This is a genomic window from Pseudomonas putida (genome assembly GCF_002741075.1).
GTDB classification, from domain to species: Bacteria; Pseudomonadota; Gammaproteobacteria; order Pseudomonadales; family Pseudomonadaceae; genus Aquipseudomonas; species Aquipseudomonas putida_T.
On record NZ_CP016634.1, the window covers coordinates 2,124,715 to 2,239,106 of the forward strand.

Here is a 114,392-nt window from a genome sequence, read left to right on the forward strand (position 1 = left end):
CCTGCCCGGCGCGCCAGCAATGGGCGCCCAGATCAAGCTGTCCACTGACCAGACGCTGCAACTTCGCCGGGGCTTGCAAGCGCCAATCCTGGCCACCGGCCTGAATACGGCCCTCTGCCAGACGGCCACGCCAGTCACCCTTGGCCAACTGACCGTCCAATGCCAGATTCAGCTTGAGCTGCGGGCCTTCGAGCGCGAGGGTGACTGCCTGCTGGCGGATATCCCCTTTGCCGCTGATATCGAGATTACCCAAGGCTGTTTCGTCCAGGCGGATATTGCCAGCCTTGAGGGTAATCAAGGCGCGTTGGGCGCTGTCCAGTTTGGCGTCCAGGTCCAGACGCTGGACCCGATTCTGCGCTTGGCCAAGTTGCTGGCCTTGCAGGGTCAAAGTCCCTTGCGGCGCCTGCAGCGTACCGGCGACATCCAAGCGGCCATTCACTCGGCCTTGAAGGTGCGGCCAGAGCTGGCCTAAACGTGGCAGATTGAGGTCGATGCGACCGGCCAGACGTTGTTGCAGGCTACCGCTGCCATTGATGCGGTTGTCACCCAGTTGCACCGCGAGGGTACCCAGTGTCCAGCGCTCGCCTGCGCCCTCGGCCTCCACCTTGAGCACGGCGGGCTGACCACGCAAGCGCCCCTTGAGGTCCAGCTGTGCCTGCACTTGCAAGCGCTCGTTCTTCAGCTCGCCTTTGCTGCGCAGCGGGCCAGCCAGGGTGCCAGGCATCTCGGCCAGCCAGAATGCAGGGTCCAGCGCCGACAGTTGCAGATCGACATCCCAGGCCAGCGTGTCAGCGAAACGAACGGCAACGCTACCGGCAGCCTTGCCCTGGCCAGCCGTCAGAGCCAGCTGAGGCAAGCGCACCTGGCTCAGGTCACCCTCGAACGGGCTGGCCACGTTGAATGCACCGGCGGGGCCATCGAGATCGCCCTTGAAATCGCCCTTGTAATTACCGTCGCGGTACTGCACCTGGGCGTTGAAGCGTTTGAGGGTGACCTGAGGTGCCTCCTCAAGGGGGTAAAGGCGCAACCAAGGAAAGTCCAGCCAATCGATGCTGGCGTCGGCCTCAAGCTCTTTTTGCCAATCGGCACGCGCCTGCAACTTGACCCGTTGGGTCTCGCTGGCATTGACGTCCAGTGCATCCAAGCGCGCGCCCTTGGCATCCACCAACCCGCCCAGCACCAGGCCAATAGGCCCCTGCTCGGCAGGCAGGCTGGCGGAACCCGCCAATCGATACCCCTTGAGCAGATCGCCCGTGGCATCAAGGCGCACCTGGTTGAGTTGAAGGGTGTCGGGCAACGATGCCGAAGGTTTGAAGCCATCGGCGCGAATGCTCAGCGTAGCCGGCAGATGTTCGGCCAGCGCCTGCAATTCACCGGTCAGATGGGCGTCGAGGTAGCCACTGCTGGTGGCGTCCAGCGCGAGGGTTTTCTGCAATTCGCCCTTTGCCGTCAGCGCCAGTTGCCAGGGCTTGTCGTCCACGGCGGGCAACTGCACGGTCCCGGCCAACCGCAACGGCCAGTCCCCTTCAGGCTGCAGCTCACCCTGCAGGTTCAGTTGCAAGTCGTCCCGTTTCAGTTGCAAGGTATCGATGCGCAGACCGCCGACATTCCAGTGCGCGGCCAATTGCAGGTCGCCCAGCAAATCGTTGCCGTCAAGGCGCAACTGGCCGACCTTGACCTCACCCAGCTCGATGGCGATCGGCAGGCGCAGGGCAGGCAGTTGCAATGGCCCATTGTCGGCTGGGGTCTCTGCTGGCGCAAAGGCCATGTCGATGCGCTCGGCCTGCAGGTGGTCCACGCACAGCGTGGCGCGCAGCAAACAGGTGGGTGACCATGTCAGCCGTGGCCCCTGCACCTCCACCCGGTTGTCGCCGTCGACCCAGACCAGCCGGCTGGCCTGCCAGCCGGCGCCCAGACGCCCCTTGAAATCGGTGATTTCAAGACCCGGCACCCGCCCCAGCGCCCAGCGACTGCCCCCCTCGGTGCCCAACAGCAGGCCAACGGCCAAAGCGGTCAGCAGCAGTAACGCCAGTACAGTCAGAAGAATGGGTTTGAACACACGTGTCACAGCTCAGGCCCCATAGAGAAGTGCAAGCGGAAACCTCCGTCCTCATCCAGCGCCCGGGCCAGGTCCAAGCGCAGCGGCCCCACCGGCGAAACCCAGCGCACGCCGATACCGACGCCTGTCTTGAGGCTGGGCAGTTCCAGCGTATTGAATGAATTGCCTTGGTCGATGAACGTCGCCAAGCGCCACTTTTCGGCGACCGAGTACTGGTACTCGGCGCTGCCTGCCACCAGGTAGCGGCCACCGATACGGTCACCGTCGCTGTTTTTCGGCGACAGGCTTTGGTAGTCGTAGCCACGCACACTCTGGTCGCCACCTGCGAAAAAGCGCAGCGAAGGCGGAATGTTGTGCTGGTAGCCATTGGTGGCGCTGCCGCCGAACTGCACACGGCCAAGCAGGCGGTGGCGTTGACCGAGAGTGGTCAGGCCCTTGAGGAGCACGTTGCCGTGCAACAGATTGGTATCGGACACCAGTCCTTCTTTGGCCCCTTGCAGGTCGAACTGCAGCCGGTAGCCATTGTGCGGATCGATGCGGTTGTCGCTGCGCAGGTAAGAGAAACTGACCCCGGGCATCAACAGGTTGCTCAGGCCCGAATCATCGCCCAGGCGGTACTCTTCACGCTGGTACTTGAGCGAGACCACCCGCTGCCAGCCGCTGGGCAGCTTGCTGTGCCACTCCGGGCCCACAGTCAACAGTTTGCTCAGGGTATCGGTACCGGCGATCTCCTCGTTCTGGTAACCGCCGGCAAAGCGCAGCTTGTCGGTCAGCGGCGGGTCGAGTGGCACGTCGTACCACAGGCCGACGTTTTGACGCGGCGCGGACAACTCGGTCTCCCAGCCATAGCTGTGCCCTTGGGCATTGACCCAATGGCGGGTCCAGTTAGCCTTGCCGCGCGGTCCCACGTCGGTCGAGAATCCAAGGCCCAGCCCCATGGTGCGAGGTTTGCGGGTTTGCAGGTGGACATCCACCGGTATTTCTTCATTGACCGCCGCTGTGGGCGCCGCGTCGACGCGCACGCCTTCGAAATAGCCACTCGACTGGAGGTCGTTGTTGAGCTCGGCGATCAGCTCGGAGTCATAGGGTGCGCCGGGTTTGAAGGAGACCATTCGCTGCAGCAGGTCGTTGTCCAGGGGCGTGTCGCCGCCGAACGTGACAGCGCCCATGCGGTAACGTGGACCACTTTGATAGATGAGTTCGATATCGGCCACTCCCGCCTGGGGATCGACCGACAGGCGCTGGCGTGTGAAGTGACCGCTGAAGAAACCATAACGCGAGGCCTGGTTCTGGATAAGACGTTTGGCATCTTCATAAATGCCGTGGTTGAGTGGCTCGCCTGAGCGCAAGGCCTTGCTGTCGGGAATGCGGAATGCCTTGAGTTCGCTGGCCGGTCCTTCGATGCGCACGGTGACGTTACGCAAGTGCACAGGCTCGCCGGGCTCGATGCTGATGATCAGCTGCGGGGGATGATCCTTATCGCTTGGCGGCTTGACCTCGGTGTCGATCTGCGCCTGGTAGTAGCCCAAGGCCTGGGCGGCCTTGCGCGCCTGTTCCTGGGCGCCACGACTGAATCGTAACAAGGCTTCCTCGTCGCGATTCCCGAGGCTGCCGATGTAGTTTTCGATGTTGCTCTTGAGCGCTTTGTTGGCCGGTTTGACCTGCACCTTCAATTCGCTCTGGGCCCATGCTGCGGTACTGGCGACCCAAAGAATCAGGCCCCAGGTTAGTCTTCCTGAATACGTCATGCGGCGCATGCTACCAGAGGCGACCCGTTCAGGGTGTCGCTTGTCGAACGTCTTACCCAATCGCACTCTCCCTGAACGCCGGATTGGGGCGCATGAAAACGCGCTCACGGATCGGTCCTACCGCGATCTCTCCCACTTCCTGATAGCCCACACGCTGGTAGAACGCCAGAAAATGGGCATTTCCAGTATTGAGCACCACGCCTTGGCTTGTCGGGTCTTCGTCGCACCAATCATGTACAGCTTGTAACAATTGTTCTCCATAACGTTGCCGCTGATACCGCGGATGCACGCCCACCAGCGACAGCACATGCACCCCGCCTGGTGGCAAGGCACTGGACAGGGCTGCTTGGTAATCCAGGTAGCGGCGGGTGCAGCGTATACCCGTGCCGAGGATCATGCGCAGACGCCAGGCCCAGCTGTCGGTCACGCCCAGGCGCCGCAGCGAGGGCACGATCAGCGCGAGACCGACCAGCGTGTCGTTCACCAACACGCCGATGGCGGGCAGTTGAAGGTAGAAGTGCTGCCGCACCCATTCACGCAGCATCATTCGAAGGCGTCGTTCATACCCTGGGCGCTGGGCCTCGAAGACATAGGCCAGCGTTGGGTCGTGACGATAGGCGTGATACAGCAACGAGCGCACCTCGCGGTGGTATCCATCATCGAGCAGACAGACACGGGCCGAGGTGGCAGTGACGTCGGGCATTGCGGGCGATCCTCCTGGAAGGGACATGGCGGCCTGGAAACACCTTGAGTGTATCGTTTCAGCTGCCTTGGCACGTTAGCAGCCTGGACCATAGGGTGCCATGCTGGTGATGGTGGCCGATGTCAGCTAGCATCCCTGCTTTTATCAGGATTATCTTTCAATGAAGATCGTCTCGTTCAACATCAATGGCTTGCGCGCACGCCCCCATCAACTGGCGGCACTGATCGACAAGCACCAGCCGGACGTCATCGGCCTGCAGGAAACCAAAGTCAGCGACGATCAGTTTCCGTTGGCCGATGTGCAGGCCCTGGGTTATCACGTGCACTATCACGGTCAAAAAGGCCACTATGGCGTCGCCCTGCTCTCGCGTCGTGAACCTCTGTCGTTGTTCAAAGGCTTCGCCGGTGATGAAGAGGATGCCCAGCGCCGTTTCATTTGGGGCACCTTTGCCGATGCCCAGGGCACCCCGATCACTGTCATGAACGGTTATTTCCCGCAGGGAGAAAGCCGTGACCACCCGACCAAGTTTCCGGCCAAGCAACGTTTCTACGGGGATCTGCAGGCGTTGCTCGAAGGCCAGTTCAGCCGCGAACAACCCTTGCTGGTGATGGGCGACATGAACATTTCGCCCCAGGACTGCGATATCGGTATCGGCCCGGACAACGCCAAGCGCTGGCTGCGCACGGGCAAGTGCAGTTTCCTGCCAGAGGAGCGCGAATGGATGGAACGGTTGAAGGACTGGGGGTTGGTCGACAGCTTCCGACACTTGCATCCTGAGGTGGATGACCGGTTCAGTTGGTTCGACTATCGCAGCCGGGGGTTCGAGGATGAGCCTAAGCGTGGGCTGCGCATCGACTTGATCATGGCGTCGCAGGGGTTGGTGTCGCGGCTCAAGGCGGCGGGGGTCGACTATGAATTGCGAGGGATGGAGAAGCCTTCGGATCATGCGCCTATTTGGTTGGAGCTGGGGTGAGGGGCTTGGGCTTTGAACTCATCGGTGTAGTTACGGCGAGTACGTGGGTACATGGCAACCTCCAGGATAGCGATGTAAGTATCGCTTCTTGGCGTCCGTTGTCATGGGACAGGCCCAGCAAAAACCGCTGGCTCCCACATACGGCCCGGAGCGTAGCGCAGGGGCCGTGTGCGGGGGCGCTGCGGCTTTGGTTACTTTGGCCAAGACCAAAGTGACCCGCCGTAAAGGCGGAAAGGTGACTAACCGTCGATAAATCAAACGGATAAGCCCACAACCTAAAAAACCACCAATCACCAATCACCGCAAAAGAATCTGAATCTGCTCCCGCAAACTATCCAGATCAAACGGCTTGGCCAATATCGGCGCACGCCGCGCAATAGGGCTCTGGCATTCGCGAATCTCCGCCGGATACCCACTGATGAAAATCACCTTCAGGTCCGGCCGCAATTTGACCGCCGGCTCGGCGATCTCTACGCCCGAAACCCCGCCCGGCAATCGAAAATCCGTCACCATCAAATCCAGATGCGGCTTGCTCGCCAAAATGGCGAAGGCCTGCTCACCGTCTTCGGCCACGAGCACGTGATACCCCTCCCCAGCCAGGTAATCACGCAGGATCATGCGAATCGCCGGTTCATCCTCGACGATCAATACGACATCTTGTGCATCTTCACTCATGACTTTGCCTTGGTATTCAATAACTTGGCTATCAGACCCCAACCTCAGGCTGAGGTTGCCTGCGTCTGGTCGCTTTGTTGTCGCTGTGTCGCCAACGGCAAATAAAGGCTGAACGTCGCGCCGTGGCCCTCTTCGCTGTCGACATGGATGCGGCCGCCGTGGGCCTGGGCGATCTGCTCGGAGATATACAGCCCTAGCCCCAGGCCTGCGCTGGACTGCTGCGCCGCAACGCGTTCGAACTGCTGGAAGATACGCTGCTGGTTGGCCGCGCTGATGCCGATCCCTTGATCCTGCACCTGCACGCAGGCCATGGCGTCCTGCTCGAACACCCGCACCCGCACCGGACGTCGCTCACCATAACGCAACGCATTGGACAACAGATTGGCCACCACTTGCTCAATCCTGAACTCGTCCCACTCTCCCGGTACCGCTTCACAACGCTCCAATTCAATATGGGTTTCCAGCGCCGTGGCCTGTGCCGCGAAGTTCTCCACCAAGCCCTGTACCAATTGAGCGAGGTCGAACGCTTTGGGGCGGATCGACAGCTTGCCAGTACGAATGCGCGAAACATCGAGCATATCCTCGATCAAACGGATCAAGCTGTTGATCTGCCGTTCGTCACGCTCGACCATCGCCCGCAACCGTTCTTCGCTGAACGCCGCCGTATTGCCCTTGGCCAGGTGCATCTTGCGTAGCTGCGTTTCCAGGATCAGGCCGTTGAGCGGTGTGCGCACCTCATGGGAGACGATCGACATGAAGTCGTCGCGCATGCGTACCGCACGCTCCAGCTCGGCTCGCGCCACTTCAAGCTCAGCCAGCAACTGCGCCTGCTCCTGACGACTGCGCTCCAGGGCATCCAGCTGACGTCCCAATGCCTTGCGCTGGCGGAACAGGTCGACAAAGACCGAGACCTTGCTCTTGACCGCCAGGGTATCCAGGGGTTTGTGCATGAAGTCAACAGCGCCGCTTTCATAGCCCTTGAAGGCGTAGTTCATCTCGCGACCCGCCGCACTGACGAAGACGATCGGGATGTTCTTGGTCTTTTCCGTGCCTCGCATCAGCTCCGCCAGCTCGAACCCATTCATACCAGGCATCTGCACATCGAGGATGGCCAGCGCGAACTCATGTTCGAGCAACAAGGACAGCGCCTGCTCGGCGGACTGGGCCCGGTGCACTTCACGGTCCTCACCCTGGATAAGGGCCTCAAGGGCCAGTAGGTTTTCTGTCAGATCGTCAACGATCAACAGTTTGGCGGTGATATCGCTCAACATGCGCGCGGTTCCAGGGTAGCGAGCAGATGCCCGATACCGCTCAGGGAAAGTATATGGTCGGGCTGTTGCAAGGCCACCGCGGCCTCCGGCATCAGCGCGACCTGTGCGTCGCGGGGGTCCTGGACCACAGTCCGGCCTCCGCTGTTCTTGATCTGGAGCAGGCCTTGGGCACCATCTTCGTTGGCGCCGGTGAGTAGCACGCCCAGAAGGCCGGCACCATAGGCATCAGCCGCCGACTGGAACAAATAATCGATCGCCGGGCGGGAGAAGTGCACCGGCTCTTCCTGACTCAACGACAGGCTCAGATCGCGCTCCACCGACAAATGGTAACCGGGCCCGGCGACGTAGATCAGCCCGGGAGCGATGCTTTCCTTGTCACGGGCCTCGCGTACCGGTCGATGAATCCGTCGTTGCAGCACGCTGGCCAGCTGGCTGTGGCGCTCGTCGGGCAGGTGCAACACGCACAGCACCGGGATGGCGAAGCCTTCAGGCAACCCGCCCAGCACTTGGAGCAGCGCCGCGACACCGCCCGCCGAAGCACCGACGACCACCGCCTCCACGCCATTCATGACTTGCGATAGATCCGTTCAGGCCGCACGAGTGGCTCAAACCGCTCGCTATAGGCGGAAAAATCCAAGGATTCCTTGCTGCCCAGCAACAGGAACCCGCGATGGCACAAAGACTCATGGAACAGGCCAAGGGCTCGGTCCTGCAAGGCCTTGTTGAAATAGATCAGGACATTGCGACAGGACACCAGCTGGGTTTCGGAAAACACGCTGTCGGTGGCCAGACTATGGTCGGCGAAGGTCACGTTCTCGCGCAGGCTGCTGTCGATGATCGCGTTACCGTAGGCAGCGGTGTAGTACTCGGACAAGTCCCGACGTCCTCCGGCCTTGCGGTAGTTCTCGGCGTAGACCTGCATATCCCGCAGGGGATAGATGCCCTGCTTGGCCTTTTCCAGCGAATGTGGGTTGATGTCGGTGGCATAGAGAATGGTGCGCTCCAGCAACCCTTCTTCGCGCAACAGGATCGCCATCGAGTAGACCTCTTCGCCTGTGCTGCAACCGGCGATCCACACCTTGAGCGACGGCCAGGTGCGCAGCAACGGCACCACCTCCCTGCGCAGGGCCAGGAAGTGCTCAGGATCCCGGAACATCTCGCTGACCGGAATCGTCAGGAACTGCAGCAACTGCATGAACATCGCAGGGTCGTGCAGAACCCGCTCCTGCAGGGCCGACACCGTGCGGCAATCGAACTGGCGCACGGCATGCAGGATTCGGCGCTTGATCGAGGCCCCGGAATAATCGCGGAAATCGTAGCTGTACTTGAGGTAGATCGCCTCGATCAACAGCCGGATCTCGATATCGGTGTTGCGTTCGTTGCTCAAATTCGCTCCAGTTGTGGCAGCCATACGCGGATCAGGGAAAACAAGCGGTCAAGCTCGATCGGCTTGGCCAGGTAGTCGTTGGCACCGGCCTGCAGGCAGCGTTGCTGGTCATCCTTCATGGCCTTGGCGGTCACGGCAATGATCGGCAGCTTGCGCCAGCGCGGTTGCTGGCGAATCAAACGGGTAGCCTCATAGCCGTCCATCTCGGGCATCATGACATCCATCAGCACAAGGTCGATGTCTGGATGTTGCTCCAGTCGCTCGATCGCCTCACGCCCATTGCGACCGATCTCGACGATGGCGCCTTTGTGTTCCAGGGCGCTGGTCAAGGCGAAGATATTGCGCACGTCATCGTCCACCAGCAGGATCTTGCGCCCCTCGAATACCTTGTCACGACTGCGTGCGGTCTTGAGCATGCGTTGGCGCTCATGGGAGAGCTGCGACTCGACCTTGTGCAGGAACAACGTGACCTCATCGAGCAGCCGCTCAGGCGAGCGTGCGCCCTTGATGATGATCGAGCGCGAATACTTGAGCAGGTCGGCTTCCTCCTCACGGGTGAGGTTGCGTCCGGTATAGACAATCACCGGCGGGAAGGCACGGATCGTCTCGGACGTCATGCGCTTGAGCAACTCATTGCCCAGCATGTCCGGCAGCTTGAGGTCGATGATCATGCAGTCGTAGATATTCTCGCGCAGCAGCGCCAGGGCATCCTGGGCCAGGGCCACCGCGGTGATCTCGATATCCTCGTCGCCGATCAGGCGGGCGATGCTTTCGCGCTGCAGATCATCGTCCTCTACGAGCAGGATGTGCTTGAGCTTCTGGGTGAGCTTGGCTTCCAGGCGACCGAACACCGCCTTGAGCTCTTCGCGGCTGGCTGGTTTGACCGCATACCCCACCGCGCCCATGTGCATGGCCGCTTCGATGCGGTCCTCCACCGAGATGACATGCACCGGGATGTGCCGGGTGCTGGCCTGCTCCTTGAGCCGTTGCAGCACCGTCAGCCCCGAATGGTCGGGCAGACGCATGTCCAGCAGAATGGCGTCCGGCGTGTACTGGGCAGCGAGCGCGTAGCCCTCGTCGGCCCCTTGGGCCACCAGGCAGCTGTACCCTAGTTCATGGGCAAGGTCGTAGAGAATACGGGCGAAACTCGGCTCGTCCTCCACCACCAGGATGCAGCGATTGGCGAACGGAGCCTGCTCGCGGTCGTCGGCGAAAGCCGGTGCCTTGGCAGGTAGCGGCGAGGCAGCCACCGCTGGCTGGGGAGTCGGTGCGCTGACCTGCGGCGCAGGGGCTGGGGTCTGGCCGACCTCAAGCTGCTCCGGCAGGACCAGGCTGAATGCACTGCCCTGCCCTGGCGTACTCTGGACCGTGATCTGCCCGCCCAGCAGCCGTGCCAGATCGCGGGAAATCGACAATCCAAGGCCAGTGCCACCGTAGCGACGATTGCTGGTGCCATCGACCTGGTGGAAGGCATCGAAGATCGCCTGGTGCTCATCGGTCGCGATGCCGATGCCCGTGTCACGTACGGTGAAGACGACGCCGCGGTCGTCCTGTTGGTCGATGGTCAGACTGACCTTTCCGTGCTCGGTGAACTTGATGGCGTTGGACAGCAGGTTCTTCAGGATCTGCTCCAGGCGCTGGCGGTCGGTGAGCAGCGTTGCCGGTACCCGGGGTTCGAGTTGCACGTCGAACGCCAGGCCTTTGTCCTGGGCCAGTGGCTGGAACAGACCACGCAAGCCATCGGCCAGACTCTGGATCTGGGTGACCTGCGGCCGCACTTCGAGCTTGCCGGCCTCGACCTTGGCGATGTCGAGAATATCGTTGATCAGGTTGAGCAAGTCGTTGCCCGCCGAATAGATGGATTCGGCGAACTTGACCTGCTCGCCGGTCAAATTGCCCTCGGCGTTCTCGGCCAGCAACTTGGCCAGGATCAGCGAGCTATTGAGCGGCGTGCGCAGCTCGTGGGACATGTTGGCGAGAAACTCGGACTTGTAGCGATTGGTGCGCTGCAGATCTTCGGCGCGGGCCTGCAGTTCCATCTGTGCCTGGTTGAGCTCGGCATTCTTGCGGCCCAGCGCATCGGTGCGCTCGGCCAACTGCTCGTTGGTCTGCTCAAGCTCCGCCTGCTGGGTCTCCAGGTGCGCCTGGGACTCCTTGAGCACCCGCGACTGCTCCTCGAGCTCCTCGTTGGCGGTCTTGAGTTCTTCCTGCTGTACTTGCAGCTCTTCGTTGAGCTGTTGGGTTTCTGCCAGCACCTGCTGCAGGCGGTGGCGGTAACGTGCACTTTCGATGCTGATGCCCAGGCTGCCCGCCACCTGCTGCAGCAGCTCCACATCGCGCTCCTGCAAAGGCCGCAGGAACCCCAGTTCCAGCACACCATTGACCTGGCCATCGTCGTGGGTCGGCATCAACAAAGCACTGCGTGGCAGGCCACTGCCCAGGCTCGAGCTCAGGCGCAGATAGTCCTCGGGCAGGTTGTCCAGGCGCAACGGTGCCAACTGGCGGACCGCCTGGTCCAACAGCCCACCCTGACGGGCCGACGACGGCCCTGGGGCCTGATCGGCGTCCAGGCCATAGCAGGCCATCCGCACCAGTTGTCCTTGTTCGTCTCGCACATGGAAGGCGCCGACCACGCTGCCCAGATAGCTTGCGAAAAAGCGCAGGATATTGTCGCCGAGCATCGGCAGGGTCAGCTGGCCCAGCACCTGCCCGGCCAGTTGGGTCTGGCCACTGCGCAGCCAGGCCTGGTGCTCCAGGCGTTCGGTGGCGCGGCGCTGGGCCTGCAGGTTGTCCACGTAGCTGTTCGACAGCAGCAGCAGGTCGCGACGTCCAAGGTAGGCCAGCAACGCGCTGAGCGTGACGATGAACAACACAAAGCCTGTGATCGCCCAGACCGTGACGCTCTTGACCTTCTCGTTGCGCGCCATGCGCAGTTGCTGCTCGCTGACGATTAAATCGTCGAACTCCTTGCGGATCTCATCGGTCAGGCGCTTGCCGCGGCCATTGCCGATGGACGCCTGGTAATCACCCTGATTGCGCCGGGCGTTGATCATCTGGGTGCTGAAGTCGTTCCAGGCGTGCTGCAGGGCCACCAGCCGGTCGATGCGCTCGGTTTGCTGCGGGTTGTCCAGCACCATCGCCCGCAGGGCCTGGAGGCTCGTGAAAATGCGCGGCTTGGCCACTTCGTAGGGGTCGAGGAAGCGCTCGTCCCCGGTGATCAGGAACCCACGCATACCCGTTTCCATGTCGATCGACAGTTTGACGGTCTCATTGGCATTGCCGATCACCCGATCGGTGTGCTCGACCCATTGCATGGCCGAGAGCAAATAGTTGATCACCGCAACGAAGGCCACGGCGCCCAGCAGGCCGACCCCCAGGGGGAGCCCTACGTTGCGGCTCAACAGTTTGCGAAAGCTCTGTTGATCCATCGAGGCTGCTTGAATCATCTGAAAACGCCCGAGCAAAAAAAGTCCATTGAAAAGGATGGCGGCCACTGCGCATGAGGAACGCTATAGCGAGTCTAACCAGCTTTATCGGCTCTGGCAGGGCAGTTAGCCAGAATTTGAAGGCCACTGACGCCAATCGTTCCATCAATCGACAGGGGCCGTTATGCTGGGGAACTTCTGCCACCTGCGCACCACCCAAGTAAGGACCACTCTTCTGAACAGGACGCCCCCATGCAACTTCTGGTAGTCGAAGACGACGACATCGTTCGGATGCTGATGGTCGAAGTGCTCGTCGAACTGGGCTACACCACCATCGAAGCCGAGAACGCCGCTGCTGCCTTGGGGATCCTTGAGGATGCCAATCAACCGCTGGCACTGCTGATGACCGATGTTGGCCTTCCGGACATGCGCGGCGAGGAACTGGCAGCCAAGGCCCGCGAGCTGCGACCGACGCTACCTGTGCTGTTTGCCAGTGGATTTGCCGAGAGCTTCGACGTACCGCCGGGCATGCACATGATTGGCAAGCCCTTTGGTATCGATCAACTGCGGGACAAGGTGAAGGGAATACTGGGGACGTCTTGAGCGTAGCGTCGCCCTACGAACGAGGGTCGCCGAAATAGTAGCGATCCAGGCTGCCCTTACCGAAGTAGCGCTCGTACTCCTGGATAGCGTACAGGTCCATCATGCCGGCGATGTAGTCTGTGACCAGCCTGCGCCGGTCTGCCTTGAGTGAGCGCAGCTCCGGCGGCAGTAGCCTGTTTTTCTCGTTATAGCGCGCATCGCTGTACACCTCGAACAGCCCCTTGATCACCTGCTCGCCTCGTTTTTCATACAGCTGGACGTCTTTTTTGCGCAGGATGGCCTTGAACAGGAGCTTCTTGAGGCCCTCGGCCAACTTGGCATAGTGTTGGTAACCGAGTGTGCCGTCGACCAGGCCAATGTCCGAGCACAGCGTGTTGACGATCTTGGAGGTCAGCTCCTTCTTCAACACCATCGCGTACTCTTCCGACGACCCCAGACGATGCGAGCGCATGGCATCGCTCTGCACCGCCTGCGCCAGTTCGTTCATCATCGGATACGCCTCGGCGAAGGTATCGCTGATCTTGAACTCATGCAGGATCTCTCCCAGGCTGATCAGCCCAAAGCTCAAGGCGTCTTCAAGGTCGTGGGCGGCATAGGCGATTTCATCGGCAAGGTCCATGATCTGGGCATCAATGCTCTTGGTGATGTTGACGTCCCGCTGCGCCAGTTCCTCGGTCAGGAACAGATGGTCCTCGTCGTAGAGAAACTTCGCCGAATTGTCCTCGCGACGATGGAAGTACTTGGTCACCGCCATCAACGTACGCACATTGAGATTGAGCCCATCGTACAAATGATGTTTGCGCTCCAGGGTGCGCAGAATACGAAAGGCCTGGGCATTGCCTTCATACCCGCCACACTCGCTGCACAGCTCGTTGAGCACTTTCTCGCCGTGATGCCCGAAAGGCGGGTTGCCGATGTCATGGGCCAGTGCGGCGGTCTCGGCGACAACGGTGTCGTTGAGCTCCAGGTCGATGGCAATCGAGCGCGCGATCTGTGCGACCTCCAGACTGTGGGTGAGGCGATTGCGGTTGAAACGTCCGGCGTCGATACCCAGCAGCTGCATCTTGCCTTGCAGCCGACGGAAGGATGAGGAATACAGGACCCTGGCATAGTCGCGCATCAGTTCCTGGCGTCCATTGGAGCGTCCATCGTCGTGGGCGAAGACTCGATACTGCAACTTCGCGGCTTCGAGTTCCTGTTCCTTGGCGTAGGCCTTTACATCGTTGTCGTACATAGCTTCATTCCTTTTTCGGTTGAGCTCGCCGTGACCGCTATGGCCGAAACGGCAGGCAGGCCGCATCCGATGCCGCGACATCCGCCTCGAACGCCTGCTCACTGTAATCGCGTGGGTAGTAGGAAAAGCGCTTCAGATCAAGGTAATCCTGCTTTCGCATGTAGCGTCTGGACAGCGCCAGGCTCTCGCGCTCCACCTGTGCTGCATCCAGCTCGGGGCTCAAGTTCAGCTGGGTGATACCGCAATGCTGGGCACTCGCGGGGTCCACAGGTGTCGCACCCTGGGCCTGCAGCTGCGCCAGGAACCCCGCGCTATGGCGGGGCGGCCCATAGACCACCACGGGCCCGACCGACACGCCCTTGATGCACTGGGCATGTTCATCGAGCCACTGACGAGTCTGCTCGAGGGTCGCCGCCGTTTCACCGGCGTACAACAGCACATTGACCTTGACCCAGATGCCATGGCTGGCACACGCCTGCAGCAACTCCGACGCCGACTGCAGATAACGCGTCGGGTCCCGGGCCTTGTTCATCGCCAGGATTTGCCTGGGCGCCGCCGACTCGAGCCCCAGGTCGATGACTTTCATGCCCGCCGCGGCGAGGCTTTTGACCGTATCGGGCTTGATGCCGTCCACCCGGCTTTCGCAGCGCCAGTGGATACGGGTATCGCAGCGCTGGACCTGTTCGGCCAGCGCCTGGGCCCATCGCGGGTTGGGCAGGAAGAAGGACGACTGGAAATACGGACGGATGCCGTGGTCGTCATAGTCGTCTGCCAGCTGGCGTAGCTCATCGACGATCAATTCGGGGGCTTTGAGCTTTTGCAGCGGGACATCTCGCTCTTCGCAGAACACACAGCCTTTGCCGCATCCTCGGGAGGTCTCGATGCTGGGCTGGTAGCGCCGATGGCCTTCGACCAGCAAATGGTTCAAGCCACAGCCCCGTCCGTCCCAGGGGCCGTCGAACGCCAGCAACGTCGGCAGCAGGTCTTCGCCCAGGCCTTGGACGATCTGGTCGACCTGTGGCAGTTTGCTCTGCAGCCACTCACTGTCAGGCCCTGTCACCCATCGCCCACCGAGCACGATGCGCACCCAGGGAGCGAGATCCTTGACCGCCCTGCAGAACAAACGCGCCCACTCCAGGGCGTAGAAACTGGTCATCGAGAGCATCAAGGGTGCATCGGCCCGGAGCAGGCCCTGCCAGTACAGACGTTCGGCGAGCGCATCAGGTGCTTCGTGCTCGCCATGCACCAGCAGGGTCTGAAGGCCGTTTCGCTGACATAAGCTCGCCAGGCCCAACGCGCCGTAGTTCAAGTACAACTGTCGCCGGGCCAGGGCGTGGTCCCGCTTCTTTGGTTGCAGCAGGCCGGCGGAGACGAACAGCACGGGTGCGCGTCCCGCGCGGATCAACATTCTCCGGGTTCCCCGGCGCACCAGTCACACACGTCCTCCTCGGCCTCGCCCTGCACGAACAGGATCTGGCCCACCTCTCCGGCCCTTCGGTCGTCCTCGATGCAGCCGTCACAGAGCGTGATCGTGGGGTATTGCTCCGCAGCGCGATCCGAGAGTAGATCGCCATACACTACGCATTTCTTCATGGTCGCTTCCCAGGTCATAAGGGCCATCATTGGCCACGGGCATCCCTTGCCCCGGCGTGGACACATTTAGGAATTTCCCCAGCCACCCTGTCAAAAACGCGGCGTTTAGGCCCTGCCCGGCAGACCCGCCACCTTCTTACAAACTGCAACCCGCCCTCCTGACGCCGCAGCTTGTGTCAATGGATCGAAAGCCGCCGGGCGTTCTGCAGTACACTTGCCGTTCAACCCGATCAAGGCTCCCCCCATGCCTCGCTTCCCTCGCCTGCTGCTCCCCTTGCTGCTGCTCGCCACCCTCGCCGCCTGCGACCAGAAACCCACCCGCGAAGAAAAGATCCTGGCCAACCTGCCATTGCAGGAGGCTTACGAACACAACATCGAGAAGATCGCCGCGCTGCTCGCGCCCAAGCATCCGCAACTGTCCGAGGAGCAGATCCAGGCCGTGCTGCGCAAGCACCTCACCGCCGAGGACCAGCGCCAGGATCTGTTCAAGCTCTACAGCGAACAGCACTTCAGCGATGCCGAGTTCGACCTCATCGTCGCCGCCACCCACGATCCGGAAAAAGCCAAGGCGCTGGAAAACAGCGACGAAGGCAAGCACCTGAGCGAGAAGCTGACCGCCTTGATGCGCGAAAGCGCCAGCGATGAGAAGGTGCAGGCCATGGCCGAGCAGCGCATGCAGGAGGTGGAGGATGAACTGAACGAGCTGCAAACGCCCCGGGACTGAAAGCAACTGCGCCCCAGCCCTGTAACAGATTAAGGTTATCGTTCTTCCCCGCCAAAGAGGTCAGGATTGCCACACGCCAAGAAAGGCCTGCGCCTGGATCTGCGCACGCTGATTCTCGTACTTGCGGCACTCACCGCCACCGTGATGCTGCTGACCAGCTATTTCGCCAGCTACCGCGTGCAGCGCCAACTGCTGATCGACCATGCGCTGGAAGCGAATCGGGTGTACGCCGCGAAGCTGGCCTCGATCACCGAGACCTTCCTGGGCAATGCCCTGCAACAGTTGGCCTTCAGTGCCTCGGTACAGGGGCGGCAACTGGACAATGCCTTGGCGATGCAACGCGAAACCGAACGGCTGCTGCACCAGAGCAGCGCCTTCAATTCGACGTTCGTGGTCGATGCCCAAGGCGTTCTGCAGGCCATTTCACCGGCACCGCTGCGCAAGATGGTCGGTGCCCGCCTGCAGACACCCGGCGCCATCCAGGCGTTGCGCGAGCGGCATGCGTTGGTGTCGACGCCCTTTCTCTCCACCGCCAACAACCTGGTGGTGGTGCTGTCGCAGCCTGTCTTCGACGCCGACGGCCGCTACCTTGGCTATGTAGGCGGCACCCTCTACCTGCGCGAGCACAACATCCTCAAAAGCCTGCTGGGCGAACACTTCTACAAGGATGGCTCCTACCTTTATGTGGTCGATCGCAACCGGCGCCTGCTCTACCACCCGGACGCCGAGCGCGTGGGCACGGTGGTCCAAGGCAATGCGTTGATCGATAAATTGGCGACACTGGGCAATGGTACGCAACAAGTGCGCAACAGCGCCGGCGTGGACATGCTGGCAGGGTTCGCCACCGTGCCCAGCACCGGCTGGGGTATCGTCGCCCAGCAGCCGCTGGCGCAGACGGTCGCGCCGCTCAAACGCCTGATCCTCGATGTGATCGGCATCTCCGCGCCACTCGCCTTGGTGGGCTGCCTGGTGCTTTGGTGGCTGACCGTGGCCGTCACCCGCCCGTTGCGGCAACTGGCCGCGAGCGCGCGCACCCTGGACCGGCCCGGTACGGCCGAAGGCCTCCAACAGGTCAAGGCTTGGTACTTTGAGGCCGCAGAGCTCAAGCGGGCGCTGCTGTTCGGGCTCAATCTGCTGCAGGAGCGCATCGGCCGGCTCAATCGCGCGGTCCAGACCGATCCGCTCACAGGCCTGGGCAACCGTCGCCACCTGGAGTTCAGCCTGTCACTGCTGGAGGCCGAGGCCTGTGATTTCTGCGTCGTGGCGCTGGACATCGACCACTTCAAGCGGGTCAACGATGGCCACGGGCATGAGGTGGGCGACCAAGTGCTACGTCGGCTGACCGAACTGATGCGCCGCTGCTGCCGGGAAGGCGATGTGTTGTGCCGCACCGGCGGCGAGGAGTTCCTGATGCTGTTGCCCGACGCCAGCCTGCAAGCGGCCCTCGCCGTGGCCGAGCGCTTGCGCAAAGGCGTGCAAGACACGCCCATCGAACCGGTGGGTGCGGTGACCCTCTCGCTGGGTGTGGCGCGGTGGGAAGCCGACAGCCACGAGGCGCCCAGCGAAGCCCTCAATCGCGCCGACCGGGCGCTCTACGCGGCCAAACAGGCCGGGCGCAACCGCGTGATGAGCGACGCCTGAGACCGACGCCGTCCGTCGCGGCGTCGGCACCGGGCCCAGGTACGAGGGCTCGAATGCACGCAGACCTGATCCAGGAGACGTGCCATGAAACACCCCTACCTGCTTCCACTGAGCCTTGCCCTGTGCCTGGGCACCGGTGCCCCTCTTGCGCTGGCAGCGGGCGCCCCCAATACCGTGCGCACCCCCAGCGAGCAAATTCCCGGCACCGGCACCCTCGATCGCGACGGTGGAGCCATGGGCTCCGGAACTCCGGGTGACGCCCTGGGCAGCGGCAACGGCGGCACCGATGCCAACGACACCGACAACACGGGCGGCGATGGCACATCCCGGGGCAGCAGCGGCGAGCGTGGCCCGGGAACCGGCAACAGCGGCGACGTCGATGACGCTGCAACGCCCGGTGATTCGGGCATCAACGGTGGTCGCACAGCGCCCTGAGCACTGCGCCCGCTCTAGAACGGGGCTTACCCTTGATATGTAACAAGCCTTGTCTTAATACTGTCATCTTTCGGTCATAGGATTGACCTCGATCTGCAACCTATCATCAGGGATGAGTACCATGCGTCGTGTTGTGTTCAATCAGAAAGGCGGTGTCGGCAAGTCCAGCATCGCCTGCAACCTCGCCGCCGCCAGCGCCGCCGAAGGTTACCGGACCTTGCTGGTCGATCTGGACCCACAGGCCAACGCCACCTATTACCTCACCGGCCTTGCCAACGACGCCATCCCTGCCGGCATCACCGATTTCTTCCGCCAGACCTTGTCCGCCACCGCAGCCGGCAAGAGGCACCGCGTAGCGATCACCGAAACGCGCTATGACAATCTGCATCTGGTCACTGCCAGCCCGGACCTCACCGATCTGCAGCACAAGCTCGAAAGCAAGTTCAAGATCAACAAGCTGCGCAAGTTGCTGGTGGAACTCTCGCAGGATTACGAGCGGATCTACATCGACACGCCCCCAGCCCTGAACTTCTACACTTTCAGCGCCCTGGTGGCGGCCGAGCGGCTGCTCATCCCGTTCGATTGCGACAGTTTCTCGCGCCAGGCACTGCGCAGTGTCCTGGCCGAGGTGGAAGAACTGCGCCAGGACCACAATGCCAACCTGCGGGTCGAAGGCGTGGTGGTCAACCAATTCGCCGGGCGTACGGCCCTGCACCAGACGCTGGTCGATCAGTTGCGCGCCGAGGGCCTGCCGGTGCTGCCGGTGTATTTGAGCAGCTCGATCAAGATGCGCGAATCCCATGAAGTGGCGATGCCGCTGGTGCACCTGGCGCCCCGTCACCGGCTGTCCCAGGAGTTCGTCGAGCTGCTGGATGTGCTGGAGCGGGCAGCCTAAGGCCTGCGAAGGAATCTGGGGGCCGCTGTGCGGGTCCATCGCAGGGTTCGCCAACTTCCACGGCCAGCGCCCCCTGCTGCGACAATCCACCACACCACGACCATTCATCGGAATGGTAGATTCGCCGCCATGAAAATCTCCTGCCGGACACGCTCGCTGACCGCCTGGACGCTCTATGCCAGCGTCCTGTTCAGCCTATTGATGTGCGGCCTGCATCACGGCCAGATGAGCGGCCTTCGCTTGTCGGGCCTGGACGGGGGATTCTGCTCGATCTCGAACGATCATGGCCCGGCCATCGACCTGGGCGACAGCGGCAGCGACGCACACATGGTGCAGCTCGATTGCCCGGTGTGCTCATCCTTCGCCTTGGCGGTACCGCTTACCGGCAGCGCCTTGACCTTCGCCCAGGCCCAGGGCAACGCGCCCTCTCCTGTCGTCGTGCGCAGTTGGGCGCAACCGCCACCGCGCTACCTGCGCCCCGCCCTCAACCCCCGCGCCTCCCCTCTTTTCTTCCTCGCAGCAGCAACCTTAGCCTGACCCCGACCGGGCGCGCTTGCGTGCGTGGTCGTGGCCAGCCATGACCTTTGCGTGGAAATCCTTACAACATGATCCGCAACACTTCCCTGGTGCTCCTGATGGGCACCTGCAGCTACGCCTGGGCGGGTGCCAGCCCCGTCGAATTGACCGCCACCACCATCGACGGCGAACGTGAGGCGCCCAGCGGCGTGCAACTGGACGAGCCGATCCAGACCGGCTCGCGACTGGGCCTGACCGCGCGACAAACGCCAGCCTCGGTGAGCGTCTCGGACCGGCGCGTGATCGAGGAACGTGGCGCCAAGGACACCCAGGACGTGCTCAACGCCATGACTGGCGTCAACGCCTCGGCCAACCCGGGCTATGGCGGGTTCGTGTCCTATCGGGGCTTTACCCAGAATCAGGTCACCCAGCTCTACAACGGCATCAACCTGGGCTATAGCAGCGCCACCCGCCCCGTGGACGCTTGGGTCGTCGACCGGGTCGAGCTGATCGGCGGACCGTCGTCGTTCCTGCATGGCGCAGGTGCCGTGGGCGGCTCGATCAACACCATCACCAAGCTCGCCAGCCGCGATGAACACACCTTCGATGGCCGGGTGCGCTATGGCAGCTACGACGACTCGGAAATCGCCTTCGGCATCAACCAGGCCCTGGCCAGCAACCCGGCCGATGCCCGGCATTTCGCCCGCCTGGATTTCAGCCGTGGCCACGGCAACGGATACGTGGACCGCAACGAGCGCTGGACCGACAGCCTGGCCTTTTCCGTGCTCAGCGACCTTGCGCCCAACCTCAGCCATACCTTGGCCTTGGAGTACCAGGAGGATAAGGAAGACAGCCCCTATTGGGGCTCGCCCATCCTGCCTGGACGCAACACGATGAAGATCGACCGCAGCCGACGCTTCGAGAACTACAACGTCGCCGATGGCCGCTACGAACAGCGGGTGCGCTGGCTGCGCTCGATCCTGGACTACCAGGTCAGCGACACCACGAGCGTGCAGAACACCCTGTATCACTACAGCGCCCAACGCGACTACCGCAACCTCGAAAACTACGCCTACAACGACGCAGGCGACGTAGTGCGCTCCAGCCCCTACCTGCAGCGCCACGAACAGCGCCTGTTGGGCGACCGCATCGAACTGCGCCACGACAACCAATTGCTGGGTCTTGCCAGTCAGTGGTCGCTGGGCCTGGACTACTCACACATGCGCCAGACCCTCTACCCTAGATCGGGCAGTTGGAGCGACGTGGTCGATCCGGATCACTTCGACCCCGGCAGCTTCGATGACATCCCCGGGGTGAACGCAGGCCTGACCAAGCAACGTCACAACGAGGTGACCAATCGCGCCCTGTTCGCCGAGAACCGCTTGCAGTTGACCGACCGCCTGGCCCTGCTCACGGCCCTGCGCTACGACTACCTAGACATGGAAGTGAACAACTACGGTCCGGTCTCGCCCACCAGCCCGGCGTTCTTCGCGCGCCGCTGGGAGCCGTTGAGCGGACGCGTCGGCCTGACCTACGACCTCACCCCTGCGGCGAGCGTCTATGTGCAATACAGCACCGCCGCCGACCTGCCCGCCGGCTCGCTGGCCTCGGCCACCTACTCCAACGTCGGCCTGTTCGACCTCTCGAAGGGCGAGCAGTGGGAAGCTGGCAGCAAGTTCGACTTCCTGGAGGGACGTGGCGCAGCGACGGTCGCGGTCTACCAGATCGTGCGCAAGGACTTTGCCGTACGCGACTCCAACGACCCCAACGTGATGGTCCAGGCCGGCCAGCAGACCTCGCGCGGCATCGAGCTGTCCGGCCGGCTGCAGGTCACGCCCAAGCTGCTGGCCGAGGGCAACTATGCCTATGTCGATGCTCAGTACGATACGTTCAACGAAGCGGTCGGCGGCCAGTCGGTCTCGCGCGAGGGCAACACACCGGTCAACGTGCCGGCCAATGTCGCCAACCTGTGGCTGACCTACAGCTTCACCCCGGCCTGGTCGGCGGGCATGGACGTACGCTACGTCGACTCGGTGTACGCCAACAACGCCAACACCCTGCAAGCCCCGGCTTACACGCTGCTGGGCAGTTTCGCCCGCTATCGACTGGACGAGCACACCGCGATCACCGCCCGGGTGCGCAACCTCACTGATGAGCTATATGCCAAACAGGCGTATGGCGGGCAGTACTACATGGGGGCGCCGCGTACTGTCGAGGTGGCAATGGACCTGCGGTTCTAAGTCCCTAGGGCTGCTTTGCAGCCCACCGCAGTCCGGCCATAACAGGTATCCGGATGTCGCCCTCGAAAAAGCGCGCCCCCCCGCCTGCCGTTCTACTGGTCTTCACAACAACGATGCCGTGGCCTGACCACGGCACTTGCGCCCAGGCTGCCTTTGAAGACCGGAGAACATCCACATGTCCGTACCCCATGAGGTATCCCCCGCCACCTTGCGGCGGGTGATCGCCGCCTCGGCCATCGGCAATTTCGTCGAATGGTTCGATTTTGCCGTCTATGGCTTTCTCGCCACGCTGATCGCCAGCCTGTTCTTCACAGGCGAAGACGCCAGCGTGGCCTTGCTCAAGACCTTCGCCGTGTTCGCCGTGGCGTTCGCCCTGCGCCCGCTGGGCGGTATCGTGTTCGGCGCGCTCGGCGACAAGCTGGGGCGCAAACGCATCCTGTCGTTGACCATCCTGCTGATGGCGGGCTCCACCACCCTGATCGGCCTGTTGCCGACCTACGCCAGCATTGGCCTTGCGGCGCCGCTGCTGCTGACCCTGGCGCGCTGCCTGCAGGGCTTCTCGGCAGGCGGCGAATATGCCGGCGCCTGCGCCTACCTGATGGAGCACGCCCCCCAGGACAAGCGCGCCTTCTATGGCAGTTTCGTGCCGGTCTCGACTTTCTCCGCCTTCGCCTGCGCGGCGGTGATCGCCTATACCTTGGAGGCGAGCCTGACCGCCGAAGCGATGAGCAGTTGGGGCTGGCGTGTTCCGTTCTTGATCGCCGCGCCGTTGGGCCTGGTCGGCCTCTACCTGCGCTGGCGGATGGAGGAAACCCCGGCCTTCCGTGAGGCGATGGCCGAGGGCAAGGAGCACAGCCACTCGCCGCTCAAGGAAACCTTGCGCCATCACGGGCGGGCGATCCGCAACCTGGGCGCGTTCATCTCGCTGACGGCGCTGTCGTTCTACATGTTCACCACCTATTTCTCCACTTACCTGCAGATGGTCGGCAACCTCACCCGGGCCCAGTCGCTGCTGGTGACCACCGTGGCACTGCTGTTCGCTGCGGTCGGCTGCCCGCTGGCCGGCGCCTTCTCCGACCGGGTGGGGCGTCGCAAGACCATCGGCTTTACCTGCCTGTGGGTGATGGTGGCGGTGTTCCCGGCGTACTGGCTGGCCAGTTCCGGGTCGATGTCGGGGGCGTTGCTGGGGGTGATTCTGCTGGCTGTCGGAGCCTTGCTCAGTGGCGTGGTCACAGCGGCGTTGCTGTCGGAAAGCTTCCCGACCCGGACGCGTTACACTGCCTCGGCGATCACCTACAACGTGGCCTACACGCTGTTCGGCGGTACCGCACCGCTGGTGGCCACGTGGCTGATCAGCCAGACCGGCAGCAGCCTGGCGCCGGCGTTCTACCTGGTGGTGATCGCACTGGTGGCATTGGTGGGTGGGTTGGCCTTGCCGGAAACGTCGCGGATCTCGCTGCATGAGGACGGCAGTGAGCGCCAGCCCGAACGGGCAGTGTCATAAGGAGTTGGCCACCCCTACATGAATCTGTAGGAGCGACCTTGCGCCGCGAAAGGGCCGCAAAGCGGCCCCACAGATCGGTGCATCCCGCCAATGCCAGGCAGACTCAGGCCGGCTCCTCACGCCGATGCGCCCACTGGTACAACGCTGGCAGCACCAGCAAGGTCAACGCGGTGGACGACAGGATGCCACCAATCACCACCGTCGCCAGCGGCCGCTGCACTTCGGCGCCGGTCCCGGTGGCCAGGGCCATGGGGATGAATCCCAGCGATGCCACCAGGGCGGTCATCAAGACCGGTCGCAAGCGCGTCAACGCCCCTTCCTCGATCGCCGCATGCAACGTCCGCCCTTCTTCACGCAGGTTGCGGATGAAGGCGATCATCACCAGGCCGTTGAGCACCGCCACGCCAGACAACGCGATGAACCCGACCCCAGCGGAAATCGACAGCGGGATGTCCCGCAGCCACAGCGCCAATACCCCACCGGTCAAGGCAAATGGGATGCCGGTGAACACCAGCAGGCCGTCCTTGAGGTTGTTGAACATCATCAGCAGCAACGCCATCACCAACAGCAGCGCCACCGGCACCACCACCTGCAGCCGTTCGGCCGCCGACTGCAACTGCTCGAACTGGCCACCCCAGCGGGTCCAGTAACCTGCCGGGATCTGCACCTTGTCGATCAGGCGCTGTTCGGCCTCTTCGACGAACGAGCCCAAGTCGCGCCCACGCACGTTCGCACTGACTACCACCACCCGCTTGCCATCCTCTCGGCTGACCTGGTTAGGCCCCAGTTGCAGGTTGAGCATGGCCACCTGCGACAGTGGGATGAAACCGATCTGTCCGGCCCCCGCCGCGCTGCTGGCCGGCACCGGGATCAGCAAGCTCGACAGCCCATCGACATCGGTGCGCAGGGCTTCTGACAGGCGTACCACGATGTCAAAGCGCCGATCGCCTTCGTACAAGGTGCCGGCGGTGCGCCCGCCGACGGCAATAGCGATCGCGTCCTGCACATCCCCCACATTCAGGCCATAGCGTGCGGCCTTGTCCCGGTCGATATCGATGGTCAACACCGGCAGGCCCGTGGTCTGCTCCACCTTCACCTCAGAGGCGCCAGGCACTTGCTGCAGGGCGGTGGCGATCTGCGCGGCGGTGCGGTTGAGCACGTCCATGTCGTCGCCGAACACTTTCACCGCCACATCGCTGCGCACGCCGGAAAGCAACTCGTTGAAACGCAGCTGGATCGGCTGGGACAACTCGTAGTTGCTGCCCGGCACACTGGCCGCGGCACGCTGCACCTCGGCGATCAGCGCCTCACGTGGCTTGCCAGGGTCCGCCCACTGCTCACGCGGTTTGAGCATCACGTAGGCATCGGAGATATTCGGCGGCATCGGGTCAGAGGCGATCTCGGCGGTACCGGTGCGGGCGAACACCCGCTCCACTTCCGGCACCTGGGCAATGATGGTCTGCTCCAGGCGCTGCTGCATCTGCACCGACTGACTCAGGCTGGTGCCCGGCACCCGCAGGGCCTGCAGGGCGAAGTCGCCCTCGCTCAGGCTGGGGATGAACTCGCTGCCCATGCGGCTGGCCAATACGCCAGACAACACCACCAGCACCGCGGCGCCTGCGAACGCCAGCTTGCGTCGACGCAGCACCCACGCCAGGACCGGCGCGTAGCGTTGGCGGGCCGTGCGCATCACCACGCCCTCTTCTTCCTTGACCTTGCCGGTGACGAACAGGGCAATGGCCGCGGGCACGAAGGTCACCGAGAGGATCATCGCCCCCAGCAAGGCCATCACCACGGTGAAGGCCATGGGATGGAACATCTTGCCCTCGACGCCGGTCAGGGCAAAGATCGGCAGGTACACCACCATGATGATCAACTGGCCGTAGATCAGCGGCCGGCGCGCCTCACGGGCGGCGGCAAACACTTCGTGGAAACGCTCGGTGCGACTCAGCATGCGGCCATGCCGCTGCTGGGCGTGGGCCAGGCGGCGAATGGCGTTCTCGACGATCACCACCGCGCCGTCGACGATGATGCCGAAGTCCAGGGCGCCGAGGCTCATCAGGTTGGCGCTGACCTTGTTGCTGAACATGCCAGTGAAGGTGAACAGCATCGACAGCGGAATGACCATCGCGGTAATCAATGCCGCGCGGATATTGCCCAGGAACAGGAACAACACCGCGATCACCAGGATCGCCCCCTCCACCAGGTTCTTCTTGACCGTGGCGATGGCTTTTTCCACGAGGTTGGTGCGGTCGTACACCGTCACCGCGACAACGCCCTTGGGCAGCGTGCGGTTGATGTCGGCAAGCTTGCTCGCCACCGCCTGGGACACCGTGCGGCTGTTCTCGCCGATCAACATGAACACCGTGCCCAACACCACTTCGCGGCCGTTCTCGGTGGCCGCGCCGGAGCGCAGCTCCTGACCCAGGCCCACCTGGGCGACATGGCTGACACGGATCGGCGTGCCATCGACGCTGGAGATGACGATGTTGGCGATGTCCTCGGCGCCGGCCACCTGACCTGGGGCGCGGATCAGCAACTGTTCGCCATTGCGCTCGATGTAGCCTGCGCCGACGTTGGCGTTGTTGCTTTCCAGCGCACCGATCAGGTCATTGAGGGTGAGCTTGTAGGCCGCCAAACGTTTTGGGTCCGGGGCGATCAGATACTGCTTGGCATGGCCGCCGATGGTGTTGACCTCGGCCACGCCGGGCACGTTGCGCAGTTGCGGCTTGATGATCCAGTCCTGGATCACCCGCAGGTCGGTGGCGGTATAGGGCGTGCCATCGTCCTTGAGCGCACCTGGCTCGGCCTCGACGGTCCACAGGAAAATCTCGCCCAGCCCGGTGGAGATTGGTCCCATGGCCGCTTCGATACCGCCAGGCAACTGCTCGCGGGCCACTTGCAGCCGCTCGTTGACCAGCTGACGGGCGAAGAAGATGTCGGTGCTGTCCTCGAAGATCACCGTCACCTGGGACAGCCCCGAGCGTGACAGCGAGCGGGTCTGCTTGAGCCCCGGCAGACCGGCCATGGCCGTCTCGATGGCAAAGGTGATGCGCTGCTCGGTCTCGAGCGGCGAATAGCCGGGCGCGGCGGTGTTGATCTGCACCTGGACGTTGGTGATATCCGGCACCGCATCGATCGGCAGCTTCTGATAGCTGTTGATGCCGACGGCAGCCATCAGCACCACCGCGAGCATCACCACCAGGCGCTGCTCGATGGCGAATTGGATCAGGCGTTCGAACATGAAGAAATCCCCGGATCAGTGGCTGTGCTCGGCCGAGCCCTTGCCGAGCTCGGACTTGAGAACGAAGCTGCCAGCGGCAGCCACCTGGGTACCGGCGGCCAGGCCTTCGGTGATTTCCACCTGGCCAGAATCACGCCGACCGGCCTTCACCGGGCGGGCCTGGAAACCCTCGTCGGTACGGACGAACACCACGGTCTGTTCTTCCCAGGTTTGCAGCGCAGCCTCTGGCACCACCACGGCGGCATCGAAGCGCTCGACGTTCACCGCAATGTTGACGAACAGCCCCGGACGCCAGGCGCCATTGGGGTTGGCCAGGGTGGCACGGGCGGTGGCAGCACGGTTTTGCTCACCCAGCAGGCTGCCGACGTAGTTGACCTGGCCCTCGACCTCGGCGCCCAGATCCGGCGCGCTCACGGTGACGGTACGCCCTGTGGTGACCCGGCCCAGGTCACGTGGCGTGACGGAAAAGGTGGCCCAGACCCGGGTCAGGTCCGAGAGGGTGAAGGCGTTGCTGGTCTCATCGACCACTTCGCCGACAGTCAGGTGCTTCTCCACCACCACGGCATCGAAAGGCGCGCGCAATTCGTAGCGATTACCTGCACCGGCCGGGGCGACGGCGGCGACTTTCTGCCGAGCGTTGGTCAGCGCGATCTCGGCCTCCTGTAGGGCTTGGCGGGCTTGCAGGTAATCCTGTTCGGCGCTGATGCGCTCCTGCCACAACTGCTGTTCGCGCTTGAACGTCAGCCGCGCCAGTTCTGCACGGCGCTGGGCGGCCTGCTGCTCGCTACGCAGGTCGGAGATCTGCTGGCTGGCGATCACCGCCAGGACCTGGCCGCGCTTGACCGGCTGGCCCAGGTCGGCGTGCACGGACTCGACCACCCCAGGCACCCGGGGCACTACGTGGGCGGTATGGTCCTCGTCGAAGCGGATCTCGCCGGGGAAGCTGATGGCGGTGCCCAAGGTCATCGGCGCGGCGGCGACCACCTGTACACCCGCAGCTTCGATCTGGGCGACGGACAGGTGCAGGCTGCCCTCCTGTTCTTCGTGGGTGTCATCGCCCTGCTCAGCATGGCCGTGGTCGTCGTCCTGGGCGGTACTGGCGTGGGCATGGCTTTGCTCGCTGTGTTCGTCCTGGGCAGCCTTGCCGGTGGTTTGGGTCCAGGCCAGGCCGCCAAGGCCGAGCACGGCGATGGCGGCGGCCAGGAGGGCGATCTTGCGGGTGTTGTCCATCATTGCTCCTGAAAAATATCGGCAGTCCTGGTACAGGGGCCGCTAAGCGATCCTTTCGCGACACAAGGGCCACGCCTGCAAAGGGCTTCAATGCAGCGCTATGGAATCAAGGGGTTGCGCCCAGCTCGCCGTAAATGCGCTCGACCTGGGCGCGGGCGTCGGTGGCCGAAGCCAAGGCCTCCAGGTACAGTCCTCGCGCCTCGATCAAGGTGCGCTGGGCATCGAGCACGTCGAGGAAGGCGAACTTGCCCATTTCGAATCCACGGGTGGCGGTGTCCACGGCCTGCTGCGCCGAAGGCAGGATGGTGCGGTCATAGGCCAGCACCTCCTGCATCGCCGAAGCCCACTGGCTGACGGCGCTGCGGGTGTCACTGTGCAGGCGCAACTGCACGGCGTTGCGCAGGTCTCGGGCCTGGTCGGCGCGGCGCGCGGCGGCCAGCACATTGCCCTGATTGCGGTCGAACAACGGCAACGGCATGGACAGACCGACCACGTTGACCCGCTCACGGTCCTCGCGGCTGTACTGGCTGCCCAGGCTCACGGTCAGGTCGGGGATGCGCTTGGCTTTCTCCGAGCCCAGAGATGCCTCGCCCCGCTGGATCTGTGCCTCGGCCAAGCGCCAATCGGCAGTCTGCGACACCCTGTCGAGCAAGGTCTCGGCGCGGGGTGCAGGGCCCGGCGAAAGCTCGCCCGCATCCAGGCGAGCGAAGGCCACCTGAGGGCTGCCGGTGAGCCGCGCCAGAGACTGGTTGGCGACGATGCGCTGGGACTCGGCACGGCGCACCTGAGCCTGCGCCTGGGCCAACTGGACCTGGGCGCGGGTGGCTTCGACCGGCGAGGACTGGCCCGCCTTCACCCGCCCTTGCACCACCCGCAGGCCACGTTCGGTCAGGGCCTGGGACTGCTGCGCCAGCTCCAGGGCGGTCTGTGCCCGCAAGGCGGCATGGAAGGCCTGCACCACATCGGCGCGCAAGCCATTGCGCTGGCGCTCCAGCTCCAGTTGGGCGACGGTCTGGCCGGCGCTGGCCACACCAATACGTGCGCCGCGTTTGCCGCCAAGCTCCAGGGCCTGACTGAGGGTCACCGTGGTCGTTCGGGTATCGCGGCGGGTGTCCTCAGCTTCCCAGGACAACTCCGGATTAGGCACCAGTCCAGCCTGCCGCCGCTCGCCTTCGGCGATGCCGATTTCACGGCTGGCGGCAGCAAGGTCGGGGTTCTGGGCGTAAGCGGCCTCGATCGCCTGGGGCAGGCTAAGGCGCTGCCCGGCGTGCAGGCTGGGCGCCGCGAGGCCAACCAGCAGCAGACAGAGCAAAGCGGTATTGCGGGGGGTGAACCGGTTGCACGGCACGTCTGAAGTCCTCGTCGGCAAGCGTCGGAAAAAGCATGACGAGGGACTGTAAAGAGCGCCGCTTATCGGCTCGGTGGCACCAACATTACAATTTTGAAAGGTGGCCAAAGGACAGTGCAGGCCCCCGGCATCCAACACCAGCGTCCGATAACCGCACACATTTCCTGGGGCAGCGGCGAAGGAAATTGACGAAACTAACCAGGTGGTACATATATCAAGGCATCCCAAAAACAACAAAGCGATGCCCCCCATGACGCCCCGAATCCTCGTGATCAACGGCCCCAACCTGAACCTGCTCGGTACCCGCGAACCCGACCAATACGGCCGCGAAACCCTCGCCGACCTGGCACAAGGCTGTGCCGACTGCGCACAGGCGCTCGACCTGCAAATCGAGTTCCGCCAGACCAACCATGAAGGCGAACTGATCGACTGGATACACGCCGCGCGCGGACGCTGTGCCGGCATCCTGATCAACCCCGGCGCCTGGACCCACACCTCGGTGGCCATTCGCGATGCCTTGGTGGCCAGCGAACTGCCCGTCATCGAGGTGCACCTGTCCAACGTGCACAAACGCGAGCCATTTCGTCATGTCTCCTTCGTCTCATCGATCGCCGAGGGTGTGATCTGCGGCCTTGGCAGCCACGGCTATCGCCTGGCCTTGGCGCATTGCGCCCAGTTGTTCAAGGAGCCATGCGCATGAACCCGAACACTGTTCTGGCCGGTCTGATCGGTCGTGGCATCCAGGCCTCGCGCACGCCGGCGCTGCACGAGCACGAGGGCGATGCCCAGGCCCTGCGCTACCTGTACCGGCTGATCGACGCCGACCAACTGGGCCTGGACGACAGCGCCCTGCCCGGCCTGCTGGACGCGGCCCAGCGCACCGGTTTTACCGGGCTCAACATCACCTATCCATTCAAGCAGGCGATCCTGCCGCTACTCGATGGACTGTCGGAAGAAGCGCAAGGCATCGGTGCGGTGAATACAGTCGTGCTCAAGGATGGCAAGCGGATTGGCCACAACACCGACTGCCTGGGCTTTGCCGAAGGCCTGCGGCGTGGCCTGCCGGATGTGGCACGTGAGCAGGTGGTGCAGATGGGTGCCGGTGGCGCGGGCTCGGCGGTAGCCCATGCGCTGCTCGGTGAAGGCGTGGGCCATTTGGTGCTGTTCGATGTGGACAGCTCACGCGCCCAGGCGTTGGTGGACAACCTCAACGCCCGCTTCGGCGAAGGCCGGGCATCGCTGGGCACGGACCTGGCCGCTGCCGTGACTGCGGCGGACGGCCTGGTCAACACCACCCCGGTGGGCATGGCCAAGCTGCCCGGCACACCGCTGCCGGTGGCCCTGTTGCATGCCCGGCTGTGGGTGGCCGAGATCATTTACTTCCCGCTGGAGACCGAGCTGCTGCGCCATGCCCGGGCGCTGGGTTGCCGCACGCTCGATGGCAGCAGCATGGCGGTGTTCCAGGCGGTGAAGGCCTTCGAGCTGTTTACCGGCAGACCCGCCGATGCCGGGCGCATGCAGGCGCATTTCGCAAGCCTTGAGTGAAGCGCCTGCTCGCGGGTACATCGCCGTACCCGCGAAGCAGATTGCACGTCATCAGGCCGGCAACATCCCCCGCACCATGAACGCAGTCGATTCACGCACTTCGCGCCAGTATCGTTCCAGGTCCATCGGCTCGCTGCGGCACAGGCGCAGTAGCTGCAGGTGCCCGTAGTCGTTGAGCATGAACGCCGCATAGTCGACATCCAGATCGGCGCGCAACTTGCCCAACCCTCGCAGCTCACCCAACAGCGCAGCGATTTCGCTCACCAGCGCATCGTTGACCCGCTTGTAGGGCGCAGGCAACGCCGACTGATCAGGCCCAAGCAGGGCAATCACCTGGGGCAAGATCTCTCGCCACAACGCCGGCGACAGCACTTCGAAGGCGAACTCGGTCAGGCAGCGCTCGAAATAGCAGATGGTATCGATCGGGTCGTCGAGCTCGGGGATACGCCGACGCGCGGCGCTGATGGCGCGGTGGTCCGCCTCGCGCAGTTTCTCCAGGAGGATCTCCTGCTTGCTGCCGAAATAGGCGAAGACCGTCGGCACCGACACCGCCGCCGAACGGGCGATCTGCTCCATGGTGGTGGTCTGGAACCCCTGGCTCTCGAACAGGCTCAGGGCCGACTGGCTGATGGCTTGGCGGCGCAGGGCCTTCTGTTGTTCGCGCAATCCGCTCATGGCTCTCCTCGCTGCGTTGGCGGGTAGGCGCCCAGCATAACGGCAAACTCAGTCGATTAAAAATTTTATTGACTAAAAGTTTTTACGGATTAAAAAATATTTCCACGTGATCGACTGACCACGCCGTACCGGCCGCACCCTGCCCGACAACAACAAACAGCGGGAGCCTTGCAATGCCTACCCTCGCCTGTCGTCCGCGGCCCTTCCTCGCCCAGCCCACGAGTACCGCCATGACTGAACATGCCGACCTGATCATCCACCACGCCCGTCTCTACACCGTCGACCCGCACCGCCCCTGGGCCAGCGCCGTGGCGGTGCGTGGCGAACGCATCGTGCACGTCGGCGACGACCGCAGCGTGCTGGCTTTCCAGGGCCCTGCCACGCGCATGATCGACGCCCAGGGCAAGCTGGTGCTGCCAGGCTTCGTCGAATCCCACTGGCACTTCTCCACCACAGCCTTCGCCCATCAGGCCTTCGTCAACCATGAAGACCCTCACCAGGTGCTGGCCGCGCTCAAACGCTATGTGGACGAGAACCCCAACGAGAAGGCCATCACCGGCATGGGCTGGGTCCAGGCCCTGGTGCCTGCGGACATGCTGCGCCGCGAAACCCTGGATGCGATCTGCGCCGACAAGCCAGTGTGCCTGCTGTCCACCGACTACCACTCCATGTGGGTCAACTCCAAGGCCCTGGAGCTCGCTGGCATCGACCGCGACACCCCACCGGTGGAAGAAGGCGCCAGCTGGTTCGAGAAAGACCCGCACACCGGCGAGCCCACCGGGCTGATCGTCGATGGCGCGGCCTACTCGCTGCTGATGCAGCGCCTGAGCGACCAGGGTTACCTGCCCGTGGGCATCGACCTGTACCTGCGCTCGATCGCCCTGTGGCAGGAGAAACTGGTCGCCGCCGGCATCACCACCGTGTTCGACGCAGGCTTTCTCGACCCGAGCGGCGATCAGTCGCTGCTGTATCAAACCCTGATGCGCCTGGAAAAGGAGCAACGCCTCAAGCTCCGGGTGGTCGGCAGCTACATCGACATGGGTACCGACCCAGATCCGGTGGCCAGCCTCAAGGCCCTGCGCAGCGAGTATGCAAGCCCACTGGTCAAGGCCCAGGCGCTGAAACTGATGCTCGACGGCACCGAGATGAACCACACCGCTTACCTGCTCGAACCCTACTGCGACAAGCCGCACAGTTGCGGCAGCACCACCATGCCGGAGGAAACCTTCGAGCGGCACGTGCGCGAGGCCGACCTCAACGGCATCGACGTGATGGTCCATGCGGTCGGTGACGGCGCCGTGCGCATGGCCCTGGACGTGTTCGAGCGCGTCAGTGCGAGCAACCCACCGCGCGACCGTCGCCATGTGATCACCCACGCGTTCCTCACCCACCCGGACGACATCCCGCGATTCCGCCGCATCGGCGTGATGGCCAACACCCAGTTGCAATGGGGCGTGGTCGACGCCTATACCCAGGCCATCCAACAGTCATACGGCCCCGAGCGCTGGGCCTCGATGTACAAGTTCCGCAGCTTCATCGAACAGGGCGTGACCGTCTCCATCGGCATGGACGGGCTGGCCTGCCAGTGCCGCTGCCAGCATCGACCGGTGGAGCACATCGAGTCCGGCCATACCCGGCAACTGGCCGGCGAGCCCGACGCGCCGGTGATGCCGGACATCCACGAGAAGCTGAGCATTCCGCAGCTGATCGCCGCCTACACCATCAATGGCGCTTATCAGCTGGGCCTGGAGAAGGAAATCGGTTCGATCACCGAAGGCAAACGTGCCGACATCATCATCCTGGAGCAGGACCTGTTCGAACTGGACCGCTACCAGATCGGCAAGACCGAGGTGCTGCTGACCCTGATGAACGGCGAAGTCACCCATGACCCGTTGCGCCGCGCCCTGACCTGAACGCAGGCGCTTCGCCCCACCCCGCAGGGTCGCACCAACACGCGGACTGCGGGGCGGCCACCTGCGACACGCATCAGCCATTTCATCCATCGGGACCCCGACAATGCACAACAATAATGCCCGGCTCCAGCGTGCTTCTCTGATCTTCATCGCCAGCACGGCAATCATCGTGATCGGCGTTCAACCCATGTTCATCGGCCTGTTGGCCGAACGCCTGGGCCTTTCCCTCAGCCAGCAAGGCCTGGTGATCGCCATGGAAATGGGTGGGCTGGTGCTCGGCACCCTGCTTAGCCCGTGGCTGGCCCGACAAGGCAGCCAGCGCCGCGTCTATGTCCTGGCAGCGCTGCTGGCGCTGGCCTGCAATCTGTTCACGGCGCAAAGCGCCAGTTACACGCTGGTACTGGCCTGGCGTCTGCTCGCCGGGATTGGCGGTGGCCTGCTGTACGCCAATGCCCTGAACGATCTCGGTCGCCTGCCGGGGCAGGACCGCTCCTTTGGCCTGGTGCTGTTCCTGCAGACCGGCATCTTTGCCTTCTCTGCCGCAACCCTGCCGCTGGTAGCCGAAGCGTTCGGCAGTTCGCTGGCGATCGCCTCGATGGCGGGCTGGTTCGGCCTGATCAGCCTCAGTTGCATCGCCTTGCCGGTCTGCCAGATCGTGACCGGCGGCGCCGTGCTGGCCGCCAGCGGCCAGGGCTCGGCGCGCATCGGTCGCTATTCATTGCTGGGTATGTTGTTTCTGCAATTGGCAATCTACAGCGTCTGGGGTTTCGTCGATCAGCTGGGGCACGACCAGGGCCTGAGTGCCGTAGAAGTGGGCTGGGCATTCGGCATGGGCGTGCTGGGTGGCCTACCTGGCTCGGGCCTGCCGAGCCTGTTGGGCGCGCGGGTCAGCCGGGGGCCGATGATCGGCCTGGGCTCATTGCTGGTGCTGTTGGCGATCGTCCTGCTCGCCGGGGGTTCACCAAGCGCGATGAACCTGTTCGTGGCGCTGTTCATCCTCAACTTCGGCTGGGCCCTGGCGCTAAGCTACTACATGGGCGCCATCGCCACCAATGACCCTCAGGGCCAGCTCACCCCCCTGGTGCCGATCACGCAGGCCAGTGCGGCGGCGGTTGCACCTGCGTTCATCTCGATGCTGTTGCAGGTGACCGGCAAGCCGTCGATCTTCATCACCGCCGCCAGTGCAGTGACGATCGGTTTTCTGCTCAAGTGCATGGCGGGCATGCGCGAGCGACAGAAGGCTCTCTAGAAAAAGGGGCGCCAAGCGCCCCCAGGTTGCGCGGTCACTCAGCCAGCAATGCCTGGATCACCTTCTCCTGCCCGTCATAGCCTCCTTCGCCGTAATGCACATGGCGCACCTGCCCTTGGCGATCGATGAAGTAATGGGCCGGCCAGAATTGGTTGCCCCAGGCATTCCAGATCCGGTAGTCATTGTCCACCGCTACCGGATAGCCGATGCCCAGGCTGGCCACTTTCTGGCGCAGAGTGCCCAGGTCATGCTCGTAGTCGTATTCGGGCGTATGCACGCCGATCACCACCAGCCCCTGGTCGGCATAGCGCCGGGACCAGTCGTTGACATGGGGCAGGCTGTGCTGGCAGTTGATGCAGTCCCAGGTCCAGAAATCAACCAACACCACCTTGCCTTTGAGCGCCGGAGCATCCAGCGGCGCAGAATTCAGCCACTGGCTGGCGCCGGACAGCGAAGGCATGGCGCTCTGACCGTCCCGCGCCGCCAGGTAACCGGCCAGGCCAAGCCCTACCAACCCCAGGCCCAGCCCGCCCACCCTGATCAGCATGCGCCGATCAATTTTCATGGCAGCCGCCAGTGGCATAGCTACGGTACTCCACGCTCTGACGCTGGCCGTGGGAGTCCAGGTAATCCATGCGGGTGGTGACCACGCCACAGGCGTTGGCCTGGTCGTCCTGGGTAGAGAGTACTTTCTGGATATCCAAATGGTCGCCATAGCGGTATTGCATCACATTGCCCTGCATCGATTGCGGGCTTGCCTGGGCACCGATGGCCCCCAGACTGGACAAGGCAAACAAGGCGGCGATGGCAAAGGTCTTGGTGGTCATGGCATCTCTCCTGCGAGTGTTCATGCGGTGGGGAGTGTTCCCCGGTCGAGAGCCATTTCACCGCTGGCGGGTATCGGGCCTGTGTCAGCGAAGGGCCCCTATTGCCTTGTGCTGTATCTATGACGTCGCCAGATACACTGCAATACAAAGCCCTGCCCGCAAGGGGCGCAGCGGTCGGTACACTGCGCCCATCCCCCCCGTACAGGACCCCTTTGATGGAACACGTCGATCACATCCTGGTCGTCGACGACGATCGCGAAATCCGCGAGCTGGTCGGCAACTACCTGAAGAAGAACGGCCTGCGCACCAGCATCGTCGCCGATGGCCGGCAAATGCGCGCTTTCCTGGAAAACAACGCAGTCGACCTGATCGTGCTCGACATCATGATGCCCGGCGACGATGGCCTGCTGCTGTGCCGCGAACTGCGCGCCGGCAAGCACCGCAACACACCGGTGCTGATGCTCACCGCACGCAACGATGAGACCGACCGCATCATTGGCCTTGAGATGGGCGCCGACGACTACCTCACCAAACCCTTCTCGGCCCGCGAACTGCTGGCGCGCATCAATGCCGTGCTGCGCCGCACGCGGATGCTGCCGCCGAACCTGACCATCAGCGAAAGCAGCCGGCTGATCGGCTTCGGCCAATGGCGGCTGGACACCACCGCCCGCCACCTGCTCGACACCGACGGCACCCTGGTGGCCCTGAGCGGCGCGGAGTATCGCCTGTTACGGGTGTTTCTCGACCACCCCCAGCGGGTGCTCAGCCGCGAACAATTGCTCAACCTCACCCAGGGCCGCGAGGCGGACATCTTCGACCGCTCCATCGACCTGTTGGTCAGCCGCCTGCGGCAGCGCCTGGGTGACGATGCCCGCGAACCTACCTGCATCAAGACCGTGCGCAGCGAGGGCTATGTGTTCTCCCTGCCGGTGCAGTTGCTCGAGTCGCCGTCATGAGATGGCCCCATACCCTCGCCTCGCGTCTGGCGCTGATCTTCCTCACCGGGCTGATGCTGGCCTACGGGCTGTCGTTCGGCCTGCAGTTCTACGAGCGCTATGTCAGTAACCGTTCGATGATGCTGAACAACCTGGAGCAAGACGTGGCAACCTCGGTGGCGATCCTTGAACGCCTGCCGGCCAACGAACGCGCCGCCTGGCTGCCCCGCCTGCAGCGGCACAACTATCGCTATCAACTGGACGAGGGCCTCAGTGGCCAGGCCATGCCCAGCGAGGACCCGCCCATGGCCGCCGACTCGATCGTCAAGGCGATCGGCCGAGACTATCGCCTGACCTTCCAGGAGATCCCCGGCCCCAGCTCGCACTTCCAGGCCCATCTGCGCTTGGCTGACGGCGCACCGCTGACCATCGACGTCACCCCGGCCGGCGTGCCCGTGGCCAAATGGCTGCCGGTGGTGCTGTTGATCCAACTGGCGGTGCTGCTGGGCTGCACCTGGCTGGCGGTGCGCCTGGCCATCCGCCCCCTGACCCGGCTGGCCCGCGCAGTGGACAACCTGGACCCAGACAACCCCGGCCCCCAACTGGACGAAAGCGGCCCCCGGGAGGTGCGCTACGCAGCGGCAGCCTTCAACGCGCTGCAAGCGCGCATCGCCGCCTACCTCAAAGAGCGCATGCAACTGCTGGCGGCCATTTCCCATGACCTGCAAACACCCATCACGCGCATGAAATTGCGCGTGGAGGTGATGGACGACGGCCTGGAGAAGGACAAACTCTGGAACGACCTAAGCGCCATGGAACACCTGGTGCGCGAAGGCGTGGCGTACGCCCGCAGCATGGACAGCAGCACCGAGGCGCCCTGTCGCATCAAGCTCGATGCCTTCCTCGACAGCCTGGTCTTCGACTACCAAGACAGCGGCGCCAAGGTCGAGCGTCTGGGCGCCACCGATGTCACCCTGCACACTCGCCCCCACGCCCTGCGTCGGGTGCTGGTGAACCTGGTGGACAACGCGCTGAAGTTCGCAGGTGCCGCGCAGCTTGAGGTCGAGCACGCCGGTAGCAGCACCTTGATCCGTGTGCTCGACGAAGGGCCTGGCATTCCCGCCGATGAACTGGCCGAAGTCCTCAAACCGTTCTACAGGGTGGAAGGCTCACGCAACCGCAGCACGGGAGGTACCGGCCTGGGGCTGGCGATTGCCCAGCAACTGACCCAGGCCATGGGTGGGCAACTGACCTTGAGCAACCGCGCCGGCGGCGGGCTGTGTGCGCAGATCGAGCTCAAATGATGCCGGGCCGCGTCCCGGCCGCGGCATCGTCTACACGCCGATACATAACCCCGAGGCCCTGGACACACTGCAGATACCCTGCCCGCACACACTCCTTGTCACACCTTGAGCCCCCAGGGCTCGAGTGCCCCAACCTGCTGACAAGAGAGCCTGACCATGAACGCATTGTCCCGCGCCTTTAACACCCTGGACCGCTTCGGTACCTGGAGCGCCGACCTGCCCCTGCGCCTGTTCCTGGCCTGGGAATTCTTCGAATCGGGTGTCGAGAAATTCAACGGCGCCAACTGGTTCACCGACCTGCAATCAAGCTTCCCCTTCCCGTTCAGCGTATTGCCCGCCAACGTGAACTGGCAGCTCTCGCTGTGGGCGGAGTTGATCTGCCCATTGTTGTTGCTGCTCGGCCTGGGCACACGCCTGGCCTCGGCCGTGCTGATGGTGGTGACGGTGGTGGCCATCGCCGCGGTGCACTGGCCGACACAATGGTCGAGCCTGGCCGAGCTTGCCCAGGGCTATGCGATCACCAACCAAGGCTACGGCAACTTCAAGCTGCCGGTGATCTATCTGGTGGCCCTGCTGCCGCTGTTGCTCAAAGGGGCCGGCCGCCTGAGCCTGGACCACTGGCTGGGCGGCCGATTCCAGGCCTTGAGCGTCAGAGCACCCGCCTGATCAACGGCTCGAGGCGGCTGTAACGCAGTCGCCGCAGCAGCTTTAGCACTTCACGCGGGTGCTCGCCGGCCTCGCCCAGTTCATCGGGCGACGACAATCTGGGGGCATGCCGACGGATAGCCTCGAGCTCGGCCTCACGAGGGCCAAGCCACTGCCCTTGGGGGTCATCGATCAACAGGCCGTTCTCGAGGTCGAGATTGAAACCGCGAGGGTTGAGATTGTTGCCGGTGAGCAAGCTGTAGCGCTCGTCGATCCAGACCCCTTTGGCATGGAAGGTGTGCCCCGGATCATTCCAGATCCGCACCTGCAACTGGCCGCTGGCAATGGCTACCTGGCGCCGATGGGCGAAGGCACGCAGGTTGTCCTCGTACAGATAGGGCAAGGCGGCACTGGCGGTAAAGGGTTGTCCGGGGGCGACGTAGAAGTCGTTGGCGGTTCGGTGGCCGATGATCAACTCCACTGTCACACCACGTGCCAACGCCCGGTCGATCTCCGCGAGCAGCACCCGGGGCGGGTTGAAATAAGGGGTACTGAGCACGATGCGCGAACGCGCAGCCGTCAGCAGCGCGCACACGCTGCGGTTGAGTGGGTTGCCCCGGCCGATGCCCAGCAGGGGGATCACCCGCAACCCTTCCCGGGCCGGAGCCGCGGGCAGTTCGTAGGCCATGTGCCTCAAGCGCGCACGCAACCGGCGAATCGCCCCACGCAGGCGCTTGGTGGTTGGCGGTGCAGGCAGGTCCAGGCGCGGTGTCGCGGTACTGGCCAGCATCTGCCGCACCAGATCGACCATGGCGTCGGCCAATCCAGGGCTGCGGAACAGGTGATAGCGGTCCAGTCGGTAGCGGTCGAAGCGATGCAGGTAGACGTTGTTCAGGCTGGCCCCCGTGTACAGCACCTGGTCGTCGATGATGCTGCCTTTGAGGTGCAGCACGCCGAACAGCTCGCGGGTCTGTACCGGCACGCCATGGATGACCACATCCAGGCCATGGCGTTGACGCTGGGCTTGGTACCAGGCCGCATTGCCCGGTTGCCGGCCCGCCCCCAGCAGGCCGCGCCGGGCCCGGAACCAGTCGACGACGATCAGCACCTCAAGCCCCGGTCGCGCCGCCTTGGCCCGGTACAGCGCATCGAGCACCTCCTGACCGGCCTCGTCCTCCTGCAGGTAAAGGGCGACGATGACAATGCGCTGCGTGGCCTTGGCGATCAGCTCGAGCAGGCGGGTGCGGTAGCTCACCGCATCGGGCAATACCTCGATGGCGCCGGGCACGAGGGCGAAGCCTTCCTGGGGTACCGGCACGGATTTACGGTTCAAGCGGTCGTCTCCTGTGCAAAGGGGGTGCTCCCGGTCATGGGTGCATTCCGGCCCCTGTCATCCGGGTGTACTATCGGGCCGGCCACGGCATAGAACAACAATAATTCCTCAAGGCTCGGTTTTTCTTATAGCCCGGAAAAAACGCAGCCTCAGCTTGCACAGGTAAATCGCACATGGTCCAGCCCTGCTCCGCGCAGCTTGCTTCCACGCTTCCCCCGCCCAGGACGTTCGGCTTCCTGGTGCAACCCAACTTCACCACCATCGGCCTTGCCTCGGCGGTCGAGACCCTGCGCATGGCCAACCTGGCGGCCTGCCGCCCGCTGTTCCGCACGGTGCTGGTCGCCGCCACGCCGGCCCCTGTGACCGCCAGCAATGGCATGCGCGTATTGCCGGACCATGGCATCGCCGATGCACCGTCGCTGGATGCCCTGTTCGTGGTCGGCGCCAACCCCATTGCCAACGACCGCGAAAGCCGACCGTTGATCGATTGGTTACGACGCCTGGCCCGCCAGCGGGTACCCCTGGGCGGCATCTGCACGGGCAGTTACCTGCTCGCGCGGGCTGAGCTGCTCAAGGGCTATCGCTGCACCATCCATTGGGAAGACATCGAAGCGCTCAAGGAGCGCTTCCCCGGCATCGTCATCTCCAATCAACTGTATGAGCTGGACCGTGATCGCTATACCTGCTCCGGTGGTGTGGCGGCCATGGACATGATGTTGCAACTGATCGCCCGCCTGCCCGACGGCCAGGCGATTGCAGCGAAGGCTGCCGAGCTGTTGCTGTGCGATCGGGTGCGGGGCGAACGTGACCGCCAGCGGGTGCCTCTGCGTACCCGGCTCGGCAATGCCCAACCCAAGCTGAGCCAGGTCGTGGCGATCATGGAAGCCAACCTGGAGGAACCCTTGGGACTGGAAGAGCTGGCAAGCCTCAATGAGGTGACGGTGCGACAACTGGAGCGGCTGTTCCACAAGTACCTGCAGCGCACACCCAGCCAGTACTACCTGGAGCTGCGCCTGTCACGGGCGCGGGAGATGCTGCTACGCAGCGATGCCCAGGTGCGGGAAATCGCCCTGGCCTGTGGCTTTACCTCGCCTGCGCATTTTTCCAAAAGCTACAGCCGGTTCTTTGGTCTGTCGCCGCTCGGAGAGCGGCGACAGGCGTCGTTGCATTGATACGTTCAAGACAGCGCTGGGCTCACCGCGAACAAGGCTTTTCGGCGGTGCCTGGCACCGGCTTTGCCGGTGTTCGCGGCTGAACCCAGTCCCACAGGGATCAGGCAAGTCTTGAGAGTGGCGCAATCCCGGTGGGAGTGGCGCTCGGAACAGTCAATCCGGCAACGCCCGATGCGCCGTTTCCCGGCAGGCCAGCATGGCCACCAACGCCACCGCCGCAGCGGCCAGCAAATACCCCGCTGGGGCCAGCGTATTGCCCGTCACCTTGATCAGCCAGGTGGCAATGAACGGCGCGGTGCCACCGAACAACGCATTAGCGATGTTGAAACTCAAGGCGAAGCCACTGAAGCGCACGCGGGTCGGAAAAATCTCCGCCAGCAGGCAAGGCAAAGTGCCGTCGTTCATCGCCAACATCGCACCGAACAAGATCTGGATCGCCAGGATCACCAGCAGCGGCTGATGATCCAGCAGGCTGAACAGCGGCACTGTCAGCCCCAGGAACAGCAGCGAGGCGATCACCAACATGGTCTTGCGCCCAAAGCGGTCCGACAACCGCCCCATCAAGAAAATCAGCCCAATATAGGTTGCCAGCGACACCGTCGAGGCGATGAACGAGTCACGCTCGCTCATGCCCATTTCATTGGACAGGTAGGTGGGCATGTAACTGAGCAGCAGGTAGAAGGCGACCGCATTCAGGCAAGTCACGCCGATGCCGATCAGCACGCTGCGCCGGTGCTGGGTCAGCAGTTCGCGGATGGGTGTGGAGCCCGCGCAGCCCTTGCTCTCCAGGCGCTGCTCCATCTCCAGGAACTTGGGTGTGTCCTGAAGGCTCATGCGGATGTAGCGCCCCACCAGGCCAAACGGTGCAGCCAGCAGGAACGGCAGGCGCCAGCCCCAGCTGTGCAAGGCCTCGGTACTGAGCAACGCATGCAGGGTGGCAACGAACGCGGCGCCGAACAGCAAACCGGCGGCGGTACTGGCCGGCACGATGCTGGTGTACAGCCCACGACGGCCCGCTGGTGCGTACTCGGCCAGAAACGCCGAGGCTCCGGCATATTCACCCGACGCGGAAAAACCCTGCACCAGGCGGATCAACAGCAACAGACACGGTGCCCACACACCGATCTGCGCATGGCTGGGCAATATGCCGATGCAAAACGTCGACACCGACATGATCAGGATCGACCACGACAACGCATTGCGTCGACCATGGCGATCACCGAAATGCCCCCAGACCACCCCGCCCAAGGGGCGGACGATGAATGACAGGGCGAACACCGCGAAGGTGGCCAGCAAGCCAGTGGTCTTGTCGGTATCGGGGAAGAACGTGGCGGCGATGATGGTGGCCAGGTAGCCATAGGCGGCATAGTCGAACCATTCGACGAAATTGCCCATGAAACTGGCCCGCGCGGCCTTGCGCAGCGCTTGGCGTTCGGCGTCCTGTGCCGGAAGGTCGAGATGGGACGCGCTCAAGCTGATCATCGTGCACCTCCCTGAGCGGGCAGCAAACGAGATTTCGGCACAACGGAATGACGCTGGGACATGACGGATTACCCTCTGTTCTTGTAATTGGCGGCAGGGTCGAGCGGTCACTGTCGGGAGGGTCGCGGGCAGGCCCGCGACCGTGCCCGAGGGTCACTTGCGAATAATGTTGTGCTCCGGGCCGTACGGGAAATGGGTGATGTTCTCGGCACCGTGTTCATTGACGATCAGGATGTCATGCTCACGGTAGCCACCGGCGCCGGGACGCCCTTCGGGCAGCATGATCATCGGTTCGATCGACACCACCATACCCGGTTCGAGCACGGTGTCGATGTCCTCGCGCAGCTCCAGGCCCGCTTCGCGGCCATAGTAATGGCTCAGGGTGCCGAAGGAGTGGCCGTAGCCGAAGGTGCGGTATTGCAGCAGGTCATGGCGCAGGAAGATCTCGTTCAGCTCGCGGGCGATATCGCAGCAGCGCATGCCGGGGCGCACCAGCTTCAGACCCGCTTCGTGCACTTCGACGTTGGCTTGCCAAAGGCGCAGGTAGTCGTCCGGGCAATGGTCGAGGAACAAAGTACGCTCCAGGGCGGTGTAGTAGCCGGCGATCATCGGGAAGCAGTTCAGGCTGAGGATCTCGCCCTTGCTGACCTTGCGGCTGGTGACCGGGTTGTGTGCGCCATCGGTGTTGAGCCCGGACTGGAACCAGGTCCAGGTGTCCATCAGCTCGGCGTCAGGGAAACTGCGCGCAATCTCGCGCACCATTGCCTGGGTGGCGTGCAGTGCCACCTCGTACTCAGGCACCTGATCGCGCAGGGCCTCGACCACCGCCGCGCCGCCGATGTCGGCCACACGCGCACCGTGGCGGATCAACGCCTGCTCCTCAGCGGACTTGATCATGCGCATGCGCATGCATGGCGCGCCGATGTCCACCAACTCGGCCTTGGGGTAGCAGGCAGCGAGCTTGGCGTGATTCTGCAGGTTGAGATGGTCATGCTCCACGCCGATGCGCGAGGCCAGCGGCAGGGCCTGCTGGATGGCGACGAAGAAGTTGTCGCGCTGCCAGTCGGTGTAGACGATGTTGTCGGTACCGACCGTGCGCCGCCACGGCTGGCCGCCGTCGATGTTGGCGCTGATCGAGACCACGTTGTCCTGTGTGACCACCAGCGCGTAAGGGCGGCCGAAGGAGCAGTAGAGGAAATCGCTGTAGTAGTTGACGTTGTGGTACGAGGTGAAGATCGCAGCCTCGATGTCATGTTCGGCCATGTAGGCGCGCAGGCGGGCCTGACGGGCCGCGTACTCCTGGGCGGAGAACGTGGGTTTGGCCTTCTCGCCGTTGCGGATCTTCAGGGTCTTGGGCATTTGCATGGTGGGTTTCCTTGTCGTTGTGGGCATGCTGTTCAGGCCGGTTGCCTGGGATGCATTGCAGCAGAACGACCAAGGGCGCTTTTGTATCTATCCGACCTGAAATTGGCGAAACGGCCACCGCCCATTCGCGGTCTTTGGATGGCTCGAACAAGACAAAGCCGCCCACCGGCTCCGCGCAATGTCCTGCGCAGCACCTGGGGGCGGCCTTGTGTCGTGAAAGGCGCGCACAGCGCCCTTCAAACCACGGTTACTTCAGGTCGAACCTATCGAGTTCCATCACCTTGACCCAGGCGGCGATGAAGTCCTTGACGAACTTGTCCTGGCCATCGCTGCTGCCATAGACCTCGGACAAAGCCCGCAACTGGGCGTGGGAGCCGAACACCAGGTCGACGCGGGTGCCAGTCCACTTCACCTGACCGCTCTTGCGGTCACGCCCTTCGAAGGTCTCGTTATCCGCCGAGGTGGGTTTCCACTCCACCCCCATGTCCAGCAGGTTGCGGAAGAAGTCGTTGGACAGCACGCCGGGCTTATCGGTGAACACCCCGTCCAGACTGCCGCCGGCATTGGCGCCGAGCACGCGCAGGCCGCCGATCAGTACGGTCATCTCTGGTGCGGTCAGGGTCAGCAACTGGGCTTTGTCCAGCAACAGCTTCTCGGCCTTGACACTGTAGCGGGCCTTGGAGAAGTTGCGAAAACCGTCAGCCAAGGGTTCGAGCACACCGAACGACTCGACATCGGTCTGCTCCTGGGAGGCATCCATGCGCCCCGGTCTGAACGGCACGCTGACGGTATGCCCGCCGTCCTTGGCGGCTTTCTCCACGGCAGCACAGCCGGCCAGGACGATCAGATCGGCCAGCGAGACCTTCTTGCCCGAGGCGTTGAACTCGCCCTGGATCCGCTCCAGCACCTTGAGCACTTTGTCCAACTGCTCAGGCTGGTTGGCCGCCCAGAACTTCTGCGGTGCCAGGCGCAGGCGACCGCCATTGGCGCCGCCACGTTTGTCCGAGCCGCGGAAGGTCGAGGCAGCGGCCCAGGCGGTGCTGACCAGCTCGGCCACACTCAGGCCCGAGGCCAGCACCTTGGCCTTGAGCGCGGCGATGTCCTGGTCGTTGATCAGTGGATGGTCCACAGGTGGGATCGGGTCCTGCCAGAGCAAGACCTCCTGTGGCATTTCCGGGCCCAGGTAACGCGACAGTGGGCCCATGTCCCGGTGGATCAGCTTGTACCAGGCCCGGGCGAAGGCATCGGCCAACTGTTCGGGATTGTCCTTGAAGCGTCGGGCGATCGGCTCGTAGATCGGGTCGAAGCGCAGGGCCAGGTCGGAGGTGAGCATCGCTGGCGCATGACGTTTGGCCGGGTCGTGGGCATCGGGGATCTGCCCTGCCCCGGCACCGTTCTTCGGACGCCACTGGTGGGCACCGGCCGGGCTCTTGGTCAGTTCCCAGTCGAAATTGAACAGATTCTCCAGGTACTCGTTGCTCCACTTCGTCGGGGTGGACGTCCAGGTCACTTCCAGGCCACTGGTGATGGTATCGCCGCCCTTGCCGGTGCCGAATTTGTTCTGCCAGCCCAGGCCCTGCAGCTCCAGGCCTGCGGCTTCTGGCTCAGGGCCGACATTGTCGGCAGGCCCCGCGCCGTGGGTCTTGCCGAAGGCATGGCCACCGGCGATCAGGGCCACGGTTTCCTCATCGTTCATGGCCATGCGGCCGAAGGTCTCGCGGATGTCCTTGCCCGAGGCCACAGGGTCCGGGTTGGCTTCCGGACCTTCCGGGTTCACATAGATCAGCCCCATCTGCACGGCGGCCAGCGGGTTCTCCAGGTTGCGTTCCCCACCCAGGGCGCGGCTTTGCTCTTCACCGTGCTTCTGCGGCTCGGCCACCAGGTCACCCTGGCCAGGGGCCTGGGCCTTGCCGTAGCGGGTGTCGCCACCCAACCAAACCTTCTCGGACCCCCAGTACACGTCTTCGTCCGGCTCCCACACATCGGCGCGCCCACCGGAGAAACCGAAGGTCTTGAACCCCATGGACTCGAGGGCGACGTTGCCGGTCAGGACGATCAGGTCGGCCCAGGAAATCTTGTTGCCGTACTTTTGCTTGATCGGCCAGAGCAGGCGCCGGGCCTTGTCCAGGCTGACGTTGTCCGGCCAGCTGTTGAGCGGCGCGAAGCGTTGCTGGCCGGAGCCTGCGCCACCGCGACCATCGCCGATGCGGTAGGTGCCGGCGCTGTGCCAGGCCATGCGGATGAACAGCGGACCGTAGTGGCCGAAGTCGGCGGGCCACCAGTCCTGGGAGTCGGTCATCAAGGCGCGCAGGTCCTGCTTGAGGGCCTGGAAGTCGAGGCTCTTGAACGCCTTGGCATAGTCGAACCCGGTATCCATCGGGTCGGACTTGGAGGAGTGCTGATGGAGGATTCTGAGGTTCAGTTGGTCCGGCCACCAGTCACGGTTGCTGGTGCCGCCACCAGCGGTTTGATGAAACGGGCATTTCGATTCGTTCGACATCTGCGTGTACCTTTGGGTCGGTTGTCCAGATTTCCCGGTCTAGGCCAGGTGTTCGATCGGCTGAGCACGCAGGCTCATGCATCCCCTCATCAGGTCGCGTCGGCGGTAGGCCGGCACAGGCTTGCCAACGGCGGAAAAAGCAGGCGCCCCGGGGGGTATCCCTGCCCACGCCCACCCGCCGTTTTCACGGGGCAGGATGAAGACTAGCCGAGCGGTGGCAGGTTTCTAATAGAGTGGCTATGTGGGGCTAATAGCCTGAGGCTTTCAGAGCAATGGCGCTGCTGCCTTGGAGCCCATTGCAGGCGCTGACTACGACGAGCGGCTCACTTGCCCCGCTGCATCCAGGCCGCGCCCAGCCCGCTCAGGCAGATGATGGCGATGCCCACCAGGCTGCTGGTGTCGGGCACCTGGCTGAAAATCACCAGCCCCAGCAAGCCCGCGAAGACGATCTGGCAGTAACTGAACGGCGCCAGCAATGCCGGGGCGGCGAAGCGGAAAGCCTGGGTCAGCAGCAGATGGGCGGTCATGCCGCAGCCACCCAGGGCCAGCATCAGCAGGGCGTGCTCCCAGTGCGGCAGTTGCCAGAAGAACGGCACCAAGGCGCTGAGCACCAAGGTATTGCACAGCCCGGCGTAGAAGTTGCTGGTGGTCGGGGTGTCGTAGGCGGCCAGTTTGCGGGTCAGCAGTTGATAGAAGCAGAAGCCCAGAGCCGAACCCAGGGGGAAGAGGATCGCCGGCGTGAACATCGCCCCGCCCGGATGCACCACCACCAGCACGCCGACAAAGCCCAGCACCACCGCCACCCATTGGCCGAGGGTGACCCGCTCCTTGAGCAGCGGAGCCGACAGTGCGGTGACCAGCACCGGAGCCAGGAAGTTGACCGAAGTCGCCTCGGCGAGCGGCAGGTATTGCAGGCCGGCGGTGAACAGCAGGCTGGTGCTCAGCAGGCTCAGGGCGCGCAGGGTCTGCAACAGCGGCCGGCGGGTGCGCAGCACGGCCATGCCAGCCTTGGGCAGGAAAATCCCTGCCATCAGCAGGGTATGCACCAGGTAGCGCGCCCACACCACCATGACGATCGGGTACAAGCCACCGAGGAACTTCGACAGCGCGTCGTGACTGGCGAACAGGAACGTTGCCACGACCACCAGGGCGATACCGCGCAGCGGTTGGTTGACTCCGGACAGCGGGGTTTTGGAACTCATGGCGCTCTCGACGGCGCGCTTGGCGGAGGCCGGCGCAAGTATGGGCGGATTCTAGAAGAGATGCGCCGGGATGAGAAATCGGCCTGCGCGGGTTTGTGTTCGCTGATCGACCGGATTTGCCAGTGTGGGTACCGCCTCCACCTGCTCCGGCCTGTTCACGGGTAAACCCCTACAGGTACGCGGTGCAATTGAGAGCAACACCGAACCTGTGGGAGTGGGTTCACCGCGAAGCAAGCACCGCCGACCGGATCGCCTTACACCGGCATGACACTCCGCAGCCGCTGGCTCGCCGGTGCCGGCTTGCCATACAGGTATCCCTGGAAATGCGAGCACCCTTCCGCCGCCAGGCGACGCATCTGCTCGGGCGACTCCACCCCTTCGGCGGTGGTCTTGATCATCAGGCTGTTGGACAGCTCGGTGATGGCGCGAATGATCGACATCGCTTCGCGACTCTCGCACATGTCATGGACGAACGACTTGTCGATCTTGATCCGGTCGAACGGGAACGAGCGCAGGTAACCAAGCGATGAATACCCCGTGCCGAAATCATCCAGGGAAATCGACACCCCTAGGTCCTTCAGGGCCCGCAACGCGCGTACGTTCTCCTCACTGTTGCCCAACAGCACCGACTCGGTGATCTCAAGCTCCAGCCGCTGCGCCGCCAGCCCTGAGTCGGCCAGGGCCAGGGCCACGATCTGCACCAGATTGGCATTTTTGAACTGCACGGCGGACAGGTTCACCGACACAGTCTGGGTGCCTTCCCACGTAGCGGCTTCCTGGCAGGCCAGGTTCAGCACACGGGTGCCGATCTCGTGGATCAGCCCGGTTTCCTCGGCGATGGGGATGAAGTCCATGGGCATGACCATGCCACGGCTGGGGTGCTCCCAGCGCAACAGGGCCTCGTAGCCGGTGACGCTGTTGGTCTGCTGGTCCACCACCGGCTGGTAGTGCAACTGCAGCTGCCCCAGGTGCAAGGCGGTGCGCAGATCGGTCTCCACCAGGCGGCGCTGCCGGGCAGCGACATCCATCTCGACGCTGAAGCACTCGTAGCGGTTACGGCCGTTGCGCTTGGCCTCGTACAGGGCCATGTCGGCATAGCCGAGCAGTTGCTCGGCCTTGGTGTGGTCATCCGGCGCAAGGGCGATACCAATGCTCACCCCCACCGAGAACTGATGACCTTCGATACGAAACGGCGGGCTGATCGCCTCGATCAGGCGCTGGGCGGTATGGCAGGCCGCCTCGCCGGTCTCCAACCCGACCAGGACCACAGCGAACTCATCGCCGCCAAGGCGGGCCAGGGTGTCGTGCTCGCGCAACTCGCGACGCAGGCGTTTGCCCAGGGCGCGCAGCAGCTTGTCGCCGAAGGCATGGCCGAGGGAGTCGTTGATGTTCTTGAAGTTGTCCAGGTCCAGGCACAGGGTCGCGGTCAACTTGCCGTTGTCCTGGCCACGGCCCAGCGCCTGCTTGAGCCGCTCGGCGAACAGGGTGCGATTGGGCAAACCGGTCAGCGCGTCATGATGGGCCATGTAGTGGATCTGGGCGTGGGCAGCCAGCTCCTCGGTGGCATCCTCGGCAACGAACAGCACATAGTCGGCCTGCCCTTCGCGGTTCTGGCTGAGCAGTGTGCGACTGCGCAAGGTGCGAGGGCCCAGCGCGGTGACCACACGGCTCTCGTCGACATAGCCCTTGGCGCTGCGCGCACCTCGGGCCAGTTGCTGAGCCAGGTACTGGGCAGCCTCTGGCGCCAGGCACTGTTCAGGCAACTGGCCGACCATGCTCGCGCCCTGGGCACCAAACATCTGCTCGGCCTGCTCGTTGGCCAGCAGGATGCGCTGGCTGTCGAGGTCTTGGACGATGACACTGGCCGGGATATTGGCGATCACCGAATCGAGAAAGCGCGACAGATCGGCCATTTCCTGGCTGTACTGTTCGGCCAGTTGCTTGGCCTCGCGCAGCTCGGCTTCTTGGCGGCGGTGCTCGGAGACATCACGGGTGGTCTTGGCGAACCCCACCAACTGCCCTTGGTCGTCGCGCACCGCATCGATCACCACATGGGCGTGAAAGGCAGACCCGTCCTTGCGCAGCCGCAGGCCGCTGGCCTCGAAGCGACCGGTGCGCCGGGCCTGCTCGAGGTTCTGCTGCGGCAGCCCCGCGGCGCGTTCATCCTCGTGGTAGAACAGCGAGTAGTGCTTGCCGACGATTTCCTCGCTCGCATACCCCTTGGCCCGTTGCGCCCCGGGATTCCAGTTGGCCACCCTGCCATCGGGGGTCAGCAGGTAGATGGCGCAGTCCGCCACACTCTGGATCAACAGCCGGTACATGAGGTCGGGGCTGACTGGCGTCATGGTTTACCCTATGGCAGCACGGAAAACACCGGCCTGTCGGGGCCGGACTGGAGTCATCAAGTGCTGGCATTATGCCGTTAGCTGAAAGCATTTTGTGAAGTACGTCACAAAATTTATGCACTTCTCAGTGGGCGAGGGACACCAGGAAGTTGAGCAACGCCGGCTCATCGTCCAACTCGATCGCCCGAGAGGCGCGCGGCAGGTCCGCCAACACCGCGCGGCAGAACGCCACGGCGGGTGGGTCCAGGGCGTAGCAGCGCAGCAACCAGTCCCCCACGCCACTGCACAACAACTGTTGAGCGACAGCCTTGCCGATGCCTTGACGCCGGTAGCGCTTGAGGATGAACAGATCGGCCAGTTCGGTGGCCTCGAGCCCCACCAGCTCACTGCGCTCGATCAGCACGAAGCCTGCGATGAAGCCGTCCACCAGGATCAGGTGGGCGGCCCAGCCGGGCGATTGCCAATAACGGGCCAAGTGCTCTTCATGGATGTAGAAACGCCCATCCACCTCGACGTCTTCGGCTTCCCAGTCGGAGGACTCGTAGGCATAGAACTGATACAAGTTGCGGATCAGCTCAGCCTGGTCGACGGTGGTCTGGAGCAGTTCGATGGGGGCGTGCATGGCGCGGCTCGGCGAAAAAGAAGTGGGATTCTAGCGAAATCCGGGGCGCGCTTTGCGCCCTGAATCTTCGTGAGCGCTGGCCACAGCCTGCGACAGGGCGCAAAGCGGCCTAAGCCATCACCGCTCTTCCAGCACCGCCCTGCCCTTCACCGCTCGCGGCCCTCTCCAGGCCCAGACGATCAGCCCAGGCAACGGCACATACACCACGAAGACGATCCACAGCATCTTGCGTTCAGCCCGCCGGTCGCTGCCGATGATGTGCCAGATGGCGACGATCTCCAGCAGGATGAGAATGGCCGCGACAATGATCCAGATCGTTCCGATTTCCATAAGCGTTCTCCCATGAGCATGTACTGCATTGGGCGACGCTCAGGCGCAAGGGTTCAGTCGGATCCGTCGGCTGGGTGATTCAGGGCGTGGCGCGTTCCAGGGCGGCCTTGAGCGCCGCGGCATCGCTGTACACCTGCTGCCCGGCGAGTACACGGTGATCCAGCTGTAGCCAGAGCACCTGGCCATCTTCGACGCCGTAGCGACTGACCACTCGACCTTCGCGGTCGAGCATCACGCGGTAGTTGTAGTCGCGCATGGCCGGGATGGCGAACAGCTTGCCGATGATCGCCGGCATGCGCTGGATGTCAGCGAGAAACACCGCATGACGCGCTTGCAGATACCCCTTGGGCTGATCGGCCAGGGCGGCCTTGACCAGCTTGGCACCGTCCATGTCGCGCGCCACCAGCAGGATGCGGGTGTCGTTGTCGAGACTATAGGGCTGGTCGTATTGATCGAGCAGGGTCCAGGACGCGAGCGTATCCCCCGGTTCCAGGGCAAGGGCCAACAGAGGGAGCAGGCTGAACAGTAGTGCGGCAGCGTATTTCATCGGGTCGTGTCCTCAAGATGGGGCTGAGCATAGCCCAGGGGCCGATTGGTCGCCATGCGTGCTCTGGTTGTCTTTCCCGCGGACTCCCAGCAAACTCACCCGGCCAGCCAGGAAGCGGAGTCAGCAGTGTCCACGCCACGCCAGTTCAGCCAGAAAACCAGCACCAGCAACATGTTGAGGCTCAAGTCCGCCGCCGGAAACGGGCAAATGCCCTATCGGGTCGACTTCGTACTGCTCGAACACTTCTCCATGGCCAGCTTCACCGTGGCGATGGACGTGCTGGTGACGGCCAACCTGCTGCGCGCCGACAGCTTCCGCTTCACGCCGTTGTCGCCCAAGGGCGACAGGGTGCTGAGCGACCTGGGCCTGGAACTGGTGGCCAGCGAGCTGAACGCCGCCAGCCTCAAGGAACTGGACCTGCTGGTGATCTGCGGCGGCCTGCGCACACCGCTCAAGTACCCTGAGCTCGACCGCATGCTCAGCGACTGCGCCGCTCATGGCATGGCGCTAGGTGGGCTGTGGAACGGCGCATGGTTTCTCGGCCGCGCCGGCGTGCTGGACGACTATGGCTGCAGCATCCACCCTGAGCAGCGCGCCAGCCTTGCCGAGCGCAGCCCGCAGACCCGCCTCACCCCGGCCAGCTTCACCCTCGACCGCGATCGCCTCACCGCCGCCAGCCCCAACGGTGCGATGGAACTGATGCTCGGCCTGGTCCGACGCCTGTATGGCGATGCGCTGGCCGAAGGGGTCGAGGAAATTCTTTCGTTCTCCGGCGCCCGCTACCGCCAGGTCGGGCCGGGGGCGAAGAAGTCCATGAGCCTGCACCTGCGCACCATCGTCGAACTGATGGAGAACAACCTCGAAGAAACCCTGAGCCTCGACCAGCTCGCCGCCTACAGTGGCCGTTCGCGGCGCCAGATCGACCGCCTGTTCCAGGCCCAGCTCGGCACCTCGCCACGGCGCTACTACATGGAATTGCGCATCACCAAGAGCCGCCGCCTGCTGCAGTACTCCGACCTTTCGGTGATGGAGGTGGCGGTGGCCTGCGGTTTCGTCTCGGTGTCGCACTTCAGCAAGTGCTATGCGGCGTACTTTGGCTACCCGCCATCACGCGAGCAGCGGCTGGGGGAATGAACGCCAGTACACGCCCGCGCGCGTAGGGGTGGCGTCGATACAGCGGATGCTGGGTCAGGCGCGGATGTAGCGCAGCACCGCATCGCAGATCATCTGCTTGTGGCGGTGCTTGATCTGCTCGTCGGAGAGGTCGATCTGGAAGATCTCGCTGAAGGTGTGGCGGTTGGACACCCGGTAGAAGCAGAACGAGCTCATCAGCATGTGCAGGTCGATGACCTCGATACCCGCGCGGAACACGCCCTCCTCCACACCCCGGCGCAAGGTGCGGCCCAAGGCGTCGAGCACCAGGCTGCTCATCTCGCGGATCACCGGCGACTGCTTGACGTACTCGCCGTAGTGAATGTTCTCGGTGCAGACGATGCGCACGAAATCGACGTTGTGGTCGTGGTGGTCGAAGGTGAATTCCACCAGCCGCTCGATGGCCTGCACCGCCGGCAGCGACTCCAGGTCCAGGCTGTGCTCGGTCTTGCGGATATCGCCGTAGAGTTTGACCAGGCACTCGACGTACAACTGCTCCTTGCTGCCGAAGTAGTAGTAGATCATGCGCTTGGAAGTGGCGGTGCGCTCGGCGATGGCATCGACCCGCGCCCCGGCCAGCCCTTGCTGGACGAACTCGTGAATGGCGGCCTGGAGGATGTCCTCGCGGGTTTTTTCGGGGTTGTTCTTACGCGACTTGCGCGGCCCTTCGATCTCAGGCTGGCCGAGATTGACTACCGAATCACTCATACCCACTCACAGGCTGTTGTTTTCAATGGGGTGGGATTATCCGCGAGCGAGGCGGTGCAGGGAAGCGCGCTGTTGGTCGAGTGGTCAGGTTCAGCCAAGCACCGAGCCCTTTGGGGAGCGGCCTTGCGCCGCTCCTACAAGGGGCGTGTCGTCGGTGAGTCACAGCACAGGCTTGCGCCCCGCCCCACTGCGCGCCTTGGCCAGCGCCGCCAGGCGCACCGCCACGTTGGCCGCGCCATACCCGGCATAATCCCTCTTGCGCTGGAGAATCTCGAAGAAAAAGCGCCCTTCGAACGGTTCGGTGTACACGTGGAACAGCTCCCCGCCCTGGGCATCGCGGTCATACAGCACGTTGTAGTACGCCAGCTCGCTGAGGAACTCCTCATCGAAGTCAAAGCGCGCCGCCAGGTCGTCGTAGTAGTTCAGCGGGATTTCCAGCAGCGGCACGCCGGCCTCTTTGGCCCGCGCCACTTCGGCGAAGATGTCCTCGCAGGCGAAGGCAATGTGATGCACGCCCGAGCCACGGTAGCTGGAAAGCGCGTGGGCGATGGCGGTGTTGCGGTTTTCCGAAATGTTCAGCGGCAGCCGAAGACTCGCGCAGGCGCTGCGCAGGGCGCGGCTCTTGACCAGGCCATAGGGGTCGGGCAACACCACCTCGTCGTCGGCGGCAAAATCGAACAGGCTCTTGTAGAACAGCACCCAGCTGTCCAGCGATTCGGCCGGTAGGGCCAGGGCCATGTGGTCGATGCGCTGCAGGCCACCGCTGGAGATGACCTCAGGATCGAGGCGAAAATCGCTGTCATAGATCGTCTGGCCTTGGCCGGCTTGCTCGACCAGGTAGATCAAGCTGCCGTCGGGCGCACGCACTGCGGGGATCTCCCGCTCATTGGGCCCCACCAGGCCACGGAATGGCTGACCGCGATAGGCGGTGGCACGTCCCAGCGCGGCCTGGCTGTCGGTGACCCGCAGCGCCGTGGCGCACAACGACGGGCCGTGGGCCTCGAAGAAATTGTGCGCGAAGGAATACGGCTCGGCATTGAGCACGATGTTGATGTCGCCCTGGCGCAGCAGGCGTACATCCTTGCTGCGATGCTGCCCGCTTTCAGCAAAGCCCAGGCGCTTGAGCCATAGGCCCAGGCGCGCGCCGAGGGCCTCATCCACCGCAAACTCGAGAAACTCCACACCCTGATAGCCACTGGCGGCCGGTGGATCGAACAGCACGCCCGGCTCCACTGCGCGGGCTTGTTCGCCGAGCCGCAGGCGGGTCTGTTCCTCTAGATAGAGCAGCGAGCGCAGGCCATCGGCGGCGTTCTGCCGGGGCGGCGCGGCGCGAAAACCATCGTTGAACACCTCCAGCGACAATGGCCCCCGGTAGCCGGTGGCGAGGACCGGCGCGAGGAAACCCGCCAGGTCCATCTCACCTTGACCGGGGAAGCAACGGAAGTGCCGGCTCCACTCCAGCACGTCCATGGCCAGGATCGGCGCATCGGCCATCTGCACGAAGAAAATCTTCTCGCCCGGGATGTCATGGATGGCGCTGGGGTCGCCTTTAAGCGACAAGGTGTGGAAGCTGTCGAGGATCACCCCGAGGGCTGGGTGGTCGGCCTGTCGCACCAGGTTCCACACTTGCTGGTAGGTGTTGACGTGACGCCCCCAAGCCAGCGCCTCATAGCCAATGCGCAGGCCGCGCCGGCCGGCGCGTTCGGCGAGCAGGCGCAGATCATCCACCAGCAGTTGCTCATCGCCCAGGGCATCGGCCTGGACATTGCTGCACACCAGCACCAGGTCGGTGCCCAGCTCCTGCATCAAGTCGAACTTGCGCTCGGCGCGGTCGAGGTTCTTCTGCAGACGCTCGCGCCGGCAGCCCTCGAAGTCGCGAAACGGCTGGAACAACGTGATCGCCAACCCCAAGTCGCTGCACAGCTGACGAACTTCACGAGGGCTACCGGCGTAATACAGAAGATCGTTCTCGAAGATCTCGACGCCGTCGAAGCCGGCAGCGGCAATGGCTTCGAGCTTTTCGGGCAATGTACCGCTCAAGGACACGGTGGCAATCGAACGCTGCATGAGGAGTTCCTTGTTATTGGCGCGCCCCCTGAAGGTTGCGCGGGCTGACGGTCCCAGGCCTATGGGAACCTGGCACGATCGATTATTCGCAGGTAAAGTCAGCCTCGCAATGCGTTTTGTACGGAACAGTTAGTTTTTGTTCGATTACCGAACAAAAGCGATATTGGCGAATTGATTCAGGTCTGCCCCTGGACAACCATGAATCCCAGCGACGGCCCCCTGCCCCACGTTCAGCGGGCGCCGTGCTGACAGGACCAGCGTCACGGCATAATAAATTCAATAACCGGGTACCGACCTATGCACACTTCCCTCGCCTTGCGAACCGCACCTGCTCGTTCGTCCCATCGGCATCAGTCACCGACTGATCACTCCTGAACAGCCTCCCGCTGACCTACAAGAACAACGGAGAAAACGATGGCCCATTCCAACTCCCAAGCCAAGAAAGCGACCGCCAGCGGGTGGATCGGCTCGGCACTCGAGTACTACGACTTCTTTATCTATGCCCAGGCTGCGGCGCTGATCTTCCCGCAGATCTTCTTCCCTTCCACCGACCCAAAAATGGCCATCATCGCCTCGCTGGCGACCTACGGCGTCGGCTACCTGGCCCGCCCGCTGGGCGCCTTCGTACTCGGCCACTGGGGCGACACCCGCGGGCGCAAGAACGTCCTGTTGCTGTGCATGTTCCTGATGGGGCTGTCGACCATGGCCGTCGGCCTGCTGCCGACCTACCACGACATTGGCCTGCTGGCTCCGGCCCTGCTGGTGGTACTGCGTCTGGTCCAGGGCTTTGCGGTGGCCGGCGAGATCTCCGGCGCCAGCTCGATGATCATGGAGCACGCCCCATTCGGGCGGCGCGGCTACTACGCCAGCTACACCCTGCAAGGCGTGCAGGCCGGCCAGGTGATGGCGGCGGCGGTGTTCCTGCCATTGGCCTACTTCATGCCCAGCGAGGCCTTCAATGAATGGGGCTGGCGTATTCCGTTCCTGATGAGCGCGCTGGTGCTGGTGGCCGGTTATTTCATCCGCAAGGAAGTCCATGAGACCCCGGCCTTCGTGCAGGAAGAGAAGCAGGACAAAGTCGCCAAGTCGCCGATCAGCGAAGCCTTCCGCCACAGCTGGAAGTGCATGGTGCTGGTGGCTTTCATGGCCTTGATGAACGTGATCCCGGTGGTGGCGACCATCTTCGGCGCGGCCTATGCGGTGCAACCGGCCTATGGCATCGGCTTCGACAAGAGCGTGTACCTGTGGATCCCGGTGGTAGGCAATATCGTCGCGGTGCTGGTGATCCCGTTCGTCGGCAACCTTTCGGACAAGATCGGCCGTCGCCCGACCATGATCGCCGGCTGCCTGGGCTCGGGCCTGCTGGCCTTCGCCTACCTGTATGCGATCAGCATCCAGAACGTACCGCTGGCCTTTTTCGTGTCGATCCTTATGTGGGGCATGGTCTACCAGGGCTACAACGCGGTGTTCCCAAGTTTCTACCCGGAGCTGTTCCACACCCGCTACCGCGTCTCGGCCATGGCCATCGCGCAGAACGTCGGCACCATGCTCACCGCCATGCTGCCTGCGCTGTTCGCCACCGTCGCCCCGCCCGGCTCGGACAACATCCCGCTGGTGGTCGGCAGCCTGGCGTTCTTCATCACCTGCCTGTGCGCCCTCGCCGCCTACATCGCGCCGGAAACCCACCGTCTGGCCATGGAAGACCTGGGCAACCCGCAAGCCAGGCCCATGGACAAAGGCGCCTACGAGGCCAGCCGCAAGGGCAGCTTTCAGGCGGTGAGCCGCTGAAACCGGCTGCGCTCCCGCAGAGCCAGCGCAGCACCAAAGAGCACCGCTAAACCTGTGGGAGCGGGTTTACCCGTGAAGCAAACGCCTCGGTGAATGGCACCGGCTGCGCCGGTGTTCGCGGGTAAACCCGCTCGCACAGCGCTCGCGTCGATCCGAAAGGCATCGCTGAACCTGCCCCCGCAGAGCAAACGCAGCGCCAAAGAGCATCGCTAAACCTGTGGAAGCGGGTTTACCTGCCACAGGGCTACGAGGACAGTGCCCCGCAGCACCCATTGCGAGCCACTGTCAGCCGGTCACGACGGCCTGAAGCTTCGCCCACAACTGTTCCACATGCGCTCGCTCGGTTGGCAGCGCACCGACCGACACCCGCACCATCCAGCGTCCGTCCAGGGTCGCCGGGGTTACGTAGGCATCCCCGGAACCATTGAGCCGATCCGCCCAAGCCCGGGTATGGGCGTCCAGCGCCTCGCCCTGCAACCCTTCCGGGCAGTGGCGAATGCACAGTGTCTGCAGTTGAACTGGCGCCAACACCTGCCACTGCGGCGCAGCCTCGATCTGCTCGGCCAACCAGCGGGCGTTGTCCAGGTCGCGGCGCAAGCGCTGTTGCAGGGCTTGGACGCCTTCGCTGCGCAGCATGAACCACAGCTTCAGCGCGCGGAAACGTCGGCCCAGAGGGATACCCCAGTCGCGCAGGTTCTTCACCTCGCCATCGACCGCCGATTGCAGGTAGCTGGGGTTGGTACTCATCACCCGGATCAGGTGTTGCGGATCACGCACGTAGTAGATCGAGCAGTCGAACGCCACGCCCAGCCACTTATGGGCATTGACCACCACCGAGTCGGCCAGCTCGATGCCGTCCCACATCCAGCGGCACTCGGGCAGGATCATTGCCGAACCGGCCATGGCCGAGTCGACGTGCAGCCACAGCTGGTGCGCCTGGGTGATCGCGCCGATCGCGGCCAACGGATCGAGGGCGGTGGTGGCCGTGGTGCCGGTGGTGGCGACCACCGCGCAAGGCTGGTTACCGGCCGCCAGGTCCTGCTCGATGGCCGCCTGCAACGCCTCGGGGCGCATGGCGAAGCGTTCGTCGGTGGGGATCAGGCGAATGTTCTCACGGCCAAAGCCGGCCAGCAGCGCAGCCTTGTCCACCGAGCTGTGGGCATGGGCGCTGACATAGACCACCAACGGCTTGTCCTGGGACTGCAAGCCGCCGCGCACCAAGGCATAGTCGGTGGCGCGCTCACGGGCGCAGATCAATGCCACCAGGGTGCTGGTCGAGGCGGTGTCCTGGATCACCCCGCTCCATTGCGCCGACAGGCCGAGCAACTGGCGCAGCCAATCCAGGGTGGTCTCTTCCAGCTCGCTCAGTGCCGGGCTCGATTGCCACGACAGGCCCAGCACGCCAAGCCCAGTGCTGAGAAAATCCCCCAGCACCGACGACAGGGTGCCGTTGGAGGGGAAGTAGCCGTAGAAATTGGGGTGTTGCCAGTGGGACAGGCCCGGCATCAGCAGCTTGTCGACGTCGGCGAGGATCGCTTCGAACGGCTCACCTTGCTGCGGCGCCTCGGCGGGCAAGGCGGCCTTGAGGTAGCCAGGCTCGACCTGGGCCATGACCGGTCGCTCGGCGACGCTTTGGCGGTAGTCGGCGATCAGATCGATCAGTTGGTGGCCGTACTGGCGAAAGTCTTCCGGGTTCACGCGCAATCTCCTTGGGGCAGCGGACGGGCGTTGGTCCTTTCGCGGAGTATCCGCGAAAGGCTGGCGCTATAGGAGGCAGAGTCTAGGTGCGCGAGGCGCTGCGAAGAACCCCGCTTCGCGCATAGTTGCTATGGCGAAGGCGCATGCCCGCCCTGCACACCGAACTGCGACTGACGCCAAAGCTCGAAGACCCGATTACGCAACCAGCGATGTTCGGCCGAAGCCTGCAGACGCTGGTGCCAGACCACCCAGTAGCGCTGGGTATGGTCGATGAAGCCCAGGGGCCGCCATGCCAGGCGGTGCAAGCGGCACAGCTGGCGGGCGATGTGCTCGGGCACGGTGGCCAGCGCCTGACCGTTGCCGATCACCTGCACCGTAGCGCAGAAGAACGGCACTTCCAGGCTGATCCGCCGTTGCAGCCCCTGGGCACGCAAGTGGCGATCGATGAAGCTGTCCTTGTCACCGCCACCGGAAATGCGCACATGCTTGAAGGCCAGGTAGTCATCCTGGCTCACCTTGGCGTGGGCGGCCAGCGGATGATCGTCGCGCATCAAACACACCGCGCGATCTTCTCCCAGTAGCCGGCCGTGCAGGTTGGGCGGGGACTCATCGAACAAGGTGGTGGCCAGGTCGATCTCTCCACTGGCCAGCAAGGCGTATTGGCCTGCCTGCCAGGTGCGGTACTCCAAGGACACACCCGGGGCTTCATGTTCCAAGGCGCTGACCAGCAGCGGCAGCATGTGTTCGGCCACGTAGTCCGAGGCGGCGAGGCAGAAGCGCCGCTCACAGCGCGCCGGGTCGAAGGCAGCAGGTTGGCGCAAAGCTGCCAGCTCCCCCAGCACCTGCCGCAGCGGCTCGACCAGCGACTCGGCGTGCTCGCTGAGTACATAGCCGCGCCCTTGGCGGACCAGCAACGGATCATCGAAGGCTTCACGCAGATGCGCCAGTTGCCGGCTCAAGGCCGACTGGCTGGTGCCGAGACGTTCGGCGGCGTGACTGAGGTTCTTCAACTGCAGGAGGCAGTCGAGGGTACGCAGGTGAGCGAGGCTCAAGGAGGCGAAGGTGGGGTGCATCGATGGGTGACTCCGACGAGGGCCGTGCCCTCTCTCGCAGGGCACGCCGGGCTGCCGACGTGTCCTGCGATGGGGGCCCCGCTGATCAGTCAGTCAGGCCGACGTAGACGTTCTGCACGTCATCGTGGTTGTCGATCGCCTCGAGGAAGGCCTCGACCTCGGCCAAGGCCTCGGCGCTGAGGCTGGCAGCGCTGATGGGGTTCTTAGGCGTATAGCCGATTTTCGCCGAGGTGACGGTGAAGCCGTGCTCCGGCAGAGATTTCTGGACCGCGTCCAGGTCGGTGGTGTCGGTGATGAACAGGGTCGAGCCCTCTTCCTCGCCCTCCTCGAAATCCTGGGCGCCGGATTCGATGGCGGCCAGCTCAGGGTCGGCATCGCCATTCGGGGTGGCTTCGATCAGGCCGACGTGGTTGAAATCCCAGGCCACCGAACCACTGGAGCCGAGCTGGCCCTTGCGGAAGGCAACGCGGATCTCAGCGACCGTGCGATTGATGTTGTCGGTCAGGCACTCGACGATCAGCGGGACCTGATGCGGGGCGAAGCCTTCATAGGTCACGGCGTGGTACTGCACCGAATCGCCGTCCAGGCCCGCGCCCTTGCGAATGGCACGCTCCAGGGTCTCACGGGTCATCGAAGCCTTCTTGGCCTGCTCCACGGCCAGGCGCAGGCGCGGGTTCATGTCCGGATCGGCGCCGGATTTGGCGGCGATCTGAATTTCCTTGGCCAGCTTGCCCATGATCTTGCCTTTGGCGTTGGCTGCGGCTTCTTTATGCTTGGCTTTCCACTGTGCGCCCATGTCGACTCTCTTTGTTTCAGCGGCCGGTTCAGGAAGCGACCGGCCAAAAGTGGGAGCAGTTTATACGCCCTCGCCTGCTTGATCGACAAGAAATCGCACAGGGGCCGCTGCGCAGCCCCCGGCTATCAGGCTTTGTCAGCCTTGCCCGCCGCCGCGGCGAACTTCGCCAGGCGCACGTCCAGCCGCCGTGGCCGCACACCGCGATCCTCGGCGCGCTCCTTGCGGCGAATGGCATTGCGCACCATCAGCGAGCCCAGGTAGCGAATCGGCTCCGGCGGGAAGTAGCCCAGCGGCCCCTTGACCAGCGGCGAGCGTGTCCAGGGGTTGTCCTGGCCCAAGGCCAGCGAGGACAGAATCTGCCCGCCCATGTGGCACGGCCCGACACCACTGCCCGAGTAGCCAAAGCCGTAGAACACATTGCCCTGCCCGTCCAACCGGCCGAAGAACGGCAAGCCGGTCACCGAGCGATCCGACGGCCCGTTCCAACTGGCCGCCAAGGGTACGTCGGCCAGCGCCGGGAAGAAATCGGCCAGGCTTTCACGCAGCAGAGGCTGGTAAGGCGAAGGCTGGTCGAACACCGGCAGCATGCGCCCGCCATAGGCGAAGGTGTTCCCACCCTTGCCCAGCATCAGCCGGCCATCACTGGTGTTGTGGTAGTAGTGCACGAAGATCCGCGAGTCGAGGACGCTGACGCCACTGACCAGGCCGATCTCGCGCAGCAGCTCGGGGCACGGCTCGGTGATGACCATGTCGCTGGAGACGATCGCGACGCTGCGCTCGAACTGCGGGAAGGCCCGCGCCATCCAGGCATTGAGGCCCAGCACTACGCGATCCGCGAGAATGGTGCCACGCGCCGTACGCACCTGGGCCGGCGTGCCGTGCTCCAGCCCGGTCATGGCGGTGCCTTCGTGGATACGCACGCCACGTTGCAGTGCGACTCGGCGCAGGCCGCGCACCAGCCGGCCCGGCTGCACCGTGGCGGCGGCCGGTGAATACCAGCCCTCCAGGTGACGGTCCGAGCCTGCCAGGCGTTGTACTTGTTCCAGCTGCAGGCGCTGGAACGAATTGATCCCTTTTTGCTCCAGGGCCGCGATCACCGCATCGGTGCCGCCGACCTGGGCGTGGTTGGTCGCGGTGTACAAGGTGCCATCCAGGCGGTAGTCGCACTGGATGCCGTTGGCCGCGCAGAACTCGCCGATGGCGCTGATGCTGCGCTCCGACTCGCGCACCAGGCGCACCGCCTCCTCTGCCCCGAACAAGCGTTCGAGGGTGAAGTACTTGGCCGACCACGACAACGCGCATCCCCCGTTCCGGCCGCTGGCCCCGGCACCGCAGATGTCCGCCTCGATCAGCATCACATCCAGTTCGGGCGCCTGCTCCTTGAGCATCAGCGCCGTCCACAATCCGGTGTAGCCACCGCCGACGATGCACACGTCGCAACGTGCATCGCCCATCAGCGGCGGGCACACCGCCTCGTTTTCCGTGTCCAGGGCCTGTTGCAGCCAGAAGGGTCTCATGGGTCGCTTTCCTTTAGGTACGCGCCGGCTTGATTGCCATTGCAGTGTTGGGTGCCACGTCGTTGGCCTGGGCAACGGTGGCCGGGCGGCTGTTCCAGTGCGGCAGCAGCACCAGGGCCGAGAACAGCGCAGTGCCCGCAAAGATGATGAACACCGTGACGCTGTCGAAGTACCCCGGCAGCAAGCCGCCCAGTACCGCGCCCACCGAGCCGCAGCCATTGACGAAGCCTGCGGCGGTGGCGCCGGATTTGGCGGTCCCGAAGTCGATGGCAGCCGCGCCGCTGATCATCGAGTCCGGTCCATACAAAGTCAGGCCCATGACGAACAGCAAGGCGACCACCAGCACCACGCTGCCGGTGTGCATGGCGCCCATGAATGCCGCGAGGGCGACCGTCAGCAGCACCAGGCTGATCACACAGGCCGGCATGCGGCGTGCGCCGAACAGCTTGTCCGAGGCCAGGCCGATGATGATCGGCCCGAGCAGGCCGGCCAGTTCGAAGGCGGTCGGGATGATGGCCGCGCCGACCTTGCCCACCGAGGGCATCTGTTCGAAGACGATCACCGGCCCCCACAGCAAGATGGCGTAGCGCGCAGGCTTGAGCATGAAGTAGGCCAGGCCCAGGGTCAGCACGGTGCGGTTACGCAGGATCTCCTTCAGCGGCTCCCACACGCTGCCCAGGCTCGAGCCCGGCGCCATGCTTTGCGGCTCGGGTTCAACCGCCGGCAGGCCGACATCCTCAGGCTTGTTGCGTTGGAAGATGAAGAACAGCACGGCCACGCCCGCCACCACCGCGGCACTGGAGAAGAATGCCGCGTGCCAGCTGCCGATCAGCGTATAGGCCCACCAGCCAGCGAACGGCGAGGCCACCAGGCCACCGAAGGCATAGCAGGAACTCCACAAGCCCAGCACCCGCCCACGCTGCACGGCGGGGAAGAAACTGCCGATGTTCTTGCACAGCCCCGCCCAGCCGGTGGACTGCGCCAGGCCCTGGATCAGCATGCAGGTGGCAAAGATCGGGAACGTCGCGTAGCTGCCCATCACCACGGCGGCAGCCGCGGAAATCAGCAAGCCGCCGAGCACCACCACGCGCGGCCCGAAGCGGTCGGCGAGCATGCCCCAGGTGAACTGGCCCACGGCATAGGCGGCCAGGTAGATACCGTCGAGGTTGGCCATGGCGGCCTTGTCGAGCATGAAGGTGGGGTCCTCACCGATGCCAAGCTTGGCGACCGAGAAGGCTTTGCGAGTGAAGTAGAAGGCGGCGTAGGCCAGCCAGGTGATTGCGAAGATCTGGACGCGCCAGCGCTTCATGGCCGCTAGGGATTGATTCATTTGACTCTGACCTCTTGCTCAAGTGTGCCGGCAGAATGTGAAAAAACGCCTGTTTTGTTGTTGTGTTGCGCACTGCATGACGAGGGGACCGTCACTGGTCAGATGGCACCGCAGGTCGGACACGACCGGCTGGATACCATGGCCCCCGGTGACTGCTTGCAGCAGGAGCACCGTCGGACTGTCGGACATGGAACCAGTTGGTGACTGATAAATAAAATCGATTTATCGTATTTCACACATAAGCTCAGCTTGTAACGGAGTGCGTCATGTCAGTCTCCCATGCTCAACTGAAGGCCTTTCACGCCGTCGCCCAGCACGGCAGCTTCACCCGCGCCGCCGAAAAACTGTTCCTGACCCAGCCAGCGGTCTCCGACCAGGTGCGAAAGCTCGAAGAGCGCTATGGCGTGCTGCTGTTCCACCGCAACAAGCGCTCGGTGCAACTGACCGACCTGGGCGAACGCCTGCTGGGTATCACCCAGCGTTTGTTCGCCTGCGAGACCGAGGCGGTGGAACTGCTGCAGGATTCCCGCGCCCTGCACACCGGTAGCCTGGTGCTGGCCGTGGATGCCCCGGTGCACGTGCTGCCGCAGATCGCCAAGTTCTGCCAGCGCTACCCAGGCATCCAGGTGAAGATCGAGACCGGCAACACCGACGAGTCCCTGGCCCGGCTGTTCAGCTACCAGGCCGACCTGGCGCTGCTTGGCCGCGATGTGGATGACGAACGCTTGTTCTGCGTGCCCATGCGCCGCGACCCGATGGTTGCGTTCGTCTCCCACAACCACCCGTGGGCAAGCCGTGGCGCGATCCACCTCGCCGACCTGGACGACACCCCGTTGGTGCTGCGTGAACCCGGCTCGGTGACTCGCCAGACCCTTGAGGAAGAAATGCAGCGCGCCGGCCTGCGCATGCGTTCGGCGATCCAGGTGGAGGGCCGTGAGGCGGCCCGCGAAGCGGTGGTGGTGGGGATAGGCGTGGGCGTGGTCTCGGCGGCCGAGTTCGGCGCCGATGCGCGGGTGTGCGCCTTGCCGATACTTGATTGCCAACGCCATCTGACCGAGACCTTGGTGTGCTTGAGCGAGCAGCGGACTCGACGGGTCGTGGCGACCTTCCTGCAGATGGTGCAGGACGAGCGCTGAGCAATCGCGCTGACCTTTTCACAGCTAAACCCGCCCCCACCGGGTATGCTCAAGACACCCTTGTTGCGCATGGATACACCGCATGCTTTACCGCCTTGGCGCCGACGCCTTGGTCCTCCTGCACCTGGGGTTCATCCTGCTGGTGCTGTTCGGCGGCCTGCTGGTCCTCAAGTGGCGCCCTGCCCTGTTTATCCACTTGCCGGCCCTGGCCTGGGGCCTGGCGGTGGAAGGCCTGCACATCGCCTGCCCGTTGACCGGCTGGGAAAACCGCATGCGCGCTGCGGCGGGTCAAGCCGGCTACCAGGGCGGATTCGTCGAGCACTACATCTGGCCGCTGATCTACCCCGCCGGGTTGACGCCGCAGATCCAGACGCTGCTGGGGTTGTTCGTGCTGCTGCTCAACCTCGGCGTGTACAGCTACGTGATCTGGCGCTGGCGCCGCCCTAACGGGTAGCGACCACGAACAACCGCGGAAACGCCAGCAACACCTTGCCATCACTCGATGGCGGATAGTCACGCTGCATCGCTTGCAGGTACAGCTGCTGGAAGTCCTCTTGCTGTTGTGCGTCCAGGCACGCCAGGTAGGGACGCAAGGCCGAACCCTTGAACCACTCCACCACTGCCTGCGCCCCGCCTGCGAGCGGGTGATGATAGGTGGTGCGCCACACATCCACGCGGCTGCACAGTGGACTGAGCAAGTCGTAGTAGAACGCCGCGTTGTGCCTGGGCGGCAAGGAGAAGTCGGCGAACTGCTCGGCCCAAGGGCCTTGGTTGGCGATCTCGCGTAACTGTCGATGGGCGGGTTCGTCGAGGTTGTCAGGGGTCTGCACGGCGAGGCTCCCGCCCTCGGTGAGCTGGCGGATCAGGTGCGGGTAGAGGGTGCCATGGTCGGGCAACCATTGCAGCGAGGCGTTGGCCAGGATCAGGTCCTGGGGCTCTGCGGCGGACCAACTGGCGATGTCGCCAATTTCACAACGCACCTGCGGCACGCACAGGCGACGGCGCTGGCGCGCCTTGTCGATCATGTCCGGATCGCTGTCCAGCGCCACCACCATGGCATCAGGATGCTGACCGCGCAGCACTTCGGTGGAATTGCCCGGGCCACAGCCAAGGTCGGTGGCATGACGTACTGGACGCGGTGGCACCGCGGCCAGCAGGTCGCGCACGGCGCGGGAGCGCTCGTCTTCGAACAACGAATATTGGGTAGCGGACCAGGCCATGACGGGGCTCCTGCGGCAGGCTCAATGCCAGAAGCATAAGCCATCCGGGCCTTTATCGTAGGCCTAGACCTCGGTCAGCGGAATGTCACCGGCACAGCCCTTGCCTTCGCGTCGTTCGTTCATCCAGCCATTGACCTGCTGGCCGAACTGCGCTGGCGCCTTGCGCCCGAAACGCCGAGCCAGGTCCAGGATGGTCTGCTGACCCAAAGCCTCCTCCATGCGCTTTTGCGCACCCAGCATCACCGCATGGATAGCGCAGGTGCCCTCGGTGGCCCAGCTAGGAGGCGAGCCCTCGAAGAGGGTGCAGCGCTCGCGGATCTCGCGGCAATCGAAAATTTTCTTCTGCCCATCGATGGCGCGAACGATGTCCAGCACAGTGATCTCATCGGATGGCCGTGCCAGGCGAAAGCCGCCGCGCACGCCTTCTGTTGCGGCCACAAGCCCGGCACGGGCGAGCTTGGTGAACACCTTGGCCAGGTACTCCTGGGGCACGCCTTGCAATTCGGCCAGGTCGCGGACGCTGGACTCGCGGCTGTCGCCGCGCTCATCCACCAGAAACAGCAGGCAATGGATGCCGTACTCGACGCCGGCACTGTAAAGGGACATGTCAATCTCCGACCAATATTGTCGAAGGACCTCAAGCGCCAGATCAACTCGGTGTGGATCTACCCGCCGGCGGCTGATCGGGCCGTGGCCCTGGCGGCGGCCGATCCGCTGATTCCCATCGTTTGACCTTCTTCCACAAGAGGCCGCATCGCGGCCTCTTTTTTTGGGGCTTTAATTGATCAGCTGTCCAACAATACTGGCACTATGTCATCATTCAGCAAAAACAATATGAATAGTAAGGACTTAACCTAATCCGCAGTGTACCCAGCGCCTGATCTTTCCCCGCCGTCTTGCGCCCTGGTCGCTGCCAAAGTGATGGAGCATTTCAATGCAACTACGCAACCTGAAAATCGGCATACGGGCAGCCAGCATGTTCGTCCTGTTGGGCGTTCTGGTGCTGGTCATGGGGCTGGTCTCTCTGTATGAGACACGGGAAATGGACCGTGCCACCGATGAGATCCGCGTCACCTGGATGCCGGCGATCATTTCCCTGGGCGATGTCAGCAGCGCCCTGGGCCGGGCACGCGCCCTGACCCTGCGCAGCGCCCTGGAAGAGCAGCCCTCGGCCCGCAAGGCTACCCTGGAGAAAATCAACGAGGTCAACCAGAGGCTGCAAGACAACCTCGACGCCTATGAGCGCACCATCGTCGCCGATGACGACCGCGCACTGTTCAACACCTTCCTGCAGATGAGCGAGCGCTACCACAGCCTGCAGAAATCCATTCGCGACGCAGTGGCCGCCGAGCAGCTCGACGAGGCCCGCCGGTTGATCAACGGCCCCCTGGCCGAATACGCCGACAGCGTGATGAAAGCCCTGGCGGCGCTCATCGAATACAACGCCAAAGGTGCCGAGCAAGCGTCCCAACGCAGCAGCGCAGTGTTCGACGAAGCCTTCTCGCTGATCGTCGCTGCACTGGGGATGATTCTTGTGGCGCTGATCGCCATCGCCACCCTGCTCACCCGCAGTATCGTCCTGCCCCTGGCCGATGCCGTGGCCGTAGCCGAGCGCGTGGCCACCGGTGATTTGACCCAGGACATCCAGGTGATCGGTCGTGACGAGCCCGCCCTGCTGCTGCGCGCGCTGAGCCGCATGCAACAGAGCCTGCGCGACACCATCCGCAAGATCGCCGCCTCCTCCGACCAGCTGGCCTCGGCCTCCGAAGAGCTGCACACCGTCACCGAGGACACCAGCCGTGGCCTGCATCAACAGAGCGCGGAGATCGACCAGGCCGCCACCGCGGTCAATCAGATGACCGCCGCCGTCGAAGAGGTCGCCAACAACGCCGTGAGCACCGCCGACGCGTCCAAAGGCGCCGATCAGACCACCCGCGATGGCCGCGACCAGGTCAACCAGGCCTTGGCGTCGATCCAGCACCTGGTCAACGACGTCACCGATACCTCAGGGGAAATCGAGCAGTTGGCCAACAATGCCAACGAGATCAGCCGCGTGCTGGATGTGATCGGTGCGATCGCCGGGCAAACCAACCTGCTGGCACTGAACGCCGCCATCGAAGCGGCCCGGGCCGGCGAGGCCGGGCGTGGGTTTGCCGTGGTCGCCGATGAAGTGCGAGCCCTGGCCCACCGTACCCAGCAGTCGACGGCGGAAATCGAGCAGATGATCACAGGGATTCAGTCAGGCACCGAACGCGCGGTGACAGCGATGCACACCAGCCAAGGTCGCGCCAACGGCACGCTGGAGGTGGCTCAGTCGGCAGGCCAGGCCCTGGAAGTGATCGCCGAGGCCATCACCTCGATCAACCAGCGCAACCTGGTGATCGCCAGTGCCTCGGAGCAGCAGGCCCAGGTGGCCCGTGAGGTAGATCGCAACCTGGTCAACATCCGCGACCTGGCCATGCAGACCTCGGCGGGCGCCAACCAGACCAGCGCGGCGGCGCAGGATCTGTCCCGGCTGGCAATAGACCTGAACGCGATGGTGGCGCAGTTCAAGATCTGAGCCTAGGAGCCGCCCCCACAGGCACAGCGATAGGTTTCAGAGCAACACAGAACCTGTAGGAGCGGGTTTACCCGCGAAGTAGACGCCACGCACAGGCCCGTTAAAGCGGGCCTGTGCCGCGCTGTCAGTCATTGACACTCACCGCCCGGCCCACCTTGGCCGGGGACTTGCCCCGGGTCGCCAGGCAGTAGTACAGCGGGCAGGTCACCAGCAGGCCGAACAGCCACGACAGGTCCGCCCCTTCCACCAGGTTCGAGTACGGCCCGACATACAGCGACGTATTGGCGAACGGCAACTGCACCAGGATGCCGCAGGCGTAGGCGACGATCGCATGGTGGTTGAAGCGCCCATAGATGCCGCCATCGGCGCTGAAGATCGAGGCGATGTCGTATTGCCCCTGCTTGATCAGGTAGAAGTCGATCAGGTTGATCGACGCCCACGGCACCAGCACCAGCAGCAGCGCCAGGATCAGACCGATGAACTGGCCGATGAAGTCCGCCGAGGCGTTGAGCGCAACCATCCCGCACGCCACCAGGATCACCGAAGCCAGCACCACGCGCACCTTGACGCTGGGCGTCCATTGGGCGGCGAAGGTCTGGATGGCGGTGACGATCGACAGCACCGCGCCATACAGGTTAAGGGCGTTGTGGCTGATGATGTTGCACAGGAACAGCACCATCAGCACCGGGCCCAGCCAGCCGGTGGCTTGCTCGACCGCGGCCATGGCGTCGGTCCCTTCCGGCACGCACAGCACCGCCACCGCACCGAAGCTGAAGCACAAAATGGTGCCCAGGGTGGCGCCGAAGTAGGTCGCCCAGAACGGCCGGGCGATGCCCACTTCACGTGGCAGGTAGCGCGAGTAGTCGGAGGTGTACGGCGAGAAGCTGATCTGCCAGATCACCCCCAGCGAGACCGTGGCCACGAAACCTGAGAGGTTGAATGCGCCACGGCTGAAGAAGTCCACCGGCAGCGCCTGGCTGAACATCATGACAAAGCCCGCCAACAGCGCCGAGCCCATGACCCAGGTGCCGATGCGATTGAGGGTATGGATGAAGCGATAGCCGATCACGCCGATGGCCGTGGCGCTCAGAGCACCGATGACGATCGCCGTGGGCATCGGCACGCTCGGGGCGATGCCGTGGATCGACTTGCCCGCCAGGACGATGTTGGAAATGAAGAACCCGACGTAGATCAGCGCCGTGAAGAACACGATCAGCAGCGCGCCGTAACGGCCGAACTGACCACGGCTCTGGACCATCTGCGGAATGCCCAGCTGCGGTCCCTGCGCAGAGGCCAGGGCGATGACGACACCGCCCAGCAGATGACCCAGCACGATGGCGACCAAGCCCCACAGCAAGTTCAGGTGAAACACCTGGATCACCATGGCGCCGGTGACGATGGGCAACGGTGCGATGTTGGTGCTGAACCAGAGGGTAAACAGGTCACGCGCCTTCCCATGGCGCTCGGCAGGCGGAACGTAATCGACCGTGTGATTTTCGACAAACTGGTGCTGCGATGACGATTGGGACATGGTTTTCAGCTCGAAAGGGTCGTTTTTTATCTTTGTAGGAAACCGCTAGAGGGGCGGCCTCTCAGCTGCGCACCATATTATGGTATTCCAAACTTTTGACAACACTGTGCTGCGCTTTTTCAGCGCATCTGATCCGCTTTGCGCCCCATCCAGGCGCATGTCTTTCTCGACCAACACCAATGATTACGGGGGTTCTACCGTTCATCGCCTGCGCGAGGCACGTGAAAATTCCACTTGCATTCCTGGTATTACGGTATACCATCAGATACATCAACGATAAAAACGCGGACCACCGCTGCCCTACCCCGAGGAACACGCCATGATCGACGCAACCGTCTACAAGAACGTCCTGGGCTCCTTCCCGTCCGGCGTCACGGTCATCACCACCCTGGACGACGACGGCTCGATCGTCGGCCTTACCGCCAGCGCTTTTTCGTCCTTGTCCATGGACCCGCCGCTGGTGCTGTTCTGCCCCAACTACAGTTCCGACTCCTACCCTGTCCTGATCAAGCAGAAGCGCTTTGCCATTCATCTGCTGTCCGGCGAGCAACAGGCCGAAGCCTATGCCTTCGCCAAGAAAGGCAAGGACAAGGCCGCCGGTATCGAGTGGCGCCTGAGCGAGCTGGGCAACCCGCTGCTGGCCAATGCCACGGCGATCATCGAGTGCGAACTGTGGCGTGAATACGAAGGCGGCGACCACGCGATCATGGTCGGCAAGGTGCACAACCTCATCGTCCCAGAAGAGGCGCCACGGCCGATGGTCTACTGCCGCGGCAAGATGGCCAGCCTGCCAGCCTTCGCCTGAGGTCACCCTTTATATGACGGATGCCCAGGCGTGCGTCGAGACTCCTGACGCCTGCCCCGGCAGGCGCCCCTTCCAAGCTTCGAGGAAAACCCCATGAAATTTTCGTTGTTCGTGCACATGGAACGTTGGGATGAACAGGTCAGCCACCGCCAGCTGTTCGAAGACCTCACCGAACTGACCCTGATGGCCGAGCGCGGCGGTTTCAGCACCGTGTGGATCGGCGAACACCACGCCATGGAGTACACCATCTCGCCAAGCCCGATGCCGCTGCTGGCCTACCTGGCCGCGCGCACCGAGACCATCCGCCTGGGCGCTGGCACCATCATCGCGCCATTCTGGAACCCCATCCGCGTGGCCGGCGAATGCGCCTTGCTCGATGTGATCAGCAATGGCCGCATGGAAGTGGGCCTGGCCCGTGGCGCCTACCAGTTCGAGTTCGACCGTATGGCCGGCGGCATGCCCGCCACCGACGGCGGCAAGGCGCTGCGTGAAATGGTCCCGGCGATTCGCAAGTTGTGGGAAGGCGACTACGCCCACGACGGTGAGGTCTACAAGTTCCCGACCTCCACCAGCGTGCCCAAGCCGGTACAGAAAGGCATGCCACCGATGTGGATCGCGGCCCGCGACCCGGATTCGCATAACTTCGCGGTCAAGAACGGCTGCAACGTCATGGTCACCCCGTTGATGAAGGGTGACGAAGAAGTGCTGGACCTGAAGAACAAGTTCCAGGCCGCCCTGGACAACAACCCCGAGGTGCCTCGCCCACAACTGATGGTGCTGCGCCACACCCACGTGCACAGCCCCTCCGAGCCCGAGGGCTGGAAGATCGGCGCCCAGGCCATCTCGCGCTTCTACCGCACCTTCGACGCCTGGTTCGGCAACAAGACCACCCCAGTCAACGGTTTCCTGGAGCCCAGCCCTGAGTCGAAGTTCGCCGACGTGCCGGCGTTCGCCCTGGAGAACATCCGCAAGAACACCATGATCGGCACGCCTGAGGAAATCATCCCGCGCATCAAGTACTACCAGTCACTTGGCGTCGACGAGTTCAGCTTCTGGTGCGACAACAGCCTGCCCCATGCCGAGAAGAAGAAGTCGCTGGAGCTGTTCATCAAGGAAGTGGTGCCCGCGTTCGCCTGAATTCCCTTTACCTGAAGTCTTTGCGGGTCCGGCCCGCTCCCGCGGACCTTGTGGCCCGCAGGAGCGGGCTTTTTTTTAATGCCTCTCCCGCGCGCCTACAGGGGCATGCGCCTTTCATCCGCCGGCCACATAAATTTCAGGCAAGCTCTTGCACAACAGATATTATGGTATACCATCAGACAACAAGAGCTGATAACCCTCAACAGGAGCCACCCATGAGTTTCGAAATCCGCAAGATCGTCACCTACTCCGAAGAGACCCGCATCGAAGGCGGCAAGGCTACCGACAAGCCGGTGACCATGGTCGGCCTGGCCGTGGTGATCAAGAACCCGTGGGCCGGTCGCGGTTTTGTCGAAGACCTCAAGCCCGAGATCCGCGCCAACTGCTCCGAGCTGGGTGCCCTGATGGTCGAGCGCCTGTGCGCAGCGATCGGCGGCGCTGACAAGATCGAGGCCTATGGCAAGGCCGCCGTGGTCGGTGCTGACGGTGAGATCGAGCACGCCTCCGCCGTCATCCACACCCTGCGCTTTGGCAACCACTACCGCGAAGCCGTGCAGGCCAAGAGCTACCTGAGCTTCACCAACAAGCGTGGTGGCCCAGGTACCTCGATCCAGATCCCGATGATGCAGAAGGACGACGAAGGCCTGCGTTCGCACTACATCACCCTGGAAATGCAGATCGAAGACGCCCCGCGCGCCGACGAGATCGTCGTGGTCCTGGGCGCCGCCGACGGTGGCCGCCTGCACCCGCGCATCGGTAACCGCTACATCGACCTGGAAGAACTGGCCGCCGAAAAGGCCAACGCTCAATAACAACAACCAGACGGGCCGGGGCGTTGCGTGCAAGCACTGCCGCCACGCCCGACCTTAAAGGAGCGCCCTCCATGATTCAGCCTGTTGCTGAACGTACACCCGCCGGGACCAGCTACCTGAGCCTCGGTCAGGGCCAACCCGTGGTGCTGATCCACGGCGTGGGCCTAAATAAGGAAATGTGGGGCGGACAGTTCGTCGGCCTGGCCAGCGACTACCGCGTCATCGCCTACGACATGCTCGGCCACGGCCAAAGCCCGCGCCCTGACGCCGATACCGACCTTGCCGGCTACGCCGCACAGCTGGCCGAGCTGCTCGACCACCTGCAGATCCCGCAGGCCACGGTCATCGGCTTCTCCATGGGCGGCCTGGTCGCCCGTGCCTTCGCCCTGCACTACCCTCGGCGCCTGGCGGCGCTGGTGGTGCTCAACAGCGTGTTCAACCGCAGCCCCGAGCAGAGCGCTGGCGTCATCGCCCGTGCCGCCCAGGCCGCCGAGCACGGCCCCGACGCCAATGCCGAAGCGGCACTGGCGCGCTGGTTCAGCCGCGAATACCAGGCCGCCAACCCGGCCCAGGTCGCGGCCATTCGTCAGACCCTGGCCGGCAACGACCCGCAGGGCTATCTGACCACCTATAAATTGTTCGCCACCCAAGACATGTACCGCGCCGATGATTTGGGCAGCATTCAGGTGCCGACGCTGATCGCCACCGGCGAGCACGACCTGGGCTCGACCCCTGAGATGACCCGCCAGTTGGCGGCACGCATTCCAGGCGCGCGCAGTGTGGTGCTGGCCGAGCAACGCCACATGATGCCGGTCGAGGCGCCACGCGAAGTCAACAAGATGCTGCTGGACTTCCTGACGCACGCCCGCACCCTCACCGAATCCGCCAAGGGGATTGTTGCATGACCCTCGTACGTTTCCAGATGTGCATCGACGGCCAATGGTGCGATGCACAGAGCGGCAAGACCTTCGACAGCCTCGACCCGGCCACCGCCAAGGCCTGGGCGCAACTGCCAGACGCCGATGAAGCCGATGTGGAGCTGGCCGTGCAGGCCGCCCAGCGCGCCTTCGACAGCAAGGCCTGGCGTGGCCTGACCGCCACCGCGCGAGGCAAGCTGCTGCGTCGGCTGGGCGACCTGATCGCCGAGAACAAAGAGCACCTGGCGCAGCTGGAAAGCCGCGACAACGGCAAGCTGATCCGCGAGACCCGCGGCCAGGTCGGCTATCTGCCGGAGTTCTTCCACTACACCGCAGGGCTTGCGGACAAGCTCGAAGGCGGCACACTGCCCCTGGACAAGCCTGACCTGTTCGCCTACACCGTGCACGAGCCGATCGGCGTGGTGGCTGGGATCATCCCCTGGAACAGCCCGCTGTACCTGACCGCCATCAAGCTCGCCCCCGCCCTGGCGGCTGGCAACACCATCGTGCTCAAGCCTTCCGAGCACGCCTCGGCGACCATTCTGGAACTGGCCCGGCTGGCCCATGAGGCTGGCTTCCCGGCAGGCGTGGTCAACGTGGTGACCGGCTTCGGCCCGAGCACCGGTGCAGCGCTCACCCGCCACCCGCTGGTGCGCAAGATCGCCTTCACCGGTGGTGCCGCCACAGCCCGCCATGTGGTGCGCAGCAGCGCCGAGAACTTCGCCAAGCTTTCTCTGGAGCTGGGCGGCAAATCGCCGAACATCATCTTCGCCGATGCCGACCTGGACAGCGCCATCAATGGCGCCGTGGCCGGCATCTATGCCGCCTCCGGCCAGAGCTGCGTGGCAGGCTCCCGCCTGCTGGTACAGGACGAGATCTTCGACGAGTTCGTCTCGCGCCTGGTCGAGCGCGCCAAGCGCATCCGCATCGGCAATCCGCAGGACGACGCCAGCGAAATGGGCCCGATGGCCACCGCTCAGCAACTGGCCGTGGTCGAAGGCCTGGTCGCCGCAGCCAAGGCCGAAGGTGCCAAGCTGCACCTGGGCGGCAAGCGTGCGCAGGTCGAGGGTGACGGCTGGTTCTACGAGCCGACCCTGTTCGAGTGCGACAGCAACTCGATGAAGATCATGCAAGAAGAAGTCTTCGGCCCGGTCGCGGCAGTCATCCGCTTCAAGACCGAAGAAGAAGCCCTGGCGATCGCCAACGACTCGCAGTTCGGCCTCGCTGCCGGTATCTGGACCCGCGATCTGGGCCGCGCCCACCGCCTGGCCCGTGACGTACGCTCGGGGATCATCTGGGTCAATACCTACCGCGCGGTCTCGGCCATGGCGCCGATCGGCGGCTTCAAGAACAGCGGCTACGGCCGCGAGAGCGGCATCGACTCGGTGCTCGCCTATACCGAGCTGAAGACGGTGTGGATCAACCTCTCCACCGCGCCAATGCCCGATCCGTTCGTGATGCGTTAACGAGGGAGCACCAAGATGATCGAACCTGGCATCTACAAAGACGTGATGGGCTCCTTCCCGTCCGGCGTCACGGTGGTCACCACCTTGGACGCCGAGGGGGGCATCGTCGGCATCACCGCCAGCGCCTTCAGTGCGCTGTCGATCGACCCGGCGCTGGTGCTGTTCTGCCCCAACTACGCCTCCGACACCTACCCGATCCTGCGTGACAGCAAGCAGTTCGCCATCCACTTGCTGTCCGCCGACCAGACCGCCGAGGCCTACGCCTTCGCCGGTAAAGGCAAGGACAAGGCCAAGGGCATCGACTGGCACCTGAGCGAGCTGGGCAATCCCTTGCTGGCCAAGGCCACGGCGATCATCGAGTGCGAACTGTGGCGCGAGTACGACGGCGGTGACCACGCGATCATCGTTGGCCAGGTGAAGAACCTGGTGCTGCCGGCCGAGCCGGTCACGCCAATGGTCTACCACAAGGGCAAGCTCGGCGCCTTGCCTTCACTGGGCTGATGATCCGCGTTGGCTTCTTCGGTGAGTCCGCTCCCACAGGGATCGCATGGATGCTCAAGCCTGTGCAGTACCTGTAGGAGCGGGTTTACCCGCGAAGAAGCCAACACCGATGACCCTGTTTTGATCCGGAGTACGGCACATGAGCAATGAAAAGTACGAAAAAGGCCTGCAGATCCGCACGCAGGTGCTGGGCGAGGATTACGTCAATCGCTCGATCCAGAACGCCGACGACTTCACCAAGCCCTTGCAAGAGCTGGTCACCGAGTACTGCTGGGGCCATGTCTGGGGCCGCGACGGCTTGTCGCTCAAAGAGCGCAGCATGATAAACTTGGCCATGATTTCCGCGCTCAACCGGCCCCATGAGCTCAAGCTGCACATTCGCGGCGCCTTGCGAAATGGCCTGAGCCGTGAACAGATACGCGAGATCCTGCTCCAGGTCGGCATTTATTGCGGCGTGCCCGCGGCGGTGGACAGCTTCCGCCTGGCCCGCGAGGCGTTCGCCGAGGCCGATGCGGAGTCAACCCGTTAACAGCGGGCTGTTCGAACCACGCAAGGAGAGCGCCCCAGGTTCGTGGTGCTCCCCGGTTGTGGCCAGACAGCCTCATTCAGAGCGCACTCGATGAAACGCCAGCCCCTCGACGACAGCTTCAAGGTCAACCGCAACCCCGTTACCCTGCGTGAAATCGTGCTCGACAAACTGCGCGGGGCGATCATGAACTTCCACCTGCTGCCCGGCGATCGCCTGGTCGAGCGCGACCTCTGCGACCGCCTCGGCGTCAGCCGTACCTCGGTGCGTGAAGCCCTGCGCCACCTGGAGTCCGAAGGCCTGGTGGAGTTCGCCGACGCCAAGGGCCCACGGGTGGCGATCATCACCCTGGAGGACGCCCGCGACATCTATGAGCTGCGCTGCGTGCTCGAAGGCCTGATCGTCCAGCTGTTCACCCTCAACGCCAAGGCCAAGGACATCCGCGCCCTGGAACGCGCGCTGGAGGTCAACCGCGAAGCGCTCGAAGAAGGCGAGCTGCAACAGGTGCTCGAATCGGTGCAAGGCTTCTATGACGTGCTCCTGGAAGGCTCCGGCAACCAGGTCGCCGCCCAACAGCTGCGCCAACTGCAGGCGCGCATCAGCTACCTGCGCGCCACCTCGGTGTCCCAGCAGAACCGCCGCGGCGCCAGCAACCAGGAGATGGAAAAGATCGTCGAGGCGATCAAGAGCGGCAATCCCCAGCTCGCACACCAAGCCTCGGTCGACCACGTGCGCGCCGCCGCCAAGGTGGCCCTGGAGTACCTGCGCCAGAAGCAGGACGACAACGCCAAGGTCCGTGACATCGTCGACCCCCTGGCCCTCAAAGACCCTCGCATAGGCCGCTGATCATGCCCGCCGCCCCGCGCTACTGCCCGCACTGCACCACAGCGCTCGCCCGGGGCGTGCCCACCGGCGACACCCATGAGCGTCTGCATTGCACCGGGTGCGGCTACGTCCACTACATCAACCCCAAGATCATCGCCGGCTGCATCATCGAGCGCGACGGCAAGTACCTGTTGTGCCAGCGCGCCATCCCGCCGCGTCCCGGCACCTGGACCTTGCCGGCGGGCTTCATGGAGGCTGGCGAGACCACCGAGCAGGCGGCCCTGCGCGAGGTCTGGGAAGAAAGCGGCGTGCGCGGCGAGATCATCTCGCCCTATTCGATCTTCAGCGTGCCGAAGATCAGCGAGGTCTACATCATCTTCCGCGCCATCGCCACGGAAGAAACCGGCCAGTATGGCCCCGAGACCCTCGCCTACCGCTTCTTCGAGCCCGACGAGATCCCCTGGGACGAGATCTACTACCCCGCCATCCGGCAGATTCTCGAGCGCTACATCCTCGAACGCCAGGCCGGGGTCTATGGCATCTACATGGGCAACGACGACACCGGCAAGGTGCATTTCATCCGCTGAGGGCTGGCCGCTTACCGCGCCGCCAATGCGCAGCGCGTGTATCCAATCTCCAGCGCAATGCTGTATCTAGTCATGGGGCCAGCAGCTTCAACGCATCTGCCCGACGATCAGCCCCATCGCAATCAAGATCATCACCAGCCCCGACACTCGCCCCACCACCCTGGCCGCCGCCGGCCGGGTGCGCAGTACGGCCTTGGCGCCGTACCCCACCATCAGGTACACCACCAGCGAACTGGCCAGATGCACCAAGCCCAGCAGCAATATCTGCATCCATACCGGCCAGCTCGATGCCGGATCGGTGAATTGCGGCAGCAGCGCAACGAACAACAGGAACACCTTGGGATTCAGGCCGCTCACGCAAAACCCCTTCAATGCCCAGCGCGATCCACTCTCCTGCGCCTGCGACCCACCGGCCTGCGGTACGGAGGGGCTCAGCAGCAGGTTGCCGCCCAGCCACAGCAGGTAGGCGCACCCCGCCAACGTCAGCAAAGACAACGCCAGTGGATGCCCGGCGATCAAGCTGCCGACACCCGCCGCAACGATCAACGTCGCCAGGAAATGCCCCGACAGCATCCCCGCCACTGCAGGCATCACCCAACGTCCGCGCATGCCCGCCGAGATCGCATAGGCCCAGTCCGCGCCAGGGGTGATCACGAACAACATCGATACAGCCCAGAACGCCGTCAACACACTGATTGCCACTTCGAATCTTCCTTCACACGCAGTTGGGTGAAAAAAGATTACGGATTTCATCGGGGGATTTTCTTTCGTATATTCCTGCCACACCTTAAAACTATGGAAGATTCTCCCCCATGGACAGAACAGATCGAAAGATTCTTGCCGAGCTGCAAAAAGATGGCCGCCTCTCGGTGACCGAACTGGCCGATCGTGTGGGCCTTAGCCTCTCGCCCTGCCACCGCCGGCTCAAGGCCCTGGAGGAGTCCGGCGCGATTCTAGGCTATCACGCGCGTCTGGCACCCAGCGCATTGGGCCTGAATTTCGCCGCACTGGTGTTCGTCACCCTGCGCGAGGTCACCCGCCAGCCCGTGGCGGACTTCGAGGCGGCGGTGGCGGCGATCCCACAGATCGTCGAGGCCCAGCGCCTGTTCGGCGACCCGGACTACCTGCTGCATGTGGTGGCCCGCGATCTGCCGGCGTTCCAGAAGCTGTACGACGAACAGCTCACCAGCATTCCCAATGTGCAGCGGTTGAGTTCCACCTTGGTCATGAAGGAAGTGCTTCCGGATCGGCAACTGCCCATGTAGGAATGTACAGCACTGGAACATCGACCAGGTTCCCCTTGCATTCGCCGTTTTCTAACCGTTTGTCAGCCTTAGTTTTTTTAACGTTTGTGGGCACATATTTACTAATTTATCGATCCCTTCCCACCCCTCATGATCGGGCTTACAAGAACGCGTCGCCCTTTGCCGGCCCGCACCCGGGGACATTTCCGCGCCCCCTCCCTGCCTTGGAGTCCGTCATGACCCGTGCAGCTACATCGGCCCCCCTCATAGAAAAACACACGATCGGATACGTGCCCCCGCAAGACCGCCATGGAAAGGTAAGGGATCTGTTCACACTCTGGTTCGGGGGCAACATCGCGCCCCTGCCCATCGTCACCGGCGCCTTGGGCGTGCAGCTGTTCCACCTCAACCTGGTGTGGGGCATCGTCGCCATCCTGGTCGGCCATCTGGTGGGCGGCGTGCTGATGGCGCTGCACTCGGCCCAGGGCCCACAGATGGGCATCCCGCAGATGATCCAGAGCCGCGCCCAGTTCGGCTCGCTCGGCGCATTGCTGGTGGTGGTGATCGCCGGGGTCATGTACATCGGTTTCTTCGCCTCCAACATCGTGCTGGCCGGCAAGTCGCTGCATGGCGTGGTCGACACCGTCCCGGTGCCGGTGGGCATCGTCATCGGCGCGCTGGGCTCAGGCATCATCGGCATCATCGGCTACCGCTTCATCCATGTGCTCAACCGCATCGGCACCTGGGTGCTGGGTATCGGCATCGTGGTGGGCTTTGGCTACATCTTCACTCACGTGCAGAGCGATGACTTCCTGACCCGTGGCAGCTTCAACATCTCCGGCTGGCTGGCCACCGTGTCGCTGGCGGCGCTGTGGCAGATCGCCTTTGCGCCCTATGTGTCCGACTACTCGCGCTACCTGCCGGCCGATGTGAAGGTGTCGTCGACCTTCTGGACCACCTACCTGGGCTCGGCCCTGGGTTCGAGCCTGTCGTTCGTGTTCGGTGCGGTGGCGGTGCTGGCCATCCCGGCGGGCATGGACACCATGGACGCGGTCAAGCTTGCCACCGGCGCCATCGGCCCGCTGATGCTGGTGCTGTTCCTGCTCAGCGTGATCAGCCGCAACGCCCTCAACCTGTATGGCGCGGTGCTGTCGATCATCACCCTGGTGCAGACCTTCGCCTACCGCTGGATTCCTACCGCCAAGAGCCGCGCGGTGCTGTCGCTGGTCGTGCTGGCAGGCTGCTGCGTGGTGGCGGTGTTCGCCTCGGCGGACTTCATCGGCCACTTCGTCGACATGGTGCTGGTGCTGCTGGTGGTGCTGGTGCCGTGGACGGCGATCAACCTGATCGACTTCTACGTCATTCACAAAGGCGACTACGACATCCAGTCGATCTTCAAGGTCGATGGCGGTATCTACGGGCGCTACAACCCTCAGGCCCTGATCGCCTACGCGGTGGGTATCGCCGTGCAGATTCCGTTCATGAACACCCCGCTGTACGTGGGCCCGGTGTCCGCCCACATCGACGGCGCCGACCTGTCGTGGCTGGTAGGCCTGCTGGTTACCTCGCCGCTGTACTGGTGGCTGGCGACTCGCGACAGCGCCTACCGCCGCCGGCAGATGAGCGCCAAGCTCGCCGCAGGGGTTTGACGTTCGGCGTGACCTGAAAAACAGAAGACCCGCCATGGCGGGTCTTCTGTTTTTTTGGGTTTGCGATATCACCTAAACGCACACTTGACTCACCTGATAGCGATCGATACAGCCCATTGCCAGCATGCCGGCTCCTCGGACAAGGAGTTCCCCTGCCAAAACTGCCACTCATCAAGTTCATCGACCCTCGCATCAACCGCAAGCTCGTCGCCACCATCACCCTCCCGGTACTCGCCCTTGGCGGTCTCGCGATGCGGTTCAACAGTGTGTTCTTCTACAACGAAGCAGGCCAGATGACCCACGTGCGACGCCTTGAGCCCTGTAACTCACCCATCGCGCCCGGCACTCAGTGTTCAGGGCGCAACGCCCTCGACAATGATCACCTCAGCCTTCGCCACCCCTTGCCGATACCGGCAAGCCTCCTGATACGCCTCGGAGCGGTAACACGCCTGGGCCTGCTCGTATGAATCGAATTCGATCACCACGCTACGCTGTGGAGTGGGCCGTCCTTCCATCGCCTCGCTGCGCCCGCCGCGGGCCAGCAGGCGCCCGCCAAATGCGGCGAAGGCTGCCGGGGCGCGCTGGGTGTATTGCTGGTATTGCTCGGGGTCGGTGACGTCCACATGGGCGATCCAGTAGGCCTTCATCCATCGCTCTCCTGTAAAAGGTTATTTGTGTATGATGGTATACCATAAAAATCACCCTACCACAGCGAGTGTGCAGCATGGCTTTCAACAGCATCGAAGAACTCCTCGAAGATTACCGCCAGGGCAAGATGGTCCTGCTGGTGGACGATGAGGACCGTGAAAACGAAGGCGACCTGCTGATCGCCGCCGAGCGCTGTGACGCCCAGGTGATCAACTTCATGGCCCGCGAGGCGCGCGGGCTGATCTGCCTGACCCTGACCGACGAGCATTGTCAGCGGCTGGGGCTTGAGCAGATGGTGCCGGCCAACGGCAGTGTGTTCAGCACAGCGTTCACCGTTTCCATCGAGGCTGCCACGGGCGTCACCACCGGCATCTCCGCCGCTGACCGGGCCCGCACCATCGCCGCCGCAATGGCGCCGGACGCACGCCCGGAGGACCTCGTCCAGCCAGGGCATATCTTCCCTCTGCGCGCTCGCGAAGGCGGCGTGCTGACCCGCGCCGGGCACACCGAAGCCGGCTGCGACCTGGCGCGCCTGGCCGGATTCACCCCCGCCTCGGTGATCGTCGAGGTACTCAACGACGACGGCACCATGGCCCGCCGCCCGGACCTCGAACTGTTCGCCGAACGCCATGGCATCAAGATCGGCACCATCGCCGACCTGATCCACTACCGCCTGAGCAATGAGCAGACCATCAAGCGCATCGGCGAGCGTGAACTGCCCACCGTGCATGGCAACTTCCGCTTGGTGACCTATGAGGACCGCATCGACGGTGGTGTGCACATGGCCATGGTGATGGGTGATATCCGCCGAGAGCAGCCGACCCTGGTGCGGGTGCATGTGATCGACCCCTTGCGCGATCTGGTCGGTGCCGAATACGCAGGCCCCGCCAACTGGACCTTGTGGGCAGCCTTGCAGAAGGTCGCCAGCGAAGGCACCGGCGTGGTGGTGATCCTGGCCAACCATGAGTCCTCCCAGGCCCTGCTCGAACGCGTGCCGCAGCTGACCCAGCCGGCCAAGCCCTTCCAGCGAGGTCAGTCGAAGGTGTACTCGGAAGTCGGTACAGGGGCCCAGATTCTCCAGGACCTGGGCGTCGGCAAACTGCGCCACCTGGGGCCGCCGCTCAAATACGCCGGCCTGGCCGGGTACGAGCTGGAGGTGGTGCAGAGCATTCCGTTCGAGCCCGCCGAGTTCAACTGAGCCAACACCACTGTCTTGCTCTGCGGGGTCTTCTTCGCGGGTGCACCCACTCCCACAGGTAGCGCAGACCCTGTGGGAGTGGGCTCACCACTGCATTCGCGGTAACCCCATACAACCCACCACGTGGCGTTTCGCTAAATGGCACCGACGTTTTTAGTGATGGCCGGTCGCCTTCGGCCTCTTGCGAAAAGTTTGGAATACCATAATATGATATCCCGTAGACCTTGAGTTCTTGGCCGTACCTATACTTCAAAGAACGGCCACGCGACATCGTTGGAAAGCTGCTCCCCGAATACATGGCGGGCGACAGGAAGCCCGCTCAAATAACAAAAGCAATGAGGGCGTTAACCATGCTGTTGAGCAAACGAGTCACCGCAGTACTGTCCGCCAGTCTGCTGTCCCTGGCCTGCCAAGCCACCCTGGCCGCTGACAGCATGAGCTTCGTCAGTTGGGGCGGTACCACCCAGGATGCCCAGAAACAGGCATGGGCCGAACCCTTCAGCGAAAGCAGCAAGATCAAGGTCGTGCAGGACGGCCCCACCGACTACGGCAAACTCAAGGCCATGGTCGAGAGCGGCAACGTGCAGTGGGACGTGGTCGACGTCGAAGCCGACTTCGCCCTGCGCGCCGCCAGCGAAGGCCTGCTCGAGCCGCTGGACTTCACCACCATCAAGCGCGATCGCATCGACCCACGTTTTGTGTCCGACCATGGTGTCGGCTCGTTCTTCTTCTCCTTCGTACTCGGCTACAACGAAGGCAAGCTCGGCGCCAACAAGCCGGTGGACTGGTCGGCCTTGTTTGACACCAAGACCTACCCCGGCAAGCGCGCCCTGTACAAATGGCCGAGCCCAGGTGTACTGGAGCTGGCCCTGCTGGCCGACGGCGTGCCTGCCGACAAGCTCTACCCCCTGGACCTGGACCGCGCCTTCAAGAAACTCGACACCATCAAGAAAGACATCGTCTGGTGGGGCGGCGGCGCTCAGTCCCAACAACTGCTGGCCTCCGGTGAGGCGTCTCTTGGCCAGTTCTGGAACGGCCGGGTCTACGCCCTGCAACAAGACGGTGCCCCGGTGGGCGTGAGCTGGAAACAGAACCTGGTCATGGCCGATTTCCTGGTCATCCCCAAAGGTGCCAAGAACAAGGACGCAGCCATGAAGTTCCTGGCCAACGCCAGCAGCGCCAAGGGCCAGGCGGACTTTGCCAACCTCACAGCCTACGCCCCGGTCAACCTCGACAGCATCGCCCAGCTCAAGCCTGATCTGGCACCGAACCTGCCGACTGCCTATGCCCAGGACCAGGTGACCTTGGACTTCGCCTACTGGGCGAAGAACGGCCAAGCCATCGCGGCCCGCTGGAATGAGTGGCTGGTCAAATGAAAGTTGCCATCAACGCCCTGCACAACGCCCAAGGTGCCCCCAGCGGCACCGGCGCCCCAGGGGCGGTGCGCCGCCCTCCCCTGAGTCAGCGCTGGCGCGGCAGCCGCAACCTGCTGCCGGCCCTGCTGTTTCTGGGCCTGTTCTTCTTCGCGCCGCTGATCGGCCTGTTGCTGCGCGGCGTACTGGAGCCCGTACCAGGGCTGGGCAACTATGAACAGCTGTTCGCCAACTCGGCCTATGCGCGGGTGCTGTTCAACACCTTCTCGGTGGCCGGCCTGGTGACCCTGATCAGCGTGCTGCTGGGTTTCCCGCTGGCCTGGGCGATCACCCTGGTGCCCCGTGGCTGGGGCCGCTGGCTGCTGAACATCGTGCTGCTGTCGATGTGGACCAGCCTGCTGGCGCGCACCTACTCCTGGCTGGTGCTGCTGCAAGCCTCGGGGGTGATCAACAAGGTGTTGATGGCACTGGGCATCATCGATGCGCCGCTGGAGATGGTGCACAATCTCACCGGCGTGGTGATCGGCATGAGCTACATCATGATCCCGTTCATCGTGCTGCCGCTGCAGGCGACCATGCAGGCCATCGACCCGATGGTGCTGCAGGCCGGTTCGATCTGCGGCGCGAGCCCCTGGACCAACTTCTGGAAGGTGTTCATCCCACTGTGCCGCTCGGGGCTGTTCTCCGGCGCGTTGATGGTGTTCGTCATGTCGCTCGGTTACTACGTGACCCCCGCCCTGCTCGGCGGCGCGCAGAACATGATGCTGCCTGAATTCATCGTCCAGCAGGTGCAGTCGTTCCTCAACTGGGGCCTGGCCAGTGCCGCCGCCGCGTTGCTGGTACTGATCACCCTGGTGCTCTTCTACTTCTACCTGAAGCTGCAGCCGGAATCCCCGGTCGGCAACGCGAGGTAAACCGCCATGCTCCTGACTCCCAACGCCATGGGCCGGCCGCTGCGCACAGGCCTGTACCTGACCACCGGGGTGATCGCAGCCTTCCTGCTGCTGCCGATCCTGTTCATCGTGCTGCTGTCGTTCGGCTCTTCCCAGTGGTTGGTGTTCCCGCCACCAGGCTGGACCTTGAAGTGGTACGGCCAGTTCTTTTCCAACCCTGAGTGGATGGATGCGGCGCTGGCCAGCCTCAAGGTCGCCGTGCTTACCACGGTCTGCGCGGTCCTGCTGGGCCTGCCCACTGCCTTCGCCCTGGTGCGCGGGCGCTTCCCCGGCCGTGAGCTGCTCTATGGCCTGTTCACCCTGCCGATGATCGTGCCGCTGGTGATCATCGCTGTGGCGGTGTACGCGCTGTTTCTCAAGCTCGGCTACACCGGCACGCTGTTCTCCTTCGTGGTCAGCCACGTCATCGTCGCGCTGCCCTTCACCATCATCTCGATCATCAACTCGCTCAAGCTGTTCGACCAGTCGATCGAGGATGCCGCGGTGATCTGCGGTGCCTCGCGCTTGCAGGCGATCTTCAAGGTGACCTTCCCGGCGATCCGCCCGGGGATGATCGCTGGGGGGCTGTTCGCCTTTTTGGTCTCGTGGGACGAGGTGGTGCTCAGCGTGATGATGGCCAGCCCCACCCTGCAAACCCTGCCCGTGAAGATGTGGACCACCCTGCGCCAGGACCTGACCCCTGTGATCGCCGTCGCCTCGACGCTGCTGATCGGCCTGTCGGTCCTGGTCATGGTCATCGCCGCCGCCCTGCGTCGGCGCAACGAAGTCAGCGCCTGAGCGCCCGGAGACAATAACAATGAGTGCAGTGATGAAAGATGCCGCGCCCGCCAAGACCCTGGTCAGCCTGCGCAACCTGAACAAGTATTACGGCGATTTCGCCGCAGTGGACAACATCGATCTGGAGATCCAGGACGGCGAGTTCCTCACCTTCCTCGGCTCCAGCGGCTCGGGCAAGTCCACCACCCTGTCGATGCTGGCCGGCTTCGAGACGCCCAGCAGCGGCGAGATCCTGGTGGACGGCCAGTCGCTGGTGAAAGTGCCGCCGCACAAGCGCGACATCGGCATGGTGTTCCAGCGCTATTCGCTGTTCCCGCACCTGTCGGTGCGCGACAACATCGCCTTCCCCCTGGCGATCCGCAAGCAGAGCGCCGCCGAGACCGCCAAGCAGGTCGACGCCATGCTCAAGCTGGTGCAACTGGAAAAATTCGCCCATCGCCGGCCGGCCCAGCTCTCCGGCGGGCAGCAGCAACGCGTGGCCATCGCCCGGGCGCTGGTGTACGAGCCGCGCATCCTGCTGATGGACGAACCCCTCGGTGCGCTGGACAAGAAGCTGCGCGAGGACCTGCAGGACGAGCTGCGCCAATTGCATCGACGCCTGGGCATCACCATCGTCTATGTGACCCACGACCAGGAAGAAGCCATGCGCCTGTCCCAGCGCATCGCGATCTTCAGCCACGGCAAGATCGTGGGTCTGGGCACTGGCTATGACCTGTACCAGAACCCGCCCAATGCCTTCGTCGCCTCGTTCCTGGGCAACTCCAACTTCCTGCGGGTCAAGGCCAGCAGCCATGGCGCCGCCGCGTTCGAAGGGCAGTCCTTGGCGATCCGCCTGACCACGGGCCTGAATGCCGGGCAGGACGCGCTGATCATGGTGCGCCCTGAAAAAGCCCTGGCCCTGAGCGCCGAGCAGGCGGCCCGCGAGCCTTTGCCCGCTGGCTGGAACGAAGTCACCGCCAAGGTGGGCGAGGTGTTGTTCCTGGGCGAGAGCCAGACCTGCCATGTGGTGACCGCTGGCGGTACCGAAATGACCGTCAAGGCGCTCTCGGCGGCCGGCATGCCGATGCAGCCAGGGGACACCGTCAAAGTCCGCTGGGCGGTGGCCGATGCCTGCATCTACACCGAGTGGGCGGAGAGCGACCTGAGCAAGGCCGCCGGCGCGCACTGATCAGCGCCAGGCGCAGAGCGTATCGGTCTGTTCACGGATAAGCCCGCGCCCACAGACACAGCGGTGTTGTTGAGAACACCGGAGAACCTGTGGGAGCGGGTTTACCCGCGAACGGAACAACGCTGAACATCAACGTTCACACAGGCAGTCGATACCGCTCAGCAAAGTACTGCCGGAAGAACTCCACCGCCACCCGCACCTTGGCCGACCCGGCCAGGGGCGTGGTGTACACCGCCCAGATATCCGCCGCCTGCTGGTAGTCCTCCAGCACCTGCACCAGTCGCCCATCGGCGATGCTGTCGTGCACATCCCACCACGAACGCAGCAAGATGCCTCGCCCATCCAGGCACCATTGGTGCGCCACTTCGCCATGGTTGCTGGACAACGGGCCGGTCACCCGCACGTTTTCCTCGCCACCTGGCCCCTCCAGGTGCCACACGCCGAAGGGATGGTCACGCTCCTTGATCACCAGGCAGTCATGGCTGGCCAGATCCGCCAGGCTCCGGGGCATGCCCCGCCGCGCCAGGTAGCCCGGTGCCGCGCACAGCACCCGTCGGTTGCGCGCCAGCGGCTTGGCGATCAGGTTCGGCGCAATGACGTTGCCGACGCGGATATCCAGGTCCACCCCCTCGGCAATCAGGTCGATCAGGCGGTCATGCACATCCAGGCGAATGTCGAGCTTCGGATAACGCGCCGCCAGCTCCGACAGCGCCGGGGCCACGAAGCGCCGGCCCAACCCCAGGCTGCTGGCGATGCGCAACTGCCCGGCCGGTTCACGCTGGCCGGCGTTGAGGTCATCGTCCATGCGCTGCAGGGCCTCGAAGATCTGCTGCGCCCATTGATACACCCGCTCGCCCTCCTCACTCACCGTCACCCGCCGGGTGGTGCGGTGCAGCAGGCGTACGCCCAGGTTCTCCTCCAGCAGGCGGATGCGCTTACTGATAAAGGCAGCCGACATGCCACGCTCGTCGGCCACCGCGGCGAAGCTAGCGCGACGCGCCACCTGCAGGAAGATATCGAGGTCATCGAGGTTAGGCAGATTATTCACGATTCGTGCACCAAGAATTGATGATTCACCGGATTATCTCCGGTTCGCGTCCTTATAGCATGGCCAGCATCCGTTACCCAGAACAGCGAGTGCGCCCCCATGAGCAAGACTTTCAAAATCGCCGCCATCCCCGGTGACGGCATCGGCAACGAAGTCCTCCCCGAAGGCATCCGTGTGGTCGAAGCCGCCGCCCGCAAGCATGGCCTGAACCTTGAGATCGAATTCTTCGAGTGGGCCAGCTGCGACTACTACCTGGCTCACGGCAAGATGATGCCCGACGACTGGTTCGAACAGCTCAAGGGCTTCGACGCCCTGTACTTCGGTGCGGTCGGCTGGCCAGACAAAGTCCCGGACCACATCTCCCTGTGGGGCTCGCTGCTCAAGTTCCGCCGTGACTTCGATCAGTACGTGAACATCCGCCCCGTTCGCCTGTTCCCTGGCGTGCCCTGCCCGCTGGCCAACAAGCAACCGGGCGACATCGACTTCGTGGTGATCCGCGAGAACACCGAAGGTGAGTATTCCTCGCTGGGTGGCCGGATGTTCGAAAACACCGAGAACGAGTTCGTCCTGCAGGAATCGGTGTTCACCCGCCGTGGCGTCGACCGCATCCTCAAATACGCCTTCGACGTGGCCCAGACCCGCGAGCGCAAGCACGTCACCTCCGCTACCAAGTCCAATGGCATGGCCGTGAGCATGCCGTACTGGGACGAGCGCACCGCCGCCATGGCAGCCAACTACCCCGAGATCAGCTGGGACAAACAGCACATCGACATCCTCTGCGCCCGTTTCGTGCTGCAGCCGGAGCGTTTCGATGTGGTGGTGGCCTCCAACCTGTTCGGCGACATCCTTTCGGACCTGGGCCCCGCCTGCGCCGGCACCATCGGCATCGCGCCGTCGGCCAACCTCAACCCGGAGCGCAAGTTCCCATCGCTGTTCGAACCGGTCCATGGCTCGGCCCCGGACATCTACGGCAAGAACATCGCCAACCCGATCGCCATGATCTGGTCCGGCGCGCTGATGCTCGAGTTCCTGGGCAAGGACGGTGACGACGCCCGTTACCAGGCCGCTCACGACGACATCCTCAAGGCCATCGAGACCGTCATCGCCAACGGCGATACCACCCGCGACATGGGCGGCAGCCGCTCCACCCAGGAAGTCGGCAAGGCCATCGCCGAGCTGCTGGGCGCCTGATTCGACAGCGCCTTGCTCGTGGCCACCCGCTCCCACAGGCACACCAACCTGTAGGCGCGGGTTCAGCCGCGAAAGAGGCCCCACCAACCATCAGATTGTCTGACGATCCTATTGCAGTTCGCCCCTATTCAATGCACACTTCGTTAACCAAAAGATATGCGTTAACTTTTGGTTAACAGTCGAGGAAAAAAGCTTTATCTGACATGGACTTCCCTAGCGCTTAGCACTCCAAACGCTCCAGGAGACAATTGATGTCCCACAACAATAAAAAGATTGACGTGTTCCTGATCACCGTGAGCCTCATCGCCGTACTGCTCACTGTCATCGGCCTTGCTCTGTATCCCGCGCAAGCGGAAAGCATGGCCAACCAACTGTTCGAACTGTCCACCCGTACCTTCGGCACCAGCGTTCAGGTGCTGGTGTTCGGCAGCTCCCTGGCCGTGCTGTACCTTGCCTTCAGCAAGTACGGCAACATCCGCCTGGGCGCTGGCAAGCCTGAATATTCCACCGCGACCTGGGTCTTCATGTTCATCTGCGCCGGCATGGGTTCCTCGACCCTGTACTGGGGCGTGATGGAATGGGCCTACTACTACCAGACCCCTGGCCTGAACATCGCCCCGATGTCGGCCCAGGCACTGGAGTACAGCGTCAGTTACTCGTTCTTCCACTGGGGCATCAGCGCCTGGTCGATCTACGCCCTGGCCTCGCTGGCCATGGCCTACCACTTCCATGTACGCAAGAAGAGCGGGCTGAACCTGGCCTCGATCATCGAAGCGGTGACCGGCTTCAAGGCCACCGGCCCTGTGGGTCGCACCGTCGATTTGATCTTCCTGCTGACCATGATGGGCGCGCTGACCGTTTCCCTGGCCCTCACCGCCTCGACCCTGACCCGCGGCCTGTCGGATCTGGCCGGCACCCCCAACACCTTCACCGTGCAACTGATGGTGATCGGTGCGGTGGCCCTGCTGTTCTCGCTCAGCTCCTACATCGGCATCGACGGCGGCCTGCAGCGCCTGTCGAAGATGGTCTGTATCGGCGCCCTGTTGTTCGCCTTGGTGGTGCTGCTGGTCGGCCCGACCCAGTTCACCGTCAACAACACCGCCAACGCCATCGGCCTGATGATCCAGCAGTACGTGCATATGAGCCTGTTCACCGACCCTGCCGGTGACGGCGCCTTCACGCGCAACTGGACCGTGTTCTACTGGCTGTGGTGGGTTTCCTACGCCCCAGGCGTCGCCATGTTCGTCGCCCGTGTCTCGCGCGGCCGTCAGATCAAGGAAGTGGTGTTCGCCCTGCTGCTGGGTGGCAGCTTCGGGTGCTGGTTCTTCTTCGGCGCGCTGGAAAGCTACAGCATGCACCAGTTCATCAACGGGCAGATCGACGTGCCGAAGCTGCTCAGCACCGTCGGTGGTGAAGCCGCAGTGACCGACCTGTTGCTGGCCCTGCCATGGGGCACTCTGTTCCTGGCGGTGTACCTGTTCATCATGGCGGTGTTCTGCGCCTCGCACATGGACGCTGCGGCCTATGCCGTGGCCGCCACCAGCACCCGCAACCTGCGCGAAGGCGAGGATCCGACCCCGACCTTGCGTCTGTTCTGGTGCATCGTGCTGACCCTGGTGCCGCTGGCCATGCTGTTCGCCAAGGCCTCGCTGTCGACCATGAAGACCGCTGTGGTCCTCACCGCGATTCCTTTCATGGTGATCCTGCTGGTGAAGATCTACGGCTTCTTCAAGTGGCTCGCCGCCGACTACGGCCAGGTTCCGGCCTACCGTATCGAAGAAGAGGCCGCACGCCTGGCCGGCGAAGAGCCGGAGCATCAGGTAGCGCGCAGCGCCGCTGCCCTGCATTGACCATATGACCCATGGCCTCGCCAGTCTCTTGTGTACGAGCTGGCGAAGCCTGCAATGGGCTGCACGGCAGCCCTGAAGCGTCCGACAAATTTTTTTGCCCGACTTGTTAACTAGTAGATACGCGTTAACCAATAAGTAAAACGAGATAGAGCCATGAACGATTTCAAACGCCTGCCCGCTGATTTCTGTGCCAACCCTGAAGAAGCCTATACCCTGCCGGCCAACTTCTACACCCAGGCCGCCGTGTTCGAACATGAGAAGGAAGCGATCTTCGCCAAGAGCTGGATCTGCGTCGGTCACCGCAGCGAAGTCGCCGAGAAGAACGCCTACATCACCCGCCAGGTGATCGGCGAAAGCATCATCGTCGTGCGTGGCCGCGACGACGTACTGCGTGCCTTCTACAACGTCTGCCCACACCGCGGTCACCAACTGCTCGAAGGCAGCGGCAAGGCCAAGAACGTCATCACCTGCCCGTACCACGCCTGGACCTTCAAGCTCGACGGCGAGCTGGCCCACGCCCGCAACTGCGAGAACGTGGTCAACTTCAACAAGGAAAACTCCACCCTGGTGCAGCTGCGCGTCGAAGAGTACGCAGGCTTCATCTACATCAACATGGACATGGACGCCGGCAGTGTCGAAGACCAACTGCCGGGCCTGGCCAAGCGCATGCGCGAAGCCTGTGCCGTGATCGATGACCTGCACCTGGCCGCCCGTTTCGTCAGCGACACCCCGGCCAACTGGAAGTCGATCGTCGACAACTACCTGGAGTGCTACCACTGCGCCCCGGCCCACCCAGGCTTCTCCGACTCCGTGGACGTCGGCCAGTACAGCCACACCCTGTTCGGCAACTGGACCCTGCAATACGGCGTGGCCACGCCATCGGAACAGTCGTTCAAGTTCGACGAGACCGTCAAGGACCCATCGTTCGCCGGTTTCTGGGCCTGGCCGTGCACCATGTTCAACGTGCCGCCAGGCGCCAACTTCATGACCGTGATCTATGAGTTCCCGGTCGATGCCGAAACCACCCTGCAGCACTACGACATCTATTTCCTGAACAAAGACCTGACCGAAGAGCAGCTCAAGCTGATCGACTGGTACCGCGAAGTCTTCCGCCCAGAAGACCTGCGCCTGGTCGAAAGCGTGCAGAAAGGCCTGAAATCCCGTGGCTACCGCGGCCAAGGCCGGATCATGGTCGACCAGCAACGCAGCGGCGTGAGCGAGCATGGCATCGCCCACTTCCACAACCTGATCGCCGTCGCCCACCTGGACTGATGCGCCCGGCCGCCGGCTTGCGGGTCGGCGGCCTTCGGAGAGCCTTGCGTGAAACTTCAAGACACCACACTGCTGCGCCAGCAAGCCTACATCGACGGGCGCTGGTGCGACGCCGACAGCGGCCAGACCCTGGCGGTCAATGACCCGGCCAGCGGCGAGCTGCTCGGCCACGTACCCCTGATGGGCGGCGCCGAAGCCGTGCGCGCCATCGAAGCCGCCGAAGCGGCCCTGGCCGACTGGCGCGGCCGTACCGCCAAAGAGCGGGCGAACATCCTGCGCCGTTGGTTCGAACTGCTGCTCGAACACGAGCAGGACCTCGCCCAGCTGATGACCCGTGAACAGGGTAAGCCCCTGCACGAAGCCCTCGGCGAGATCCGCTACGCCGCCTCCTTCGTCGAATGGTTCGCCGAAGAAGGCAAACGCGTCTATGGCGACGTGATCCCAAGCCCGGCCAACGACAAGCGCCTGCTGGTGATCAAGCAGGGCATCGGCGTGTGCACCGCGATCACCCCCTGGAACTTCCCGGCGGCGATGATCACCCGCAAGGTCGCGCCGGCCCTGGCCGCCGGCTGCACCATCGTGGTCAAGCCGGCCAACGAGACCCCGTTCAGCGCCCTGGCCCTGGCGGAGCTGGCCGAGCGCGCTGGCATCCCTGCCGGTGTGTTCAGTGTGGTCACCGGCGATGCCCCAGCCATCGGCGCCCAGTTCACCGGCCACCCGAGCGTGCGCAAGCTCAGCTTCACCGGCTCCACCCCGGTGGGTCGCCTGCTCATGGGCCAGTGCGCCGAAACCATCAAGAAGGTCAGCCTGGAACTCGGTGGCAACGCCCCGTTCATCGTCTTCGATGACGCCGACATCGAGGCGGCCGTCGAGGGCGCGCTGATCGCCAAGTACCGCAACGCCGGGCAGACCTGCGTGTGCGTCAACCGCTTCTATGTCCACGACAGCGTCTACGAGCGCTTCGCTCAGCGCTTCGTCGAGCGCGTGCGCGCCCTGGCCGTCGGCCATGGCAACACCGAAGGCACGCAGATCGGCCCGCTGATCAGCGACAAGGCCGTGGCCAAGGTGCGCAGCCTGATCGACGACGCCACCGGCAAAGGCGCCAGCGTGCTGCTGGGCGGTAAGGCCCACGCACTGGGCGGGCAGTTCTTCGAGCCGACCGTGCTCGCCGACATCGCCCCGGGCATGGAGCTGCTGCAGGAGGAAATCTTCGGCCCGGTGGCCGCCTTGGTGCGCTTCACCACCGATGACGAAGTGATCGAGCTGGCCAACGCCACTCAATACGGCCTGGCGGCGTACTTCTACAGCCGCGACCTGGCCCGAGTGTTCCGCGTGGCCGAGCGCCTGGAGTACGGCATGGTCGGCATCAACACCGGGCTGATCTCCAACGAGGTCGCGCCATTCGGTGGCGTCAAACAATCGGGCCTGGGCCGCGAAGGCTCCAAGTACGGCATCGAGGATTATCTGGAAATCAAGTACCTGTGCCTCGCCGTCTGAGCGAGCCAGTATCTGTGCCACGCGGCAGGGCCTGCCGCGTGATCTGCAAGTCGAGGTGAACCATGGCCAAGCAATACGAAATGTTCAAGGTGCGTGTCACCGACGTGGAACAGGCCACGCCGCTGATCAAGCGCTTCACCCTGGCCCGCGAAGACGGCGCCACCCTGCCCGCCTTCACCGGCGGCAGCCACGTCATCGTGCAGATGCAGTCAGCCTGCGGCAACCAGTTCAGCAACGCCTACTCGCTGATGAGCGACCCACGAAACCTGGCCAGCTACCAGATCGGTGTGCGCCTGGAAGAGCAATCCAAGGGCGGCTCGGCCTTCATGCACAACCAGGTCGAGGTGGGCACCGAACTGACCATCTCCACCCCCAACAACCTCTTCGCCCTGGACCCTGCGGCTGGCCGCCACGTGCTGATCGCAGGCGGCATCGGCATCACCCCGTTCCTGGCGCAGTTGCACGAACTCGAAGGCGGCGATACCCCCTACGAGTTGCACTACGCCTTCCGCGCCCCGGAGCACGGCGCCTTCCAGGGTGAGCTGGAAAGCGGCCCGCATGCGCAAAGCACCCGCTTCTACATCGACAGCCTGGACAGCAAGCTGGACCTGGCCGGCCTGTGCGCGGGCCTGGCCGACGACGCGCACCTGTATGTCTGCGGCCCCAAGCCGCTGATCGACGCGGTCATCGCCACCGCCGCCGCCGCAGGCATCGATGACACGCGCGTGCACTGGGAGCAGTTCGCCGCCGCCGCGCCCGCCGCCGGTGCTGCGTTCACCGTGGTGCTGGCCAAGTCCGGGACCGAACTGCAGGTCGAGGAAGGCATGAGCATCCTCCAGGCCATCGAGAAGTCCAAGGCCGCCAAGGTCGAGTGCCTGTGCCGCGAAGGCGTGTGTGGCACCTGCGAAACCGCGATCCTCGAAGGCGAGGCCGAACATTTCGACCAGTACCTGAGCGACGAGGAAAAGGCCTCCCAGCAGACCATGATGCTGTGCGTCTCGCGCGCCCGCAGCGCGCGTCTGGTGCTCGACCTGTAACAGTCACAGTGGTCTAGGCTGGTCTCTTGACGACAAGCACAAGAGACCCAAACCCATGCCGCTGTCATCCCAAGGCTCAACCGCCCTCCCACGGGGGGCGTGAAGCCGAGCCATGAGTATTCTCTACGACGAACACCTGGACGGCCCCCTGCCCACCGTGGACAAGGCTGCCTTGTTGGCAGCCCTGCACGACGCCCTGCCGGATCTTCAGATCCTTCACCACGCCGAAGACCTCAAACCCTACGAATGCGATGGCCTGTCCGCCTACCGCACCGTGCCGCTGCTGGTGGTGCTGCCCGAACGTCTCGAACAGGTCCAGACCCTGCTGCATCTATGCCATCAACGTGGCGTGCCGGTGGTGGCGCGTGGCGCCGGCACGGGGCTCTCTGGCGGCGCCCTGCCCCTGGCCCAGGGCGTCCTCTTGGTGATGGCGCGCTTCAACCGCATCCTGGAGGTCAACCCGCAAGGGCGTTACGCCAGGGTCCAGCCCGGCGTGCGCAACCTGGCCATTTCCCAGGCGGCGGCCCCCCATGGCCTGTACTACGCGCCGGACCCTTCCTCCCAGATTGCCTGCTCGATCGGCGGCAACGTCGCCGAAAACGCCGGCGGTGTGCATTGCCTCAAATACGGCCTGACCGTGCACAACCTGCTCAAGGTGGACATCCTCACCATCGAAGGCGAACACCTGACCCTCGGCAGCGATGCCCTCGACAGCCCCGGTTTCGACCTGCTGGCGTTGTTCACAGGGTCCGAAGGCATGCTCGGCATTGTCATCGAAGTCACCGTCAAGCTGCTGCCCAAGCCCCAGGTGGCGCGAGTGCTGTTGGCCAGCTTCGACAGCGTCGAGAAAGCCGGTGGCGCGGTCGCCGACATCATCGCCGCCGGCATCATCCCGGGTGGCCTGGAGATGATGGATAACCTGGCCATCCGCGCCGCCGAAGATTTCATCCATGCCGGCTACCCGGTGGAGGCGGCAGCGATCCTGCTGTGCGAGCTGGATGGTGTGGAGTCCGATGTGCAGGACGACTGCGAACGCGTTGCCGCCGTCCTGCGCCAGGCCGGCGCCAGCGACGTGCGCCTGGCCTGCGACGAGGCCGAACGCGTGCGTTTCTGGGCCGGGCGCAAGAATGCCTTCCCAGCGGTGGGGCGCATTTCACCGGACTACTACTGCATGGACGGCACCATCCCCCGCCGCGAACTGCCCCGGGTGCTCAAGGGCATCGCCGAGTTGTCCAAAGAGCACGGCCTGCGGGTCGCCAACGTGTTCCATGCCGGCGACGGCAACATGCACCCGCTGATCCTGTTCGATGCCAACCTCCCCGGCGAGCTGGAGCGCGCCGAGACCATCGGCGGCAAGATCCTGGAGCTGTGCGTGGCGGCCGGCGGCAGCATCACTGGCGAGCACGGTGTCGGGCGCGAAAAGATCAACCAGATGTGCGCCCAGTTCAGCGCGGACGAAATCACCCTGTTCCATGCGGTCAAGGCCGCGTTCGACCCCAAAGGCCTGCTCAACCCTGGCAAGAACATCCCCACCCTGCACCGCTGCGCCGAGTTCGGCGCCCTGCACGTCCACCAGGGCCAACTGCCCTTTCCTGACCTGGAGCGTTTCTGATGAGCCCGGACCGCGACACGAGCCAGGACCTGCTCGAGCAGGTCAATCAGGCGCTGGCGATGGACACGCCCCTGCGCATCCAGGGCGGCAACAGCAAAGCCATGCTCGGCTGTCCTGTGGCCGGAGAAGTCCTCGACACCCGCAGCCACCGCGGCATCGTGCACTACGACCCCACCGAACTGGTCCTCACCGCCCGCGCCGGCACGCCCCTGCGCGAGATCGACGCGGCGCTGCACGAGGCCGGCCAGATGCTGCCCTGCGAGCCGCCTCACCATGGCCCGGACGCCACCCTCGGCGGCATGGTCGCCGCCGGCCTGTCCGGCCCCCGCAGGCCTTGGGTCGGTGCGGTGCGCGACTACGTACTCGGCACCCGCGTCATCACCGGCCACGGCAAGCTGTTGCGCTTTGGCGGCGAGGTGATGAAGAACGTCGCCGGCTACGATGTTTCGCGGCTGATGGTCGGCAGCTTCGGCTGCCTGGGGCTGCTTACCGAGGTGTCGTTGAAGGTGCTGCCACGGCCACGTCAATGCATGAGCCTGCGCCTGGAAGTGAGCCCACGCCAGGCATTGGACGCGCTCGCCGAATGGGGCCAGCAACCGCTGCCGATCAGCGCCGCGTGCCACGACGGCGAGGCGCTTTATCTGCGCTTGGAGGGCGGTGAAGGCTCGGTAGCATCAGCGCGCCAGCGGCTGGGCGGCGAGGCGGTCGAAAGCCTCTTCTGGGAAGCGCTGCGCGAACAACGCCTGGCCTTTTTCGACCATCCAGCACCGCTGTGGCGACTCTCGGTGCCTACCGCCACGGGCCCGCTCGCGCTGCCCGGCCGGCAACTGATCGACTGGGGCGGCGCCCAGCGCTGGTTGAAGTCGCCGGCCACGGCAGAGCAAATACGTGCACAAGTGGCCCAGATCGGCGGCCATGCCACCGCCTATGCGCCCGGCGAAGACAGCACACCCCCGCTGCCTGCCCCGTTGATGCGCTACCACCGCGCCCTCAAGCGGCAACTCGACCCCCAGGGCATTTTCAACCCTGGGCGCCTGTACCCGGACCTGTGAGGCCACGCCATGCAAACCAACCTGAGCGAGGCCACCAAGCGCCTGCCACGCGGCGACGAGGCCGAACGCATCTTGCGCAGTTGCGTGCACTGTGGCTTCTGCACCGCCACCTGCCCCACCTACCAGTTGCTCGGCGATGAACTCGATGGCCCGCGCGGGCGCATCTACCTGATCAAGCAGGTTCTAGAGGGCGAGCCGGTCACCGCCAGCACCCAGTTGCACCTGGATCGCTGCCTGAGCTGTCGCAATTGCGAAACGACCTGCCCCTCGGGCGTGAAATACCACGACCTGCTGGACATCGGTCGCCCCGTGGTCGAGCAACAGGTTCCCCGCCCGCTGGGCGAGCGTCTGTTGCGCCTGGGCCTGCGCGCCGTGGTGCCGCATCCTTCGTTGTTCAAGGCCCTGACCCGCACCGGTCAGGCCCTGCGTCCGCTATTACCAGGCGTGCTCAAGGCCAAACTGCCTGCCCGGATCGCCGCCCCCGGCCAGCGCCCCGCCCCACGGCATGCTCGACGAGTGTTGCTGCTCGAAGGGTGCGTCCAGCCCGCCCTCTCGCCCAATACCAACGCCGCGGCCGCGCGTCTGTTGGATCGCCTGGGGATCAGTGTGCAGCCGGTGGCCGCAGCCGGCTGTTGTGGCGCGGTGGACTACCACCTCAACGCCCAGGAACAAGGCCTGACCCGAGCCCGGCGCAACATCGACGCCTGGTGGCCAGCCATCGAAGCCGGCGCCGAAGCCATCGTGCAGACAGCCAGTGGTTGCGGCGCCTTCGTGCGTGACTACGGCCACCTGCTGGCCAACGACCCGCGCTACGCTGCCAAAGCCGCGCGAATCAGCGCACTGGCCCGGGACCTGGTGGAAGTGGTGCTGGCCGAGCCCCTCGACCAACTGGGCCTGTGCGCCGAGCAGCGCCTGGCCTTTCATTGCCCCTGCACTTTGCAGCACGCCCTGAAGCTCGGCGGTGCGGTGGAGCAGTTGCTGACACGCCTGGGCTTCACCCTCACCCCGGTGCCGGACGGCCATTTGTGCTGCGGCTCGGCCGGGACCTACTCCTTGACCCAACCCACACTGTCGCGCCAACTGCGCGACCAACGCCTGACGGCGCTGGAAAGCGGTAATCCCCAGCTCATCGCCACGGCGAACATCGGCTGCCAGACGCACCTGGACAGCGCCGGCCGTACACCGGTTCGGCATTGGGTCGAGATCGTCGATGCCGCCCTACCATCTACGTCACGCCGCCCCACCAGTTCCCGCTGGGCATGCCGATGAGCGAGCGGCGTCGCACCGCGCTGCTGGATATCGACACCGCGTTGGATCGCGTGCGCGACACCCTGCAAGGCCTCAGTTGACGGCTGAAACCGGGTGACCGGGGCGAGCGATGGCGGCGACATAGCCGCGTGGGGCGAAGCGCGCCGTCACCAGCAGCATCGCCACCACAGTGATGGTGAGCAAGGTCCAGGAGGCCTGGAAGTCGCCACTGACATCGCGCAGCCAGCCGGTCAGGTAGGGAATGATCCCGGTGATGATGAAGCCGATGCCCTGGACGAACGCGGCCAGGCTCCCGGCTTGAGCCGGATCCTTGCGCAGATGCTCCAGGGTCAAGGTCAGGCTCAGGCTGAAGCAGGCGCCCAGGCCCAGGCCGATCATCGCCACCCACACGCCCATGGCCAGGGTCGGCGCCAGCAGCAGGCCCAGAAAGCCTCCCAACTGGATCGACAGCGCCAGCCACAGGCCTGGCCGACGGTCCGCCAGGCTGCGCAGCAACAGCGGCAGCCCCAGGGCACCGGTAACCTGGAAGATAGTCATCAGCCCAACCAACTCGCCGCCACCCTGCGCAGTACCGCCATGCTCGATGTGATAGGCCGGCAACCACGCCACCATACTGGTATAGCCGCCATTGATCAGCCCGAAGTAGCTGGCCAGCAGCCAGGCCCGGCGATTGCCGAACCAATGCCCGCCACCGCCACCGGCGAGCTTCGGCGTGTTGTGCCGTGGTCGCAGCACCAGCCACGCTAGCACCGCCAGGACCGCCGGCAGGGCCCAGACGCCCAGGCCCACCTGCCAGCGTCCAGTCGCCGCACTGATCGACGGGCCCAGCACCGCCGCCAGGCCGCCGCCGCTCATCAATGCCGCTGAGTACAAGCCCATGGTGGTGGCCAGACGCGTGGGGAACCAACGGTTGACCAGCCCCGGCATCATGCCCTGGACCACGGCCACGCCAAGGCCGGCCAGCACTGCACTGGCGATCAGCGCCCAGGCGCTGCTCAATTGCCAACGCCACAGACAAGCCAAGGCGATCGCCGCAAGGCCCATGAGCATGCCGCCATGCTCGCTCAGCCAACGCCGCAACCAGGGTTGCAGCAACGGGATCAGGCCCATGCACAGCACTGGCAGGGCCGTCAGCAGCGCAGCCTGCTGGTAGCCCAGGCCCGTGCTCGCGCGCATCGGTTCGAGCAAAGGGCCGATGCTGGTGAGGATCGGCCGCAGGTTCAGTGCCAGCAACAGCACCAGCAACAGGTTCAGTGCACCTCTCATGCCTGGTGCGCCTGCTTCCATTGAAGGTACAGGTCGGCCTCGCCGGCAGGCTTGAGCGGCCGCAGGGGCAGGCTTTGCTGCTGGGGCGGGCGGGCCATCTGCGCGTAGACCGACGCGGTCGACAGACCGTAGGGCTCGCCCTCGTCATTGTCGTAGGCGAACCAGGCGCGCTCGATGCCACACAGGTGCATCGCGGCCAGGCACATCGGGCATGGGTGGCCGCTAGCGTAGATCTCGGCGCCGTCCAGACGCGCCTGGCCCAGGGCCTGGGCCGCTTTGCGTATCGCCTGCATTTCGGCGTGGGTGGTCGGGTCCTGGGTGCTGTGGATTTCATTGACGGCACGCGCCAGCACTTTCCCCTGGTACACCAGCACGGCGCCGAACGGCCGGCCGCCGGCCTGGATATTGGCGCGGGCCAGATCGAGGGCTTCGCGCATGAAACGTTCATCGGACATCGTAGGAAATCTCTTGGTGCAAGACCCGTTCATTATCGCGGCTCGGCGGCGCCAGCAAAAATGAAGAGATTGGATGCGGGTCAGTGGCCACCTGAATAGACCGATTGGCCTCCTGGCAAAGTGCGGGATTGGCTATCGGGCCGTTCGTGCCCAAACGCTAACGGATGACCCAGGCCAGTGCGCTGCCCCAATGCCTTGCAGATCAACGGCTGCGCCTATTGCGTCAACAGGCACGCCAATGATGCGCGCAAGGCCGGCGAGACCGAGGCCCGTCTGCAGACCCTCTGCGCCTGGCTGGAATGCCTCACCCGCCTGCCCGAGCGTGGCGCGCCGCAACCGGAGTACGAAGCCCTGCTGGAACACTTCGAGCCCGCCGAAGTCGCCAACCTGCCCCTGGCCCTCGCCACCATCGATGCCTGGAATCGCTTCGGCGTGGGCTTTGCCATGGTGCCGGCCTGACGCCCTGCCCTGAAAACAGCCACGACAAATAACGTTCGCTCCGACTGAAGCATGGATGTGTACCCCATAGCATCGATCCCCCGATCATTAGCCTTCAGGTACCTATCCATGCCCGCAACCCGTTCCACCCGCCTCGTCGGGAGCCTGCTCGGAGCGACGCTGCTTGCCAGCACCACCCTGCACGCCGCCCCCCTGACCCGCGACAACGGCGCCCCGGTTGGCGACAACCAGCACTCGCAGACCGCCGGCGCTAGCGGCCCAGTGCTGCTCCAGGATGTGCAGCTCATCCAGAAGCTGCAACGCTTCGATCGCGAGCGTATTCCAGAACGCGTCGTCCATGCCCGCGGCACAGGCGCCCATGGCGAGTTCACCGCATTCGAAGACCTCTCCGCCCTGACCCAGGCCCCGCTGTTCACCCCGGGTGAAAAGACACCGGTATTCGTGCGTTTCTCCTCGGTGGTCCACGGCCTGCATTCGCCGGAAACCCTGCGCGACCCTCGTGGGTTCGCCACCCGCTTCTACACCAGCACCGGCAACTGGGACCTGGTCGGCAACAACTTCCCGACCTTCTTCATCCGCGATGCGATCAAGTTTCCCGACATGGTCCATGCCTTCAAACCCGATCCACGTACCAACCTGGCCAATGACGCCCGGCGCTTCGACCTGTTCTCGCACATGCCCGAGGCCACCCGCACCCTCACCCTGCTGTATTCCAACGAGGGCACACCCAAGAGCTACCGGCACATGGACGGCAACAGCGTACACGCCTACAAGTTCATCAATGCCAAGGGCGACACCACCTATGTGAAGTTCCGCTGGAAGAGCCTGCAAGGCCGCGAGAACCTCGCGCCCAAAGAAGTCGAACGCATCCAGGGCCAGGACTTCAACCACATGACCCAAGACCTGGTGGCTGCCATTGGCCGCGGCGAGCACCCCAAATGGGACCTGTACATCCAGACGCTCAAGCCCCAACAGTTGGCAGGCTTCGACTTCGACCCGCTGGACCCAACCAAGATCTGGCCCAATGTGCCCGAGCGGCGTGTCGGCCAGATGGTGCTCAACCGCAACGTAGACAACTTCTTCCAGGAAACCGAGCAGGTTGCCCTGGCCCCGTCCAACCTCATCCCGGGCATCGAGCCTTCCGAAGATCGCCTGCTGCAAGGTCGGCTGTTCTCCTACGCCGACACCCAGATGTACCGAGTCGGCGCCAATGCAGCCAGCCTGCCGATCAACCAGCCACGGGCAGCCGTGAACAACGGTAACCAGGACGGTGCCCACGACAACGGCCGCACTCGCAGCATGGTCAACTACGAGCCCAGCCGCCTGCAGCCACGCACCACCCCAGCGTCGGCCCGCTACAGCCAACTGCCGCTGACAGGCAGCACCCAGCAACAAGGGATCGCGCGGGAGCAGAACTTCAAGCAGGCGGGCGAGCTGTACCGCTCCTACAGCAAGCAGGAACAGCGCGATCTGGTGAACAGTTTTGGCCAGTCCCTGGCGGGAGCCGATGACGACAGCAAGCACATCATCCTGTCGTTCCTCTACAAAGCTGACCCCGACTATGGCAAGCGCGTCGCCAAAGTCGCCAAGGGTGACCTGACCCGGGTCAAGGCCCTGGCACGCGAGCTACGCGACTGACAGCGCCTAGCGGGTGCGATCGGCCAATCGCGCCCGGTAGCTGCCCGGGCTGTAACCGGTCCATTTCTTGAAAGCGCGATGGAAGGCGCTGGGTTCCTGGAAGCCTGTCTGCTCAGCGATTTCGGCGATGCTCAGCACCCCTTCGCGCAACCGCTCGAAAGCCATGGCCCGGCGCACTTCATCCTTGATCTGTTGGTAGGAGCGCCCCTCGCGCTCCAGTTGCCGACGGAAGGTGCTGGCACTGAGGCCCTGCTGCTCGGCCATGGCGTTGAGCGTCGGCCATTGGCCGTAACGCCGGGCACGCAGATGGCGATAGACCACGGCCGCCAGGCCGTTCTGGTTGCGAAAGCGAATCACCAGCCCCTGGGGGGCGCTGCGCAGGAAAGTCTTGAGCGCAGCCAGGTCCTGCACCACCGGCAGGCGCAGGTAGGTACTGTCGAACTCCACCTCCGTGCGCCCACTGCCCAGGCGCAGGTCCGGGCCCCACAGCAAAGTGTCGTCCTCCTGGGCCGGGCGCGCCACGGCAAGCTCGGTGCGATCGATGGCGATGCGCCGCCCGGCCAGCCAGCACAATAAGCCGACCACCAGCACCAGGTAGGTTTCCTCGGCATAGACCCGCGTCAACGGGTCGGCGATGCTCGAGTGCACGCTGATCACCACCCGCCCGCCACGCACCGAAAACGTCCCGCGCAGGTCGCGCATGAACAGGGCGAAGTTACCCAGGCACTGACGCAAGGCCTTTTCCAGGGTCGGCTCCTGGATCAACCCACGACAGATGAGCGCGAAGCTGCCGATGGGCATCCCATGGCTGTCGAGGTGAAAGAACTCATCGTCCAGCACATGGATCAGCTCCAGCCAGAGCTGGGCGAACGCCTTGGCCGGCACCCTGGCCTGGGGCTGCTCGAGCAGTGCCGGGTCGATGCCCACGCCGCGCAGGTAGGCATCGCGCTCGGTGGGGCGCTCGCGCAGGGCATGGAGCATGGCGTTGAGAAAATACACCGCGACCGAATCGCTATCGCGCATGGCTGGTTTTCACTGTCTATGCTGGGTGGCAAAAAATGCCAGGTTTACTGAACAGATCCGGCATAGGCCGGGCCTGGGCGTTTGCCTAGACTCGGTCCATTCCGGGAATGCCGGCCATTCTCGCAGAGCCTGTGCCGGTCCCGCCATGCCTTCGCAATCGGAGCCCTCAATGAGCAACGCAGAAATCTACGTCGTCAGTGCAGTCCGTTCGGCCATCGGTGGTTTCGGCGGATCCCTCAAGGACCTGCCGCTGGCCGACCTGGCCAGTGCTATCACCCGCGCCGCCATCGAGCGCTCGGGCGTGGCCGCCAGCGATATCGGCCACGTGGTCATGGGCACGGTGATCCCGACCGAGCCGCGCGATGCCTACCTGAGCCGCGTTGCCTCGATGAACGCCGGCGTGCCCAAGGAAACCCCGGCCTTCAACGTCAACCGCCTGTGCGGCTCGGGCCTGCAGGCCATCGTGTCGGCGGCCCAGACCCTGCTGCTGGGTGACACCGACGTGGCCCTGGCCGCAGGTGCCGAATCCATGAGCCGAGGCCCTTACCTGCTGCCGCAAGCCCGCTGGGGCGCGCGAATGGGTGACCTTCAGGGCATCGACTACACCGTCGGCGTGCTCCAGGACCCCTTCGAGCACTTCCACATGGGCATCACCGCCGAAAACGTCGCCGCCAAAGCTGGCATCACCCGCGAGATGCAGGATGAACTGGCTCTGACCAGCCAGCGCCGCGCCGCCCGTGCCATCGCCGAAGGCCGCTTTGCCAGCCAGATCGTGCCGATCGAACTGAAAACCCGTAAAGGCAGCGTGCAGTTCGCCACCGACGAGCATGTGCGTGGCGAAGTGACCGCCGAACAACTGGCCGGGATGAAGCCTGTGTTCAAGAAAGACGGCAGTGTCACCGCCGGCAACGCCAGCGGCATCAACGACGGCGCCGCCGGCCTGGTCCTGGCCACCGGTGACGCGGTTCGCCGCCTGGGCCTCAAGCCCTTGGCGCGCCTGGTGGCATACGCCCACGCGGGCGTCGAGCCGGAGCTGATGGGCCTGGGCCCGATCCCGGCCACCCGCAAGGTCCTGGAAAAGGCCGGCCTGAGCATCAACGACCTGGACGTGATCGAATCCAACGAAGCCTTCGCCGCCCAGGCCTGCGCCGTCGCCCGCGCCCTGGACTTCGACCCGGAGAAGGTCAACCCGAACGGTTCGGGCATCTCCCTCGGCCACCCGGTCGGTGCCACCGGCGCGATCATCGCCACCAAAGCCATCCATGAACTGCAGCGCACCCAGGGCCGCTACGCCCTGGCCACCATGTGCATCGGCGGCGGCCAAGGCATCGCCGTTGTCTTCGAACGCGTCTGAGGAGCCAGAACGTGAGCATTCAACACATCGCCGTGATCGGCGCCGGCACCATGGGCAACGGCATTGCCCAGGTGTGCGCGGTGGCCGGTTACCAGGTTCTGCTGATCGACGTCTCGCAGGCGGCCCTGGAGCGTGGCGTGGCCACCCTGGGCAAGAACCTGGAGCGCCAGGTCAACAAAGGCACCCTGGAGGCCGACAAGGCCGAGGCAGCCAAGACCCGCATCCGCACCAGCACCGACTATGCCGACCTGGGCAGCGCGCAACTGGTGATCGAGGCGGCTACCGAGAACCTCGAGCTCAAGCAGCGCATCCTCAAACAGGTGGCAGCCAACGTCGGCAATGACTGCCTGATCGCCACCAACACCTCGTCGCTGTCGGTCACCGCCCTGGCCGCCAGCATCGAGCACCCGGAGCGCTTCATCGGCGTGCACTTCTTCAACCCGGTGCCGATGATGGCCCTGGTGGAGATCATCCGCGGCCTGCAGACCAGCGACAGCACCTACGCCCAGGCCCTGGTGGTCACCGAGAAACTGGGCAAGACGCCGATCACCGCCGGCAACCGCCCAGGCTTCGTGGTCAACCGCATCCTGGTGCCGATGATCAATGAGGCGATCTTCGTCCGCCAGGAAGGCCTGGCCAGTGCCGAGGACATCGACACCGGCATGCGCCTGGGCTGCAACCAGCCGATCGGCCCGCTGGCCCTGGCCGACCTGATCGGCCTGGACACCTTGCTGGCGATCATGGAGGCCTTCCATGAGGGCTTCAACGACAGCAAGTACCGCCCTGCCCCGCTGCTCAAGGAAATGGTCGCCGCCGGCTACCTGGGGCGCAAGAGCGGTCGCGGTTTCTTCACCTACTGATCGGGAGCGAGCGCCATGCCAGTCACTGCCGCCCTACGCTGTGCAAGCTTCGAAGAGCGCCGCGACAAGGCCATGGCGCTCTTCGCCGAAAAAGGCTTTGGCCAGGTCAGCATGCGCGAATTGGCAGCGCATGTGGGCCTGACCGCAGGCTCGCTGTACCACCATTTCCCCAGCAAGCAGGACCTTTTGTACGACTTGATCGAGGAGTTGTACGAAGAGCTGCAGGCGACCCTCGATCAAGGCCGGCGAGCCCTCGCCCGTGGCCAGGCGGTGCTGCCTTGCCTGATTGCCGCGCACTGGCAGTTGCACGAGGAGCGCCCCTTGCAGTTTCGCCTGGCCGAACGCGACGTCTGCTGCCTGAGCGAAGAGCAGCAGGCCCGCCTGGCCACTGCACGGGGGCGGTACGAAAAGGGCCTGCTGCACCTGATCGCGCCACAGGCCCGGCTGCAAGGCCAGGCCTTGGCGGCCACCGGGCATGTGCTGGCCACCTTGCTCAACCAGTTGCCCGGACTGCTGCGTGGCCGTGGCTTGGACAGCGACCAGGGCCTGGCCTTGATGCAAAGCCTGGTGCTCGGCGCGCTGGAGCGCACGCTGGGCTAGACCGGTTCGTCAGAGCACGGGAAGCCGCCAACCCGGCGTCACCCGTCGCATCGCGGCCTTGGTCAGCGCCAGGCGCTGGTCAAGCCGCCACTGTTCCACCTCCTCCTGAAGCGCCTGCAGCGCTTGCTCGGATCCTTCCTGACTGCTCAGTACCTGCTCCCTGTCGCGAAACCGGCGCGGTAGCTTGAGTTTGGACCCATAGGAACGCTCCAGGTACTTGGTCCAGAAACGTTGCTCGACCATCCACAACAGCAGCGTGTCCTCGGTCTGGTTGCCCAATATGGTGCTTCGGGCACTCTCCACGCCCTCGTCGATATCCCCCACAGCTCCCGAAAACCGTAGGCGGCTGCGGTTACCCGGCAGGTCCAGGTCGTCGAACAGACGAACCCGAAATGCAAGCACCACCTCGACTTCATCCACATCGCCGGGCATGTCAATGGCAAAACGCCTAGCATAATCATCCAAGGCATTTTGCCGCCAAAGCTGGGCCCCCAATTGCAGCAGACCAGGCTCAGGATCGACTGTGAAGTCGCCTTGTTCGGCCTCCCACGCCAGCATCCAGATTTCCAGGTCGCTGAAACGCAACAGGGCGTTGTCGCCACACGTACGGATTTCGGCCGCCGCCAACAACTGCGTGCACAGCGACTCGTCATCCGCCATGACCTCCAGCATGTCGAAGACGCGATAGGCCAGATCACGTGCGGTGCTGTCGTGGGCAAAATCCTCGGACTGCACCAGCCGTCCCAACAAGTCGACGTAATCCGACGCGTTGGGCTGGCTCACCATTAAATGCCAAAGCCGCGCCATTTCCTCCCGGTCGTCGGCATCGACGCGGTCCAGCCAGAGCAAACGCGGCGGAACCTTGCCGTCGTCTGGCCGATACCAGGCCCTTGTTTCCTCCAGCGACATGCCCAAGTGCTTGCTTTCGAACCGCACTCTGCCCTGACGCCACAGCGAGGAATCGGTAAAGCCCTCCGGCAGCGCCTTGAGGTTGTTGCCCAGCATGTCCAGCTCATACAGCGCCTGATGCAACTCCACGCCAAAGGGCATGTAGTGCAGATGGGCATTGCGAAGCACCAACGTCGCCAGCCTGCGCATGCCTGTGACCGAAAACCGCTGATGCAGCGGATTGCGCGAAAGATTCAAATACACCAATGACTTGCATTCGTTGATCAGTTGCACCTGCTCGGTATCGAGGCTGATCTTGTTGTCCGATAGGTCGAGCACGCGCAGACGCTTGCGCAGGTCCTTCATCAGCGGGAACCGTTGCAGTTTGCAATGGGTAACCTCCAGCGCGATCAGCTTTGGAAAAGCACGCAAGAACCCGTCGGACACATCCCTCAGCTTCATCGCGTGGAAGTCAATGGCTGAAATATGGGCAAAACTGATCGGCTCGGGCAGGTCCGGCAATGTAGTCACATCCAGGCCTCTGAGGGAAAACCGGAAGCCAGTCTTTTCCTCGGACGGCTTGGGTTGCTCAGGTATCAGCAGGCGCCAACAGCGAATGAGTTCCTTACGCATGTGATACCGCGAGCCCCGCTCAAAACGCAGGTACCCCTCTCGCTGCCAGTCCGTCAGGGTGCTGCGCAGCAGTTCGTACTGCGCCTCCAGATCACCGAGCGTGCCCTGCAAGTCCCGATCGCCCTCCCACATGGCCCGCAACCAGCTGTCGACCTCCTCATCGCTGAAGCTGGGATACAGATACCGAAGCTTGGCCACCAATGACCGGGGGCTGCCAAAGCCAAACACCCGCCGTCCTCCGCTCAAGGGGTAGCCGATCCTGCCATCGTCCAGGCGCAACGGAATCAAGAACGAAGGAGTGGGCTGTTCCCGCCCCAAGAGCCCGGCCAGCTCCATGCGACGGGAAGCGACGTGCGTGGCCAGCGTCTGACGAAGCTGTTGGGCGAACGGCTCGCCAATGTTCATTGCCCTTCGCTGCGCCTCGGTGAACACATCAGCCAACACCTCGAACAACTCGCCGGGCTGGTCAAGCGCCTGGCCGCGCTCATCACGCAGCACGAAGACACCTTCCTGGTGACTGAGGTGGATCGTCTCACGAGCCTCGTTCGCAGGATGCGGCACCAGCAGGCCGTCCCCGTCGAACAGCACCCAATGCCGCCCCTGAGGCGCGCCCGGCAATGTGTCGATGAGCTTGATGACGCAACGGGCCAGGTCGAGCGTCTGCGGAGCGTCGATGAACAGGCCCTCGAATACCCGCGCCACCCGGATGCGCAGCGCCCGTTGCCGCGCGGCCTGAGCCAGGGTCAAGGGCACGCGTCCGGTTTCCTCCAGCAATTGACGGTCGCCATCGCTCGCCGTGCTCAACAACTGCTCGGCAGCCAGGCGATGCAAACTGGTGAAGTCCCGGCGCAAGGCTTGCACCGAGGCATCATCACTCACGTTGCTTTTGTCGTAGAGCCGCTGCAGCAAGAGCCGCCGCTGGTCCCAGACGCGCTCGGCCAGGGCCTCGCCTTGAAGCCCTGATGCGCCTGGCAGGTCTTGCGCTTGTTCGAGCAGCGCCTGGTCCGTCACGCTCAAGCCGGCCTGCAAGCGATTGCTGAGCTCAACGATCCGGTTGGCCAGCACGAATCGGTTCACCGTATCGGTCAGTTCCGCCTCGGGAACGTTGGCAAAGACATGCACGGCCCGCAGGTGGTCCTCCTCCAAGCCGTGGGCCAGCAGCACCTGGCCGATCTGCTGATCGCTCAGGCTCCCGAACGTGGCGCCTAGCCTTCGAAACAAACGTTCACGGCCCCGCCATTCTGCAGGACGCTCGCTCCACAGCCGCCAGGCGCCGGCGCCATTGTGTTCGAGCAATGGCGCGTGATTGTCATAAGGCTGTAGGTACCAATCATCGCTTTGAGCTGTTGAGTAGACCGGGTAGTAATGACCTTCCATCTCGATCCACGCTTGCTCGCCCAGACGGTGGATCCCACTTTCATCGACAGTGGCCTGAGCAGGGGGCGGCTCGCTGACGTAAGGCGCCAGATCCTGGTTCCAGAGTCGTTCGCTGCCATCTTCCAGTACCGCCGGTACCAGGCCGTCGACCATCACGCTGCGCGTCCACAGTGACCGCGCCGCCACGACCCCGGCACTGGTGGTGGCGAGCAAGGCCAGATCCTTGCCCACGTTCACCAAGTGGTCCAAGGCCGCATTGGTGTCCCCCTCCCGCCAGTCCTTGACCGACTGGAACACCTCGCTGAGCAGCTCCCAGGCCATCACCGCCAGCAAGGCCGCGCCCACCACCGGGATGAACAGCCCTGCCAATGCCAAAAGCGCCATCCCTTGCGCGTGCCGTCGCTCGTTCTTGGCCAAAACGGTGTCCTGGTCGATCCGGGCAACAGGCGTTGCGAACATGGCCGCATCGTCCTTGATTTGCTGGATGCGCATCGTCGCCAGGTGTTCGAACAAGGGGGTCGGGTAGACCTTCATGTGCTGGTCCAGCTCCCGCGTGGCCCAATCGGTCACATCGCCGACCCGCTGTTGGACACTGGCAAAAAAGGCCGGGCGGTCGCGCTGAAGGACGAAACGCTCGAAGAACTGCCGGTAGCCCTCCTCACGCAGGCGCTTGCCCAGGATCTTCCTGGTAAAGCTCTCCAGGTTATTGGCGGTACACCAGGCGCCTTGTCGATCTCCTGGGATATACACCAGCACCCGCTTGCTGCTGTTGAGCAGCACACCTTCCTCGATCACGTCGAACACCACGATCTGCTGCAGGTGGCAATCGAACGCCTTGAGTTGCTTGGCGACCACCGGTGCTCCTTCGAGCCGTCCGAGGGTGCCGTGGGTGTACAAATGAATCATCAGCTCAAGCTCCACATCCCGGAGCACGCCCTCGGCGTGGGCCTTGAAGGCGTCCACCAGCAAGTTGCAGCGATATTGCGTCTGCAGCAAGGCCTTGCAGTCCTGGGCGTCTTGCCTCTGCCCGTTGCCCTCGAGCACCGCTTCCAGATGGCGCTGATACTGCCCTCCCAGGTCCAGTTCCCGGCAAAAACCTGCAAACGCCAACACCGAGGGGTTCGTGACAGTGACGCCCGGTCCATCGACCAGCGTGTTACGCACATGCTGCCCACCCTCGGCGGCCTGTTCCTTGCTGAAGTTGGACATTGCCGCGCTGAGCAACGACACGTCGAAGTAATCGGACTCCGGTGTCGGATAATGGCTGGTGTAGTAGCTGCGTTCAGGACTCGTGTAGACATACCACTGGCGCAGGAAATGCTTTTCGGCATCCAACGGGGTGTCGAAACGCTTTTTCAGGGCAGTGTTCAGACGTGTGGAGCAGAAACTGTCGAGGCCTTCGATCCTGCTCCAGCACTTGGCCAATTGCTGACGGCTTTGCAGGCCGGTGACCAGCGCCTCCCTCAACAGCGGGAAATCAGGCACACGGACTTTGCCCATCCAGTCAGGCAGGCGCTTGGCGATCAGGCGGTCCTGGAACTGCTGCGCCATGGCCACTGTGTCCATGGCCGTCGATTGTGCGCTGTTGTTGACATTGGCGTTACCCATACCGCGAAACCCTCACCGAATAATGAAGCGGTGAGGCTAAAGAGGACGGTCCAGGCGCACGCGTTAAATAGTTACGTTCGCCCACGCAGGCTACAGGCTTACCCCCAAAGCCTGTCGCAACTGATCGGCGCGCCCATCGTCGGCTGCACCCACCAAGGCGAAGTTGTAGGCGCCGTGAGACCAGTAGCGCGCTTCGAGCTGGCCCTCCGTACGTTGTCCGCTGGGCATGCGGGCAAAACGTTCGCTGGGCGAACGCAGGAACAGGCTGACCCGTTCCCCCTTGTTGTCCTGGAACACCAGCAACGCCGCCGGGCCCTGCTCATTGCTCAGCAGCCGCGCGCCGACCGGCCGAAACCCATACGCGGCAAGATCGGGCAACTGCCCCACGCGGTCAAAGTGACGCTCAAGCCAAGCCTGCAGGTGCTGCGGGTCGCCGGCCTGGACGTCCAGCGTCGTGCCGCCTGCGAACAGGCGATGGGCCTGTACCGCGTCGGCCATCGGCAGGGTGTCGGCCACCAGCGTCGCCTCGCGGGCTTGCCAGCCGCCGAACCCGCCCACGCCCAGCGCTAAAAGCAGCAGCGCCGCCGATGCCCATTGGCGCTGGCGACGCTGACGCAGGCGTCGGCGCAGTTGGCCAAGGTCCAGCTCCGCAGCGGGGGTGTTCTGGCCGAAGCCCGCCAGGGCCGCGCGCAGGCGCCGGGCATCGCTGCGCCAGGCCTCCACCCGCGCCGCCTCCTGCGGATTGGCCGCCAGCCAGGCTTGTACCTGAGCCCGGCGCACCGGGTCGAGCCGGTCATCGACGTAGGCATGCAGCTCATGCTCTGTGGGAATCAACCGCGTCATTTGAGTCTCCGCAAAGCCGGGGGCGTCGGGTTGCCCTCGGTCAGGTCACGCAGGGCGGCACGGGCGCGCGACAGGCGCGACATCACCGTACCGATGGGGATGCCCAACGCTTGGGCGGCCTCTTTGTAGCTCAGCCCTTCGACGCTCACCAGCAAGAGCAGCGCCCGCTGCTCGGTGCTGAGCCGGGCGAAGGCCGCAAGGTCGGCATGGGCCTGGACGATGCGCTCGGTTTCGCCGCCCACCGGCTCCTCCTGGCCGCGTCCGAACCAGGCCAGCCAACGGGCATGCAGGCGCTCGCGGCGCTTGCCGTCGAGAAACAAGCGATAAAGGATGGTGAACAGCCAGGCGCGAAGGTTGTCACCCTCACGCTGTTGCCCGCGGCGGCTCAAGGCACGCTCGACGGTGGCCTGGACCAGGTCGTCGGCGCTGCCTGAGTCGCGGCACAGCCACAACGCGAAGCGACGCAGCCGTTGCAGCAGCTCGCGCCATTGGTGTTCATCCAGGTCATGCATGGTCAGGTACCGGGCCCTTTGATGGTCAGTCTAAAGAGCCAGACGGGCCGGCACGAGATTTATTCCCATGCTGGGAATAAATCCCTGACCGACCCGTCGTACCGGCTCACTCACTGTGTGGAACCTGACCATGACGACTCCTCTGCACGGCCCGGCCAAGGCCTTGCGCCTGGCGGCCATCGGCGCGGGCCTGCTGGCCCTGGGCGCCGGGTTCGCCTATGCCGCCGGCTGGATCGGCGCCCCGAGCCTGACGCCCCAGCGCATCATCGATACCTTCGAGGCCCAGGCCGGCCATCACCCCGGCTATCGCAAGAACCACGCCAAAGGCTTGTGTGTCAGTGGCTACTTCCAGAGCAGCGGGTTGGCCGAGCCGCTGTCCAGCGCGCGGGTGTTCAGCCAGCCTCGCGTGCCGGTGATCGGCCGCTTCGCTATCGGTGGCGCCAACCCCTTCGCGCCGGACACCAGCATCCCGGTACGCAGCCTGGCCCTGCAGTTCAGCACCGATGACGGGCAGATCTGGCGGACCGGCATGAACAACCCTCCCGTGCTGGCCATCGGCACGCCGCAGGCCTTCTATGACCAAGTGCTGGCCATGACCCCAGCCCCTGCCACCGGTAAGCCGGACCCTGCGAAGATGCAGGCCTTCTTCGCAGCCCACCCCGAAAGCGCGGCCTTCCGTCAGTGGGCCTCGAGCTACACGCCAAGCGACAGCTTCGCCAGCACTCAGTACCACAGCATCAACGCCTTCCTGCTCAAGGACCATGGCGGCATGACCCATCCGGTGCGCTGGCAGCTGGAACCGCAGACACCGTTCGCGGCGCTGCCGGCGCAGATCGAGGACAAGCAATTCCTGCAGCACGACTTGCAACGGCGCCTAGCACAAGGCCCGCTGCGCTGGACGTTGCGCCTGGTCCTCGCCGAGCCCGGCGACCCGGTGAACGACGCCTCTCGCCCCTGGCCCGGCGAGCGGCGCCGCATCGACGCCGGCACCCTGGTCATCGAGCAGGTGGACGCCCCCGAACAAGGCGCCTGCCGCGACATCAACTTCGACCCGCTGATCCTGCCCCACGGCATCCTGCCCTCCGCCGACCCGATCCTGGCCGCCCGTTCGGCCGCCTACTCGGAGTCCTTCAACCGCCGCAGCCGCGAGTCCCTCGCCACCGGAGCACACCCATGACCGCCACTGTCTTCCATCCCCTCGCCCGGCTGGTGCATTGGCTGATGGCCGTGCTGATCCTGGCCATGTTGTTCATCGGCGTGAGCATGGTGGGCGACCTGTCGCCGCGCCATCCACTGCTGGTCGACCTGCACAAGGCCACGGGCCTGGCCTTGCTGGTACTGGTGGTGCTGCGCATCGCCCTGCGCCTGACCCTGCCCCACCCACCGCTGCCCAGGGACACTCCACCCGTTCAGCGCCTGGCCGCTGGCGCCTCGCACCTGCTGCTGTATGCCCTGATGCTGGCCATGCCGTTGCTGGGCTGGGCCATGCTGTCGGCCGGCGACTACCCGCGCCCACTGCAACTGCCGGCCATCGCCCCCCATGACCTGCGACTCTACGCGGTGTTGCGCCAGGCCCACGGCTGGGCCGGGTATCTGCTGTTCGCCACCGTCTTGGTGCACCTGGGCGCGGCGTTGATGCACGCCTGGGTGCGCCGGGATGGCGTATTGCGTAGCATGTGGCCTGGCCCTGTGCGCCGCGGCGAATGAGCGTTGCGGGGCAGCCCGGGCCTTGATCCTCAACTGATAGGACTGCCCATGACCGCTGCAAAGGACCCTGCTGCCCTGACCCCTCCCGCGACCCTGGATCTGCGCCCGCTGCTGCTGATCAGCGGGGCGTGCACCCTGTCGATGATGGCGTTCGTGTCGTTGATCGGCCCGATCGCCCGCCAGCTGGGCATGGCCACCTGGCAGGCCGGTGCCGCGGTGACCGTGGCGGGCGTGGTCTGGGTGATGCTGGCCAGGCCTTGGGGGCGTGCCGCCGACCGCTTTGGCCGCAGACGCATCCTGCTGCTGGGCAGCGCGGGGTTCACCCTGTCCTATTGGTCGCTGTGCCTGTTCATCGACGGCGCGTTGCGCTGGATGCCCGGGGCGACCCTGGCCTTCATCGGCCTGATGCTCACCCGGGGCCTGATCGGTGCGTTCTATGCGGCGCTGCCGGTGGGGGCCAATGCCCTGATCGCCGACCATGTCGAACCTCAACGCCGGGCCAGGGCAATGGCCTCACTGGGCGCCGCCAACGCCGTCGGCCTGGTGCTGGGCCCGGCCTTGGCTGCCTTGCTGGCCCGTGAGAGCCTGAGCATGCCGTTCTATGTCATGTCGCTGTTGCCGGCCAGTGCCTTCTTCGTGCTGCTGTTCAAACTCAAGCCACAGCCCCTGGCCCACGGCCATGCCCCAAGCCCCGTGCGGCTGCGCGATCGGCGCTTACGCCGGCCGTTGCTGGTGGCCTT

General features: G+C 64.1%; 98 protein-coding genes and 3 pseudogenes (2 of these 101 only partly in view). 56 read left to right on the forward strand and 45 right to left on the reverse strand.

Going from position 1 to position 114,392, the window contains the following annotated elements:
* The 3 genes in view from IEC33019_RS09795 to IEC33019_RS09805 are tightly spaced (at most 52 nt apart) and all read right to left on the reverse strand, a layout consistent with a single transcriptional unit that may run on beyond the window.
* Positions 1-2,068, reverse strand: the 5' portion of a protein-coding gene (locus IEC33019_RS09795) for a translocation/assembly module TamB domain-containing protein (RefSeq protein WP_070091228.1). 1,607 nt of this gene lie to the left of the window's left edge; the window shows 2,068 of its 3,675 coding nt (coding positions 1-2,068); its start codon is at positions 2,066-2,068; its stop codon lies beyond the left edge, outside the window.
* A complete protein-coding gene (locus IEC33019_RS09800; protein WP_099593379.1) occupies positions 2,065-3,807 on the reverse strand; it encodes an autotransporter assembly complex protein TamA in 1,743 nt (580 codons plus the stop codon). The genes IEC33019_RS09795 and IEC33019_RS09800 overlap by 4 nt, the downstream gene beginning before the upstream one ends.
* A gap of 52 nt (positions 3,808-3,859) precedes the next feature.
* A complete protein-coding gene (locus IEC33019_RS09805) occupies positions 3,860-4,510 on the reverse strand; it encodes a GNAT family N-acetyltransferase (protein ID WP_070091236.1) in 651 nt (216 codons plus the stop codon).
* 160 nt (positions 4,511-4,670) lie between these two features.
* Here IEC33019_RS09805 and xthA point away from each other — a divergent pair, with 160 nt between their 5' ends.
* Positions 4,671-5,483 (forward strand): exodeoxyribonuclease III, encoded by an 813-nt coding sequence (gene xthA, locus IEC33019_RS09810; protein ID WP_070091237.1) that lies wholly within the window; start codon positions 4,671-4,673, stop codon positions 5,481-5,483.
* Between the two features lie 297 nt (positions 5,484-5,780).
* Here the strand turns inward: xthA and IEC33019_RS09815 are convergent, their stop codons facing one another.
* Genes IEC33019_RS09815 through IEC33019_RS09835 form a run of 5 tightly spaced genes read right to left on the reverse strand, consistent with a single transcriptional unit; the run spans position 5,781 to position 12,262 of the window.
* Complete coding sequence (locus IEC33019_RS09815) at positions 5,781-6,158, reverse strand: response regulator (RefSeq protein WP_070091238.1); 378 nt, start codon at positions 6,156-6,158, stop codon at positions 5,781-5,783.
* Positions 6,159-6,202: 44 nt separating this feature from the next.
* Entirely contained in the window at positions 6,203-7,429 is a 1,227-nt protein-coding gene (locus tag IEC33019_RS09820; RefSeq protein WP_070091239.1) for a hybrid sensor histidine kinase/response regulator, read from the reverse strand.
* On the reverse strand, positions 7,423-7,998 hold the full coding sequence (locus IEC33019_RS09825) for a chemotaxis protein CheB (RefSeq protein ID WP_070091240.1): 576 nt from the start codon (positions 7,996-7,998) through the stop codon (positions 7,423-7,425). Before IEC33019_RS09825 ends, IEC33019_RS09820 begins: the two co-directional genes overlap by 7 nt.
* Positions 7,995-8,816 (reverse strand): CheR family methyltransferase, encoded by an 822-nt coding sequence (locus tag IEC33019_RS09830; RefSeq protein ID WP_070091241.1) that lies wholly within the window; start codon positions 8,814-8,816, stop codon positions 7,995-7,997. The genes IEC33019_RS09825 and IEC33019_RS09830 overlap by 4 nt, the downstream gene beginning before the upstream one ends.
* A complete protein-coding gene (locus IEC33019_RS09835; RefSeq protein WP_070091242.1) occupies positions 8,813-12,262 on the reverse strand; it encodes a response regulator in 3,450 nt (1,149 codons plus the stop codon). The genes IEC33019_RS09830 and IEC33019_RS09835 overlap by 4 nt, the downstream gene beginning before the upstream one ends.
* A 231-nt stretch (positions 12,263-12,493) precedes the next feature.
* Here IEC33019_RS09835 and IEC33019_RS09840 point away from each other — a divergent pair, with 231 nt between their 5' ends.
* Positions 12,494-12,844: a response regulator gene (locus tag IEC33019_RS09840; protein WP_070091243.1), complete on the forward strand. Its 351-nt coding sequence runs from the start codon at positions 12,494-12,496 to the stop codon at positions 12,842-12,844.
* Positions 12,845-12,857: 13 nt separating this feature from the next.
* Here IEC33019_RS09840 and dgt read toward each other — a convergent pair whose 3' ends face one another.
* The 3 genes from dgt to IEC33019_RS09855 are packed head-to-tail and all read right to left on the reverse strand — an operon-like array spanning position 12,858 to position 15,689.
* On the reverse strand, positions 12,858-14,078 hold the full coding sequence (dgt, locus tag IEC33019_RS09845; protein ID WP_070091244.1) for a dGTP triphosphohydrolase: 1,221 nt from the start codon (positions 14,076-14,078) through the stop codon (positions 12,858-12,860).
* Positions 14,079-14,115: 37 nt separating this feature from the next.
* Positions 14,116-15,486: a B12-binding domain-containing radical SAM protein gene (locus IEC33019_RS09850; RefSeq protein WP_070091245.1), complete on the reverse strand. Its 1,371-nt coding sequence runs from the start codon at positions 15,484-15,486 to the stop codon at positions 14,116-14,118.
* Positions 15,480-15,689: a hypothetical protein gene (locus tag IEC33019_RS09855; protein ID WP_244509679.1), complete on the reverse strand. Its 210-nt coding sequence runs from the start codon at positions 15,687-15,689 to the stop codon at positions 15,480-15,482. The genes IEC33019_RS09850 and IEC33019_RS09855 overlap by 7 nt, the downstream gene beginning before the upstream one ends.
* 226 nt (positions 15,690-15,915) lie before the next feature.
* Between IEC33019_RS09855 and IEC33019_RS09860 the strand changes: the two genes are divergently transcribed.
* The 7 genes from IEC33019_RS09860 (at position 15,916) to IEC33019_RS09890 (ending at position 23,626) form a co-directional block, all read left to right on the forward strand.
* The gene (locus tag IEC33019_RS09860; protein WP_070091246.1) at positions 15,916-16,395 is read left to right on the forward strand and encodes a hypothetical protein; all 480 of its coding nucleotides are present in this window, start codon (positions 15,916-15,918) and stop codon (positions 16,393-16,395) included.
* 66 nt (positions 16,396-16,461) lie between these two features.
* Positions 16,462-18,036: a sensor domain-containing diguanylate cyclase gene (locus tag IEC33019_RS09865; protein WP_070091247.1), complete on the forward strand. Its 1,575-nt coding sequence runs from the start codon at positions 16,462-16,464 to the stop codon at positions 18,034-18,036.
* A gap of 84 nt (positions 18,037-18,120) precedes the next feature.
* Positions 18,121-18,471: a hypothetical protein gene (locus IEC33019_RS27340; protein ID WP_070091248.1), complete on the forward strand. Its 351-nt coding sequence runs from the start codon at positions 18,121-18,123 to the stop codon at positions 18,469-18,471.
* Positions 18,472-18,592: 121 nt separating this feature from the next.
* Positions 18,593-19,366, forward strand: coding sequence for a ParA family protein (locus tag IEC33019_RS09875; RefSeq protein WP_070091279.1), 774 nt, complete (start codon positions 18,593-18,595; stop codon positions 19,364-19,366).
* Between the two features lie 129 nt (positions 19,367-19,495).
* A complete protein-coding gene (locus IEC33019_RS09880; protein WP_070091249.1) occupies positions 19,496-19,903 on the forward strand; it encodes a DUF2946 domain-containing protein in 408 nt (135 codons plus the stop codon).
* 68 nt (positions 19,904-19,971) lie between these two features.
* Positions 19,972-22,122: a TonB-dependent receptor gene (locus IEC33019_RS09885; protein WP_070091250.1), complete on the forward strand. Its 2,151-nt coding sequence runs from the start codon at positions 19,972-19,974 to the stop codon at positions 22,120-22,122.
* Between the two features lie 175 nt (positions 22,123-22,297).
* Complete coding sequence (locus IEC33019_RS09890) at positions 22,298-23,626, forward strand: MFS transporter (RefSeq protein WP_070091251.1); 1,329 nt, start codon at positions 22,298-22,300, stop codon at positions 23,624-23,626.
* Positions 23,627-23,729: 103 nt separating this feature from the next.
* Here IEC33019_RS09890 and IEC33019_RS09895 read toward each other — a convergent pair whose 3' ends face one another.
* The 3 genes from IEC33019_RS09895 to IEC33019_RS09905 all read right to left on the reverse strand — a co-directional run bounded on the left by IEC33019_RS09895 (position 23,730) and on the right by IEC33019_RS09905 (position 29,448).
* The gene (locus IEC33019_RS09895; RefSeq protein WP_070091252.1) at positions 23,730-26,870 is read right to left on the reverse strand and encodes an efflux RND transporter permease subunit; all 3,141 of its coding nucleotides are present in this window, start codon (positions 26,868-26,870) and stop codon (positions 23,730-23,732) included.
* Between the two features lie 15 nt (positions 26,871-26,885).
* Positions 26,886-28,100, reverse strand: coding sequence for an efflux RND transporter periplasmic adaptor subunit (locus tag IEC33019_RS09900; RefSeq protein ID WP_070091253.1), 1,215 nt, complete (start codon positions 28,098-28,100; stop codon positions 26,886-26,888).
* 106 nt (positions 28,101-28,206) lie between these two features.
* Positions 28,207-29,448 carry a TolC family protein gene (locus tag IEC33019_RS09905; RefSeq protein WP_099593383.1) on the reverse strand — a complete coding sequence of 414 codons (1,242 nt, stop codon included), beginning with the start codon at positions 29,446-29,448 and terminating at the stop codon, positions 28,207-28,209.
* A 250-nt stretch (positions 29,449-29,698) separates the two neighbouring features.
* Here IEC33019_RS09905 and aroQ point away from each other — a divergent pair, with 250 nt between their 5' ends.
* Together aroQ and IEC33019_RS09915 are read left to right on the forward strand one after the other, a co-directional pair.
* Positions 29,699-30,148 carry a type II 3-dehydroquinate dehydratase gene (gene aroQ, locus IEC33019_RS09910; protein WP_099593385.1) on the forward strand — a complete coding sequence of 150 codons (450 nt, stop codon included), beginning with the start codon at positions 29,699-29,701 and terminating at the stop codon, positions 30,146-30,148.
* On the forward strand, positions 30,145-30,993 hold the full coding sequence (locus IEC33019_RS09915; protein WP_070091256.1) for a shikimate dehydrogenase: 849 nt from the start codon (positions 30,145-30,147) through the stop codon (positions 30,991-30,993). Before aroQ ends, IEC33019_RS09915 begins: the two co-directional genes overlap by 4 nt.
* 51 nt (positions 30,994-31,044) lie before the next feature.
* Here the strand turns inward: IEC33019_RS09915 and IEC33019_RS09920 are convergent, their stop codons facing one another.
* Positions 31,045-31,668 carry a TetR/AcrR family transcriptional regulator gene (locus IEC33019_RS09920; RefSeq protein ID WP_070091257.1) on the reverse strand — a complete coding sequence of 208 codons (624 nt, stop codon included), beginning with the start codon at positions 31,666-31,668 and terminating at the stop codon, positions 31,045-31,047.
* Positions 31,669-31,898: 230 nt separating this feature from the next.
* Between IEC33019_RS09920 and IEC33019_RS09925 the strand changes: the two genes are divergently transcribed.
* Positions 31,899-33,581 (forward strand): amidohydrolase, encoded by a 1,683-nt coding sequence (locus tag IEC33019_RS09925; RefSeq protein WP_070091258.1) that lies wholly within the window; start codon positions 31,899-31,901, stop codon positions 33,579-33,581.
* Positions 33,582-33,684: 103 nt separating this feature from the next.
* Positions 33,685-34,830: an MFS transporter gene (locus tag IEC33019_RS09930; protein WP_070091259.1), complete on the forward strand. Its 1,146-nt coding sequence runs from the start codon at positions 33,685-33,687 to the stop codon at positions 34,828-34,830.
* A 34-nt stretch (positions 34,831-34,864) separates the two neighbouring features.
* Here IEC33019_RS09930 and IEC33019_RS09935 read toward each other — a convergent pair whose 3' ends face one another.
* Both IEC33019_RS09935 and IEC33019_RS09940 read right to left on the reverse strand, forming a co-directional pair.
* Positions 34,865-35,395: a thioredoxin family protein gene (locus IEC33019_RS09935; RefSeq protein WP_070091280.1), complete on the reverse strand. Its 531-nt coding sequence runs from the start codon at positions 35,393-35,395 to the stop codon at positions 34,865-34,867.
* A complete protein-coding gene (locus IEC33019_RS09940) occupies positions 35,385-35,657 on the reverse strand; it encodes a DUF2790 domain-containing protein (protein WP_070091260.1) in 273 nt (90 codons plus the stop codon). The genes IEC33019_RS09935 and IEC33019_RS09940 overlap by 11 nt, the downstream gene beginning before the upstream one ends.
* Positions 35,658-35,872: 215 nt before the next feature.
* On the opposite strand from IEC33019_RS09940, the gene IEC33019_RS09945 reads away from it, so the two are divergent.
* From IEC33019_RS09945 to IEC33019_RS09955, 3 genes are all read left to right on the forward strand, one after another.
* Complete coding sequence (locus IEC33019_RS09945; RefSeq protein WP_070091261.1) at positions 35,873-36,613, forward strand: response regulator; 741 nt, start codon at positions 35,873-35,875, stop codon at positions 36,611-36,613.
* Positions 36,610-37,896 (forward strand): sensor histidine kinase, encoded by a 1,287-nt coding sequence (locus IEC33019_RS09950; protein ID WP_070091262.1) that lies wholly within the window; start codon positions 36,610-36,612, stop codon positions 37,894-37,896. The genes IEC33019_RS09945 and IEC33019_RS09950 overlap by 4 nt, the downstream gene beginning before the upstream one ends.
* Positions 37,897-38,052: 156 nt before the next feature.
* Positions 38,053-38,562, forward strand: coding sequence for an HvfX family Cu-binding RiPP maturation protein (locus tag IEC33019_RS09955; RefSeq protein ID WP_070091263.1), 510 nt, complete (start codon positions 38,053-38,055; stop codon positions 38,560-38,562).
* On the opposite strand, the gene pssA is transcribed toward IEC33019_RS09955, so the two are convergent.
* A complete protein-coding gene (gene pssA, locus IEC33019_RS09960; protein WP_070091264.1) occupies positions 38,546-39,874 on the reverse strand; it encodes a CDP-diacylglycerol--serine O-phosphatidyltransferase in 1,329 nt (442 codons plus the stop codon). The two genes, IEC33019_RS09955 and pssA, sit on opposite strands and share 17 nt — an antisense overlap.
* 173 nt (positions 39,875-40,047) lie before the next feature.
* Here pssA and IEC33019_RS09965 point away from each other — a divergent pair, with 173 nt between their 5' ends.
* Positions 40,048-41,046 carry a GlxA family transcriptional regulator gene (locus tag IEC33019_RS09965; RefSeq protein ID WP_070091265.1) on the forward strand — a complete coding sequence of 333 codons (999 nt, stop codon included), beginning with the start codon at positions 40,048-40,050 and terminating at the stop codon, positions 41,044-41,046.
* A gap of 153 nt (positions 41,047-41,199) precedes the next feature.
* Here IEC33019_RS09965 and IEC33019_RS09970 read toward each other — a convergent pair whose 3' ends face one another.
* The 8 genes from IEC33019_RS09970 to IEC33019_RS10005 form a co-directional block, all read right to left on the reverse strand.
* On the reverse strand, positions 41,200-42,528 hold the full coding sequence (locus IEC33019_RS09970; protein ID WP_070091266.1) for an MFS transporter: 1,329 nt from the start codon (positions 42,526-42,528) through the stop codon (positions 41,200-41,202).
* A gap of 153 nt (positions 42,529-42,681) precedes the next feature.
* Positions 42,682-43,893, reverse strand: a complete 1,212-nt coding sequence (locus tag IEC33019_RS09975; RefSeq protein WP_070091267.1) for a M24 family metallopeptidase — start codon at positions 43,891-43,893, stop codon at positions 42,682-42,684.
* 247 nt (positions 43,894-44,140) lie between these two features.
* Positions 44,141-46,393, reverse strand: coding sequence for a catalase/peroxidase HPI (gene katG, locus IEC33019_RS09980; protein WP_070091268.1), 2,253 nt, complete (start codon positions 46,391-46,393; stop codon positions 44,141-44,143).
* Between the two features lie 323 nt (positions 46,394-46,716).
* On the reverse strand, positions 46,717-47,595 hold the full coding sequence (locus tag IEC33019_RS09985; RefSeq protein ID WP_070091269.1) for a DMT family transporter: 879 nt from the start codon (positions 47,593-47,595) through the stop codon (positions 46,717-46,719).
* A 254-nt stretch (positions 47,596-47,849) separates the two neighbouring features.
* Positions 47,850-49,940, reverse strand: coding sequence for a sensor domain-containing protein (locus IEC33019_RS09990; protein WP_099593387.1), 2,091 nt, complete (start codon positions 49,938-49,940; stop codon positions 47,850-47,852).
* A gap of 124 nt (positions 49,941-50,064) precedes the next feature.
* Positions 50,065-50,562 carry a GNAT family N-acetyltransferase gene (locus IEC33019_RS09995; RefSeq protein WP_070091271.1) on the reverse strand — a complete coding sequence of 166 codons (498 nt, stop codon included), beginning with the start codon at positions 50,560-50,562 and terminating at the stop codon, positions 50,065-50,067.
* Positions 50,563-50,679: 117 nt separating this feature from the next.
* Entirely contained in the window at positions 50,680-50,892 is a 213-nt protein-coding gene (locus IEC33019_RS10000) for a PLDc N-terminal domain-containing protein (RefSeq protein WP_070091272.1), read from the reverse strand.
* A 79-nt stretch (positions 50,893-50,971) separates the two neighbouring features.
* Positions 50,972-51,439 carry an FAD/FMN-containing dehydrogenase gene (locus IEC33019_RS10005; RefSeq protein ID WP_070091273.1) on the reverse strand — a complete coding sequence of 156 codons (468 nt, stop codon included), beginning with the start codon at positions 51,437-51,439 and terminating at the stop codon, positions 50,972-50,974.
* A gap of 126 nt (positions 51,440-51,565) precedes the next feature.
* Between IEC33019_RS10005 and IEC33019_RS10010 the strand changes: the two genes are divergently transcribed.
* Entirely contained in the window at positions 51,566-52,573 is a 1,008-nt protein-coding gene (locus IEC33019_RS10010) for a GlxA family transcriptional regulator (RefSeq protein WP_070091274.1), read from the forward strand.
* A 54-nt stretch (positions 52,574-52,627) separates the two neighbouring features.
* Here the strand turns inward: IEC33019_RS10010 and IEC33019_RS10015 are convergent, their stop codons facing one another.
* Together IEC33019_RS10015 and quiC are read right to left on the reverse strand one after the other, a co-directional pair.
* Positions 52,628-53,299 (reverse strand): TetR/AcrR family transcriptional regulator, encoded by a 672-nt coding sequence (locus IEC33019_RS10015; protein ID WP_070091275.1) that lies wholly within the window; start codon positions 53,297-53,299, stop codon positions 52,628-52,630.
* A 159-nt stretch (positions 53,300-53,458) separates the two neighbouring features.
* Positions 53,459-55,366 carry a 3-dehydroshikimate dehydratase QuiC gene (gene quiC, locus IEC33019_RS10020; RefSeq protein ID WP_070091276.1) on the reverse strand — a complete coding sequence of 636 codons (1,908 nt, stop codon included), beginning with the start codon at positions 55,364-55,366 and terminating at the stop codon, positions 53,459-53,461.
* 414 nt (positions 55,367-55,780) lie between these two features.
* Here quiC and IEC33019_RS10025 point away from each other — a divergent pair, with 414 nt between their 5' ends.
* Positions 55,781-57,154, forward strand: coding sequence for an MFS transporter (locus IEC33019_RS10025; protein ID WP_070091277.1), 1,374 nt, complete (start codon positions 55,781-55,783; stop codon positions 57,152-57,154).
* Positions 57,155-57,439: 285 nt separating this feature from the next.
* Here IEC33019_RS10025 and IEC33019_RS10035 read toward each other — a convergent pair whose 3' ends face one another.
* The 5 genes from IEC33019_RS10035 to IEC33019_RS10055 form a co-directional block, all read right to left on the reverse strand.
* Entirely contained in the window at positions 57,440-58,852 is a 1,413-nt protein-coding gene (locus IEC33019_RS10035) for a DOPA decarboxylase (RefSeq protein ID WP_070094050.1), read from the reverse strand.
* 128 nt (positions 58,853-58,980) lie between these two features.
* Entirely contained in the window at positions 58,981-59,925 is a 945-nt protein-coding gene (locus tag IEC33019_RS10040; protein WP_070094051.1) for a LysR family transcriptional regulator, read from the reverse strand.
* Between the two features lie 85 nt (positions 59,926-60,010).
* Entirely contained in the window at positions 60,011-60,721 is a 711-nt protein-coding gene (locus IEC33019_RS10045) for a YebC/PmpR family DNA-binding transcriptional regulator (protein ID WP_070094052.1), read from the reverse strand.
* 125 nt (positions 60,722-60,846) lie between these two features.
* Positions 60,847-62,238 (reverse strand): FAD-dependent oxidoreductase, encoded by a 1,392-nt coding sequence (locus tag IEC33019_RS10050; RefSeq protein WP_099593389.1) that lies wholly within the window; start codon positions 62,236-62,238, stop codon positions 60,847-60,849.
* Between the two features lie 13 nt (positions 62,239-62,251).
* Complete coding sequence (locus IEC33019_RS10055; protein WP_070094054.1) at positions 62,252-63,568, reverse strand: MFS transporter; 1,317 nt, start codon at positions 63,566-63,568, stop codon at positions 62,252-62,254.
* A gap of 266 nt (positions 63,569-63,834) precedes the next feature.
* Between IEC33019_RS10055 and IEC33019_RS10060 the strand changes: the two genes are divergently transcribed.
* Entirely contained in the window at positions 63,835-64,704 is an 870-nt protein-coding gene (locus IEC33019_RS10060) for a LysR substrate-binding domain-containing protein (RefSeq protein WP_070094055.1), read from the forward strand.
* Between the two features lie 82 nt (positions 64,705-64,786).
* Positions 64,787-65,158 carry a DUF2784 domain-containing protein gene (locus IEC33019_RS10065; RefSeq protein ID WP_070094056.1) on the forward strand — a complete coding sequence of 124 codons (372 nt, stop codon included), beginning with the start codon at positions 64,787-64,789 and terminating at the stop codon, positions 65,156-65,158.
* Here IEC33019_RS10065 and tam read toward each other — a convergent pair.
* The gene (gene tam / locus IEC33019_RS10070) at positions 65,148-65,924 is read right to left on the reverse strand and encodes a trans-aconitate 2-methyltransferase (protein ID WP_070094057.1); all 777 of its coding nucleotides are present in this window, start codon (positions 65,922-65,924) and stop codon (positions 65,148-65,150) included. The two genes, IEC33019_RS10065 and tam, sit on opposite strands and share 11 nt — an antisense overlap.
* A gap of 63 nt (positions 65,925-65,987) precedes the next feature.
* Complete coding sequence (locus IEC33019_RS10075) at positions 65,988-66,530, reverse strand: RrF2 family transcriptional regulator (protein WP_070094058.1); 543 nt, start codon at positions 66,528-66,530, stop codon at positions 65,988-65,990.
* Positions 66,531-66,554: 24 nt separating this feature from the next.
* Between IEC33019_RS10075 and IEC33019_RS27780 the strand changes: the two are divergent.
* Together IEC33019_RS27780 and IEC33019_RS10080 are read left to right on the forward strand one after the other, a co-directional pair.
* A pseudogene (locus IEC33019_RS27780) lies at positions 66,555-66,656 on the forward strand (hypothetical protein); the annotation flags it as partial.
* A gap of 244 nt (positions 66,657-66,900) precedes the next feature.
* The gene (locus tag IEC33019_RS10080; protein WP_375731009.1) at positions 66,901-68,484 is read left to right on the forward strand and encodes a methyl-accepting chemotaxis protein; all 1,584 of its coding nucleotides are present in this window, start codon (positions 66,901-66,903) and stop codon (positions 68,482-68,484) included.
* A gap of 124 nt (positions 68,485-68,608) precedes the next feature.
* Here IEC33019_RS10080 and IEC33019_RS10085 read toward each other — a convergent pair whose 3' ends face one another.
* Positions 68,609-70,015 (reverse strand): purine-cytosine permease family protein, encoded by a 1,407-nt coding sequence (locus IEC33019_RS10085; protein ID WP_070094060.1) that lies wholly within the window; start codon positions 70,013-70,015, stop codon positions 68,609-68,611.
* A gap of 319 nt (positions 70,016-70,334) precedes the next feature.
* Between IEC33019_RS10085 and IEC33019_RS10090 the strand changes: the two genes are divergently transcribed.
* The 9 genes from IEC33019_RS10090 to IEC33019_RS10130 all read left to right on the forward strand — a co-directional run bounded on the left by IEC33019_RS10090 (position 70,335) and on the right by IEC33019_RS10130 (position 77,591).
* The gene (locus IEC33019_RS10090) at positions 70,335-70,820 is read left to right on the forward strand and encodes a flavin reductase family protein (protein ID WP_070094061.1); all 486 of its coding nucleotides are present in this window, start codon (positions 70,335-70,337) and stop codon (positions 70,818-70,820) included.
* A gap of 93 nt (positions 70,821-70,913) precedes the next feature.
* Entirely contained in the window at positions 70,914-71,957 is a 1,044-nt protein-coding gene (locus IEC33019_RS10095) for an LLM class flavin-dependent oxidoreductase (protein ID WP_070094062.1), read from the forward strand.
* Positions 71,958-72,172: 215 nt separating this feature from the next.
* Complete coding sequence (locus IEC33019_RS10100; RefSeq protein ID WP_043212716.1) at positions 72,173-72,769, forward strand: amino acid synthesis family protein; 597 nt, start codon at positions 72,173-72,175, stop codon at positions 72,767-72,769.
* 71 nt (positions 72,770-72,840) lie between these two features.
* Entirely contained in the window at positions 72,841-73,674 is an 834-nt protein-coding gene (locus IEC33019_RS10105; RefSeq protein WP_070094063.1) for an alpha/beta fold hydrolase, read from the forward strand.
* Complete coding sequence (locus IEC33019_RS10110) at positions 73,671-75,152, forward strand: aldehyde dehydrogenase (RefSeq protein ID WP_070094064.1); 1,482 nt, start codon at positions 73,671-73,673, stop codon at positions 75,150-75,152. Before IEC33019_RS10105 ends, IEC33019_RS10110 begins: the two co-directional genes overlap by 4 nt.
* Positions 75,153-75,167: 15 nt before the next feature.
* Positions 75,168-75,653, forward strand: a complete 486-nt coding sequence (locus IEC33019_RS10115) for a flavin reductase family protein (protein WP_070094065.1) — start codon at positions 75,168-75,170, stop codon at positions 75,651-75,653.
* Positions 75,654-75,792: 139 nt separating this feature from the next.
* Complete coding sequence (locus IEC33019_RS10120) at positions 75,793-76,182, forward strand: carboxymuconolactone decarboxylase family protein (protein ID WP_012314144.1); 390 nt, start codon at positions 75,793-75,795, stop codon at positions 76,180-76,182.
* 90 nt (positions 76,183-76,272) lie between these two features.
* Positions 76,273-77,025 (forward strand): GntR family transcriptional regulator, encoded by a 753-nt coding sequence (locus IEC33019_RS10125; protein ID WP_070094066.1) that lies wholly within the window; start codon positions 76,273-76,275, stop codon positions 77,023-77,025.
* A gap of 2 nt (positions 77,026-77,027) precedes the next feature.
* Positions 77,028-77,591, forward strand: a complete 564-nt coding sequence (locus tag IEC33019_RS10130) for an NUDIX hydrolase (RefSeq protein ID WP_070094067.1) — start codon at positions 77,028-77,030, stop codon at positions 77,589-77,591.
* Positions 77,592-77,678: 87 nt separating this feature from the next.
* On the opposite strand, the gene IEC33019_RS10135 is transcribed toward IEC33019_RS10130, so the two are convergent.
* Entirely contained in the window at positions 77,679-78,293 is a 615-nt protein-coding gene (locus IEC33019_RS10135) for a LysE family translocator (RefSeq protein ID WP_070094068.1), read from the reverse strand.
* 110 nt (positions 78,294-78,403) lie between these two features.
* Here IEC33019_RS10135 and IEC33019_RS10140 point away from each other — a divergent pair, with 110 nt between their 5' ends.
* From IEC33019_RS10140 to IEC33019_RS28180, 3 genes and pseudogenes are all read left to right on the forward strand, one after another.
* Complete coding sequence (locus tag IEC33019_RS10140) at positions 78,404-78,856, forward strand: Lrp/AsnC family transcriptional regulator (protein WP_070094069.1); 453 nt, start codon at positions 78,404-78,406, stop codon at positions 78,854-78,856.
* Between the two features lie 215 nt (positions 78,857-79,071).
* Positions 79,072-80,484 carry a purine-cytosine permease family protein gene (locus IEC33019_RS10145; RefSeq protein WP_099593391.1) on the forward strand — a complete coding sequence of 471 codons (1,413 nt, stop codon included), beginning with the start codon at positions 79,072-79,074 and terminating at the stop codon, positions 80,482-80,484.
* A gap of 179 nt (positions 80,485-80,663) precedes the next feature.
* A pseudogene (locus tag IEC33019_RS28180) lies at positions 80,664-80,798 on the forward strand (hypothetical protein); the annotation flags it as partial.
* Positions 80,799-80,837: 39 nt separating this feature from the next.
* On the opposite strand, the gene IEC33019_RS10155 reads toward IEC33019_RS28180, so the two are convergent.
* On the reverse strand, positions 80,838-81,131 hold the full coding sequence (locus IEC33019_RS10155; RefSeq protein WP_070094072.1) for a DUF1330 domain-containing protein: 294 nt from the start codon (positions 81,129-81,131) through the stop codon (positions 80,838-80,840).
* A gap of 77 nt (positions 81,132-81,208) precedes the next feature.
* Here IEC33019_RS10155 and ribBA point away from each other — a divergent pair, with 77 nt between their 5' ends.
* From ribBA to IEC33019_RS10180, 5 genes are all read left to right on the forward strand, one after another.
* Positions 81,209-82,330, forward strand: coding sequence for a bifunctional 3,4-dihydroxy-2-butanone-4-phosphate synthase/GTP cyclohydrolase II (gene ribBA / locus IEC33019_RS10160; RefSeq protein ID WP_070094073.1), 1,122 nt, complete (start codon positions 81,209-81,211; stop codon positions 82,328-82,330).
* A 350-nt stretch (positions 82,331-82,680) separates the two neighbouring features.
* Positions 82,681-83,706: a polyamine ABC transporter substrate-binding protein gene (locus tag IEC33019_RS10165; RefSeq protein WP_070094074.1), complete on the forward strand. Its 1,026-nt coding sequence runs from the start codon at positions 82,681-82,683 to the stop codon at positions 83,704-83,706.
* Positions 83,703-84,617 carry an ABC transporter permease gene (locus tag IEC33019_RS10170; RefSeq protein WP_070094075.1) on the forward strand — a complete coding sequence of 305 codons (915 nt, stop codon included), beginning with the start codon at positions 83,703-83,705 and terminating at the stop codon, positions 84,615-84,617. Before IEC33019_RS10165 ends, IEC33019_RS10170 begins: the two co-directional genes overlap by 4 nt.
* Positions 84,618-84,623: 6 nt before the next feature.
* Positions 84,624-85,433: an ABC transporter permease gene (locus IEC33019_RS10175; protein ID WP_070094076.1), complete on the forward strand. Its 810-nt coding sequence runs from the start codon at positions 84,624-84,626 to the stop codon at positions 85,431-85,433.
* A 19-nt stretch (positions 85,434-85,452) separates the two neighbouring features.
* A complete protein-coding gene (locus IEC33019_RS10180; RefSeq protein WP_070094077.1) occupies positions 85,453-86,601 on the forward strand; it encodes an ABC transporter ATP-binding protein in 1,149 nt (382 codons plus the stop codon).
* 136 nt (positions 86,602-86,737) lie between these two features.
* On the opposite strand, the gene IEC33019_RS10185 is transcribed toward IEC33019_RS10180, so the two are convergent.
* The gene (locus IEC33019_RS10185; RefSeq protein WP_070094078.1) at positions 86,738-87,649 is read right to left on the reverse strand and encodes a LysR family transcriptional regulator; all 912 of its coding nucleotides are present in this window, start codon (positions 87,647-87,649) and stop codon (positions 86,738-86,740) included.
* 99 nt (positions 87,650-87,748) lie between these two features.
* Here IEC33019_RS10185 and IEC33019_RS10190 point away from each other — a divergent pair, with 99 nt between their 5' ends.
* From IEC33019_RS10190 to glcF, 8 genes are all read left to right on the forward strand, one after another.
* Entirely contained in the window at positions 87,749-88,840 is a 1,092-nt protein-coding gene (locus IEC33019_RS10190) for a tartrate dehydrogenase (protein WP_070094079.1), read from the forward strand.
* Positions 88,841-89,091: 251 nt separating this feature from the next.
* Complete coding sequence (locus tag IEC33019_RS10195) at positions 89,092-90,690, forward strand: BCCT family transporter (RefSeq protein WP_070094080.1); 1,599 nt, start codon at positions 89,092-89,094, stop codon at positions 90,688-90,690.
* A 153-nt stretch (positions 90,691-90,843) separates the two neighbouring features.
* On the forward strand, positions 90,844-91,962 hold the full coding sequence (locus IEC33019_RS10200; RefSeq protein WP_070094081.1) for an aromatic ring-hydroxylating oxygenase subunit alpha: 1,119 nt from the start codon (positions 90,844-90,846) through the stop codon (positions 91,960-91,962).
* Between the two features lie 48 nt (positions 91,963-92,010).
* Entirely contained in the window at positions 92,011-93,459 is a 1,449-nt protein-coding gene (locus IEC33019_RS10205; protein ID WP_070094082.1) for an NAD-dependent succinate-semialdehyde dehydrogenase, read from the forward strand.
* A 62-nt stretch (positions 93,460-93,521) separates the two neighbouring features.
* Positions 93,522-94,496 carry a PDR/VanB family oxidoreductase gene (locus tag IEC33019_RS10210; protein ID WP_099593393.1) on the forward strand — a complete coding sequence of 325 codons (975 nt, stop codon included), beginning with the start codon at positions 93,522-93,524 and terminating at the stop codon, positions 94,494-94,496.
* Between the two features lie 112 nt (positions 94,497-94,608).
* Positions 94,609-96,108: a glycolate oxidase subunit GlcD gene (gene glcD / locus IEC33019_RS10215; protein ID WP_070094084.1), complete on the forward strand. Its 1,500-nt coding sequence runs from the start codon at positions 94,609-94,611 to the stop codon at positions 96,106-96,108.
* Positions 96,108-97,160: a glycolate oxidase subunit GlcE gene (gene glcE, locus IEC33019_RS10220; RefSeq protein WP_070094085.1), complete on the forward strand. Its 1,053-nt coding sequence runs from the start codon at positions 96,108-96,110 to the stop codon at positions 97,158-97,160. The genes glcD and glcE overlap by 1 nt, the downstream gene beginning before the upstream one ends.
* Before the next feature lie 9 nt (positions 97,161-97,169).
* Positions 97,170-98,429 carry a glycolate oxidase subunit GlcF gene (gene glcF / locus IEC33019_RS10225; protein WP_099593395.1) on the forward strand — a complete coding sequence of 420 codons (1,260 nt, stop codon included), beginning with the start codon at positions 97,170-97,172 and terminating at the stop codon, positions 98,427-98,429.
* A gap of 72 nt (positions 98,430-98,501) precedes the next feature.
* On the opposite strand, the gene IEC33019_RS10230 is transcribed toward glcF, so the two are convergent.
* Complete coding sequence (locus tag IEC33019_RS10230) at positions 98,502-99,695, reverse strand: cyanate transporter (RefSeq protein ID WP_099593397.1); 1,194 nt, start codon at positions 99,693-99,695, stop codon at positions 98,502-98,504.
* Positions 99,692-100,150 carry a nucleoside deaminase gene (locus IEC33019_RS10235; protein WP_070094088.1) on the reverse strand — a complete coding sequence of 153 codons (459 nt, stop codon included), beginning with the start codon at positions 100,148-100,150 and terminating at the stop codon, positions 99,692-99,694. Before IEC33019_RS10235 ends, IEC33019_RS10230 begins: the two co-directional genes overlap by 4 nt.
* Before the next feature lie 192 nt (positions 100,151-100,342).
* Here IEC33019_RS10235 and IEC33019_RS10240 point away from each other — a divergent pair.
* Positions 100,343-100,609 (forward strand): annotated as a pseudogene (locus IEC33019_RS10240) (carboxymuconolactone decarboxylase family protein); the annotation flags it as partial.
* A 108-nt stretch (positions 100,610-100,717) separates the two neighbouring features.
* Positions 100,718-102,247 carry a catalase gene (locus IEC33019_RS10245; protein ID WP_070094089.1) on the forward strand — a complete coding sequence of 510 codons (1,530 nt, stop codon included), beginning with the start codon at positions 100,718-100,720 and terminating at the stop codon, positions 102,245-102,247.
* A gap of 6 nt (positions 102,248-102,253) precedes the next feature.
* Here IEC33019_RS10245 and IEC33019_RS10250 read toward each other — a convergent pair whose 3' ends face one another.
* Positions 102,254-103,270, reverse strand: coding sequence for an AraC family transcriptional regulator (locus IEC33019_RS10250; protein ID WP_070094090.1), 1,017 nt, complete (start codon positions 103,268-103,270; stop codon positions 102,254-102,256).
* 169 nt (positions 103,271-103,439) lie between these two features.
* Here IEC33019_RS10250 and IEC33019_RS10255 point away from each other — a divergent pair, with 169 nt between their 5' ends.
* The 3 genes from IEC33019_RS10255 to IEC33019_RS10265 are packed head-to-tail and all read left to right on the forward strand — an operon-like array spanning position 103,440 to position 106,084.
* Positions 103,440-104,624: an acetyl-CoA C-acyltransferase family protein gene (locus IEC33019_RS10255; RefSeq protein WP_070094091.1), complete on the forward strand. Its 1,185-nt coding sequence runs from the start codon at positions 103,440-103,442 to the stop codon at positions 104,622-104,624.
* Between the two features lie 11 nt (positions 104,625-104,635).
* The gene (locus IEC33019_RS10260) at positions 104,636-105,484 is read left to right on the forward strand and encodes a 3-hydroxybutyryl-CoA dehydrogenase (protein WP_070094092.1); all 849 of its coding nucleotides are present in this window, start codon (positions 104,636-104,638) and stop codon (positions 105,482-105,484) included.
* A 15-nt stretch (positions 105,485-105,499) separates the two neighbouring features.
* Positions 105,500-106,084, forward strand: coding sequence for a TetR/AcrR family transcriptional regulator (locus tag IEC33019_RS10265; RefSeq protein ID WP_070094093.1), 585 nt, complete (start codon positions 105,500-105,502; stop codon positions 106,082-106,084).
* A gap of 9 nt (positions 106,085-106,093) precedes the next feature.
* Here IEC33019_RS10265 and IEC33019_RS10270 read toward each other — a convergent pair whose 3' ends face one another.
* From IEC33019_RS10270 to IEC33019_RS10280, 3 genes are all read right to left on the reverse strand, one after another.
* Entirely contained in the window at positions 106,094-110,590 is a 4,497-nt protein-coding gene (locus IEC33019_RS10270) for an NEL-type E3 ubiquitin ligase domain-containing protein (protein WP_099593399.1), read from the reverse strand.
* Positions 110,591-110,680: 90 nt separating this feature from the next.
* On the reverse strand, positions 110,681-111,433 hold the full coding sequence (locus IEC33019_RS10275) for an anti-sigma factor family protein (protein WP_070094095.1): 753 nt from the start codon (positions 111,431-111,433) through the stop codon (positions 110,681-110,683).
* Complete coding sequence (locus IEC33019_RS10280; RefSeq protein ID WP_070094096.1) at positions 111,430-111,945, reverse strand: sigma-70 family RNA polymerase sigma factor; 516 nt, start codon at positions 111,943-111,945, stop codon at positions 111,430-111,432. The genes IEC33019_RS10275 and IEC33019_RS10280 overlap by 4 nt, the downstream gene beginning before the upstream one ends.
* A gap of 124 nt (positions 111,946-112,069) precedes the next feature.
* Between IEC33019_RS10280 and IEC33019_RS10285 the strand changes: the two genes are divergently transcribed.
* The 3 genes in view from IEC33019_RS10285 to IEC33019_RS10295 are tightly spaced (at most 48 nt apart) and all read left to right on the forward strand, a layout consistent with a single transcriptional unit that may run on beyond the window.
* Positions 112,070-113,122, forward strand: coding sequence for a catalase family peroxidase (locus IEC33019_RS10285; RefSeq protein ID WP_070094102.1), 1,053 nt, complete (start codon positions 112,070-112,072; stop codon positions 113,120-113,122).
* Complete coding sequence (locus IEC33019_RS10290; RefSeq protein WP_070094097.1) at positions 113,119-113,652, forward strand: cytochrome b; 534 nt, start codon at positions 113,119-113,121, stop codon at positions 113,650-113,652. Before IEC33019_RS10285 ends, IEC33019_RS10290 begins: the two co-directional genes overlap by 4 nt.
* Positions 113,653-113,700: 48 nt before the next feature.
* A protein-coding gene (locus IEC33019_RS10295; RefSeq protein ID WP_070094098.1) for an MFS transporter crosses the window boundary here: on the forward strand, positions 113,701-114,392 show its 5' portion. The gene runs 514 nt beyond the window's last position; 692 of the gene's 1,206 nt are visible here — the first part of the coding sequence; the start codon lies at positions 113,701-113,703; its stop codon lies beyond the right edge, outside the window.

Excerpts from the sequence above, each read along its gene's own strand:
- IEC33019_RS09800 (WP_099593379.1), bottom strand. The coding sequence starts at position 3,807 with ATGACGTATTCAGGAAGACTAACCTGGGGCCTGATTCTTTGGGTCGCC.
- IEC33019_RS09805 (WP_070091236.1), bottom strand. The coding sequence starts at position 4,510 with ATGCCCGACGTCACTGCCACCTCGGCCCGTGTCTGTCTGCTCGATGAT.
- xthA (WP_070091237.1), top strand. The coding sequence starts at position 4,671 with ATGAAGATCGTCTCGTTCAACATCAATGGCTTGCGCGCACGCCCCCAT.
- IEC33019_RS09815 (WP_070091238.1), bottom strand. The coding sequence starts at position 6,158 with ATGAGTGAAGATGCACAAGATGTCGTATTGATCGTCGAGGATGAACCG.
- IEC33019_RS09820 (WP_070091239.1), bottom strand. The coding sequence starts at position 7,429 with ATGTTGAGCGATATCACCGCCAAACTGTTGATCGTTGACGATCTGACA.
- IEC33019_RS09825 (WP_070091240.1), bottom strand. The coding sequence starts at position 7,998 with ATGAATGGCGTGGAGGCGGTGGTCGTCGGTGCTTCGGCGGGCGGTGTC.
- IEC33019_RS09835 (WP_070091242.1), bottom strand. The coding sequence starts at position 12,262 with ATGATTCAAGCAGCCTCGATGGATCAACAGAGCTTTCGCAAACTGTTG.
- IEC33019_RS09840 (WP_070091243.1), top strand. The coding sequence starts at position 12,494 with ATGCAACTTCTGGTAGTCGAAGACGACGACATCGTTCGGATGCTGATG.
- dgt (WP_070091244.1), bottom strand. The coding sequence starts at position 14,078 with ATGTACGACAACGATGTAAAGGCCTACGCCAAGGAACAGGAACTCGAA.
- IEC33019_RS09850 (WP_070091245.1), bottom strand. The coding sequence starts at position 15,486 with ATGTTGATCCGCGCGGGACGCGCACCCGTGCTGTTCGTCTCCGCCGGC.
- IEC33019_RS09855 (WP_244509679.1), bottom strand. The coding sequence starts at position 15,689 with ATGACCTGGGAAGCGACCATGAAGAAATGCGTAGTGTATGGCGATCTA.
- IEC33019_RS09860 (WP_070091246.1), top strand. The coding sequence starts at position 15,916 with ATGCCTCGCTTCCCTCGCCTGCTGCTCCCCTTGCTGCTGCTCGCCACC.
- IEC33019_RS27340 (WP_070091248.1), top strand. The coding sequence starts at position 18,121 with ATGAAACACCCCTACCTGCTTCCACTGAGCCTTGCCCTGTGCCTGGGC.
- IEC33019_RS09875 (WP_070091279.1), top strand. The coding sequence starts at position 18,593 with ATGCGTCGTGTTGTGTTCAATCAGAAAGGCGGTGTCGGCAAGTCCAGC.
- IEC33019_RS09880 (WP_070091249.1), top strand. The coding sequence starts at position 19,496 with ATGAAAATCTCCTGCCGGACACGCTCGCTGACCGCCTGGACGCTCTAT.
- IEC33019_RS09885 (WP_070091250.1), top strand. The coding sequence starts at position 19,972 with ATGATCCGCAACACTTCCCTGGTGCTCCTGATGGGCACCTGCAGCTAC.
- IEC33019_RS09890 (WP_070091251.1), top strand. The coding sequence starts at position 22,298 with ATGTCCGTACCCCATGAGGTATCCCCCGCCACCTTGCGGCGGGTGATC.
- IEC33019_RS09895 (WP_070091252.1), bottom strand. The coding sequence starts at position 26,870 with ATGTTCGAACGCCTGATCCAATTCGCCATCGAGCAGCGCCTGGTGGTG.
- IEC33019_RS09900 (WP_070091253.1), bottom strand. The coding sequence starts at position 28,100 with ATGGACAACACCCGCAAGATCGCCCTCCTGGCCGCCGCCATCGCCGTG.
- aroQ (WP_099593385.1), top strand. The coding sequence starts at position 29,699 with ATGACGCCCCGAATCCTCGTGATCAACGGCCCCAACCTGAACCTGCTC.
- IEC33019_RS09915 (WP_070091256.1), top strand. The coding sequence starts at position 30,145 with ATGAACCCGAACACTGTTCTGGCCGGTCTGATCGGTCGTGGCATCCAG.
- IEC33019_RS09920 (WP_070091257.1), bottom strand. The coding sequence starts at position 31,668 with ATGAGCGGATTGCGCGAACAACAGAAGGCCCTGCGCCGCCAAGCCATC.
- IEC33019_RS09925 (WP_070091258.1), top strand. The coding sequence starts at position 31,899 with ATGACTGAACATGCCGACCTGATCATCCACCACGCCCGTCTCTACACC.
- IEC33019_RS09930 (WP_070091259.1), top strand. The coding sequence starts at position 33,685 with ATGCACAACAATAATGCCCGGCTCCAGCGTGCTTCTCTGATCTTCATC.
- IEC33019_RS09935 (WP_070091280.1), bottom strand. The coding sequence starts at position 35,395 with ATGAAAATTGATCGGCGCATGCTGATCAGGGTGGGCGGGCTGGGCCTG.
- IEC33019_RS09940 (WP_070091260.1), bottom strand. The coding sequence starts at position 35,657 with ATGACCACCAAGACCTTTGCCATCGCCGCCTTGTTTGCCTTGTCCAGT.
- IEC33019_RS09945 (WP_070091261.1), top strand. The coding sequence starts at position 35,873 with ATGGAACACGTCGATCACATCCTGGTCGTCGACGACGATCGCGAAATC.
- IEC33019_RS09950 (WP_070091262.1), top strand. The coding sequence starts at position 36,610 with ATGAGATGGCCCCATACCCTCGCCTCGCGTCTGGCGCTGATCTTCCTC.
- IEC33019_RS09955 (WP_070091263.1), top strand. The coding sequence starts at position 38,053 with ATGAACGCATTGTCCCGCGCCTTTAACACCCTGGACCGCTTCGGTACC.
- IEC33019_RS09965 (WP_070091265.1), top strand. The coding sequence starts at position 40,048 with ATGGTCCAGCCCTGCTCCGCGCAGCTTGCTTCCACGCTTCCCCCGCCC.
- IEC33019_RS09970 (WP_070091266.1), bottom strand. The coding sequence starts at position 42,528 with ATGATCAGCTTGAGCGCGTCCCATCTCGACCTTCCGGCACAGGACGCC.
- IEC33019_RS09975 (WP_070091267.1), bottom strand. The coding sequence starts at position 43,893 with ATGCAAATGCCCAAGACCCTGAAGATCCGCAACGGCGAGAAGGCCAAA.
- katG (WP_070091268.1), bottom strand. The coding sequence starts at position 46,393 with ATGTCGAACGAATCGAAATGCCCGTTTCATCAAACCGCTGGTGGCGGC.
- IEC33019_RS09985 (WP_070091269.1), bottom strand. The coding sequence starts at position 47,595 with ATGAGTTCCAAAACCCCGCTGTCCGGAGTCAACCAACCGCTGCGCGGT.
- IEC33019_RS09990 (WP_099593387.1), bottom strand. The coding sequence starts at position 49,940 with ATGACGCCAGTCAGCCCCGACCTCATGTACCGGCTGTTGATCCAGAGT.
- IEC33019_RS09995 (WP_070091271.1), bottom strand. The coding sequence starts at position 50,562 with ATGCACGCCCCCATCGAACTGCTCCAGACCACCGTCGACCAGGCTGAG.
- IEC33019_RS10000 (WP_070091272.1), bottom strand. The coding sequence starts at position 50,892 with ATGGAAATCGGAACGATCTGGATCATTGTCGCGGCCATTCTCATCCTG.
- IEC33019_RS10005 (WP_070091273.1), bottom strand. The coding sequence starts at position 51,439 with ATGAAATACGCTGCCGCACTACTGTTCAGCCTGCTCCCTCTGTTGGCC.
- IEC33019_RS10015 (WP_070091275.1), bottom strand. The coding sequence starts at position 53,299 with ATGAGTGATTCGGTAGTCAATCTCGGCCAGCCTGAGATCGAAGGGCCG.
- quiC (WP_070091276.1), bottom strand. The coding sequence starts at position 55,366 with ATGCAGCGTTCGATTGCCACCGTGTCCTTGAGCGGTACATTGCCCGAA.
- IEC33019_RS10025 (WP_070091277.1), top strand. The coding sequence starts at position 55,781 with ATGGCCCATTCCAACTCCCAAGCCAAGAAAGCGACCGCCAGCGGGTGG.
- IEC33019_RS10040 (WP_070094051.1), bottom strand. The coding sequence starts at position 59,925 with ATGCACCCCACCTTCGCCTCCTTGAGCCTCGCTCACCTGCGTACCCTC.
- IEC33019_RS10045 (WP_070094052.1), bottom strand. The coding sequence starts at position 60,721 with ATGGGCGCACAGTGGAAAGCCAAGCATAAAGAAGCCGCAGCCAACGCC.
- IEC33019_RS10050 (WP_099593389.1), bottom strand. The coding sequence starts at position 62,238 with ATGAGACCCTTCTGGCTGCAACAGGCCCTGGACACGGAAAACGAGGCG.
- IEC33019_RS10055 (WP_070094054.1), bottom strand. The coding sequence starts at position 63,568 with ATGAATCAATCCCTAGCGGCCATGAAGCGCTGGCGCGTCCAGATCTTC.
- IEC33019_RS10060 (WP_070094055.1), top strand. The coding sequence starts at position 63,835 with ATGTCAGTCTCCCATGCTCAACTGAAGGCCTTTCACGCCGTCGCCCAG.
- IEC33019_RS10065 (WP_070094056.1), top strand. The coding sequence starts at position 64,787 with ATGCTTTACCGCCTTGGCGCCGACGCCTTGGTCCTCCTGCACCTGGGG.
- tam (WP_070094057.1), bottom strand. The coding sequence starts at position 65,924 with ATGGCCTGGTCCGCTACCCAATATTCGTTGTTCGAAGACGAGCGCTCC.
- IEC33019_RS10075 (WP_070094058.1), bottom strand. The coding sequence starts at position 66,530 with ATGTCCCTTTACAGTGCCGGCGTCGAGTACGGCATCCATTGCCTGCTG.
- IEC33019_RS10080 (WP_375731009.1), top strand. The coding sequence starts at position 66,901 with ATGTTCGTCCTGTTGGGCGTTCTGGTGCTGGTCATGGGGCTGGTCTCT.
- IEC33019_RS10085 (WP_070094060.1), bottom strand. The coding sequence starts at position 70,015 with ATGTCCCAATCGTCATCGCAGCACCAGTTTGTCGAAAATCACACGGTC.
- IEC33019_RS10090 (WP_070094061.1), top strand. The coding sequence starts at position 70,335 with ATGATCGACGCAACCGTCTACAAGAACGTCCTGGGCTCCTTCCCGTCC.
- IEC33019_RS10095 (WP_070094062.1), top strand. The coding sequence starts at position 70,914 with ATGAAATTTTCGTTGTTCGTGCACATGGAACGTTGGGATGAACAGGTC.
- IEC33019_RS10100 (WP_043212716.1), top strand. The coding sequence starts at position 72,173 with ATGAGTTTCGAAATCCGCAAGATCGTCACCTACTCCGAAGAGACCCGC.
- IEC33019_RS10105 (WP_070094063.1), top strand. The coding sequence starts at position 72,841 with ATGATTCAGCCTGTTGCTGAACGTACACCCGCCGGGACCAGCTACCTG.
- IEC33019_RS10110 (WP_070094064.1), top strand. The coding sequence starts at position 73,671 with ATGACCCTCGTACGTTTCCAGATGTGCATCGACGGCCAATGGTGCGAT.
- IEC33019_RS10115 (WP_070094065.1), top strand. The coding sequence starts at position 75,168 with ATGATCGAACCTGGCATCTACAAAGACGTGATGGGCTCCTTCCCGTCC.
- IEC33019_RS10120 (WP_012314144.1), top strand. The coding sequence starts at position 75,793 with ATGAGCAATGAAAAGTACGAAAAAGGCCTGCAGATCCGCACGCAGGTG.
- IEC33019_RS10125 (WP_070094066.1), top strand. The coding sequence starts at position 76,273 with ATGAAACGCCAGCCCCTCGACGACAGCTTCAAGGTCAACCGCAACCCC.
- IEC33019_RS10130 (WP_070094067.1), top strand. The coding sequence starts at position 77,028 with ATGCCCGCCGCCCCGCGCTACTGCCCGCACTGCACCACAGCGCTCGCC.
- IEC33019_RS10140 (WP_070094069.1), top strand. The coding sequence starts at position 78,404 with ATGGACAGAACAGATCGAAAGATTCTTGCCGAGCTGCAAAAAGATGGC.
- IEC33019_RS10145 (WP_099593391.1), top strand. The coding sequence starts at position 79,072 with ATGACCCGTGCAGCTACATCGGCCCCCCTCATAGAAAAACACACGATC.
- IEC33019_RS10155 (WP_070094072.1), bottom strand. The coding sequence starts at position 81,131 with ATGAAGGCCTACTGGATCGCCCATGTGGACGTCACCGACCCCGAGCAA.
- ribBA (WP_070094073.1), top strand. The coding sequence starts at position 81,209 with ATGGCTTTCAACAGCATCGAAGAACTCCTCGAAGATTACCGCCAGGGC.
- IEC33019_RS10165 (WP_070094074.1), top strand. The coding sequence starts at position 82,681 with ATGCTGTTGAGCAAACGAGTCACCGCAGTACTGTCCGCCAGTCTGCTG.
- IEC33019_RS10170 (WP_070094075.1), top strand. The coding sequence starts at position 83,703 with ATGAAAGTTGCCATCAACGCCCTGCACAACGCCCAAGGTGCCCCCAGC.
- IEC33019_RS10175 (WP_070094076.1), top strand. The coding sequence starts at position 84,624 with ATGCTCCTGACTCCCAACGCCATGGGCCGGCCGCTGCGCACAGGCCTG.
- IEC33019_RS10180 (WP_070094077.1), top strand. The coding sequence starts at position 85,453 with ATGAGTGCAGTGATGAAAGATGCCGCGCCCGCCAAGACCCTGGTCAGC.
- IEC33019_RS10190 (WP_070094079.1), top strand. The coding sequence starts at position 87,749 with ATGAGCAAGACTTTCAAAATCGCCGCCATCCCCGGTGACGGCATCGGC.
- IEC33019_RS10195 (WP_070094080.1), top strand. The coding sequence starts at position 89,092 with ATGTCCCACAACAATAAAAAGATTGACGTGTTCCTGATCACCGTGAGC.
- IEC33019_RS10200 (WP_070094081.1), top strand. The coding sequence starts at position 90,844 with ATGAACGATTTCAAACGCCTGCCCGCTGATTTCTGTGCCAACCCTGAA.
- IEC33019_RS10210 (WP_099593393.1), top strand. The coding sequence starts at position 93,522 with ATGGCCAAGCAATACGAAATGTTCAAGGTGCGTGTCACCGACGTGGAA.
- glcD (WP_070094084.1), top strand. The coding sequence starts at position 94,609 with ATGAGTATTCTCTACGACGAACACCTGGACGGCCCCCTGCCCACCGTG.
- glcE (WP_070094085.1), top strand. The coding sequence starts at position 96,108 with ATGAGCCCGGACCGCGACACGAGCCAGGACCTGCTCGAGCAGGTCAAT.
- glcF (WP_099593395.1), top strand. The coding sequence starts at position 97,170 with ATGCAAACCAACCTGAGCGAGGCCACCAAGCGCCTGCCACGCGGCGAC.
- IEC33019_RS10230 (WP_099593397.1), bottom strand. The coding sequence starts at position 99,695 with ATGAGAGGTGCACTGAACCTGTTGCTGGTGCTGTTGCTGGCACTGAAC.
- IEC33019_RS10235 (WP_070094088.1), bottom strand. The coding sequence starts at position 100,150 with ATGTCCGATGAACGTTTCATGCGCGAAGCCCTCGATCTGGCCCGCGCC.
- IEC33019_RS10245 (WP_070094089.1), top strand. The coding sequence starts at position 100,718 with ATGCCCGCAACCCGTTCCACCCGCCTCGTCGGGAGCCTGCTCGGAGCG.
- IEC33019_RS10250 (WP_070094090.1), bottom strand. The coding sequence starts at position 103,270 with ATGCGCGATAGCGATTCGGTCGCGGTGTATTTTCTCAACGCCATGCTC.
- IEC33019_RS10255 (WP_070094091.1), top strand. The coding sequence starts at position 103,440 with ATGAGCAACGCAGAAATCTACGTCGTCAGTGCAGTCCGTTCGGCCATC.
- IEC33019_RS10265 (WP_070094093.1), top strand. The coding sequence starts at position 105,500 with ATGCCAGTCACTGCCGCCCTACGCTGTGCAAGCTTCGAAGAGCGCCGC.
- IEC33019_RS10270 (WP_099593399.1), bottom strand. The coding sequence starts at position 110,590 with ATGGGTAACGCCAATGTCAACAACAGCGCACAATCGACGGCCATGGAC.
- IEC33019_RS10275 (WP_070094095.1), bottom strand. The coding sequence starts at position 111,433 with ATGACGCGGTTGATTCCCACAGAGCATGAGCTGCATGCCTACGTCGAT.
- IEC33019_RS10280 (WP_070094096.1), bottom strand. The coding sequence starts at position 111,945 with ATGCATGACCTGGATGAACACCAATGGCGCGAGCTGCTGCAACGGCTG.
- IEC33019_RS10290 (WP_070094097.1), top strand. The coding sequence starts at position 113,119 with ATGACCGCCACTGTCTTCCATCCCCTCGCCCGGCTGGTGCATTGGCTG.